Below are 115343 nucleotides of genomic sequence, written 5' to 3'. Positions count from 1 at the left end.
ACTCGCCCTGGATCCGCGCTGAGCACGCGCTCGCCTCGCCGCAGCTGAGTGCTTGACCTCCGCCCCCTTTGTTAATTAAACTTACCTGTAATATAAATCTAATTGGATGTGAGTGGTTACCATGGCCTACAGAATTGATGACAGTGGCACTGCCTGGCTCGGCGATCACCCGGTGCCGGTACCCACCTCGATCAGTGATGAAGCGCGTGCCTACCTCGCGGGCAACCCGTGGGGCGATGCCCCCATGCCGGACGAGCCGGTGCCCATGTGGACGTTCCGTGAGCCGATGGCGGCCGCCTTTGAGGCGCTGAATCAACAGGCGCAGTCCCTGTACCCGGTGGACATCGAAGAAATACAGCTCGGCGGCGTCCGCTGCCACTTGATACGGCCTCTGGACATACCCGCGGAGCATGAAGGGCGTGTGCTGATCAATCTCCACGGGGGTGGTTTCGTGGTCGGTTCGGGTGCCCTGGTCGAAGCCATTCCCATTGCCCACCTGGCCCGTGTGCCGGTGATTGCCGTGGACTACCGCCTGGCACCGGAGCACGCCTACCCGGCCGCGGTGGACGATGTGGTAGCGGTTTATCGTGAGGTGCTGGCACATCATCCGGCGGACAAGGTGGGGATCTTTGGCAGCTCTGCCGGGGGCATTCTTACCGGCCAGGCGGTAGTCCGCCTGGAAAAGGAGGGCCTGCCCCTGCCGGCTTGCGCAGGAGTGTTTTCCGCCGCAGGCAATCTCTACGATTTCGGCGATACCCGCAGCATCTTTACCCTGAGCGGCTTTTACGGCGCCCACAGTTTCCCTCTGGACCATGAGCTGAGCGAGGTCCACAACTACCTGGGAGGCGCTGACCCGATGGATCCGCTGGTGTCACCGGACCGTGCCGACCTGTCCCGATTCCCGCCCACGCTGCTGGTGTCGGGTACCCGGGATGCCCTGCTCAGTTCCACCACGATGTTTCACCGCGCGCTGCTGCGGGCCGGGCGGCCGGCGGAGCTGGTGGTCTTCGATGCGTTGCCGCATTCCCACTGGTATGCGCTGCACCTGCCCGAGACCCGCGAGGCGCTGGACATCATGGTGCGTTTCTTCAACAGCAAACTGGCCTGAGGGTCGCATGGATCCCGGCGCCACAGTCCCGGGTAGCGATGAGGTAGAACACATGGATATCGAACGCGCAAAAATTTTCCGCCCGGTGGCCGAGCCACGGGTGATCGAGGGTGCCTACAGCGAGGACCAGCACCGCCGCCTGCTCGAGGTTGTCCGTAACAATGGCCCCTGGTCACTGATCATCTCACAGCACTTCAAGTCCGCCGAGGAGCTGATTGCCACCACCTCCGGCTCCCTGCCGGAAGGTGTCGAGCCCACCCTGGACATGTTCCTCAGCCCGGTGTTCCGCGGTTACTACTCCTACGGTGGTGTCTGCAGCCAGCCGGAAATCGAGGGCTGCTTCTACAACCCTAAGTTTCTGCAGCTGGTGCGCGACTACTGGGGTGCGAAATACGCCGAGCCCGACAGCATGCTGTTCAATATTCAGGGCCCCTGTGGCGGTGCCGGCAACCCCCATGTCGATGCCACGCGCTTTCGCGGGCTGACCCTGGACAATACGCCGATCTGGCTGATGAATACCATGGTCAAGTCGGGCCTGTTCAAGCACTGGCAGGCGCGCAAGGCGCAGGTGATTGCCTGGTATTACAAGGGCAAGGTCGGCGGTGGCTTCACCTACTGGCCGGATGGCCCCCACGAGCAGCCGAAACAGATTCACGCACCCATGTGGGGGCGCGCCGTGGTGGTGGAGAACGAGATGATGTTCCACACTGCCCAGAGCAACGGGCCGAGCGCTTTGCGCAAGCCGGAGGGGCTGGCTTTTGAATCGGTGATGGAAGCCGATCCGCAGGTTGCCGGTGGCTGGCGCATTCGTACCGGTGAGCAGGTCATTCAGCAGATTCCGGAGGAGGAGTTCCGTTTCCTGGTGCATTGGGGGGCGAATGTCTACATGGACCTGGATGAGCTCAAGCGCACCGTAGACCATACCGACGACATCTCCCACCAGCAGGTCTTCGATATCTTCATGCAGGATCTGAAACGCCGAGGCATTCAATTCGAGGAGCCGGGTGACCCACTGACTGATCGCGCCTTCATCGGTCTTTTGACTGGCGTGTATAACGTGGGTGCTCCGCTGTATTTTCCGCCTGAACCCGACGACGAACTCGCCGCCTGACATTGGATCGATTGTGGCTCCCGATGGCAGTAGCGTCGCCTTTTTAGTCTAGCCGGTGCAAAGGAATCCCTTCTCAGCAACAAAAAGGATGTGCGACATGTTTGCGATGATTATTGAGGAAACCGGTGGCCCCGAGGTTTTCAAGTACGCCGAGCTACCGACCCCGACGCCCGGACCGGGTGAGGTGCTGCTACAGGTCGCCTACGCCGGCGTTAACCCGGCCGATTGGAAGAACCGCGAGGGTCATTTGGCGCAATACCGGCCCTATACTTTTCCCTACATTATCGGCTTTGATGCAGCCGGTATCGTCGCTGCGGTGGGAGAGGGCGTGACGGAATTTCAGCCGGGTGAGCGAGTGTTTACGCCTACCAATCACGGCCAGGGCGGGCAGGGCAGTTACGCCGAGTTCGCGATTGCCAGTGCCGATCGCGTGGCCCGCATTCCTGATGGTCTCAGCTTTGCCCAGGCAGCAGCGCTGCCGGTCGCCTCGCTCACCGCCTGGCAGGGCCTGTTCGATCGCGGCGGGCTAGAGGCGGGGCAACTGGCGATGATTCACGGCGGCTCCGGTGGCCTGGGCAGCTTTGCCGTGCAGTTTGCTCGCTGGGCTGGCGCGCGGGTCGCAGCCACATGTTCAACCCCTAATGTGGACTACCTGAAATCTCTGGGGGTAGAGCGCGTGATCGATTACCGCACGGAGAATATTGCCGATGCGGTGGCGGCCTGGGCGCCCGAGGGCCTGGATTACCTCATGGATGCCGTGGGCGTAAGCTCCTTGCCTAACGGGCTCGACTTGGTGAAGCCAGGCGGCACTCTCGTTTCCATACCGACCTTGGTGGATGACGGAGACATTCCCTCACAGGTGGCGGCAGGTGCGGTGAAGGGCGTAAAGCGAGTTTTTTCGACCATGGACGATGTCGGGTGTGGCCCAACTCTGCAGAAAATTGGTGAGTTGCTGGACAGTGGTGACATCTTGCTGCCGCCGCTACGGGAATTCCCGCTGCTGGAAGTGGCCGAGGCACACCGCATCATTCAAGGGGGGCACAACCGCGGCAAGACTGTGCTCCGGGTCGAGGAGTTTTAACAGGCCTGCGACACGATGCTCCTGCCTTGCAGTCGCTCAGCCCGAGCTCCGTCTGTCGCCCCTGGCCATCTAGGCGATGGCCAGGGCTTTCGCGAGCGTGCCGTGTCGCAGCAAGCCGACATCAGCACCGCTGTATGCTGGCGACTTTGGCGGATGTGTGCATATCGAGAATCATGACGTTTTTCATGGGGGATCTACTGGTCGCGCCCGACAGTCATGAGTCGACGAATATTTTTATCAATAAGTGCTTTCCATGTGCTTAAACTTATGCATACTATAATTCGAATATTAATTCTAATTAACAGAAATTCAAGAGGTGTATCATGTCCGTGAGTTCTTTCCGTGTCACTCCGATTGCCCGTGGTGTTCAGGCCCTTGCCGCCGCCGCTGTGTGTATGGTGCCCTTGGGCGTGTCGCCCGCCTTTTCTCAGGATAACGCCCGTCTCGAGGAGATCATTGTCACGGCGCAGCGCCGCGAGGAGAGTATTCAGGACGTACCGATCGCCATCAGTGCCATCAGTGCCGAGAGTCTGCGCCAGCAGGGCATCAGCAGCGCCTTCGACCTTCTGGGCAAGGTTCCCTCGCTGACAGTTACCAGTGCCGGTAACCCACGCAATGCCGAGGTGGTTACCATCCGCGGCCAGGGTGCGACCTACCTGGCCCCGGTGGGGGTAGTGAACTATTTTGCCGAGGTCCCGCTTATCCAATCCGGCATCATCGCCAACCAGGGCGCCCCGGGCACCTTCTTTGACGTGGGTTCCCTGGAGGTGCTGCGCGGGCCCCAGGGTACACTGTTCGGTCGCAACACCACTGGGGGAGCGCTTCTGCTGGACCCGCAGAAACCCTCCGAAGAGCTCCACGGCTACCTCCAAGTACAGGGTGGCAACTATGACAATCGCGAGTTTGAAGGTGTCTTCAACCTGCCAGTGATCGACGACACGTTGATGCTACGCCTGTCCTACAAGAGTGTGGAGCGCGACGGCTTTACCAAAGATGTCGGCCCCGAGGGCTTTGGCTTCAGCGATATCTGCGCGCCAACTCTGCAGCCTTTGTGCGGCGCCTTTGCACCCGATGCCCGCTCGCCAGGGTTTGCCGGTAAGGACTATGACAACAAGGATTGGTCACACCTGCGCCTCGGGGTGCTCTGGCGGCCTACCGAGACCATCGACAATTACTTTATGGCCTTGCGGTCGGAGTCAAAGGACAACGGCACTGGCTTCATCTTCAGTGGTGCCGGCCCGGGCGCCAACGTCGCTAACCTGGCGGGTAATTTTGCCTACGGTGTCAACAACCTCTTCACCGGCAATGTCTTCGATCCAACCATCACGCAGAGCGTGGTGGAGCGTGCGCGTGAGCTCGGCCCACGCAAGACGGCCATGAACCATGACCAGTTCACCAACATCGACCACGATGCTTACATCAATACATTGTCCATTCAGCTCAGCGATGACCTGCAGCTCAAGAACATCGTTTCCTATCAGGAAATGCAGCTGAATTACGACTGGGATCTGGACGGTTCGTTGCTGCCCATGCTGGGACAGCTGCCGCCTTTTATTGGCGATAATGAAGTGGACAATGTCTTTGGCGAGCCGGGTGATCGCGGTGTGATCTCCGATAACAGCCAGACCACTTTCGAGCTGCAACTGCAAGGCATGGCGCTGGACGACAACCTTGACTGGGTTGTGGGCACCTACTATTCCAGTGTGGAGCCGGAGGGGCTGCAGGGCACCGCTTCATTCAATGCTGCCTCATTCAACAGTGGCTTATTCTTCGAGCAGGAGATCACCGCCTTGGCTTTCTATTCCCAGGGCTCCCTGAATCTGGCCGCCTTGAATCCGGATTGGGACCAGTGGCGCCTGACCCTGGGTGTGCGGCACACCGATGATGAAACCGAGGGCCGCCGCCTCAGCAACAACTACTATTCGGACCGCGTCTACAGCAGCCCCAACGAATTCGAGCGGCAGGTGAGATCCGCTAACCAGAACTCTAAGGAGTGGACCTGGACCGTCGGCCTGGATTATCAGTACAACGCGGATACGCTCTTCTACGGCAAGGTGACCCGCGGCTACAAGGCCGGCGGCTTCAACTATGCGGCGCCGCGCACGCTGACCTACGAGCCGGAATTCGTGACCAGCTATGAATTGGGCGTGAAGGCCGACTTTGCTGTTGCCGGCATGCCTGCCCGCACCAACGTGAATGTCTACACGATGGATTATGATGACATTCAGCGCGCGGCGGCGGACAACTTCCCGATTGGTGGCTTCCTGCCCGATACCAACGATTTCAACGGTAATGGCGACACCAGCGAGTTCGTCTGTACCGGGCCAAACGGGGAGAACTTTGCCGCCAGCGCTACCTGTCTCGATCAGGGTGCAATTACCTTCAACGCCGAGGCTGCGCGCATTTCCGGCATCGAGATCGAGTCGACCATCGCGCCGGTGGAGAATCTGGAAATCAGCCTGTCCTATTCCTATATCGACGCGGAATACCAAGATTACGACCTTACCATCTACGCCGATCCGTTGCGCGGCGGCACCACGCTCTATCCCTGCAGTGGCCCTACCACCTGGCCGGGTCTTGGTCAGCCATCGGTGAGCCTTGATTATTCCTGCATTCCCTTCCAGAACACCCCGGAGCATATTGCGGCGCTGAACGTTCGTTACTATCTGCCACTGGGCAACCTGGGGGAGCTGGTGTTCTTCGGCAGCATCAATCACCAGGGCAAGACGTATTCGTCCGCGACCACCTCTGAGCGGGAGGACCCGACTGCCTGGGTGGATTCCTATGAAGTGGTCAACCTGTCGCTGGAGTGGAACGGCATTCTGGGCAGCAGCCTGGATGCCCGGGCTTTCGTCACCAACGCGACCGATGAAACCTATTCGGTCAATGAATACGTGGGCTTTTCACAGTCATCCGGCTTTACCAATACGGTCTACGGTGAGCCGCGGATGTACGGCATGTCGCTGCGTTACCGCTTCGGCGACTGAGCGGTCTGAAGGCAGCAGGTGTTCGCGGCCGCCATGTGCGCAGGTGCATGGCGGCCCTTTGCTTTGTGGGCCGGGTTGGCAGCAGTTGCCGGCCGTACGCCACTTGCACTACATAAAACTTACATATAAGATAAATATACTACGCAGCAAGCTCTGGCCGCTGCAGCGCGGCCCGGTTGATAAGAGGCACAGCCATGAACGCACAGATTCTCGATCACAGCCCGACACTGCCCATTCGCGATCACGACGCCCTGCGCGAGGCGCTCGAGCAAGGGGATGTCCCCACCCTGCTGATGGTGCTGACCCATTTCGAGGGAGACGTGGCTTTCATGGAGCGTTTTCACCCTTATATCGGCTCAATCTTCGAGGAGCAGGCGGTCATCCCCGAGGAACTGCTCGCAGAGCTGCGGGATCGACTGTTCCAGGTGCTGACCCAGGACCCGCCGCCTGCCGACGAGTCGCCGGACGAATCCCTCTGGCGCAAAATGCTGAGCACCGATGTCGGCGAGCCGGTGGAAGACGAGTTCATTCCCATGCTCAAGGAGCAGATGGGCTTCGAGCCCCCCGAGCAGCGCAGCGAGCGCCCTGGGCGTCGTGCACCGGACCCGGATTTCAAGGTGTTGGTGATAGGTGCCGGCCTCACGGGCCTGCTGGCGGCGATCAAGCTCAGCGAAGCGCGCTACAACTTCGAGGTGATCGAGAAAAACCCCGAAATGGGTGGCACCTGGTGGGAAAACACCTATCCCGGCGTGGCGGTCGACACGCCCAGCCACTTCTATTCCTATTCCTTTGAGCTGAATCCGGAGTGGTCCCACTACACGCCTACCGGGCCGGAGTTCCAGCGCTACCTGTTGCGGGTGGCGGACAAATACAAGCTGCGCCAGTATGTGACCTTTGAGACCAAGGTGCTGGGGATGGTCTGGGATGACACCACCCGCCAGTGGGAGGTGGAGCTGCAGGACGCCAAAGGCAAGCGCAAAGTGCGTGCCAATGCGGTGATCAATGCCCACGGCCCGCTGAATCGCTGGAAGCTGCCGAACATACCGGGCATTGGCGATTTCCAGGGACCGGTCATGCACACGGCAGGCTGGGACAGTTCGGTGGCGCTGAAAGGAAAGCGTGTGGCGATGATCGGCACTGCTGCCAGTGCCGTGCAGCTGGGCGCGGCAGTCGCCCCCGATGTGGGGCACCTGACAGTATTCCAGCGCTCTCGGCACTGGGTCATGCCTAATCATTTCGTCGAAGTGCCCCCGGCGGTGCGCTGGGCCCAGGCGAACATTCCCCACTACGCCGAGTGGTTCCGCTTCCGCGCCTACTGGTTCGCCGCCGATGGTCTGTACGAGAACATCAAGCTGGACCCGGAGTGGCAGAGCGAAGACGGTACCTCGGTCTCTGCCTATAACGAGGGGGTCCGCCAGTACGTCATGCAGAATTACCGGGAGAAGCTCAAGGATCGCCCGGATCTGCTGGAGAAACTGGTGCCCGACTACCCGGTCTTCGGCAAGCGTATCTGCATGGACATCAACTGGCTGGATACGCTGTGCCGCGACAACGTCTCGCTGGAGGACAACACGCTTGATCACATTGTTGAGGACGGAATCGTGCTCAAGGATGGCAGTAAGGTGGAAGTGGACGTGATCCTCTGCGCCACCGGCTTCAGTATCTCCGACATGACCGGTGGGCTGAAGATCATCGGCCGGGGCGGTCGCAACCTCAAGGAGGAGTGGGGCGAAGATGACCCGCGTGCCTATCTGGGGGTGACTGTCGCCGGCTATCCGAACTTTTTTCTGACGGTGGGGCCCAACAGTGCTCCCAACCATGCCGGTGGCCAGAACATTACGTCCGAGACGCAGGTCCACTACATCCTGGAATGCCTGGAGTGGATCAACCAAGAGGGCATGGCGGCTCTGGAACCCACGGAAGAGGCGCAGGAAGCGTTCAACGTGCGGGTGGACGAGACCATCAAGGGCCTGATCTGGTCTCACCCCAAGGCGAAAAGCTACTACAAGAACAGCAAGGGACGGGTATTCATGTCCTGCCCTTACCGGCTGGTGGACTACTGGTACATGACCCGGCAGCCAGCGCCGGAGGATTACCGCCTGATCGCACCGCCCCGTGCGGTTGCCTGAGCCGTGCCAGTGAGTGGTATCGCCCGGGTCGGCTTTGTCGGGCTGGGCAAGATGGGAGCGCCGATGCTGCGCCACCTGCTGACTCGCGGCCTGGCGGTCACGGCCTTCGACAGCGACCGTAAGCGGCTGGCGTCTCTGGCGGCCGACTGGCCGGGCAAGCTGCGTGCAGCAGCGTCACTCGGTGAGCTGGTCGGCTGCGATACGGTGATTACCATGCTGCCGAACAGTCGCGAGACCAACCAGGTGCTGGCCGAAGGTGAGAATCCGCTGATTCACGTCCTGCGCCCTGATGCCCTGGTCATCGACATGGGCTCCTCGGATCCGGTGGAAACCACGCGTCTGGCCGGCCTGTTGAATGCTGCTGGTATCCAGCTGGTGGATGCACCGGTATCTGGTTCCGTGGCGAAGGCGGAAAGCGGGCAGCTCTCGATCATGGTGGGCGCCGATAGCGATCTGCTCGAGCGGGCGCGGCCACTGCTCGAGGTGATGGGCAGAATCATTCTGCCCACCGGCCGAGTGGGTTCGGCCCATGCCATGAAGGCATTGAACAATTATGTCTACGCGGCGGGGCTGCTGGCCAGTTGCGAAGCACTGCTCGCAGTGCGAGCGATGGGCCTGGACGCGGACACCTTTGTCGATATCCTCAATGCATCCAGTGGCCGCAATGTCGCCACGGAAACCAAGCTGCGCCAGTTCATTCTCTCCGGCAGTTTTTCCGGGGGCTTTTCCCTGCCCTTGCAGGCCAAGGATCTGGCCACGGCGAGACGCCTGGGCGACAGCGCCGGCCTGGATATGCCCCAGCTTTCGCGTGTTGCGTCTCTCTGGTCCGACGCGGTGGCCGTGCTGCCCGCGGAGGCTGACAACACCGCCATTTACCGCTACCTGGAAACCCTGCAAGCAAGCATGGAGTCCGTGTGAATCCCCTGATTGAAATCCGCAAGCGTGCCCTGAGCATTGAAACCGTCTACCACGAAGGTGGGCCTGTTGCCGAAGTGCCGCTGAAAATGGCCGCGGCCATGGCCGTGGTGCGCAACCCCTATGCCGGTCGCTACGAAGAGGATCTGATGCCTTTCATGGCAGAACTGCGCAGCCTGGGACGCGAGCTGGCGGAGGAGCTGGTGGACGCGCTGGGTGGCACCGACCGGGTCGAGGTCTACAGCAAGGCGGCCATCATCGGCATCAATGGTGAATTGGAGCATGGCGCGGTGTGGCACGAGGCCGGAGGCTGGGCCATGCGTGAGGTGCTGGGGCAGCCCAAGGCCATGGTGCCCGCTAACAAGGCGGTGGCCTGCGCCGGCTACCGCATGATGGTGCCGGTCCATTACATCCACGCAGCCTATGTGCGCAGTCACTTCAATTCGATGGACGTGGGTCTGCAGGACGCGCCGCGGCCCAATGAAATCCTCTTTGCCCTGGTGATGGGCAGTGGGGGGCGCGTGCACTCGCGTCTGGGCGGGTTGCTCAAAGAGGCGGTGCAGGGCAACGACGGCCTGCGCTGATTGTGTGGTCAGTCTTTCCGGGGGAAAGGACCGTTGCGGGCCGCACAGGGTTCCGCAATTTCAGGGATTGAAGGCGACTTTGATCGCGCCTTGCTTGCGGTCCGCGGCAATCGCAAAAGCCTCCGACGCCGCCTCCAGAGGTAGGCGATGTGTGATCAGGGTCGGTGCGATCTTGGGATTGCGGGCCAGGGTGGCGGCCGCGATTTCCACGTCGCGCACCAGCCCTTGCCGGGCCTGGGCCATGGAGGTGACGGTGCGCAGTTCCTTCATCATCATTTGCATGGCGGGCATGGTCAGGCCACCCCAGTAGGAGGCCAGCATCAGGATGGTGGCGCCGGGTCGGCAGAGATTGGCCGCCTGTTCCATGGCACTGTCGGTCCCGGCGCAGTCGATCACCAGGTCGTAGTCTTCGGTTTCGCCGCCGAGGGTTGCCCCGAGGATCTCGCCGGCCCGCAGCTGGGCCTCGTGGCGGGCGAATAGGTGCACCTTGCTGGTTGCCTGGCGGGCGATGGCCACCGCGCACTGGCCGATGGTGCCGCCGCCGATGACGGCGACCTTGTGTTTGTCGCTGATGCCCGCCAGGGCGATGCCGCGCACGGCGACCGAAAGGGGCTCGACCAGGCAAGCGTCCTCGGCGCGGATACCGCCCGGCAGACGAACCAGACATTTCTCCGGAACGATCAATTCCTCGGTCATGCCGCCGTCGCGGCCCACGCCCATCACCGCTTCGCTACCCCGCACACACATGTTGTAGTCGCCGCGCACACAGCGCTCACAGTGGCCACAGTAGACGGTCGGCTCGATGGCAACCGGGGTGCCATCGGCGGCGATGCCGGCGATCTCATGGCCCAGAGTGAAGGGAATGGGAAAGCCCTGTTGCCAGAAGTGCAGATCACTGCCACAGATGCCGGCGGAGGCAACCCGCACGCGGATACCCTCACCGCTGGGTGGGGGAACCTCGTGGACGTGGATTTCGTGGTCGTGGCAGCGGACGGCTTTCATGATGGCTTCCTCGTTGGTGCATTGCAGGCGTTCGCTGGACCGGTTACCACGCGCTTTCCTGCAGTGCACTTGCTTATACATAAAAAAATGCAAAGTACCGTCTTTCGTGGGGCGTGTGCAAGCTTCTGTGTGAGTTCGTTTGCAAGTTTGGGGCCAGGTTCGCTTGCTGTAAACTAGCGGCCAACGCTATATTGAAATCCTATAGGTAACGGGCGCCAACATTGCGCCCGGCAGCGAATTCCAATTGGGGAAACCATGGCATCCAGATCCACTGAAGTCGACGGCAGCGCTACCCGGAAAGACACCGGTCGCGCCCCGCGCACGGTCAAGCGAAAGGCAGAAGTCACGGCCGGGACGAAAGCAACGGGAAAGGCTTCGTCCACAGGCAAGACGGCCACCAGCAAGGCGGCCAAGGCGAAGAAAGCGCCCGTTAAAAAGGCCGCAACCGGAAAAAAAGCTGCCGCCCGGAAAAAGCACGCCGCCGCACGGAGCAAGGTTGCGCCAGCTAATGGCCGCGCACGCTCGGCCGCGGGTCGGCCGCCGCGGCTCTCGCGCAAGATGGTGCTGGAAAAGGCCATGCAGCTGCTCGAAGAAGGTCCGGTGGAGGATTTCACCATGGCCCGGGTGGCGGCCTCCCTGGATACCGTGTCCATGGCGCTCTACAACTACTTTCCCAGCCGCAAGGCCCTGCTGGCGGCGGTGGCCGACCACATCTGCCTGCGCTTCAAGATGCCCCCGCGCAAGCGCCACCAGAGCTGGCAGGACACCCTCTGGCAGTGGTTGTGGACCTTCAAGAAGCTTTCCGACGAATACCCCTTCGTGCTCAAGGTGATGGGGGTGGATGGCAAGAGCTCGCCGGGCTGGTTGCGGGTCACCCTGACGGTGTCGCGCACGCTCCACGAGATCGGTTTCCGCGAGCACAAACTCGCGGTGCACGCCTGGATGTTCTGCAGCAACGCCATTGCCTTGGTATTCAACGAGCGGGAGGGGAGTATTTTTCGCTCGCCGATCTCCCTCTCGGATATCGACGAACTGGAGCCTGATGAGCAGGATTTCCTGATCATGTTACGCCGCTACCATTCCGACATCGCCAGTGAGGAGGTTCTGGAGCTGGGGTTTCAGGGCATCATCGCCAATGTGGAGCGGGAGCTGGTGACGATGGAAACGGCACGCTAGGCGCTTGGTTGCCCGCGTGTTATGTGGGATCCCGTAGCGAGCGCTGCTGCGGGTGACAGCGACTGGCTGAACAGAACGCGGGTCCCCCTGAATATTTAGTGATAAGATAATCCCTTCGGAATAACAATCGGGAGGGAGTGAAATGACCCAGGACATGGGTGTATTCAAGGGCGGCGTTGCCGTCATCACCGGCGCCGGCTCCGGCATTGGCGAGGGCCTGGCCCGGCTGGCGGCGAGGCAGGGCATGCGCGTGGTGCTGGCTGATGTGGCGATGGAGCGTGCGGAGAGCGTTGCGGAGGAGATTCGCTCGGCTGGCGCCGAAGCCCTGGCGGTGCACACGGACGTGTCCGAGCCCGAAGCCCTGGACCGCCTGGCCGCGGTCACCCACGAGACCTTTGGTGATGTCACGCTGCTGGTGAACAATGCCGGCATCGAGACCCTGGGCTTTTGCTGGGAGCTGCCAGCGGCCGTCTGGGAAAAGACCCTCAACATCAACATCCACGGCGCCATTCATGGGGTGCGGGCCTTCGCTCCGCGCATGCTCGAGGCGGGCAAACGCGCCTGGATCGCCAATACCACTTCCATCGGTGGGTTGGGCATGATGCCGATCCAGACCTCCTATGTCCTCAGCAAGCACGCCATTCTGTCCTTCAGCGAGTGTCTCTACCTGGAGATGCAGGTGAAGAAGGCGCCCATCCAGGTCTCGGCGATCCTGCCGGGTCCGGTGGCCACGCGGATCTTCGAGGATTCGAAGACCGGTGAGGACCCGGTCAATGCCCACCACCGGGAGATCATGCGCAACATGCTGAAGGCCGATGGTATCAGCGGTTACGAGGCTGCCGAGCGCATCCTGCCGCAGCTGGCCGAAGGCAAGTTCTGGGTCTCCACCCACCCGGAAATCACCGCGGAGTTTGCCGCCAATCGGGCGCAGCACCTGTCCAGCCAGGCGGATCCGACGTTGCCGCCGGAGGTGCTGGCGGGGCTAGGCGTGGGCTGATGGGTCAGATCACTTTGCCAAGGGGCCTGCTGTTAACAGTAAAGCAGGCCTCGCTGGCCCAGCGCGGGCAGCGAGAAAAGACGCTATTCAGCCTATCGCCGGGTCGATCAACACCTTGCAGTGGGGTGACGCAGCGCGCAGCGACTCGAAGGTCTCCGGTAGCTGGTCCAGGCTGACCGTGGCGGTGTGCAGGGGCTGTGGCCGGGCTTCACCCCTGGCAATCGCGCGGATGACAGCCTCGAAATCCGACTCGTCGTAGGCTTGGCTGTAGCGGATGGAAACTTCCTTCAGCAGCGCGGGGAGTGGCGAGAAACTGTCGTCCTGCAGCACCACGCCCGCGACCACGATGCGACCGCGAATCCCCACCAGCCGCACGGCTTCCCGCAGCATCCCCGGCACGCCCACACATTCGAAGACGACCTGCGGGTTGCCGCCGGTAAGCCGGGTGAAGGCCTCAGCCGGGTCCTGCTCGGCTGGATCAATCACTGCCGTGGCACCGACCTCCAGAGCGCGTTCGCGCCGGGTGGGGAAGCGCTCGCTGACGACTACCTGCCGGGCCCCGGCCATGCGCGCGAAGAGTGTCACCGCGGCACCGATGGGGCCAGCTCCGAGCACCAGCACTGAAGCGCCCTTGATCGACTCCGCCAGGCGCACCGCATGGTAGCCCACCGATAGGGGTTCGATCATGGCACCCTCCTCAAAGCTGACACCTTCGGGCAGTGTCTGCAGCATGCTGGCGGGCACCCTCACATACTCCGCATAGGCACCGGGGTGGTCGAGGGAGGTGCCGGCAAAGACCACCGACGGGCACAGGGCGTGGTGGCCACCGTCGCAGGCTTCACAGTGGTGGCAGACATGCAGGGGCAGCGCCGTCACCCGCTGGCCAGAGCGCCAGGGGCCGGCGATGTCGTCGCCCAGGGCGACCACTGTGCCGGCGAACTCGTGCCCCATGATCAGTCCGGGCGGCATGACATCCGGATATTCCGTCATGTGCAGGTCGGAACCGCAAATGCCCGCTCGGGCCACCTGCAACACCACCTCGCCCGCTGCCGGTCGGGGGTCGGCAACCGTCTCTATCGACAGGGGCTGGCCGGCCTTGTGAAACACCGCAGCACGCATGACACTCTCCTTGCTTGATGGCTGTCAGATATCCGGGTGAGCGTATTCCGGGATCTGTGGCGGTGGCAGTTGTTCCTTGCCGTCGAGACTGTAGACCGGGAGCTTCTCGCGGTAGGGGAAATGCAGGCTATGGGTGATCAGCCCGGTGCGCTCTGCCGCCGGCAGGTGACTCATGGCGAGGACGGTCTCGGTGAGGTATTCCACCGGCTCGGTGGGGTAATCCTCCGGTGTAAAGCGGTCTGCGCCCGGGGTACTGATCGCGGTGCTCGGCCCGACCACGTTGACGGCAATATTGTCCTGCTCCAGCTCGGCCGCCAGGCCCTGACTGAAGCGGTTGAGCGCCAGTTTGATCGCCGCGTAGACAGTTGCACCACCCAGGCGTTCCCAGTCGCCCCAGGGCTGAATCGGTCGCTGGGCGGTGACCGAGCCGATGTTGACGATCCAGCCGGCGCCCTGCTCCCGCATGACGGGGATGGCCTTCTGGCAGAGGATGAAGGGCGCCCGCAAGTAGTGTTGTACGGTGAGATCGAAGGTGTCCAGGGGCATGTCCTCGACCCGGGCGTAATGGGCGATGCCGGCATTGTTGACCAGGATATCCAGGCGGCCGGCAGCCTCGACCGTGCGTGGCACCAGGGTTTCCAGATCCTCAACCGATTCGATGTCGGCGCGCAGGGCAATCGCCTTGCCACCGGCCTTTTCAATCAGGGCTACGGTTTCCGCCAGCGTGCCGGGAAATTCCGCCGAATGGTCGACACTGCGGGCGGTAACCAAAACGGTGGCGCCGGCGCTGGCCAGTCGTTGGGCAATGGCCCGGCCGATGCCACGGCTGGCGCCGGTGATCAGGGCAACCCGGCCCTGCAGGGTGTTGGCTGCAGACATGAGAGACTCCTCGCTATGTGATGAGTGGCGGTGGCAAAGATCAGTCGCGGCCGACGATCGTCGATTCCAGTGGGCAGAAGGCATGACACAGCCCCGTATCCACGACCCACACGTCCGGAAACTCCGGGTCGAAGCGCCGGTCCACCCAGCCCCAGTGATAGGGGTGCAACAGGTATTCGCCCATCAGGTCATTGATGGTGGTGTACTCCTGCTGCCAGACATGGGTCCAGTGCGTGCCCGGGGAGGTCACCCGTCCCAGCCGCCAGTTGCGGATGCCGCGCATGTAACGTGGCATTCCGAGTGTCTCCTGTTCGAATTTAGCGACCTCTTCCGCCGCTGCACCATCGCGGATTTGCAGCATCAGTGTGCGCCAGATGCCGCCCTGGATGTCGGGCTGGCGCAGGCCCTGCTCAATGGTCTGGTACTGCACACCGTCGGTGCGTTCAAAGCCGGGTACGCCGCTGAAGTCGATGGGGCGATCGGCGCTGTCGGCCTCGCGCAGCAGGTCGACGGTCAGCTGCCCTGCGCCCCAGCAGCCCTCAAGGTTGAGGCCCACGTGCCAGGATTGCAGGCCCGGTAGACCTGTGATGTGCTCGCGGATGGCAGTATCAGCCTGTGTGGTATCGGCGCCTGGCTTCAGGTGGATCTGTAGGGTCTCGCAGATGCTCATGCGTCCTCCAGTGGCTGTGGCAGTGGCTGGGTGGCGTCACCCATGACATGTCGGCGGCGCTCCTGGCAGAGCTGATCGACCTCCGCCCAGAAGCGCATCACGCCCTCATCCGCGGTGCCGCGCATGGTGTAGTAGCAGTAGGCGTCGGTGACCTCCCACAGCAGCCAGAGCGTATTGTTCTGATTCTCCAGCTGTACCGGCGGCGATACCCAGCGCTGCTGCAGGCTGAGCGTCTGGCGTGCGGGCAGGCCGGGCAGATAGTGCTCCTCCAGCAACTGCAGCACCTGCGCGATGGCATCGGGTGCGAGGACGATTTCGTCCAGAATGTGTATCGTGCTCAAGCCGTTCTCCTTGTGGTAAATGGGGTATTACTCGCGGCGGTGGCGCACCGTGCTGCGGGTATCAGGCGGCCAGTTCCTGGCCCGGTCCCGGTGCTTCCGGTGGATAGATGCGAGGTGCGCCGACATCGTATGCGCGGGTCAGCAGGCTGATGAAAACCGTGTCTCGCAGCGGGTCGCTGGGTGGGTCGAACTGGTGGCCCTGGCGGCGCAGGTCGGTGACCAGCATGTCGAAGACCTGTTCGTGGCTGAGATCATCGGTATGCTCCATCACCATCCCCAGTTCCTCTTTGTCCTGGTAGATCTCGGCGCTCCAGTGGATCAGGAAGCGGAGTTCCTCAGCGGGTATGCGCTGCACCACCTGATCGCCCGTGGTGATTTGCCAGCCGTCGGGGCTCTGCGGGTCGGCACCGAGGAGGGACTCAAAGGCCAGTCCGGCTGGCTTGCGCTCGGGCTGCGGCCCGCAGGCTTCTCCGCGGTGGTACATCATTTCGTTCTGCACCACCACGCCGCGGTTCCGCATGGGGGCCGAGACCCGCTTGGGAGCTTCCAGGGGACCCTGTGGCCAGTAGGTGAAACCGCCGCCGATTCGCCCCGGGTAGAACCAGGTGATGACCTGGGCACGCTTCATCAGCCAGTGGTCAAACAGGCCGGACTTGGTCATGGTATTCATCAGCCAGATCGGGGTGTTCTTCTGGTTGATGCCACGGAACTGGGTGGCGTCCAGGTGTGCCGGATCATGGCTGTCGCAGGGGCCGTTGATGTTGAACAGCATGTTGTCGGGGCGCGCATACTCGGCCTTCCAGTAGTCCCGCGCCAGGTCCAGGAATTTGCTGTTGAAGAAGCAGTCTTCCAGCTCCGGGTAGAGGCAGGTGCCGTGCTTGGCAAAGTAGCCGCGGAAATTACTGGTCAGGAAGTGGTCAAAGCTGGGTTCGACACCCTCCGGAAGTGCGCCTGACAGGGTTGCCACTACCTCCTGCGCGGAAGCGAAGTGCTGGGCCAGGATTAGCTGCCAGGGGCCGCGATCGCGGACCACACCCAGCATGCGCTGGTACTGGTCTTCACGGTAGACATCATCGAGGATGCGCGGCTCGGCTACGGGGCGGATTCGGCTGGCAATGGCCTGCTGCTCTGTGTTCATGCGGGTCACCGGTTCTTATGTAGTAAATTTATGTGTAATATATTCCAATAATAACTTATCTGTCATTAAATGTGCACTGCGGTGCCGGAGGTATCCAGCAGGTTTGGTGCCCGAAATACTGCGGGCTGTTGCTGACAGCATTTCGATAATATTTCTCTGTGTGGAGTAACACCATGACTGACAATGCATTCGCGTCCTTGTTTACCAAGCTCATCGTCGACGACGAAGAGAAAATGACTGATTACTACTGTGCCGTCTACGGCCTCAACGTGGTCGCGCGCGTGGGCGGCGATGCGGGTGGCATGGGCGAGCCTTTCCGCGAGGTCATCCTGGGTACCGGAGAGGCGATGGACGGGGGGCAAACGCTGGTCATGTTCAAGTTCCTGGATCGGCCCAAACCCCGCGACCAGCAAGTGATCCTGGGCTTTGTGACGGATGACCTGGATGCCCTCAAGGCACGTATTATCGCCAACGGTGGCAAACCGCTCGGCGATATTTTTGAACAGACTGACCACGGCGTGCGCGTGTTGTTCGCCGAGGACCCCGAAGGAGCGTTGACCGAGAACGTGCAAATGCTGGCGCACAACTAGGCGCGCAGGGCTATATCCTGCGTATACGACCTGCCAAACGAATCGGGAGCACCCCCGCAAACCGCGGCGGCAGATCCACGGATAGCTCCACAGCCGGTATTGCCGCACTTAGCCAGTGATTTCGGGGTCTCCGAGACTTCCACGGTTGTTCTGTCTGTGGCTGGCCGCCGCTCAGGCGGCATCTATGTACAGCGGGGTTACCGGCGCATCTTCCGGGTACTGTGTCGGGCCACCGGTATCGTAAGCGGCATTCAGGGCCTGTATGAACTCAGCGTCGTGCAATGGGTCCGAGGGGGTCTTGATGTCGATGCCCTGGGCGCGGACATCATCGATCATCATTTCGATGGCGCGCTCCTGAGTCAGGTCGTCGCTGCCGTCCATGTTCTTCTTCAGCTCGTCGAAGTCCTCGAACACCTCCGCGGACCAGTGCACCAGAAAGCGCAGTTCGCGGGTATGGTGGCGGGCGATGACCCGATCGCCGGTCTTGAGTAGCCAGTGGTCGCGATCCGCGGGATCGCCGCAAAACATGCTGTCAAACGCCAGGCCGTCGGGGCGTTGCTGCGCCAGCGGGCCGTTGGCTTCGCCGCGGTGGAACATCATTTCGTTTTGCACCACCACGCCGCGGTTGTAGATCGGTGGCTGCAGGCGCTGGGGCGGCTGCATGGGGCCCTGGGGCCAGAAGGTGAAGCCGCTGTCCGGGCAGTGGGAGAACCAGGTGATGACCTGGGCCATCTTGATCAGGTAGTCCTTGAACAGGCCGGATTTACCCATCACGCTGCACAGCCAGGTGGGGGAGTTCTCGTAGCGGACCCCGCGGAAGCTGGGGCTGTCCAGGTGCCCGGGGTCGGTGTTGCCGCAGGGGCCGTTGACATTGAACAGCATCATCTGGGGCTTGGCGTACTTTGCACCCCAGTAGTCCTTGGCCATGTCCAGGAAGCGCTCGTTGTAGAAGCAGTCCTGGATCTCCGGGTAGAGCGCCGCCGAATAGTTTGCGTAGAAGCCGCGGAAAGTGGGGGTCATGAACCAGTCCAGGCTGATGTCCTGGCCTTCCGGGGAGCCACCGGACATGGTGGCCAGCAGCTCCTGGGGCGAGGCGAAGTGCTGGGCCAGGATCAGCTTCCAGGGGCCGTGATCGCGGACCACCCCCAGCAGTCGTTCCAGCTGGTCCTGACTGTAGACATTGTCGATTTCCCGCGGTGGGGAGGCCGGGCGCAGCACCCGGGCCAGTGCTTCTTTGCGTTCCTGCGTCGTCATTGCAAATAGCCTCTCGTGCGATTCTTGTATGTGCCCGAGCGCGGGAATGTCGCGTTCCGCGGCGCGCCTGCAGACTGAAAAAAGTAACAAGCGTTTATACAAGTGAATGTGATCGTGTAACTGAAAATCAGTTGTGCAGTATTAGCTTATTACTAATATAAATGCAAGTTCATTAATTCGGCGTGCATTAAGTGCTCTTGGCTCTCGCGAACGAACGCCAGTACCAGGTTCATCGGGTCCGGACGCATGGCGGGGGTATGGAAGCAAACGGGTCGCCCACCACCCCATCGAGAAATTTTTCGCGAGGTACATCTTTGGCAGTTTTGCCCGAGAGCACCCGATGGTATTGATTTACTGGCAAGTCAAGTCAAGCACCGGGAGACGTAGACAGGTCCGCCTCACTTCCCCCGAGATCCTTGTAGGCTTGGGCGATCATCCGCGGCCGCATGTCGATATTGATATGTGGCGGCCAGTACTGCACCAGGAACAACAGGAAGAACTTCCGCGCCGGATCAATCCAGCAGGCGGTACCCGCGGCACCCGGCCAGCCAAACACACCCTTCGGTGCTTCGCCGTCTCCGGTCTGCACCGACATGGCGGCGCCGAAGCCCACATTGGGCCAGGTGTAGCCCAGCGGCAGTTCGATGTGATCAACCCCTTCCGGCAGCAGGTTGGAGCGGGCTAGGCGGGCAGTCTCTGGCTGCAGCAGGCGCACCCCGTCGAATTCGCCGTCGTTCATCAGCGCGGCGGCAAAGCGGGCATAATCCCGCGCGGTGGAGACCAGGCCACCGCCGCCGGAGGGCAGGGCAGGTTTCGTGTACACGCTGTCCTGCGGGTCATCCACCAGCTGCCGGCCCTGCTCCCCCTGTTCCGCCAGGCTGGTGAAGCGGTGCAACTGGTTTTCGGGTACCTGGAAGCCGGTATCCGCCATGCCCAAGGGCTGGAAGATGCGCTGTTGCAGGAAAGTCTCGAAGGGCATGCCGGAAACACGCTGGATGATCAGGCCCAGCAGGTCGATTGCCAGGCTGTACTCGAAGCGGCTGCCGGGGTCGGTGGCCAGGGGCAGGGGTGCCAGGCGATCGGCAAACTCCTCCAGGGTCGCCGCCGGCGGCAGTTGCCCCTGGGCGGGGCCCCAGTTGCGAGTGCCGGGTACCAGGCCGTGCTGCAGGTAGAGCTCGGCCATGTGATCGCCGGCATTGTGGTAGCCAAAGCCGGCGGTGTGGGTGAGCAGGTGGCGAATGGTGATCGCGCGTTTTGCCGGGCGGGTCTGTGCCGGGTCGCGGTCAACCATGACCTGCATGTCGGCAAAGGCCGGCAGGAGCTCGGCGAGGGGCTGGTCCAGGCCCAGTTTTCTCTCCTCGATCAGCATCATCGCTGCGGTGCCTGTAATCGGCTTGGTCATGGAGAAGATACGGAAGATGCTGTCCGGCTGAACCGGCACCTGGCTGTCTCGTGCCAGGGTGCCGCTGCAGTGGTAGTGGATCTCGCCATCGCCCAGGGGCCAGGCGAGGGCGACTCCCGGGACCAGCTCCTCCTGGATAAACTGCTCGGCAAGCTGTTCGGTGCCGGGCAGCGTTGAAGGATGTCTATGCATGCTGCTTCCTCATTTTGTGGGTGCGGATTAGCGCCTGTTTCCGTTTTTACACCCCGAACAGATCCCGCAGTCCGCTGTTGCGATTCCGGTGTTTTACTCTTCCCTCAGCCAGTCCGTGTAGAAGGGCGGCATGGCCGAGGCTTTCGCTGCGAAGGCTGGCTTGCGCTTCTCCAGAAAGGCTTGCACCCCTTCCTTGCCATCGCCGATGCTGGCGTAGAACATGGACAGGGACTCGATGCGGTGCGCCTCCAACGGTGACTCCACTGCCGCATTGCGGTAGAGCATCTGGCGGATCAGGGCCACACTGACCGGCGAGCGGTCGTTGATCAGGCTGCGGGCGAAGGTGCAGGCGGTCTCGAGCAGGGCTTCCGGGCTGGTGACCTCGCGTACCAGGCCCTTGTCGCGGGCCTCGGCGGCATCGAAGATATCGGCTCGGTACAGCCACTCCAGGGCCTGTTCTATGCCAACGATGCGCGGCAGAAACCAGGTGGAGCAGGCCTCGGGGGTGATGCCCAGGCGGCCGAACACGAAGCCGATGCGCGCCTTTTCCGAAGCGAAGCGGAAATCCATCGGCAGGGTCATGGTGGCGCCGATGCCCACGGCTGCGCCGTTGATGGCGCCGACAATGGGCTTGCGGCACTCAAGCATTGCCAGGGCTACCCGGCCCCCGGTGTCCCGAACTCCGGTCTCTATGGCGGGGTCATCCAGTCGCTCGCGCAGATCGACCAGGGTCGGCTGCCGACTCTCGTCGAGGCCGAAGACATTTCCCTCGGTGGAAAGATCCATGCCCGCGCAAAAGGCCTTGCCAGCCCCGGTGACTACAATCACCTGCACGCTGTCGTCCTCGCTGGCGCGCCGGTAGGCATCCACCAGCTCGTTGGCCATCTCCACAGTGAAGGCATTCATGTGGTCGGGGCGCTGCAGGGTCAACAGCAGTAGGCCGTCGTCCACTTCGTAGCGAAGGGTGTTGTAGCTCATGGCGATATCCTTCTCGTGGCGATACAAAATCGGGGTGGTCCAACACAGGTGCGCCAGACTAATAAATTATGCCTCAGTAAACCAGTGCGGCGTTGCCCCTGGCACAGGATCTGATAGTGTTGCGCCGGCAGCGGCCCCCATGGACAGCTTCAAGCCCCTGCGCGCGGGTATCGGAAACCTGCGACCCTGCTTCTACATTTTCACGTCCGGCACCACCGGCCTGCCCAAGGCGGCCTTAGTTCGTGCGCATACTGCCTTGGACGGAGGTTGACGGTATCGTCCAGAACCTGCTCTTGGCTCTTCAGCAGCTCGCGAACGGCGGCCAGAATAGTCGACATGTCGTAGCCGGCCTGCTTGGCCCAATATAAACGCGATGTAATCAATGCCGGAGGAGTCCAGTAATATTCTGGCGGTCATCGACAGGCCGAGTTTGTCGATCCGGATGCGCGCAATCAGAATGAAGATAAAAAACCGCATGGGCCGACGGAAAAACTGCTGAATGCCCATCAACCGAGAGTCGGGTAGCCAGTGACTCAGCTTCAATGCGGCGCTCCCCGGGATGGTCGCTGAGGGCTTTCAGGTCGATAATGTTCTGGCGGTTGAAGACGTAGATCAGCGCCTTGAACAGTTGCTGGTCGGTATAAGACTCAAGTTCCTCAAAGCTTCGCAGGCGTGGAAGTGGGGTAGAATGATGCCGGGCGCATGGTTTGGCGCGATCATATTTTCAACCCGATAGAATACCGAGTCATGTATAAACGGAAGCTGTTCTACTTTGGATTTACCACCGCCTTTATTCTGTTGGTGGCTCTTATAAGTACGGCGATATCGGCACACCTCACCCGGGAAAACCTGCGTCAGAGCACCATTGCCCAATCGCTGCTGGTTGAGCATGAAAAACTGTCGAGCACGTCCTATCGCCTGTTCAAACAGCTCACCGATGAAGTGATTTTCGGTCGCAACGCCAATCAGGCCTTCGTGCGCAAAAAACAGATGTCGATCGAGGAATCTCTGAACAGGATCAGGCAGTTGGAGCTTGAGCAGCGCGAGGCGCTGGGCATCGATATCACACAGGGTAGTGTTGAAGACACCGACGAGCTTGTGCAGTTGATTGACCAGATTATCGGTGAATTCGAAGCTGTGGTCGTCAGCAACAATAGCTTGCCCCTCAACCAGCAGGAAAAACTGCGCAATCTGCTTGAGGTCACGATCGATGACCAGTTCCGGGAGTCGATCAACTCGGCTGTGTCGCGCCAGAGCCGCGTGGTGGCCGCCATCAATGCCAGAATTGATACGCTGAATATCGTTATCGTCTGGTTCACCATCGGCCTTGGCGGCCTGTCATTGCCCTTGATCATTTACGGTTGTTACTGGCTGTTCAATCAGCTCTATCAACCGCTGGTATTGATCCAGGGAGCCACCAACGCGATTGCCTCAGGACATTACGACAACCCGATAGCGGTGCCGCTGGATGACGAGTTTCAGGCGCTGGCATCGTCAATCAACCAGCTGGCGATTCGTTTGCAGGAGCACGAGGTGAACGAAGCGGAATCGAGAAAAAAACTCGAGTTCGACGTCAAGCAGAGAACAAGTGAGCTAACCGAAGCGAACCTGCAGTTGACCAAGATTGATTCACGTCGGCGTCAGTTCATCGCCGATGTGTCCCACGAGTTGCGCACCCCCTTGACGATTATCCGCGGCGAGGCACAGGTGACGCTGCGGCTCCAGGCGGCATCTGAAAGCGATTTCAAGGAAACTCTGCGCGCTATCCTCGAGCAATCGGTCAAGCTGAGCCGCCTGGTAGATGACCTGCTGTTGTTGACGCGGGCGGAGATGAGTCAGCTCCACCTGGAGTTCACAACGGTTGAGGTCGCTCCCCTTCTGGAAACTGAAATCGCCAAGTGGCAAAAGCTGAACCCTGATCGTGCCTATACGTTGGCTGTTGATCCGCAGGTCGACAACGTTTCCGTTCTGGTCGACAAGCCACGTATTCAGCAGGTCGTCTCCATTTTGCTGGATAACGCGACCAAATATTCAGAGGAGGGCAAGTCCGTGGATGTGAACGCCAGCTGTGCAGCGGGGCTGATCACGGTGTCGGTCAGTGATTCTGGTGGTGGCATTTCGGCGGCTGAGGTCGAAAACATATTCGAACGCTTTGTGCGTTTCAGCAAGCATAATCAAGGCTTGGGCCTCGGCTTGTCTATCGCCAAGGCCATCGTTGAGGCGCACGGGGGGCAGATAGTGGTTGAGTCAGTGCAGGGGCAAGGCTCGTGTTTTTCGTTCACCCTGCCCGCTGAGCGACTGGTATGAAGATTCTACTTGCAGATGATGAAGAGCCCCTGCTGCATTTCCTGTCCCGCGGGCTGCGTGCGGAAGGGCATGACTGTACAACGCTCACGGAGCTGCATGAAGTGATTCCCTTCATCCGCAAACATTCGCCGCATATTGTTGTGCTTGACCGGTTGTTCGGTTCGCAAGACAGCCTGGCAATCATCAACGCGATCAAGGCGCTGCCCAACGCGCCGATGGTGTTGATGCTGACCGCCCTGGACGACGTGAGCGAGCGGGTGAAGGGTTTGCAGGAGGGCGCTGACGATTACCTGTGCAAACCGTTTGATTTTGATGAGCTCCTGGCTCGCATTGCGGCCCTCCGTCGGCGTGCGGGTGTGCCTGAGCTGGTGGAGAGCCACAGCAGGCTTGCGTTCGGTGCGCTGGAGCTGGCCCTGGATGAACGCGTGGCGCGCTTGCAGGGCGTCGAGATACCGTTGACGAAGATCGAGTTTGAGTTGCTGTTGTACCTGACGGAGAATCAGGGGAAAGTGTTATCGCGGGAGCGCATTCTGAACCGCGTTTGGAAGACGCACAGCGATCCGCAAACCAACATTGTTGATGTGTACATCAGCCGGTTGAGACGAAAGCTGGCAGGAGACTCTGCCATGACCATACAAACCTTGCGGGGCAATGGATATCGGCTCGCCACGAGCGAGGGCCCCGACCGCTGAGTGTCATTGTCTCGATGTTTAAATGCCAGGGGCAGATCGGGTCGAAAAGACAGAGCCCGGCTCGGGCCGGGCGCTGGCGTAACTCAGGGTGATTCAGTTCAGGGGGGTGCCCCCAAACTTCAGGGTTGATATTCAAGCGACGAGTGGTGCAGCACGATACGTACGTCTCCAGCGTCATCTTTCACGAAGCCCCAGGTTTTATCCACGGATGTGACGGTGCCGTCCGGGCCGGTGAAGTGCACTTTGCCGATGGTCGAGGCGCTGTCGCCTGCGATGAACACGGCATTGTTGTCAACTTCACACTTTGTCCACCCTTTCAGCGCAAAGCCTGAGTCGCTGGCGAAATTCGGGTCCCCGCCCACAAAGTAAGATAGCGCGCCTTCACTGGTAGGGCGGAAGGTTTGCGGCTTCACGGTCAACGTGGGTTTGAACAACACGGCGCCCATCTGATAGCCGTACGCGGCATCAATCACCTGTTTGGCGAGGTTTTTCGCCGCAGCCTGGCCATTCTCCTCATGCGTTTCGCTGATTTGAACAAGCGCGTTGCACCAGCCCTGCTGTGCCGATAACACTTCCTGCTCAGACAGTCCCTGGTTCACGACGACGGCATTGGCCAGCGCCTGGCTGGATACCAGAGCGAGTGCGGAAAAGCCTGCGATAGCGTTGAATTTCATGTGTTAACTCCTGTGGTTGATTTGGATGAAGCTGCGCTTAGAAGCGATACCCGAGCGAAATGGTGTACACCATTGGGTCTATCTCAATGGAATTGACATTCCCGGGAGTGCCATTGAGGTTGAATGATGCTTCGGTATCGATATCGATCCAGCGTATCGAGCCATTGATAAACCACTGGTCGTTGACCATGTAGTCCACACCTAGCTGTGCCGACAAGCCGAACGAGTTATCCAGCGACAGATTTTTCAGGCCGGCTGCGTCGTTGGCAGAGGTGAAATCTTCGTCAAAGATCACGGTGTAGTTGATGCCGGCGCCAACGTAGGGCTGGAAAGCGCTCGACGGATTGTTGAAGTAGTAGTTGAGGGTTATGGTTGGGGGCAGGTGGGTGACCTCGCCCAGGCGGTCACCGGTGCCCAGCGGGTCGCTCACACCGAAGTTCACATCGTGTGTGAACGGCGTGGCCGCCAGTACTTCGATGTTCAGTCGGTCAGTAATAAAGTAGGCGATGTTGAGGCCGAGCTGGGTGTCATCCCCTACTGACAGATTAAAGCCCAGGTCACTGCCGACAAAGATGTTGGATGAGGAGTCGTCCGGGCTCACGTTGGTAAGCCCGGCGCGCACGATGAAATCACCCTGTTGGAATGCGTAAGCACCTGGTGCCGCTGCCGCCACAGAAAGCGCAATCAATCCGAGTTTGAAGTTTTTCATAAGCTCCCTTTACTGGTCACGTTTAACCAGAGCGAATCGTAAAGAGAGTGCCTAAAAAACACCTGTCGGAAAGATTAAAATCAGATTAACGCTCCCGTTCAGCGTTATCGAGAGTCCCTGCCGTCCAACCGGTCAGCAGGGTTTGTCATCAGGAGCAGGGCATTCCCGGCCGGCGCATGCCGGTAAACCAGCCGCCGTCGGCAATGAACTCACCACCGGTGCTGTAAGTCGCCTCGTCAGTCGCCAGGAACAGAGTGACGTATGCCACCTCTTTGGGCTGGCCCACACGCGGTATGGGGAATTCCTTGTAAACAGACTCGTTGAGCTGTTCCTCTGTCATGAACGCGGAGCCGCCCATCTCGGTGTATATGCCCCCCGGGTGGACGCTGTTTACCCGAATCCCATACTGTCCAAGCTCAATCGCTGCTGTTTTAGTCAGTCCCCGCACGGCCCATTTTGTTGAGGAGTAGGCGGACACACCGGCCTGTGCATGCAGGCCATCAATCGACGAGATATTGATGATCGATCCGCCGCCCGCCGCCTTCATGGGCGCAATGACGGACCGAATGCCCAGGAAGGTACCCAGCTGGTTGACCTGCACAATCTGCATGAAATCGTCTACTGTGGTGTCGGTGATGGCAGACATGCGCATGATGGCAGCATTATTGACCAGCACGTTCAGGGCGCCGAGTTTTTCAGCCGCTGCCACCGCGTTGGTCCAATCGGCTTCGCTGCTCACGTCAAGCCTCACGAACTTCGCATGTTGCCCCAGTTCCTCTGCGAGTGCGTTGCCTTCGGCTTCAAGCACGTCGCCGATCACGACCTGCGCCCCGTGCTCCACGAACAGGCGTGCGGTCGCCTCTCCCATACCTCTTGCGCCGCCCGTGATGATCGCGGTTTTTCCTGCCAGTCGTTTCATGAACTCTTTCCTCTGTACTGCGGGTTACGGTGAAGCGCAAAGTGTAAACCAGGCTTCCGGTCCAGGGGCCGGTTGCTCTCCATTTTCGTGGCATGTGGTAGCAGCTGGTATAGCGCATTGGGCTTGCTGGCAGCGCGGCAGTGCCATGTGGGGCGACGTCGCGCCAAATCTGGCGTGTTTTTAGCCGGCACTGGTTGACAGTGCCGTAGCCCGGGGCATACGGTCAAGGCTCGGGGCATCACGCGCCCACTGGGTTATTGTTGAGGGAGCGTCGCATGAGCAACGAGATTGTCGCCATGACCGCCACGGAATTGCTGTCGCGCTACAGTAACGGCAGCCTGTCTCCGGTCGAGGTAACGCGCGCCATGCTGGCGCAGATTCAGGCGCTGGACTCAGAGGTGAACGCCTACTGCTTGGTCGACGAGGACACCACGCTTGAGTGGGCGCGGGCAGCGGAACAGCGCTACCAGAATAACGCGCCGCTGGGGCTCCTTGACGGCGTGCCGGTTGCGGTCAAGGATGTCTTTCTCACACCGATGTGGCCCACGCTCAAGGGCTCTCGCACCATTGATCCAGCCAGCACACTCGGCAAAAGCGCCCCCTGTGTTGCCGCACTCGAACGCCACGGCTACGTGCCTCTAGGCAAGACGACAACGCCGGAGTTCGGCTGGAAGGGGGTGACCGACAGCCCGCTCTGCGGTCCCACCAATAACCCGTGGAACCCGGAGAGAACCGCGGGCGGCTCCAGTGGCGGCACGGGGGCTGCGGTAGCGCTCGGAATGGGGCCCATTGGCCTCGGTACGGATGCGGGGGGCTCCATCCGTATCCCCGCGGCGTTCTGTGGCATTGTCGGGCACAAGCCGTCTTTTGGCGAAGTGCCGCATTGGCCGGCGAGCCCCTTTGGCACACTGGCGCATGCAGGTCCCATGGCGTGGACGGTGGAGGACTGCGCCCTGTTGATGAACGTAATGTGTGAAGCCGACCACCGGGACGCCAATGCCGTGCCGCGGCGCCACATCGATTACCTCGCGCAGTTGCGCGACGGGGTGGCGGGTCTGAAAATAGCCTTCAGTCCCAATCTTGGGCATGTGGAAGTCACCCGTGAGGTGGAGGCGAGTCTGCGTGAGGCCGCCCGCGTATTCAGCAGCCTGGGTGCGTCCGTGGTAGAGGTGGATCCAAGCTTCAGCGATCCGCTGGGGTCGTTCGGTCATCTGTTCTACGGCGGTGCGGCCAACGCCATGCGCGACCTGGGCGCACGCAAGCGCGAATTGATGGACCCGCAGCTGGTGAGCGTGGCGGAAAAAGCGGCAAAGCTGTCCATGCTGGATTATCTCGGCGCCATGAACGAGCGGGCGGCGCTCTGTGAACGCATGGCGAGCTTCCACCAGAAATACGATCTGCTGCTCACGCCCACGTTGCCGATTACCGCATTCAAGACCAACCGCGAAGTGCCGGAGGATTGGCCCAGCACCCGCTGGCCCACCTGGACGCCGTTTACCTACCCCTTCAACATGACGGGCCAGCCGGCCCTGTCGGTGCCCTGTGGATTCTGTGCGGAGGGGTTGCCTATCGGCCTGCAGCTGGTGGGCGCGAAATTCGATGATGCCCGCGTGCTGCAGGCAGGCTATGCCTACCAGCGCGCCGCGCCCCTGACCGACCGCCGGCCCCCCATGTTCCAGCAGCGCTGAGGAGGCGATATGGGCGATCTGGATAGCGATTTTTACGAGAGCGAGGACCCGGTCTGGAACCCGGCGCTGCTGACCATTCCCATGCCGGGTATTCGCAAGATGGTAAACCTGGCATCGACCATGGACGATGTCATTCATCTCTCCATCGGCCAGCCGGACCTGCCGGCGCCCACCCACGTCGTGGATGCCACCATCGCCGCGCTGCAGGCCGGGCAGACCGGTTACACCATGGACGCCGGGTTGCCTGAGCTGCTGGAGGCCCTGTCTGACTATTACGGGGCGCGCTATGCCCGCGAACTCACGCCTGACAACATCCTCATTACCACCGGCGCCACCGAAGCGATTTATCTTGCGCTGACCTCAACCTCCTCGGCGGGGCGCGAGTTCATCATCCCCGAACCGTCCTTCATGCTGTATGCGCCGCTGGTGCGCATGAACGGCGGCACGGTCAAGACCATTCCCACCCGCGCTGAGAGCAATCACCAGCTCGATCCACAGGACGTGATTGATGCCATTGACGCCAATACCTGCGCCATTGTCCTGAATTCTCCCAGCAACCCGACGGGGACGCTGTACCCGCGAGAAACCATTGAAGCGATTGTGCAGGAAGCGGCCTACCGCGGTGTGTACGTGATCAGCGATGAAGTCTACGACCACCTGGTTTACGACGACAAGACCTATCCCAGCGTGCTCTCCTGCTGCTCCGACCTTGACCACGTGATGGTGATCAGCAGTTTTTCCAAGACCTTCAGTATGGCGGGCATGCGCGTGGGCTGGTTGATCGCCAGCCAGGGTGCGATCAAGAAGCTGCGCCGTTACCACATGTTTACCACCACGGTGGCCAATACGCCCTGTCAATGGGCGGGGGTGGCCGCCCTGCGGGGAGAACGGCATTTTGTCGATAATATGCTCGATGTGTATACCCGCCGGCGCGACAGGGTGGTGGAGCTGGTGCGGCAGACCCCCTACCTGGAAGGGTACAAACCGGAAGGTGCCTTTTACCTGTTCCCCGCACTCCCAGAGGGCATCAATGGCAACAATGTCGCCCTGCGGCTACTGAAGGAAACGGGCGTGTGTACCATTCCGGGTGAAACCTTTGGCCCCTCCTGCAGCAACGCCCTGCGCATCAGTTACTCCACCTCCATTGAGCAGATCGAGGAAGCTTTCCGGCGCCTCATCCCCTGGATGGAAAAGCAGGATTTCGCCTGATTGCAGCGGCCAACTCCGCGCCAGAAGCAGCGTTTACCCCGGTGAACGCTGTGGGCGTGATCAGCCCGAGAGATAATGCTGGTCATCGAAGGTTTTCAGTAAGTCGGGGTAGTACACGGTAAAGGCCGTGATGATCATGCCGTTGATAAATCCCTCGGGGAAAAGCACCAGCAGTGCAGCCGGCCAGTTCTGCAGCGCCAGTGTCACCAGCTGTGCCTGCCCCCCGAGCCAGAGCAACCCCACCGCCGTCACTGTGACGGCCAGTGACGACAGGGCGCCGCCGCCGAAACCGGCTCCCAGCATGTAGATGAACAGGTTCTGCGCGCGCGTGGCGCGCAACTGGTAGACCAACCAACGCGAAACCGTGGCTGGAACCGCAACGGTCAGCAGCCACGCAACCGGCACCGAAGCCAGAGGTTGGCCGATAGCCAGCGTGTGCGCTAACACCGCAGCGCTCCCGGCAAGTATGGCGAAGCGCCAACCGACGACGAGAGTCAGTGCCGTAACGCCCAGGAAGTGAACCCGCACGCCCTCGATCACGGTAAAGGAAATCAGCCACAGGGCGAGGCAGGCGAAGGCGCCACCGAACAGCAGATGGCCCCGGCTGGGTACCCGCCTTATGGCGCGCCAATTGGCCGACCACAGGCAGGCGGCACAGGTGAGTGCCATGAGCGCCGCGAGCGGCAGGCTGAGGTAGGCGGGAATCAGTTGTGCGGACAGGGTCATGGGGGAATGATAGCCCTGTCGGCGACTCCTCAACCAGAGCTATCCAATCACAACTTGCGGCTTGTGGGTGTCGGCGTGTCGGTGGCTAGAGCGCGCAGGAACCAATTGGCTTCTGGTGTGGTCTCAGAAATTCCCGTGTGCGTAAGACTACTCAGACTTAGAGGGTAAGCTATGGATGTGTCAAACCTGCTCAATCAGTTGCTCGGGGCTGCCGGTGGCCAGCAAACAAACGGCATGGGGGCTGGCCAGGAGGCTGGCGCTCCTGGCGGTGGCGGTGTGAGTGGCTTCCTGTCCGGTCGCGGTGGCGCTGCGCTTGCCGGCGGTGCCATGGGGCTGCTGTTGGGCAGCAAGAAAGGGCGCAAAATGGGCGGTAAAGCCCTGAAGTACGGTGGCGTGGCTGCGCTGGGAATGATGGCGTACAAAGCGTACGGCAATTGGCAGGCCAACGGCTCGCAAGGTGCGGCGCAGAGTCCAGCACACACTCCAGCGCGCACTCCAGCGCAGACCCCGGCACTGCCACAGACAGTGGACCGCGTCACTGGTCCAGCGCTTGAGCAGCACTCGACGGCGGTTTTGAAAGCCATCATTGCTGCTGCCAAATCAGATGGCCATGTCGACGATCGCGAGCGCCAGCTGATCGAGGAGGGCCTGCGCGGTATGACGTCTGATCCGCAGTTGATTCAATGGGTGGACCGCGAGCTGCAGAAGCCGCTGGACCCGGTGGAGGTGGCGGCGGCGGCAAGTAACGTCGAAATCGCCTCGGAAATGTACTTGGCGAGTGTGCTGGTGATCGACGACCAGAGCTTCATGGAGCGCAGCTATCTGGACGCCCTGGGGCGCGAATTGCAATTACCGCCTGAGCTGCTGGCGGAGTTGAACACGCAGGTTGCAGCGGCGCAGGCGAATGCTTGAGTCTCAGTCAGTATGGGCTGGCAGCTGGGTCAGCGTGTGAGCCAACACAGTAGCTCCACATGTGGGGTTTGCGGAAAGAGGTCCAGTGGTTGCAGTTCCTTCACGGTCAGTCCGGCCGCGATCAGCGCCTGTAAATCGCGGCTGAAGGTTGCCACGTCACAGGCGATGTAGAACACATCGCGATAGCGGTGTTTTTTCGGCAGTAGCGCAGGGAGGTGCTTGCAGCCATCACGGGGTGGGTCCAGCACCAGAATGCTGGCCGGTGCTGTGGCGGCCTGCAGCTTTTCGCACTCGGGCGCGATAAACAGGTTGTGGTACAGCCCTGTGGTCGCGGGGAAGCCGCGGGCGTTCAGTGTGGCAACGCTGTCCTCCACGCCCTCAACCGCGTATATCTGCTGGAAACCGCGTGCCGCAATCACCTCGGTGAAATTGCCGGAGCCCGCGAACAGTTCAGTCACGGTGCGCGATGGGTCCAGCGTTTGCAGCCGATGAGCCAGCCATTCGCGCATGAAATTGTTCTGGGCGTCGTTACCTTGGCGGAACGGCCTGCGCTGGTTGGGCACCACCTCAGTCGCTGTGACATCTTCGTCAACATCCAGTGTGGTCCAGGTGTGCTTGCGCGACGGTTTCCACGCGGGCACCGGCAGCGCCTCAATAAGGGCGTGCAGTGTGGCGCGGTTCGGTGCTGTCAGCACGGGGCAGTCGGTGATAGGCGCAAGCCGGTTGGAACCCGCCGCAACAAACCCCAGCTGGCGACCATCGGTTTTGAACTGCGCCCTGTTACGGTAGGCAAACGCCTGTGGTGCACCGTGTAGCGGGGCAATGCGGTCATCGAGCGCATACCGTGCCAGTGCCTGGCGCACCCGCTGTTCCTTGGCGATTAGCTGCGCCGGATAGCGCATGAACTGCCAGGGGCAGCCACCGCAATCGCGCTCTCCCAGCCCGTGATGTGGGCAGAGGGAGGGCACGCGGTCAGGCGAGGGGGTGACGAGCTCCACCAGGCGGGCAAATCCGAATCGCTGTTTGAACCCGGTGACGCGAAAGCGTGCCGTTTCGCCGGGCCAGACCCCCGCGACGAAGAACACCTGCCCCGTCGGATGCTCGACAATACCGCGACCATCGGTACCCAGATCGCGCACGGTCGCTGTGAACTCCTGATGCAGTGCCGCGGGTTTCATGGCTTCTTACCGCTCGCCGTTGTGGTTTGTGTCGCGTTCTTGCTGCGACGCAAGCGAATGAGCGCGGCCCCGATGATCAATTGCAGGCCGCCGTAGAGCAACAGCGTGAATAGCACCAGGTCGCCAATGGGAGCCAGGGTCGGGTCGGATGCAGGAAAGATGGAGACTTTCAGCAGCACGCCGAGATTGATGTTGCGCACAACCACCTCGATTTCGATAGCGGTTGCCTTGCGGCGGTTCATGCCGGTGAGCCGTGGTACCAACCACCCCGCGAATGCGAGCGCGATGGCGAACAAAGCAACCAGCACGGCGTTCCCGGCACCGAAAGCCGCGAGGTCGAGGCGCCCGGCAATGAGGGAGCCGATCACGATCAGCAGCACGCCCAGCAGCGAACCGCGGATGCACCACAGCGAAAATGTGGGCGCACTGCGCGGGTAGTAGCGCAGGAACAGCATGCCAAGTAACAGGGGCAACAGCAGCGTGAGCCCGATTTCGAACACGATGCCGAGCCTGGGCATGACAAAATCCGCAGGCAGTTGCTGGCCGATCAGCAGGTCGAGAATCAGCGGGGTGGTCACCAGGCAGGCGAGGGTGGTGAGGGTGGTGACACTGATCGACAGTGCGATATCCCCTCGCGCCAGATAGGTGAAGATGTTGGAGACGGTACCGCCGGGAATCGCTGCGATGAGGGCGATGCCAATAGCCACGCCCGGTGTGAGACCGGGCCAGGATATGAACAGGAATGCCAGCAGCGGCACCACCAGCAGCTGTACGCCGGTACCGGCGGCAATTGGCACCGGGCCGCGGGCAATGTCCTGGAAATCCCGGCCGGTCAGCGTGGCTCCCATGCCGAGCATGGCGAGAATCAGCTGCAGGGCGGCTATGCTGTATTCGTGTGCAATGTAGAGTTCTGCCATGTGTTTCCGGCCCTGTGTGATCGCCTGTGCTCGAGGCTCGCAAGTATGCTGGTATCATGGCTCTCCCACAACGTTCACAGGTGGTTTGGTCATGCGCCCCACGGTCGCCCCGACACTCTCGTTTGCCGAATGCCGGCGAGGTTTCTGGCGTTTGCTGCCGCTGTCGCTGTTTGTTGCAGCGTTTGGCGCGGCTTTCGGGCTGGCGGCGGTGCAGACCGGCTTGCAGCCCATTGCAATCGTGTTTATGAGTGCCACGGTGTTTGCCGGCACGGCGCAGTTCGCGGCGCTGGACCTGTGGGGCGCGCAGGTGCCTTTACTGCCGCTGCTGGTGACGACGCTGGCGATCAACGCGCGGATGCTGCTCATGGGGGCAACGCTTTACCCCTGGCTTGCCCTGGTGCCGTCTGGTCGGCGCTATGCCTCCCTTGTCACGCTCTCGGATGTCAACTGGGCCATGGCGCTGAACGACCTGCAGTCGGGGCGCAATACCCTTGGCGCGCTGGTGGGTGGTGGCATTGCCCTGTGGCTGACCTGGTTGGCCGGCACCCTCGCGGGCATGTTGTTCGGTGGGCTCATTGCGGATCCACGCGCCTTCGGGGTGGATATGGTGCTGGGCTGTTTCATGCTCAGCATAGCCCTGGCAGGTAGGCGCAACGCGCGCAGCGTGGCGTCCTGGCTCGCCGGGGGTGCTGCCGCTTGGGCGGCGTGGATGTGGCTGCCCGCCAACACACACGTGGTAGCGGGCGGGCTCGCGGGCGGCCTGGTGGGTGCGCTCTGGCTGGAGCGAGACCAGTGATTTCGACCTCAGGCTATGGGCCAGTGCTGATTATCGCCTGCATGGCGCTGGTCACGTTGCTGGCGCGTTTTGGTGGCGTGTTCATCATGGGGCTGATTCCGCTCAACCGTCGCATTGAGGGATTTATCAACGGCATGGCGGGGTCGGTGCTGATTGCGGTGCTGGTGCCGATCGCCCTGCATGCTGACGCGGGCGGACGGCTGGCATTGCTGGCAACGGGTGCCCTGATGTTGTGGCTCAAGCAACCCATGCCCGCCATCGCGCTGGGTATCGCCGTCGCCGCGCTCTATCGCGCGCTGTAGCCGGCAACGCTATGTGCTGAGTCAAAAAACAGGCATTCTGTGTGCAACAATACAGTTAAGCCTGTTCCGGCCAGCGGTAACACGCGCTACTGTAGGCGCGTAGCTTGACAGGGATACCGGCGCAGGGGAGAAACGCTTATGCAGCAGTTATCAGGCCAGGACGCGATGTTCGTGCACGCCGAGCTGGAGGGCATGCCGCAGCATATCGGTGGCATCAGCATTTACGACCAGGGTACCGCGCGCGGTGGCAAGGTGCGGTTCAAGCAGATCCTGGCCCTGATGAAGTCCAGGCTGCATCTCTCCCCCATTTTCCGCCGCAAACTGGTCGCTGTGCCCTTCGGCCTCGGTCAGCCCTACTGGGCGGACGATCCGGATTTCGACCTCGAGTACCATGTGCGCCACATCGCGCTGCCCAAGCCGGGTGATTGGCGTCAGCTGTGCATCTTGGCCGCACGTATTCATTCGCGCCCGCTGGCGCGCGACAAGCCCCTCTGGGAAATGTACATTATCGAAGGGTTGGATAACGTGCATGGCCTGCCCAAGGGCTGCTTTGGCATGCTGCTGAAGGTCCATCACGCGGCTATGGATGGTGCTGCGGGCTCGCGGTTCATGAGTTTGATGCTGGATACCTCGCCGCTGGTGGCAGACGTGCCCGAGGCGCCTCCGTGGGAGCCTGATGTGCCCTCCCGCACCAGTATGTTGGCCAAGGCCTATGGCGATGTCTGGCGGGCGCCCGGCAAGATACTCGGCCTCGCGCGGCAGGCAATACCCATCGCACTGCGCCTGCGCAAGGGCTATGCCGAACACGACTTTGAGCCCCGACCACCGGCGCCCAGAACCCGCTTTCAGGGGCGCATATCGCCTCACCGCGCGGTCGATGCGGCGCGTTTCGATTTTGAGTCAGTGCGCCGTATTCGTCAGCTGTGCCCGGGCAGTACCATCAACGATGTCATGCTGGCCGTGGTCTCGGGTGGTTTGCGCCGATATCTGGAAGGCCGCGACGAACTGCCCAGCAACGGCATGGTGGCGGGTTGCCCGATTGATGTGCGTACACCGCAGGAGCAGATGGCCGGTGGCAACATGGTGGGCTTCATGGGCGTGGGGTTGTGCAGCGACATGGCGGATCCGGTGCAACGCCTGCGCGCCATACACCAGGAAAGTCAGCAGGCCAAGGCCTACGCCGCGGCTGTGGGCCCCAAGCTGGCGCTGGAACTGACCGACCTGTTGCCGGGCAACCTGGTGGCGCTGGGCTTGCGGCTGGCTTCGGCCACCGGCCTTACCGAATCCTCCGTCATGTTCAACACGGTGGTGACCAATGTCCCTGGTCCGCCATTCCAGCAGTATTTCTGCGGCGCCAGGCTTGTCGATGCGCTGAGCCTAGGCCCGCTGCTGCCCAATATCGGCCTTTTCCATGTTGTATACAGTGCCGTGCAGAACAAACAGGGCACAATAACCCTGTCGTTTACGGCTTGCCGCGAGATGCTGCCGGATCCGGCACACTATGTCACCTGCTTGGAGGCCGCATTCGCAGAATTGTTGGCACTGTTGCCAGAAGCGGAACGTCAGGCGGCAAAGCCGTCCGTTGCAGCGGCGAAACCGCAAGCCAGGCGACGCGCAAAGGCACCAGCGAAAGCTGCCCGGAAGGCGAGCGCAGGCCCGAAGAGCAAACGTAAGGCCACGCGCAAGGCTACACCTAAGGCTAAACCTAAGGCTACGCCCAGGATTACCCCCAAGGCGGGCAGTTGATATGCGCGTCATGATTACCGGGGCAACCGGCTTCGTTGGCTATCACACTGCGCAGGCGCTGCTGGCGGCGGGGCACGAAGTGAGTGTGCTGGTGCGCAGCGTAGACAAACTGCTCAACCTGTTTGGTGAGAACCGGGTGCACCAGGTTGTGCGAGGTGACGTGACCGACCCGCAACAGGTGGCGCGAGCGCTCGATGGCTGTGATGCGGTGGTGCACTCCGCAGCCATGGTTTCCACCCACGCAGCGGATGCGGATCGCGTGTGGCGAACCAATGTCGAGGGTACGCAGTGGGTCGTCGGGGGTGCGGTCGAGCGGGGGCTTACGCGTGTTGTGCACGTCTCCAGTGTGACTGCGCTGTACGATCCGCACGCCGGCGTACTCACCGAAGCCTCGCCGCCGGGCCGGGCGCGCAATGCCTACGGGCGCTCCAAGGTGGCCTGCGAGGAATACGTGCGCGACTTACAGGCGCAGGGTGCTTCTGTGGCGATCACTTACCCGGCGCAGGTGATCGGGCCTGATGATCCGGGCTTCACCGAGCCGCACCAGGGGCTGCAGTTGCTTTTGAAGGGCATTGTTCCCTGCACCTCGTCGGGCACCCAGTACGTCGATGTGCGTGATCTGGCTGAGGTGCACAGGCGGTTGCTGGAAGAATCCACGCCCGGCAATCGGTATGTCATGGGAGGCCACTACCTCGACTGGCAGGCGCTCGCCGAAGCGCTGGAAGCCGTTACCGGGCGGCGCTTGCTGAAACTGCCCCTGCCCGGCCTTGCGGCCCGTCTCGGAGGCCAGTTGTATGACCGTGTCAGCCGCCACTTGCCAGTGGACCTGCCCTTCGGATTGGAGGCGATGGAATACGCCACGCGCTGGGTGCCGCTGGACAATAGCCGGGTGGAAGAGGAGCTGGAATTCCAGTTCCGCCCTTTGCAGGACAGTCTTCACGATACTCTGGCGTGGCTGTATCGGGCGGGCTACATCACGCGACGTCAGGCGGGCCGCGCGGTTGATCTGTGAACGCGGTGATCCGGCCCTGCGGTCCGCCGTATATTCTGCTCAAGTGTGAGGAATAGAACGATGTCAGCAGCCAGCACCCCGGTGCCGCCACAGCCACCGCTGCTTCGCCACAGCGTCACCGAGGTGGGGCGGGTTTTTTTGGAGATGGGTGGCAGTGCTGTACTGCGTCCCCTGCTACGGCGCCTGCCGCGAGGGGATGGCCACAGCATTATCGTACTTCCCGGGTTCATGGCCGCCGATGCGTCTACGGCAGGCCTGCGCCGGTTTCTCAATGAACAGGGCTATCATGCACTGCCTTGGGGGCTGGGACGCCACGGCGGCGGGGATCGGGCGGCGAGCCTGGAGGCTGCCCTCGCTGCGCGCAGCGAAACGGAGGCCCGCGTTGCGGAGCGGGTGGAACAGGAGTTTGAGCGCACCGGACGCAAGGTCACGTTGATCGGCTGGAGCCTGGGTGGATTGGTGGCCGTCGCCCTGGCGCACCGTTACCCGCAGTGGTTGCAGCGCGTGATTACGCTGGGCACGCCCTATGGTGACCCCCGTGGCACCGCGCTCTACCGTCTGATGAGCGGGCGCAACCCGGGCCCGGCGGACGAAGAGGGCATTCGCCGCTGGACAGAGCACGCCTATCAGGGTGAATTGCAGCTGCCGGTGCTGGCTTTGTACAGCAAGACAGATGGTATTGTGGGGCGCGACATTGCCCAGTGTGGGGCGGACGCGCGCTGGGTGCGCAATGTTGCCGTGCCCGCCAGCCATATCGGTTTTCCCTTCAATCCACTGGTGCGCGTGGTGATTGCACGCGAGCTCGCGCAGCGCTAGTGTAGGGCACATACCTGCGCGCGGACGCTTACATCGTCTACACTTCTCGGTGGGTCTTACTGGCAATGCGCGATGGAGCGATGCGTCAATGGAGAATCATAAGAGGACAGTGCTCGTCGTTGACGATATGCCGGAGAATATCGACATATTGTCTGAAGTCCTGCGCGATACCTACCGGGTCAAGGTAGCCACACGCGGGCGTCGGGCGCTGGAGATTGTGCGCAAAACGCCGCCGGATCTGATTCTGCTTGACATCATGATGCCCGAGATGGACGGGTTCGAGGTGTGTCGGGCGTTGAAGGAAGACTACACCACCCGCCACATCCCCATAATCTTCGCCACCGCCAGTATCGACCCGAAAGATGAACTGCGCGGCCTGGAGATGGGTGCAGTGGACTACATCACCAAACCGGTGAGTCCGCCGGTGGTGCTGGCTCGGGTGCGCACCCATCTTGCGCTGCACGACCAGAACCAGGAGCTCGAGCGCAAGGTGCGTCAGCGCACGGTGCAGCTCAACGACACCCGGCTGCAGATTATCCGTCGGCTCGGCAGGGCTGCGGAGTATAAGGATAACGAAACCGGCCTACACGTCATTCGCATGAGCCACTATTCCCGCCTGATCGCCCTGGCGGCTGGCATGGACGAATTGGAAGCGGAGTTGCTGCTCGACGCCGCGCCCATGCATGACATCGGCAAGATTGGCATACCCGACCGTATCCTGCAGAAGCCCGGCAAACTCACGCCGGCGGAATGGGAAATCATGAAGACCCATGCGGCCATCGGCGCCGAAATCCTGGGCGAGACCGCAGGGTCCGGCTTGCTTACCATGGCCTCTGTGGTTGCTTTGTCGCACCATGAGAAATGGGACGGCAGTGGCTACCCGCACGGGCTGGCCGGCGAGGAGATACCCCGGGTGGGGCGTATCGTTGCCGTCGCGGACGTGTTCGATGCGCTCACCAGCAAGCGCCCCTACAAGGAGGCCTGGCCGGTGCAGAAGGCGGTTGACTGGATCGTCTCGCAGTCGGGGCTGCATTTCGAACCGCATCTTGTCGATTGTTTCCTGAAGTGCATTCCCGAGATGGAGATTGTGCGGAGCCGCTACCGGGAAGAAGATCCACCCCACGAGCTGGGCCTGGACAGTTAGGGTGCAAGCACGCGTCCTGCGGTTAGCGGCCCTGCTGCCAGTACTTTCCCGCCAGGCGATTCGCATTCTGTCGCTACTGGCGTTGTGTCTCGCGGGCGCTTGCTCGGGCGCAGTCAGTGCCGCGGCCAGCGACCAGCTGACCCTGACCGCAGAAGAGGAAGCCTGGCTCCAGGCGCACCCTGTATTGCGTGTGGGCAGCGAGGTCGACTGGGCTCCCTACAATTTTTACGAAGATGGCAGGCCGCAGGGCTTCTCTGTTGATGTCATACGTCGGGTCGCGCAGCGCCTTGGTGTCGAGCTCGAATTCGTCGGTCCTGAGCACTGGTCGGAGCTCGAAGACCGGCTGTTGAATGGCAGTATTGATGTTCTGCTCAACACCGTGCGCACGCCAGGGCGTGAGCAGTCGATGCTGTTTTCTCCTCCTTATGGCTCAGCGCCCGTAGGCATCGCGAGCCACCTCGATGCACCGGTAACCTCACTCCCGCCGGGGAGTACCCTGCGAGTTGCTGTGCCGCGCGGTTTTTTCACCGAGAGCCTGTTGCCTGAATTGCACCCGGACATCGAGCTGGTGATTGCCGATGGCACGGTAGAATCCCTGATGGCAGTAGCCCTCGGCGAGGCAGATGCGACTGTAGGGGTGTATCCTGTACTACACCAACAGATTACCGCCAATTTGCTCGGTCGACTTGCGATCACCGGCGATTATCGTCTGCCCGATCCGGATCTGACCCGGCTGCGGCTCGCAGTGCGCAAGGACCAGGTGGCCCTTGACCGACTGCTGCGCAAGGCGCTGGATACCATCTCCCGCCACGAGCGCGCCGAGATACTCGGGCGATGGCAAGTCACCGACCAGACGTTGCGCCCTGCTGCCCGCGGGGGCTCGGTCCTGATGGGCGAATCTCTGGAAGTGCTTGTAGGGCTTGCGGTTATTGTTGCTCTGGTTGTTGCCACGTTGTTGTTTCTGTTGCGTGGTATCAGTCCCCAGCGCCAGCTGACGCTGTTCTCGGGCGTGCGTTTTCGCGTTGTCGTCTATGCCGTTGCTCTGTTGTTCCTGAGTATTACTGTGCTCGCCGCGCAGGCCACCTTGAATCGTCTGGAGTCGGAGGCGAGGTCCAATCAGGCGCTCATCCTGAACTCCATCAACAGCGGGGTGCAGTCAGGGCTGGAATTGTGGTTTGAGCGACAGGTGCTCTTTCTGCTGGAGCTGTTGCGCGCTGACGACGTACGGGGCCATGTTGCGGCATTGGCTCGCAGTGGGACCCCTGGTGAACCAGAAGTCTCGGCGCGAGCGCTGCAGCAACTAATTTCGGCGCGTTCCAACAACCACAGTCCCTACTTCGTCCTGTTGAGTCCCCGGGGAAAGGTGATCACCGGTAGCGAGGGTGTCCAGCCTGGCAAGCTGTATGCGCTGGAATCTATCGCGGAATATATTGACTCAGTTGCCGCTGGCAGCGGTCACTTGCTGCTGGCCATCGACCACGATGTCAGTGAACATGACCACCACCTGGCGCTGCTACAAGCGGTGTCCGATGCCGACGGTAATACCGTGGCATTCCTGCTGATTGAATCGGGAAATCGCGCGGAAGTGGATTCGCTGCTACACGCGGCGAGAGCGGGCAAGACCGGTGAAAGCTTCATTTTCAATCGCCGAGGAGAGGTGCTTGGCGGCTCGCGCTTCTTCGCCGACTTCCGCCGGCTTGGCGAGCGTTATCCGGGGATCAGCTCGCCCCGCGGCTACCCGCTGCTCACGGACCCCGGAGTAAACCTGCTCGAGGGTGAATCGCCTGCGACGCCGAGGGATACCTGGCCACTCACCCGGATGGCTGGCCAGGCCAGCTCCGGGCTGGAGGGAGTCGACACCCAGGGCTATCGCGACTACAGAGGTGTGCCGGTGATGGGTGCCTGGGCCTGGTCGTCGTTGCTGGACTTGGGTGTGGCAACTGAAATCGACGTTGCGGAAGTGCTGCAGCAGCACCGGCTGGTGGAGCGTCTGGTGTATGCGGTGGCGCTGGCCATTACCATCCTGGTTATCAGCATGCTGGCTTTCGTGCTGCGGCTCTCCGACCGCGGACGCCGCTACCTGCAGCGTCAGTTGCGCGAACAGAGCGAGGAAATGCGTGCCGTTGGTTCGGCGGTAGAGCAAAGTCCGGTATCGGTGCTCATCACCGATACCAACGGCTGTATCGAGTATGTCAATCCGGCGTTTACGCGGCTCACTGGTTATCCAGCCGCAGAGGCGGTCGGGCAGACCCCGCGCCTGCTGAAGAGTGGCGAGATGGAGCCCTCCTTCTATGAAGACCTCTGGCGGACCATTGCTGCGGGCGAAGTCTGGCATCGCGAGATCGCCAATGTTACCCGTGAAGGGCGCCTGATCTGGTGTGATCAGGTCATCGCGCCGGTCTCCGACCCGGCAGGTGGCATCAGTCACTATGTAGGCTTGCTGCAAGATGTCACTGAGACGCGTCGATTGCTGACCGAGTTGAATGACGCGGAGCGGAATAGAACCGACTCCCTGCGTGCTGCACGGGCGTCTATTTGGGAGTGGGATATCCTCGCTGACCAATGGTATTGGGAAGACAGATTCCTTCGTGAGCTGGGTATTGACCCCGGTGATGCCCAGCCAGACGGCGAGTGGTATATGTCTCTGGTACATCCGGACGACCGCGAGGTGCTGTTACAAGCGCTGCAGCGCGGCGTGACAACAGCCGCTCCTGTGGAGGCGGACTACCGTCTGCTACATCCCGATGGCAGTGTTATCTATGTGCACGCCCGCGGCCAGGTACGCTGCGATGATACGGGCAAATCCGTGTTCATGACCGGTGTCAATTTTGATGTGACCGAACTGGAGTTGGCGCGGCGACAGGAAGCGGAAAAGCAACAGCAGTTTGAGGCACTGCTGGAATCGGCGCCGGATGCGTTGGTGATAACGGACGCCGACGGTTTTATTACGCTGGTTAACCGGCGTGCATTGGAACTGTTTGGGTACCGCCCTGGTGAAATGATCGGCGAAAGCGTGGAAATTCTCATGCCCGAGGATCAGCGCCAGGGGGACGTGGCCATGCGCGACGCTTTTGTCAACGCTGCGCGCGCGGGCGCACTTCGCAACAGCAACGCTCGCGAACTGCTTGCAGCGCACCGAGACGGACATCTTATTCCCGTCGAGATCAGTCTCAACCCGATGGGGCAGGGTACGGGTTTACGTATTATTTCATCACTGCGCGATATCACCGACCGCAAGGCCATGCAGCGAGCCCTTACCCTGCGCGACCAGGAGTACAGCAGGCTGGTTTCAACGATCCCGGGAACCGTTTACCGCGCGCGTGCGGATGAGCACTGGACCATGTTGTACATGAACGACGCTGTGGAAGACCTGACGGGTTATCCCGCGAGTGAATTTATCAACAACGCGGTGCGCAGCTATGCCAGCATCATCCATCCCGACGATGTGGAACACGTCAGTTCCACCATCCTTGCTGCCGTTGCCGAGGACCGCACGTTTGCACTCGAGTACCGCATCATCGACGGCCGCGGTGAGGTGCGTTACCTGTTTGAGACCGGACGTTCCGAACACGGGGATGGGGGCACAAGCGACACCCTGGTCGGTACGTTGATCGACATTACACCGCGCATGCGCGCCGAACAACAACAGCAGGAAAGTGAGCAGCGACTGCTGCTGATCGCCGAGGCCGCCGACCTGGGGTTGTGGGAGTACCTGAGGGAGGGCGACCGCTTTATCACCAACGTGAACTTCACCCGATTGATGCGGTACGAACCGCTGGAATTACGTGAAAGCGCTGATACCTGGTCCCCCCTGCGACACGGCCTTGATACCGTAGTGCGCCTGACACACCCGGATGATCTGCCCCGCTCGCTCAAGGTGGCAAGCGATTGTCTCGAAGGGCGCATGGACCTTTATCGCTGTGAACACCGGCAGCTTTGCGCCGATGGCGAGTGGCGCTGGTTTCTTGACGTGGGTCAGGTAGTGGAGCGCGACGACAATGGACGGATGACACGTATCGCCGGTGTACGCATCAACCACCACGTCGAACGCCTGCTGACCCAGGAGCTGGAAACGGCGCGCGACGAAGCGCAGGCAGCAACAGCGGCCAAGTCCAGTTTCCTTGCAAACATGTCCCACGAGATTCGCACGCCCATGAACGCCATCATGGGCATGACACATCTCGTCCAGCGTACCCGACTCGATGATCGACAGCGCGATTACCTCGAGAAAATTGAACTTTCGGCCACAACACTCCTGGCGATCATCAACGACATTCTCGACTTCTCCAAGATTGAGGCTGGCAAGCTGAGCATCGAGACGATTGCCTTCTCACTGGAAGAGGTGTTCGATCGCCTGGCCAATACCACGGGGATGCGTGCTGCGGAAAAGCACATCGAGTTTCTGTTCAGGCTGTCGCCGGAGCTGCCCCGACTTGTACTGGGCGACCCGGTGCGTCTCGGGCAAATTCTGGTCAACCTCTGCAGTAATGCGGTCAAGTTCACGGACGAGGGTGGTGAAGTCATCGCCGCTGTGGACGTTCTGGAGCATAGCGACGATCATTTCGTTTTGCATTTCAGTGTCTCCGATACCGGCATCGGGTTGACGGCGGAGCAGCAGTCGATGCTGTTTCAGGCCTTCAGCCAGGCGGACCCTTCCACCACCCGTAAATACGGAGGCACCGGCCTCGGCCTGGCCATCTGCAAGAATCTGGTGGACATGATGGGCGGGGATATCTGGGTCGAAAGCGAATATGGGGTAGGTTCGGTGTTTCACTTCACGCTGCCCTGCGGTGTGCAGGAGGCGCCGGCTGTCCTGGAGCCTCCCCAGCATCGCGTCAGAGTATTGGTAGTCGACGAAAATGCCAGTGCGCGGGAAATTCTCGGCAACTACCTGACTGCTTTGGGCTTCCAGCTTGGATATGCCGCGAATGGCACGGCAGCAATGGAGGAGCTTCAACGCAGCGCGCCGGAAAACCCGTACACGGTCCTGCTGGTAAACTGGAAGCTGGGGGCGATAACGGGTGCAGACCTGGTACAACAGCTCGAAGACGATGGGAGTATTGCAGAGCTGCCCCCCGTGGTGATGATGTCGGCATTCAGCCCCGCGGAAGTGGAGCAGGCAGCCGGTAATCTCTCCATCGCGTCTTTCCTGATCAAGCCGGTGACACCATCGACTCTGTTCGATGCCATCATGCAGGCAGTCGAGGGGCAGCGCCAGAATGGACGGACGGCCAGCTCGGTAGCCGGGGATATGCAGGTGGCGCTCACGAGCCTGCGTGGAGCTCATGTCCTGTTGGTTGAAGACAATCTCGTCAATCAGGACGTGGCGAGGGAGTTGCTCGAAGGATACGGCATACAGGTAACGATTGCCGGCCATGGTCGCGAGGCGCTGGAACTACTGGAGGCCCAACGTTTCGATGGGGTGTTGATGGACTGCCAGATGCCGGTCATGGACGGGTATGAGGCGACGCGTCGGTTGCGCGCCAACCCCCGCATTGCCGATCTGCCGGTCATCGCCATGACGGCCAACGTGCTGCCCGGGGACCGCGAGCAGGTGCTCGCCGCGGGCATGAACGACCACATTGGCAAGCCGCTTGATGTGGCACTGATGCTGACCACCATGGCGCGCTGGATTGTGCCGGCGCGGCCAGTGGATGAGGTAGACGCCGGCCCCGAGCGCCCCCGCGAGTTGCGCGCCTATTTGTCCTCCGCCGTGCACGAGCTGCCGGGGGTTGACGTCGCGGCGGGGCTTGCCCGACTGCAGGGCAACGAAGGGTTATACGGGCGTATCCTCCACGGGTTTGCGATAGATCAGGCACAGTTCGTCCACGACTACGGCACAGCGGTGCAGGAAGAAGACTGGCAACAGGCGAAAATGCGCGCGCATTCGCTGAAGGGGCTGGCGGGCACGCTGGGTGCAGCGCAATTGGCTCAGGCGGCGGCGGAGTTGGAGTCGGTCACCCATCCGGATTTGCAGGGCTCGGGAGATCTACAGGCTGCGTTGCTGACGGTGGAGAGCCAGCTACGTCCTTTATTGGAAGCCCTGCAGGCGCTACCGCTTGCGCCAGCGGAGGCAGAAGACAGTGCCTCCACGAAGAAGTCCGCGGCGAGTGTCAGCGCGGTGCTGCTGACTCTGCGTTCCCTGTTGGCCGACGACGATGCATCTGCCCGGCCCGTGCTGGAGGACCAGGCGTCTCTTCTGCGCAGCGCAGCGCACGACCGCTATCGGGCACTGCAGCGTGCACTGGCCACCTACGATTACGAGCGCGCGCTGACACTCGTGGATGACTGGTTGGCACGCGACGGATAAGGCGCCCGGTTGTTCGCGTTTAGCGGGCACGTTTCCGCCGTTCAGGCATTCATACCAGCACTCGTTTTGCGGCTATGCGACTTTCGGCCGGCAGGTTGCACCCGTATCCTCGTTGCCAATGCATAACAATCAGAAGCGAGTCAGGTAGTGCAATACGATCAGGAGGTTGACTGGCTGGTCGCCGGCAGCGGTGCTGCGGGCATGACCGGAGCAATAGCGGCACACCAGTTGGGCGGCCGTGTTCTGGTCGTGGAAAAGGAACCGCGCTACGGTGGCACGACCTGCAAGTCCGGTGGCGTGGCGTGGCTGCCGGGCAACCATCGGCAAGCCGAACTGGGAATCGATGACAGCGCGGAACAGGGTTGGCAGTATCTGTATGCGCTGATCGGCGAAAGCGTCTCCCCGGCGCGCTTGCGCGCCTTCGCCATGCGGGCGGGCGAGATGCTGGCGTTCATGATGCGCCACAGCCGTGTAGAGTTTACCCCGCTCCCGGAATACATGGATTACTACCCCACACAACCCGGCTACAAGTCCGGTGGGCGCTCCATGGACCCTGGCGCCTTTTCCCTGCGCGAGCTGGGAGCCGAAGCTGAGCGCATACGGGATGATTATTCCTCGATCCTGCGTTGTAATATTACCGTAACGGAAGGGCGTCAGCTGGGTGCCATGGGCCCGGCAGCGATCTGGTTGGGAGCCCGATTGTACGCACGCTACTGGTTGGATCTTCCTGCGCGCCTGCGTGGCAAGCGTGATCAGCGTGTCACGCTGGGCGCTGGTCTGGTGGCGCGTTTGCGGCGTTCGTTGATGGATCGCGACATCCCGCTCTGGCTGAACGCACCGCTGCAGGAACTACTGCTCGAGGATGGTCGGGTGAGCGGTGCCGTGGTGGTGAAAGACGGCGTGCCTCAGCGGGTGCGCGCGCGGCGCGGGGTGCTGCTGGCTATGGGCGGATTTGCCCACAACGCCACCATGCGACAAACTTTCCAGCAGGCTCCGATTGGGTCCGATTGGACAGCTGCGGCGCCCGGGGCTACCGGCGATGGTATCCGCATGGGGCAAGCGCTGGGTGCGGCGCTGGGGTTCATGCAGAGCGCATGGTGGTCGCCGAGCTACCGTATGCCCGATGGCAGCGTGCTGGCACTGATCGCTGGCAAGGCCTATCCGGGTTCCATCATGGTGAATCGCAAAGGCCAGCGCTTTACCAACGAAGCACAACCGTATGAAGACGTGGTCAAAGACCAGTACGCGTCGGAAGCGCGCGGGGAGGGCGCTATACCCTGCTACCTGATTTTTGACGCGCGTTTTCGCCAGCAGTACCCGGTAGGCCATATCAAGCCGGGTAAAATGGTGGGCGATTCCCAGCTCCCCGGTGAACTGTTCAGCTCGGGGCTGTTGACCCGGGCAGACTCCCTGCAGGGGCTTGCTGAGGCACTGGATATTGATGCATCCGGCCTAGCCGCCACCGTCGAGCGCTTCAATGAGCAGGCCCGTGCCGGACGCGACCCCGATTTTGGGCGCGGAGACTCTGAGCACGACCGCTACTATGCTGACCCGAAAGTACAGCCCAACCCCTGTCTCGGCCCGTTGGAAACCGGGCCCTACTATGCGCTGCGTTGTGACGCCGGCGATCTGGATACCAAAGGTGGGCTGCTTTGCGATGAGCACGCGCGCGTGTTGAAGGAGTCTGGCGACGTCATTCCGGGGCTCTATGCCGCGGGGAACACCAGTGCCGCGGTCATGGGTGATACCTATCCGGGCGCAGGGGCCACCATTGGCTCTGCCATGACCTTTGCCTATCTGGCGGCGCAACACGCACTGACCGATCAGGAGCCTGCAGATGAGTGATTCTCGCTACGCATTTCTGGAGCCGGGGCGCTTTGCCCGCGGTTGGCATATTGTCGCCTTCTCCAGCGAACTCGAGCCGGGCGCGGTGCAGCGCCTGCACTATTTCGGCGTTGATCTGGTGCTGTTTCGCGGGGAGTCCGGCGTGGCGGCTGTGCTGGATGCGCATTGTCCACATCTGGGTGCGCATCTGGCCAGCGACGGCGGCAGGATCGTTGGCGATGCGCTGGCCTGTCCCTTCCACGGCTGGACCTTTGCCGCCGATGGCGAGTGTGTCGACATACCCTACGCTGCGCGTATACCGGAGCGGGCGCGCCATGCGCTGCGCGGTTGGCCGGTACTGGAGCGCAACGGCTTCATTGCCTTGTGGCACGATCCCGAAGGTGGGGCGCCGGAGGACTACCTGCCCGTCATCAAAGAGTGGGGCCACGGTGAAGCAGGGTGGGGCGACTGGCGTTTTCACCGCTCGCGTATTCGTGCGCAGCCCTGCGACGTGATCGAAAACATTGTCGACATTGCACACTTCCCGCATGTACACGGTGGCGAGGTGCGCGAATTCGAGAATCGTTTCGGCGAGCGCACGGTCACCCAGGTGTCGCGTGTGCAGCAGACTGCATCCGCACGCAGTGTGATTCCGCCTGGCTTGCCGTTCGACATGGAGGCGATGCGGGCACTTAACGTTGACAACCCTGCGGATGCCTGGGGCGATGCCACCTACCACGGCCCGTCCATCATGTACTACTACACGGAGTCCCGCGGTGGCGCTGTCGACTACCGCAGCTGGTGGGTGAACTACCATACACCGGTCAACAGCGAGGAAGTGGACCTGTGTAGCGCGGTTATCGTCAGTGGGCTGGACGGGGAAGCTGTGCCCGAAGAATTTGCCGAGCAATACGCCATAGGGGCACACGCCGCGTTCGGCCAGGATGTGGAAATCTGGAAAGACAAGGTGTACCGGGCCGACCCGATACTCTGTGATGGCGATGGTCCGATTAACAAGTTGCGCCGCTGGTACGAGCAGTTCTACCTGCCGCGCAATGGTGCCGCTCAGCCATGATCGACGGTTGCACGCTGTAGTCGCAACAGTGTCGCGATCAACCTTATGGAGTACCGTGCATGAATACAACAGACTTTCTCGACCGCTACGGCCCCGCGGCCCTGGTCACCGGCGCGTCCTCCGGAATTGGCGCTGCCTTCGCCAGGCTTTTGGCCGAGGCAGGCTTTGACCTGTTGCTGGTTGCACGGCGGGCCGACCGGCTACACGACCTGGCTGGCGAATTGACTGCTGCGCACAACGTCAAGGTGACGGTGTGCGCGGCGGACCTGGCCGATCCCGCTGCGGTGGATGCAATCGCGAAAGCGGCGCAGGGCGTGGACATCGGCCTGTTGGTCAGCAATGCGGGCTTCGGGCTCAAGGGGCCGCACCAGAACAACGAACCGGAGCGCATGGCGGCACTGCTGCAGGTCAATTGCGCGGCGCCCATGCAGCTCACCCATTGCTTCCTGCCGGCACTGCTGGAACGGGGCAGAGGCGGAGTGATTCTTACCAGTTCCGTGGAAGGCCTTATGGGCATTCCGTTCTCTGCCGCCTATGCCGCGAGCAAGGCCTTCACCAACAGCCTGGGGGAATCGCTCTGGGGCGAGCTGCAGCCTGCGGGTATCGACGTGCTTGCCCTGTGCCCCGGGAGCACCGATACCGAGGCGCATGCACTGCAGGGCATTGATCCCGCGACGCTGGAGGGCATGATGTCGCCCCGGGAAGTTGCCGAACTCGCGCTGCTGAACCTGGCTAATGGCCCGCTGTATATTGCCGGGGAGCAGAACAAAGCCATGTTTGATGCGCTGCTCGGCATGCCGCGTCGCGATGCCCTGCGTCAGATGGCTGATAACATACGCGCCGTGCTGTTGCCGCGTGGGGAAAAGCCATGAGCGAGCCGACGCTCACGACACTGCTTGCTGAGCGCGCAATTTACCGCAACCTGGTTGCGGTGGCGCGAGGCATGGATAGCCGCGACTGGGACGGCCTCAAGGGCCTTTTCATGCCCAATGTGACAGCAGACCTGGGTACCGGTGAGCTGCAGGGGGCAGAGGCGATCGTCGCGTTGTTGCGTTCATTTCTGGATGCCTGCGGCCCAACCCAACACCTGCTGGGCAACGTGCTGATCGATGTTAAGGGTGACCGCGCCAGCAGCCGCGCCTATGTGAGTGACATGCACCTGGGCAGCGGTGCGAGCGAGGGACAGACCTTCTGCACCCTGGGCGATTACCACGACGAATGGCAATTGGTTGATGGGTGCTGGCTGTTGCGCCACCGCTGCAAGCACAACCGTGGCCATATCGGTTCCTTTGCCGTGCTGGGCCCCGGCCCGGAACACTGGCAGGCTTGAAGCCTGCGATTTACGCCCTTTCAGCCAGTGACAGCAGCAATCCGCGCTGGGCAGGTGCGCGGTTATCGAGAAGTTCCAGCCAGGCTGTATGCAGGGCACTGGTACCGTGCTGGTGTTCAATCACAGTGTATTGTGCAGTCGCGTTGGCGATCTCGGCACTGGCCCGGGTTGCTCGCGCCATGATAACGCCGTGCCCCCACTCCTGCTCGCGCTTGGCGATCTGGGCGGGGGCGAAAAAGAACTCTGGCTTGGGGCCTGGGAGCGTTTCTTTGTTGGCCGGCGCATCCCAGTGCGTGAGACCGACACTGACGCTGGCCCTCAGCTGCGAGCCGAGGCCGCGGTGCACCGCGCTGATGACACCAGCGTCTCCCGACATGTCGACATAGACGCTGGCCTGCTTTTCAATATCCGCTTCTGCGCCATAGTTAAGCACCTGATCGTAACAACCCAGCGTGCGGACAAATTCGCTGTTCCCGGAGGATGTCAGGCCCACGACGGGCGGGGCGTCGTCACGTTGGTGCAGTAGCCAGGCGAGTCCGTAAGCGGTTTTGGAAGAGGCGGAGCCAATAATGATCTGGCGGGACTGAAACCAGGCGTTGTCCTGCAGGTAGTCGCAGAGCACAAAAGCCGTTGAAAACAGGGGGAACAGCAGGCTGCGCTGATTCTCCATGGCCTGCAGAAAGTCGGCTTCGGCAGTCATACGGCGGAAGTTGTTGTACAGCCCTGGCAACGCCTGTCGATGCGCGGCGACATCCGTGAGTTGATCGTGCCGAATCCGGCCTGCCGTCAGCAGGGTGTGGCTGGCCATCGGGAAGAAGCCCCAGATCCGCTCGCCCACCGGTATGTCCGGATGCGCCGACTCCAGCACGGTGCCACTGCCCCAGGCCGGGACGTTTCCCCAGGGTGCCGGTGCCGGATAGTATTGCCAGTAGCCAATCATGTCCCCACTGGCCGCATAGCTGACGTTGTTGGATGTCAGCGCGAACTGGTCGATACGCACCAACAACTGGTCGTTCGTCAGTGCGGGGCTCTCGTACTGTGCAAGGTGGGTCTCGCGAAAATTGTCGCGGTTGACCTGGAATTCGCTGATGACGGTCATGGGCGGCTCTCGTTGCGAACGAAGCACGATAGTCGCACTCGCTCCCACACAAGACAACCGCCGCTTTGCAGTCGCGCCTCAGTCAGCCGTTGGCTCAGGCAGGGCAAAGGCGAGGTACTCATCACCGGTGGGCGTGCCCAGTTTGCCGCCGCTGGCGGTAATGACAATGTATTGTCGGCCGTCGATGGCGTAGGTGGCGGGCGTGGCATAACCTCCGGCCGGTAATTTATAGTCCCACAGCAGACGGCCATCGCGTTTGTCGAAGATACGCAGCTTTTCGTCCGAGGTCGCGGCGATAATCAGCAGCCCCCCCGCCGTGACCACCGGCCCGCCGAAGTTGCGCGTACCTGTTGGAGCGATACCCCGCTCCGTCAGTGCCGCGTATTCTCCGAGCGGTATTTGCCAGCGGATCTTGCCGGACACAAAGTCGATGGCAGTCAAGGTGCCCCACGGTGGCTTGATCGCAGGGTAGTATTCGGCATCGACGAAGTCGCGGTAACCGGCAAATACGTGCACCGTTTCCTTCTCGGTAGCGTCGTCGTCAACGGCGGGTTTCAGTTCACCGGCGCTGAGCGCAAACAGGTAGTCCACCACGGCATCTCGCTCGTGGCGCGACAGATGCCCGAACGGCATCATGCGGCCCTTGCCAGCCGCTACCACGTCCAGCGCTTCCCGGCGCGATATGCGCTGTTCAACCCCGGTAAGTGCTGGTGCGTAAGGATAGAAACCCTGGAGGTCCACGCCGTGACAGCCGGCGCATTGCTGGCGAAACAGGAACGCGCCAACACCCATGGTGGACCCGCGGGCCACCTCCACCGCTTCCATTTGCAGGATATTCGGGGCATTGGTGGCGTTGATGTAGTAGAGGTTGGTTTCCGGGTCAAACGCACCGCCACCCCAGTTGGCGCCCCCGTAGAATCCCGGCAGCAAGAGGGTTTTGCGCAGGCCTGCGGGGCGCAGGTAGGCAAGTTCGTGTGCCTCGTCCCACACCTTGCGTGCCGCCGCATTGGCTTCCGGTGACAGGTCCGTGAGGTCATCGACGGTCATGTGTTGGCGTGCGAAGGGTTCCGGCAGAGTGACGCGCGGCTGCGTTGCTGCGCTGTAAACCCCGGGAATGTCCGATTTGGGAACGGCAACTTCCTCTATGGGAAACACCGGTTCACCGCTGTCGCGGTCGAACAGGTAGACCACGCCTTCCTTGGCGGCCTGGGCAACCAGATCGCGCGATTTACCGTCTTCAGTCACGGTCACCAGAGTGGGTGCGGAGCTCAGGTCGCGGTCCCAGAGGTCGTGATGCACAGTCTGGAAGTGCCAAAGGCGCTTGCCGGTGCGAGCGTCCAGCGCCAGCAGCGTGTTGCCGAACAGGTTGTCGCCGGCGCGGGCAGAGCCGTCAAAATCGGGGGCGGGGGAGCCGGTTGGCACATAGACGACGCCGCGCGCAGCGTCCACGCTCATGCCGGCCCAGGCATTGGCGCCGCCGCTGGTTTCACGCGCGCCCTCCGGCCAGGTGTCGGCGCCAAACTCGCCGGCCGCGGGAATAGTGCGAAAGGACCAGACAAGCTTGCCTGAGCGCACGTCGTAGGCGCGTATATCACCCGGCGCGGAGCCCGCGGTCTCGGTCACCGCCGAACCCATGATGATCAGGTTGTCGAAAATCACGCCGGGGGAGGGGGCGTTGATACTCACCTGCTCCGGCTTGCGCCCCAGGCCCTCGCGCAAATCCACTCGGCCCTGTGCGCCAAAGCCGGGAATCAACTTGCCGTTACTGGCATCCAGCGCCATCAGGAAATGCCCTGTGGTGAACAGGATGCGCCGGTCGTCGCCATCCTGCCAGAACGTAACCCCGCGCATGTTCGACATGCCCGCATGTTCCTCGCCAGGTGTGAAGGTCCAGCGTTCGCGCCCGGTGGCCGCATCAATGGCAAACACGTTGTAGAGCGGGTTGCGACCGTAGAGCACACCGTCTACCACAATCGGATTGACCTGCAGCTCGGAACTGTGTGGCAACGGCGCGCCAGCAGCACTGGCATAGCGCCAGGCCAGCGTGAGTTCCCCTACGTTATCGCGATTAATGTGCTCAAGACTGGAATAGTGGGTGTTTCCCGCATCGCCGCCGTAGCTGCGCCATTCCACCGCGTCCTGTGCCAGTGCGGGTAAACAGGCTGCGCCGAAGGCAGCGGCAAAACCGAGTGAGCGTCGGGTCGACATGGTCAGTCCCTCTTGTGGCGCACAACTTTCGCCGTGGCGGAGGCAACGGCGGCCAGTTGGCCGGCCGGGTTTATCAGCGAGCCCTCCAGAAAGGAAATGCTCTTGCCGCATTTCACAACCTTGCCCCGGGCAATAATCCTGCCCGCCAGCGTGGGCTCCAGAAAACTGACCTTGAGCTCCAGCGTGGGCAGCGCGGCAACGTCTGCCTGCTGCATGAACAGCGCATGTGACATGGCGGCATCCAGCATCACGGTAACATTGCCACCCTGCACGACGTTGATTGAATGGCAGAACTGTTCGCTGACATCAAACTGCATTTCCGCAGTCCCTTCAGCTTCGTCAAAGTCCAGCAACTGCCCGTTCAGCACCTGCAAGCAGGGCGGGATATGCGCGTTGGCATTTTTCAGCTTGTCGGCTTTAGTCATGTGTGTCCTTATCAATAGTGCCTGCGTGAGGCTAGCGTTTGCCCCACTGCAACAGTTCGAAAATGGAATAGGAAGGGTCCTTGCGACCGGGTTGCCCGATGTGGGCGCCGTCGATGATCGGGTTCTTCAGGTTCACCAGCGAAGGCTGGTGCAGGTGCGCCCAATCCGCATCCACCGCGCGGTAGGTGAATTTCCAGACACCGTTGCGCTTTTCGTACTTGTCAAAGTAGCGTCCGCCGATCAGCAGATCCAGCGGCCCCTCGTCAGTGCTGATCTTGTGGAAGGCGAGTATGTACACCTCACCCTCCGCACGGTCCCCGTCGAGTTTGATGTTCACAGTAGTGACGTTGTGGTGCAGGATTTCCATGTTGGCCTGGATGTCCGGCAGGGTATCGATGAACTCCATGGCCAGGCCCTTGAAAAACGAGCCGTGGTCGTCGATTGCATCCTCGTGATACAGCGAGCGGAATTTCTCGTTGTCGTGGCGATCCGCCGCGTTGCAGTAGGCGTTGATCAGCTCCATGATGGCCTGCTTGTCCAGCAGCGCCTGTAGCTGTTGTTCCATATCCGGGGTCATGTGTGGCTCCTTGAGCAGTCTCGTTATTTTCTCTGTGCTACAAAGAACAATGGCGCCCGCAGGCGCCATTGGCAAGTGCGAGTTCTAGAACTCGTAGGTGGCTTCGACGCCGTAGGTGCGCGGGTCACCAAAGTAGCTGGCGGTCCAGAGCCCGAACGGGATGGTGTTGATGCGGTATTCCTTGTCCGCCAGGTTCTTGCCCCAGAGGGCGAACTTCAGCGCCTGGCCGTCACCCACCGGCACGTTGGCCAGAGTGACGCGACCATTCAGCAAGCCGTAGGGGCGAACCTCAGACGTGGCGTTCTGGCTGGGCTCGATGTAGGGCACGTGGCGGTCAACGAACTCGTAGTCAAGGCGTGCTGTGAGGTCACCCCAACTGCCAGTGGCGACGGTGTACTCCGCCGACAGGCTGGCGCTGTTGCGTGGTGCGTAGGGGAAGTCCTTCTGGTCCTTCACGTCCACACCGTTCTCGATGAACTCGTTGTAGGTGGTATCGAGGTAGCCATAGCTGGCCGCGAGTTCCAGCTCTGGAATTGGCAGGGCAACCAGTTCCACCTCGAAGCCCTGGATGGTCGCTTCACCCGCGTTCTGCACAATGGAGGCGGCGCTGCTGCCGGCAACGAAAATCGACATCTGCATGTCGGTCGACTCGTTGTAGAAGTAGGCTCCGTTGACCTGCAGACGGTTGTCGTTCCAGCGCGACTTGATACCGACCTCGTAGGAGAGAATTTCTTCTGCATCATACGGCGTGGTGAAAGCCGCTTCGAACGGCGCTTCACCGTTGAAGCCGCCGGCTTTCCAGCCGTTGGCGATCTTGCCGTAGATGTTCACGTTGTCGCTGGCGTCCCAGGCGGCGACGAAGGTGGGCGACACGTTATCGAAGCTCTTCTTGGCCCGGCCAGAGAACGGAGCAGGGTTGCCCTGTGCATCGACGTCATTCGGGTGATCGATGTAGGTGTCTTTGGTTTCTTCCGTCCAGCGCGCACCCAGGGTCAGGGTCAGGCGGTCCTGGAAGATATCCGCTGCCGGGCGCCACTCAACCTGGCCGAATACCGCAATCGAGTCGTTGTCGAAGCCGTAGCGGTTCTGTGAGGTGGGAGAGCCGAAGGCACCGAAGAAGCTGATCGGGTTGTACACCGCGGCTTCTTCCTCGAAGTAATACAGGCCGAATACGTAGTTGGTGCGGTCGGTGGTGCCAATCATCTGCACCTCATGAGACGCCTGATCGTAGTCGATGAAGCGCGCTGAGGTGAACAGGTTGACCGGTGAACCGTCGATATCGATGTCGTCGTCCCAGTCCAGTGAACGATCGTTGCCGATGTAGCGCAGCGTGACGTCTCCCAGCGCGCCCCAGCTGCCCGCATCATAATCGGCAAACAGAGACCGCGAAATCGACTTTGAACGCTCAAACTTGGCCTGGTCGAGGCTTACGCTGTCGCGGTTTTCATTTTCGCCGGTGACATACGGCGCCAGCAACGCGTTCACGCTCGCCGGATCGTTGGGGTCCAGGTAGGTGAGCTGGTTCTTGGAGGGAGCCAGGTCCAGATCGCTGTAGTCCCACGTGTAGCGCAGTTCTAGGCGGTCGCTCGCTTCCCAGAGAATATCGTAGCGCCCCACGGTGTTGTCGATGTTGTTGAGTTCATCGATCAGCATCGGGTTTGCGAGTGGGTTGCCGAAGGGGTCGGCGACGTTGTCGTACAGGCCGTCACGCTCGCGGTATGAACCGGTCACCTTGGCCATGACTTGCCCGGCGCCACCGAGGTCGAACGCTGGAAGATCCAGGCTGCCGTAAACAGTGCCCAGTGAATAGTTGCCGACACCGGCGCGCAGCTTGCCGCTGAACTCCCCGCTGGGCTTGGTGGTTATCAGGTTGACGGCGCCGCCCACAGTGTTCTTGCCGTACAGTGTGCCCTGTGGGCCACGCAACATTTCCACGCGCTCCAATTCGGCGATGTCAAAAATGCCACCCACGTTCTTGCCGATGAACACGCCGTCGAGGTAGATGCCGACGGTGGGCTCCCAGGTAATGGCCGGGTTGATAGTGGCAGAACCGCGAATGGCGATGGTGGCGGCCGATGTGTTGGATGGCGAGCGGGTGATCTTGACGTTGGGTACCGAGGTGCCGAGGTCGTCGATGGTGTTCACGCCCTTCTGCTCGAGCTGGTCAGCATTGAAGGCGGCAATCGAAATGGGGGCGTCCTGCAGCGTCTGTTCGCGCTTCTGCGCGGTGACGACCACTTCCTCGAGGCCCTGTGCCATGAGGCTGGCGCTGCCGGCAGACAGGTATGCTGCGACCAGCAGCGTGATGGGCTTGCGTGCGTACATGAAGATTACCTCTTTTCTTGTGCGGTTTTTGCGGGCGCAGAGAGTACGGCCGAGCGGGCCGGCGTTGCATACCTTGTTTGGGGTATGCAACGCCGGCCGTGGTAGGTCATCCGAAGACGTAGAAAGCGATCTTGTTGCCATCCGGGTCACGCACGTAGGCGCCGTAGAACATGTCAGGTATACGTTGCCCCGGCTCGCCGTCGCAGCTGGCGCCCAATGCAATCGCCTTGTGATAGAGCGCGTCAACGGTTTCCTTGGTGCCGCCATTGATCGCAAACATGTTGCCGTTTCCGGGGTCCGGGGCATCACCATTGAAGGGGACGCAGACGGCCAGCATGGGCTGATCCGTTCCGGTGCCGAAAAAGGCAATGCGATCCATATCCATGGTCATCGTGGCGCCCAGGTCGGCCAGCAGGTCTCCATAGAAGTCCTTGGCTTTGACCATGTCGTTTACGCCGATGGTGATATATCCAATCATGTGGTGTCTCCTTGAGGGTGAGCGGCTATAAGCGGCCGGGCAACAGGATAGCCGAAATCGTGCAGACGGCCCATGCCCCCGGCTTTTCAATCTGCGCTATGATGACGGGCACAACCCTCGCAGGTAGAAGGAGACGTCATGCAAGGCCCGACAGGGATATACGGCAGCATCAGGGGCTTTCTGCTCAATGAACTGTGGCGGGTCGATCTCGAACAGCTCTCCAGTGTGCAGCGGTGGGCCTACAAATCCATACGCTTCCTGTTCGTGCTGGTGCGGGAGATTTCCCAGGGCCAGTTGACCCTGCGCGCCATGAGCCTGGTGTACACCACGCTACTGTCCATGGTGCCGTTGCTGGCCGTGAGTTTTTCCGTACTCAAGGCCTTTGGCGTACACAACCAGATTGAGCCGTTGCTTTACAACCTGGTGGCGCCGTTGGGCGACCAGGGGCACGAAATAGTGCTCAACCTGCTGGATTTTGTCGAGAATATGAAAGTGGGGGTGTTGGGCTCTGTGGGTTTGGCTCTGCTGCTGTACACCGTGGTGTCGCTGATCCAGAAAGTCGAAGTATCCTTTAACTACGTCTGGCGGGCGAAGTCCTCGCGCCCCATTTCCCGGCGTTTCAGTGACTATCTCAGTGTGATCATGGTCGGGCCGGTGCTGGTTTTTTCTGCCATGGGCCTTACCGCGTCCATGATGAACAGCGGCATCGTGCAGGCCGTATTGAACATTGAGCCGTTCGGCAGCCTGCTGGTGCTGCTCTCGCGCCTGATCCCTCTGCTGCTGGTGATTCTCGCGTTTACCTTCGCTTACGTGTTTGTGCCCAACACCCGGGTCAGTTTCGGCTCGGCATTTGTCGGCGGCGTGGTCGGAGGGACGCTGTGGCAGGCATCCGGGCTGGTATTTGCCGAATTTGCGGCGGGTTCCACCAAGTACGCGGCCATCTATTCCGGTTTCGCCATCCTGATCATGTTCATGATCTGGCTTTACGTCAGCTGGTTGATTCTGTTGATAGGGGCGCAGGTGGCGTTTTACCACCAGTACCCCGAGCGTATTCGTCTCTCCGACCAGCGTGTGGCCCTCAGTGGTCGCTTCCGCGAGCAACTGACCCTGCTGGTGATTTTCCAGATTGCCCGGGCGTTTGTGAGCAAGGCGCCGCCTCTGACGGTGGATGCGCTTTCCGACGTACTCCAGGCCCCGCCCGATCGCGTGGGCGAGGCGGTGGAGCTGCTCGCGAGCCGGGATCTGCTGGTAGAAACCAGCAGCGAGCCACCCGAATATCTGGTGGCGCGCGACCCGGCAACGGTCACCATTACCCAGTTACTGCGCGCAATCCGCAGCCCCAATGAAGAACAGGCGCTGATGGAGCAGCGTGTGGTCTCAACCGCCGCGGTGGATGAGCTGCTGACGGGTATCGACGAGGCCGTGAGCGCCCAACTCGGTGAGCGTACCCTGCGCGATTGTGTGGCGCCTGACGCGTAGCGGCCAGTGTGTGCCGGGGAGCTGGCTCATTCGCCGACCACATTCGCGTTCACGATGTAGTCCAGCAGCGGGTAATGCGTGAACACGTAGTCGGCGCCGCCCTGTTCCAGTGGCCCCTGACGGCCGTGGCGCATGCCGCCACCCGCGTTGTTGCCGTACAGCGGGTACAACCGCTCCACCACGTCCATGCCGGTAACCACCTCGCCAAAGGGCGCGAAGCCCTCTTCATCCAGCTGCGCGTTGTCGCCGAGGTTAATGTACACCTGGGTTGAGCGGGTATCTGGCCCGGTCATGGCGAACGCGACGCGGCCGATCGTGTTACTGGCTTTTGCGGGGTCGTCGGTCAACGTGATCGCTTTCCACGCTGCTGTCACGGCGGGGTAGGGGCTGAGCCCGAACTGGGCGATATACCCGGGCATAACCCGGTTGATGTGTACGCCGTTGTAAAAGCCGTTTCTCACCAACTGGTAGAAGCGGTCTGCGCCCCTGGGTGCCCACTCGCGGTGCACCTGTATCGTAAAGGCACCTTCGGTGGTGACAAAGCGGGCCTGGAATTGCGCGGGTGCTTTAACGTCCCAGGCATTGTCCGTTGTGTCCAGCAGAGCCGGTGGGGGGGCTTTTTCGCGTGGTGCCTCCGGCGCCGTGGCCGCCAGGAGCTGCGCCAGATAGGGGCCCCAGATGGTGGGCCGTGAGTGCGTGCTGTGGCCGCGCGTCATGTCGGTTATCGGCAATACCACGGCGCGGGCACCGGGGATGCGCGCGGTTTCGCGCTCCAGAATGCCGAGTTCCGGTGGGTTCACCTGGTCGTCTGCGGAGTTGATGGCCAGCACCGGGGCCTGTATTTTCTCCAGATGCGGTGCAGGGTTGTAGAAGCGCGAGGCATCAAACGCGTAGATGAGGTCGTTGGCATCAATGCGCGAGCGGTAGCGTTCCACCAGCGTGTCCATCAATGCCTCCGCGGATTCCCGGGTAGGGGCCTGCAGTTGGTACTGCAGCGGGCTGGACACCATGAACAGCAGGCCGTACATGGCCTCCTTCAGGGCCGGGGGCTGTTCCTCGTAATCACCACCGTTCCACGCCGGATCGTCAGTGACCGCGTCAATAATCATCTTGCGCGTCATGCGGTTGCGCCCTGCAATTTCCACCGGCAGGCTGGCCAGGGGTAGCAGGGCGTCCATGAACTGCGGGTAGGTATAGCCCCACACCCAGCTCATCATGCCGCCCATTGAGGTGCCAGTGACCAGACGCAGGTGGTCTACGTCCAGGTGTTCAGTGAGAAGCCGGTACTGCGCCCGCACCATGTCATCGTAGGTGTACTTGGGGAAACGCGCCCGGAGCCCATCACTGGGTTTGCTGGACAGGCCGTGGCCGATGGCATCGGGCAGGATGATGTAATAGCGGCTGGCGTCCAGCAGCTGCCCCTCACCAAACAGAACACCGGCGAAATGGTCGCTGAGAAACCCATCGCCGCTGCCCGTGGTGCCGTGCATGATCAATACCGCATTGTTCACGCGGCCATCGTCGCCGCGGCGTGGGCTGCCCAGTGTGTAGTAGTGCTGGCGCAGGTCGAGCACAGAGCCATCATCGAACGTGAAGTCTTTCAGCACCTTGCTGTCGGCATGGTGGTCGAGCCCGTCATTGACCGCAAGGCTGGCGGGTGCGAGCAGCAGCACGGCGAGTGTGACCAGGGCCTTGGTGTACGCGCTAACCATGGGCGTTTACTCCTGTCGGGGCTGATTGTGAGAGCTTTCAGGCAGGCTGTAATAATACCGCTTCTGTAACGTGTTCGCCGCTTGTTTAGTCGCCGGGTCGAGCGCACTATTTGCGCGTCTCACCCCTATCACCGAATGTACTTGGGTAACCGGCAGTTACCCGCAGAGGAGTAAAGCGACGATGACGTTAACCCAACCCCGATGGTGGCGGCTCGCTGCCCCCGTATTCGCTGGCAGCGTTTTGATGATGGTCCAAGGCTGCAGCAGCACACCACGCCCCGAGGGGGAACTGGCCAGCGCACGCACCGCCGTGGTCAGCGCCGAGAACAATGAGGCGGCCGCGCATGCGCCGGTGCCCATGGATCGGGCAAAAGAGAAGTTGCGCCGGGCACAACTCGCCATGCAGCAGAAGGATTATGCGGAGGCAAAGCGCTTGTCTGACGAGGCTGCCGCGGACGCCGAGTACGCCCAGGCCTTTGCCAGCAAGACGCGTGCAGAAACTGCCCTCAGCGAGCTGGAATCGAGCATTGAGGCATTACGCAGCGAAATTGAGCGCAGTCAGCGCAACTGAGCGCTACCTATCCGATAGCAGGAGATATCATGAACGTATTATCGGTTTTAAAAATGGGTGCGCTGGTTGCGGCCTCGGCGATGTTGGTGGCCTGTGGCGGCTTGCAGAAGAACCAGGCGCTGCTGGATGCGGAGGCAAGCTACAACACGGCGAAGCAGAACGAGACAGTTTTGCGCTACGCTGGGCCGGAATTGCAGCGTGCAAACAAGGCACTCGAATCCGCGGCGGTCGCTACGTCAGCAGAGGATATGACGTCGCTGGCTTATGTTGCCAAAGTGCGTACCGACACAGCGGTTGCCATCGCTGACCGCAAGGCCGCGAGCGAGAAGCTGAAGTCGTTGGGAAAGACCAAGGACCAGATCCTGTTGTCGGCTCGCGAGGCCCAATTGGACGCTCGTGAAGCAGAACTGCAGCGCTCTCAGGCAGATGCAGACTCGCTGCGCAGGGAACTGCTCGCACTGCAGGCCGTGAAAACGGAACGCGGTATGGTCATGACACTGGGTGATGTGCTCTTTGCCACCGCCAAGGCAGACCTGCAGCCGGGCGCCGACAGTACCATCCAGCGCCTGGCCGGTTTTCTTGAGGAATACCCGGAGAAAACCGTCTTGATTGAGGGCTTTACCGACAGTACCGGCGGGGCCGATTTCAACCAGGGTTTGTCAGAGCGGAGAGCGCTGGCTGTGCGTCAGGCACTGGTCGATGCCGGTGTGAGCGCAACGCGCATCAGCACCGAAGGTTTCGGCATGTCCCGTCCTGTGGCGGATAACGCGACAGCGGAAGGGCGGCAGATGAACCGTCGCGTGGAAATCGTGATTCAGGACTGATACCGTACGGGCTGGATTGCCAGCCCTTGGCCAGAAAACTGTTACCTATCCGCCGAGAATAGACACGTAGAAGGTGGTGCCGGAGATATGAATTTTTGCCAGTCTCAGCATGTCTTAATCTGTCGTAAGAATGCTATAAATAAAGAGGTTTCCTAAATTTCGTTGTTTCTCCCCGTTTCATGTTGTAGCATCTAATTGATCCTCCTATTTAGGGATAGAAATGGGGACCTAGGAGTTCGGTTCCCAAAAGTGCGGTATCACCTTTGAGGTGTTGACAATGCCGAGACTCGCGCGGGAGCTGACCGATGCCGAAGTCCGCCGCCTGAAATGGGCCAGGGTCCAATCGGGTAGCAACAAGGGGGCGGCCTGTACCAAACTGCACGCCGTCGGTGGCGTTGGAGGGCTCTATCTGCACTGTGCTCCACCCGTGTCCGCTAACACCACGTTTGCGCGCTCGTGGATACTGAAAACCCCTATCGGTAAAGACATACCTGAGCTGGGATTAGGTCCCTATCCTGAAGTAACGCTTTCCGTGGCACGTCAGAAGGCCCGGGAACTCAAAGAACAGATCAGGCAGGGCATTGATCCACGCGTGACGCGAAAGGCGCTCGCCTCGGCTTTGGTCGCCGAACAGGCCAAGGCAGTCACCTTCCACACTGTGGCTGACAGGTTCATCGTCAAGAAAGGCAAGGAGTTCAAGACTGCCAAACAGGTCCAGAAATTGACCTCGCACCTCGAAACCTACGCTTATCCGATATTGGGTAACCTGTTGGTCTCGGATATCGAGCGGGCGCACATCATGAAAATGTTATCTCCCATCTGGGAGACCAAAACTGAGACCGCAACCAGGGTTAGAGCCACAGTCGAGCGCATCCTCGATATGGCAGGGGCAGAGGGTCTCCGCACTGGCGACAACCCAGCTCGCTGGCGTGGCAATCTCGACTTATCCCTGCCGCTGCCGGGCAAGGTGAGAAAGGTAAGGCATTTGGCGGCCATGCCGGTCGATGAGGTTCCGCCATTCATGCGCGAACTGGCTGCCAAGGAAAGCACCGGTGCAATGGCTCTGCGGTTCGCTATTCTGACCGCTGCCCGGTCTAGCGAGATACGTGCCGCCATGTGGAGCGAAATCGACTTCAAAGCCAAGGTCTGGGTGATTCCGGGCGAGCGCATGAAAGGTGGTCGCGACCATAAGGTACCTTTGTGCCGCGAGGCGGTAGATCTGTTGAAATCACTCTCCCGCGACCATGATTCCGAGGTGATTTTCGTGAGTCCGACCGGCAACATGTTATCGAACACGACCCTGACAAAGGTGTTAAAGGATATGGGCCATCAGGTCACGCAGCACGGCTTTAGGGCAACGTTCCGTACCTGGGCCCAGGAACACACTTCATACCCCGAAGAAGTCTGCGAGCTCGCCTTGGCACACGTCAACAGCGATGCCACCCGCGCCGCCTATGCCCGGTCTGAGCTGATCGAAAAGCGCCGCAACCTGATGGCCGATTGGGAGCGATTTTGCCGCGAAGGACTGTCATCCAAGGGGAAGGTGAATTAGATCTGGGTGCGCAAATGATATGCAGTGCGGAGTCGCAGGTCCCGGGCACCAATAGTTTATATAAAACAATAACGTATAGAATAAGATAAAAATACACTTCAAAAAATTATATTACCTGAAAATGTTGCTTTACCGCCCCTTGCGGTTCGATGTTCTCACCACTGGCTGCCCAATCATACGACTCGGTCCAATGTTTGCACCAGACGAGGTAGTAATCCGGTTTGAACACGCCGCTTCGCTACTACCGCCGTAAATCCCCACGGCCACTCGAGGTCTCGGAGCCGGTCTTTTGACGAGTTACCAAACTCTACCTAGATGGTGACCCGAATGCAGGTCTGTTCGTTTGATCGAAAACAGACCGCATCGGGAATTTTGGCAAGCTGCCGCGCCAGACTTGCCAGCCCGCTATTCCGGGAGTGTGACAGTCTCCCCCACGCCGCCACCATGCATCCCGCATTATTGATTTATATAGATTAATAAGAAGTAGCGGTATATTTGCCAACAAAAAGTTCAACATACTGCGCGACCTGTTGCGGCGCTCTATCCAACGGCTCTACCACATTACACGGGGATAGACCGGTGTTCACTGGATTGAATGATTGATGAGGCGCGTCAGAGTCAGTTGTCTTTGGTCAGGTAGCCCGGAACGCACCGCAGATAGGCAAGCATTCCGAACAACTCCACCTGTGATTGCAAAAAAATTACCACAGTAGCGGCACGTCAGACATCCTGCAGGGACAGTGCCAGCGGCAGCTTGACTAAAGAATTGCGGGTGCCGAGACTGAAGGTGAGGGTGCGGCCCGGAAGTAATGGCTTTAGGTGCTGAGTTATACCGTGAAAAGTTCGGTGATTTAGGAGATAAAACCTGAGGGCTTACAGTACTTTTTGGAAATGGGATAGAACTCAGGAAATCCTAGAAGACGGCCGTTCAGTTCAAGCTATATCTAAAATAGGGCACTAAGTGCATTGTCATGTAAATGCCTACAAGGTGCTTTCAAGGCTTCGAAGCTGTTTAATCACTACTGTTGCCCAGGGCCTCCAGGATACGGCATTCGGCAATGTCACCACCTGGGCAGCTTGCAGATATACGCCGAAGCTCCCTAGCCAGAGATTCAAGGTACTTGATGCGGTTGCGAATTCCGTGCAGATGCTTATCAGTAATACTGTCCACAGCCTGACAGGAAAGATCGGGTTGTTCTTTGAGCGACAGCAGTTCTCGGATATCGTCCACTGAAAAACCCAGCTCACGAGCATGAAGAATAAAGCGTAGCTGCTGGATATGATGGTCTGCGTAACAACGGTACCCACTTTCCGAACGCACAGTAGGCGAAAGAATGCCCACCCGTTCGTAGTAGCGAATGGTTTCGATATGGCAGCCTGACAGTCGTGATGCTTCGCCAATCTTCATGGTGTGTCTCTTGACTCTGTAGCGATTACAGACTTTAAGGTAGCAGAGAAAACACAATGCTTGGGGAGAATAATGAGTTCAGGTTGCTGCGATGTCGATACGGTTGACCAATTGGCTACGGCGGGGCGCCGTAAAACGCTGTACGTTGTCCTGTGGATCAATCTGCTGATGTTCGCCGCGGAACTCGGCGCTGGCATCTGGGCCGACTCCAAGGCGCTGATGGCGGATTCCGCCGATAATCTCGGCGACAGTCTGGTCTATGCCATAAGCCTCTTCGTGGTTGCTCGCAGTGTGCGCTGGCGTGCCGGGGCAGCCTTTATGAAAGGGTTGATTCAGCTCACCTTTGGGCTGGGCCTTATCCTCACGATTATCGCCAGTCTGCTGGGAGAACCACAGCCAATTGGGTTGGCGATGATGGCAGTTGCAGGTGTGGCGCTGGTTGGCAACCTGGTTTGCTTCGGACTGCTGATGAAGCATCGGGGTGAGGATGTGAACATGCGTTCTGTGTGGCTGTGTTCCCGCAATGATGTGATCGGGAATGTCGGAGTAATTATATCGGGAGTTCTGGTTATTTGGCTCGATTCGTATTGGCCGGACTTAATAGCCGCCAGTCTTGTGGCTGTCGTTTTTCTGCACACAGCCTATGAAGTGCTTCGAGATGCGGGCCGGTCTTGGCGGAGTGAACCACACACCCATTTCGGCAGACGCGGTGATTGACGGAAAGGCCGGTGAATGTTGGGCCGCTCTTGCTTGTCAATTGTTTCTCGGGGTTCTACCCCACTTTCACGGACGGTTTTAAAACGGCTCCGTTCTTGCCGGTGCTTATGGAGAATGTTTCTGTCAACCATGCCCATAGGTGTGGGCATCCTTGTGCCCGTGGTCCGGGTGCTCGAATTCCAGTGTTGAATGACTGATGTTGAATTCCTGCGCCAGTGCCTGTTTTATCCAGTACTTGATATTCTCAAGCTGACCCCATGCGCTTTCATCGATAATCACATGGGCCTCCAGCGAGGCATCGTGCTCGCCCATCTGCCAACAATGCACGTGATGAAGATCGATAACGCCTTCGATGTTGGACAGGGCAACAATGACGGCATTGGTATCGATACCCACCGGGCTGCCCAGCATGAGGGTTCTGATAGTACCGCCGATTTCTGTCAGACCCAGGTAGAGAATGTAGCCCGCGATGCCGATGGTGATGGCAGGATCAACCCAGCGCATGTCGTAGAGTAAAATAAGGCTCCCGCCAATGACCACGGCGACCGACGCAAGTGCATCCGACAGATTGTGAAGAAACAGTGCGCGGATGTTGACACTGTCTTTCTGCATCGAAAACGTTAGTGACGCTGTTAATGTATCCACGGCCAGAGCGATAACACCAAGCCAGACGACCCACCAGCCCTTTACCTCTGGAGGATCAATGATCCGCATGCCCCCTTCGTAGATCAGGTAGATCCCGATAATGATCAAGGTAGTGTAATTAATGAGGGCTGCAACGATTTCAATGCGTCCATAGCCAAAGGTCATCTTTGCGTCAGCCGGACGGCGCGCAATTTTTTGCGCCGCGAACGCGATGACGAGTGATGCCATGTCAGAGAAGTTATGGAGGGCGTCGGCGATAAGGGCGAGACTGCCGGCAAAAATACCTCCCCCAATTTGAGCCAGGGTCAAGATCCCGTTCGCCCAGATGGCGATAGCAACGCGTTTATCCTTGATCTCGGGGGGCATATGCACATGATCGTGGCTCATCGGATTAACCTCGCTGGGGGCTATTGATAAAAATGTATTTGGTGTACTTAACCTACTCTTTACATAGTTACCTGGTTACCTGTGACTTGGCGACTCTGTGGGTTTTGGACCATTGCTTATTCACCCTTTTTGGCAGTTTTCAGAAATTCCGCCAAGCCCTCTTCTGCAGCTTCTTTGGTCGAAAACGGTCCGATATTTTGACCTTCACGGGTTAAAAAATACCAGTCACTGTTAATGGCGTGGATGCGATGTGTTCGAAAGGATGGAACTTCTTTCGAGTCGTCTTTTCGTTGCTTCCTTGGATCGTTCATAGTCTTTCCTGGGTATAAAACGCATTAAAGAACGCTGAAAAAAAACATGGGGAGACTCCTCCCCATGGTAGGGCTTTGGTTAACTATCAGAGTCGTGTTTAATGTCGCCTGTGGGCTCGGAGTCGCTGGTGCTTCTGCCATGCAACAACGCATAGAGCACAGGGAGTACAAACAACGTCAACAGGGTAGACGAGATAATCCCGCCGATCACCACGGTCGCCAGAGGACGCTGGACTTCGGCGCCGGTACCTGTATTGAGGGCCATGGGCACAAAGCCGAGACTAGCGACCAAAGCGGTCATCAAGACCGGCCGCAGGCGGATCAGGGCACCCTCGACAATGGCCTTCATCAGGTTACCCTGCTCGTGCCACAGATCGCGGATAAAGGCGATCATCACCAAGCCGTTTAACACCGCCACCCCGGAGAGGGCGATGAAGCCAACACCCGCCGAGATCGACAGGGGCATGTCTCGCAGCCACAGGGACAGAACTCCACCGGTGAGGGCCAGTGGCACGCCAGTGAAGATGATCAGGGCATCCCTGAGGGAGCCGAAGGCCATCACCAAGAGTGCGAGGATGATGGCAAGTGTCACCGGCACCACGATGGCAAGCCGCTGGCTGGCGGATCGCAGTTGCTCAAAGGTACCGCCGTAGTCCAGCCAGTACCCAGGGGGCAAATCGACTTCGTCCGCAATGCGCGCCTGTGCTTCCTCGACAAATCCACCCAGGTCGCGGTCTCGCACGTTGGCGGTGACTACTACCCGACGCTTGCCGTTTTCCCGGCTGATCTGGTTGGGCGCGGGTGCCAGTTCAAGATCGGCCACTTCCGATAGGGGTACATAGCCACCGTCCGGCAGGGGGACTGGCAGGTCCGCGAGGCTGTCCACATCCCGGCGGATGTCTTCGGGCAGACGCACCATCAACTGGAAGCGGCGGTCGCCTTCGTAAATCAGGCCGGCGTTTTCGCCCCCGACTCCGGCTGCCACCAGATCCTGAAGATTATCCACGGTCAGCCCGTAGCGTGATAGCACCATGCGCCTGGGGTGTATCGACAGCATGGGCAGGCCGGTCACCTGTTCGACCCGGGTATCGGCGGCGCCTTCCATGGACTCCACAACCTCGAGGACGTCGTTGGCCGATGCCAGCAGCTGATCCAGGTTATCGCCGAACACCTTGATCCCGAGGTCGGCGCGCACGCCGGAGATCAGTTCATTGAAGCGCATCTCGATGGGCTGGGTGAACTCGTAGTTGTTCCCAGGCAGTTGCGTTACCGCGTCTTCCATTTCCGCCACCAGTTCATCCTTGGTTTTGTCTGGATCTGGCCATTGGCTGCGGGGCTTCAAGATGACGAAGTTGTCCGCCACGCTGGGGGGCATGGGGTCTGTGGCCACTTCCGGCGTGCCGATCTTGGCGAATACCTTGTCCACCTCCGGAAACGCCTTCAGTCGCTCTTCCAGCTGCGACTGCATCTCGATAGATTGCTCCAGTCCAGTGCCCGGGATGCGCAGGGCATGGAGTGCAATATCCCCTTCATCCAGTTGTGGAATAAATTCCGACCCCAGGGTGGTCGCCAGCCAGAGAGAGACCGCCACCAGCGCGGTTGCCCCGCCCAACACCAGCCAGCGGAACCTTATCGCCACATGCAGCGCGGGCCTGTAAAGCGATTTGGCGCCACTTATTACCGGGCTTTCCTTTTCGCTGATTTTGCCGCCCATAAAAACTGCCACAGCGGCGGGCACCACGGTGAGTGATAGCACCATGGCCGACAGCAGGGCCATCACCACGGTGGCCGCCATGGGGTGGAACATTTTGCCCTCGACGCCGGTAAGGGCAAAGATCGGCAGGTATACCACGGTAATGATGGCGACACCGAACAGGCTGGGGCGAATGACCTCGTTGGTGGCCTCGAACACCAGCTGCAGTCGCTCCTTTAGGGCCAGTTGATTCTCGTGCTGGGCTTGGGACAGGCGTCGGGTACAGTTCTCGACGATGATAACCGCGCCGTCGACGATTAGGCCGAAGTCCAGCGCCCCCAGGCTCATCAAATTGGCGGACACGCCAGACTGCACCATGCCGGTGATGGTGGCGAGCATCGCAAGCGGAATGACAGCTGCCGTGATCAAGGCGGCGCGCAGGTTGCCCAGTAACAGAAACAGCACCACGATCACCAGCAGTGCCCCTTCAAGCAGGTTTTTCTCCACCGTGGCGATGGCCTTGTCCACCAGCGCCGTGCGGTCGTATACCGCCTCCACCTTGACGCCCTCGGGTAGGGAGGGCTGAATGGCCTTCAGCTTTTTGGCCACGGCCTGTGCCACTGCCCGAGAGTTTTCTCCCACCAGCATCATGGCCGTGCCCATCACCGTTTCCTTGCCGTCGCGGGTGGCGGCGCCGGTGCGCAGCTCCTTGCCAATGGCCACGTCAGCTACATCGGCTACCCGGACTGGCGCACCATCCCGGTTGGCAATCACCACCTGTTCAATATCGCCAATGGTGGCCAGCTGCCCGGGCGAGCGCACCAACAGCTGTTGGCCGTTGCGTTCGATATAGCCGGCGCCGCGATTGGTGTTATTGTCCCGCAGGGCGCTGACCAGTTCATCCACCGTGATGCCGAACTCCAGCAACCGTTGGGGCGACGGCGTGACGTGGTACTGCTTGTCGTAGCCGCCTATGGTGTTGACCTCGATGACACCGGGCACCTGGGCCAGCTGCGGCTTGATGATCCAATCCTGGATCTCCCGCAGCGCCGTAGCGTCCAGCGGACTGCCATCCGCTTGAGTGGCGCCGGGCAGGGCTTCTACGGTGTACATGAAGATCTCGCCAAGGCCGGTGGCGATGGGACCCATCTCCGGCTCCAGCCCGGGGGGCAGCGCGCCCTTGATGGCGCCCAGTCGCTCATTGATCAGATTGCGGGCGAAGTAGATATCCGTGCCTTCTTCGAACACCACCGTCACCTGGGACAGGCCGTAGCGGGACAGGGACCGGGTATAGGACAGGTTGGGCAGGCCGTACAAAGCCGTTTCCACCGGGAAGGTGATGCGTTGCTCTGCCTCCAGAGGCGAATAGCCCGGTGCCTCGGTGTTGATCTGCACCTGGACATTGGTGATATCCGGCACCGCGTCGATGGGCAGGCGCTGAAAACTCCACACGCCCACGCCGACCAGCACGAGAATAAGGGATAACATTAAAAACCGTCGCTCTACCGAGAGACGTACGATGGCATTGATCATCATAGCCTCCTGGTTAGTGGTCGTGGGATGCGCCGGATTTTTCGATATCGGCCTTGATCAAATAACTGTTTTCCACCACATAGCGATCGCCTGCTTGCAGGCCGCCCAGCACCTCAGTCAGGTTGCCGTCGCTGCGGCCCAGCTCCAGTGGGCGGATCTCGTAGGTGTCATCCACCTGAATAAACACCACGGTCCAGTCCCGGAAGGATTGCAGGGCGCGGTTGTCAACCACCAACGGGGCCTCCGTCGTTTCCACCACGATCTCTCCGGTCACCAGCAAACCGGGGGTCAGCAGTCCCTCGGCATTGTCGACTTCGACCCGGGCCAGAGTGTAGGGCGCGTTGCCGGGTGCCGGCAGCAGGTGGCGGATGGTGCCTTCCCGCTCGATGCCGTCAGCCTTCAGTCGGACTTTCTGACCAATGGCAACCTCGGCCCGTTGGCCGGGGAAGACCTTGAATTCGCCCCACAGAGTGGTCAAATCGGCAATGGCGAATAGAGGCTGCTCACCGGCCATTTCCCCATTGCTGATCCGACGCTTAATGACGATTCCGCCGATGGGCGCGCGCAGTGCGTAGGTCTGCAGACTTTCGTTGGATTCTACCTGAGCGAGTACGTCACCACGTTCGACCCGATCGCCCAGATTGACCTTCACCTGGCTGACCACGCCCGGGAAACGGGCGCGGATCCGGGCAATCTGCTGCGGTGCCGTGGTCAGGCTGCCGTAGGTGGTGAGGCTACGCTCGATGGCACCCGGCCCGGCTGCGGCCGTTGTGATACCCGCTTTTTGGGCGATAGCCGGGGCAATCCGGGTGCGACCCTCATGGGATTCCCAGAGCCAGCTGTAGTTCTTGCCGTCCATCGCGAGGGTCACTTCCACGTCGAAGGAGTGGGGCTCGATCACCACGCCATCTCCCAGCCAGTAGTCCCCCCGGTAGGCGAAGTCGAATGTGTCCACTTGCCCGCCCAGGCGGGTGAGCTGGACATTGAGGTCAATAGCATCGGTAACGGCGCGGCCAGCCTTGGTGACCCAGGCCCGGTATTCCGGGGGAACGCCCTGCTCAAAGATTTGTAGTTCGACGGTGGCGTCGTTCTGTTGCAGCAGTATGCCGCCGTGAGGCCCTTTAGCCTCGGCCTGCGATTCGCCCTGTTGTTCCTCGGCAGCGTGTAAGGGACTGACGGCAAGGCAGCTGGCCACCAGAATCAGACAGAGTTGTTTTATCAGTTGCATGGTGTGAGTCCTGAATTCGTGGGTTAGCGCGCCGGGGCGCCCGGAGCAGTCGCGAGTGGCTGCGCCGTAAGTTGTTCGATCAACGCCTGGTTGAGCAGCGCCGTGGTCGCGGCGTCGACCAGTACCTCCCGTGCTGAGAGCAGCTCACGCTGTGCGGCGGTCCACTCCACATAGCTGTAGCGGCCGTTTTCATAGGCTTGGCCGGTCTGAGTGAGTGCATCGGTCAGGTCGGGAAGCATTTGGCTGCGAATCTGCTCAACAGCCTCAATACTTTGTTGCCGCAAATGGTAGGCATCGAAGAGGCGCGAATGGAGGCGCAGCAGGGTATCCTCCCGGCGGAATCGGACCTCATCCCGCGCCGCCAGGGCGGCCTGCACCTCGCCCCGATTGCGCCGTCCGGAAAAGAGCGGTACCGAAAGCCCAGCGGTCAAGGCCGTATCATCCGTCTCTTCGAAGCGCCGGATGCCGACCTGCCAACGGATGTCGCTCTCGGACTGGCTGCGCGCCAGCTGAATCTCCGCTTCGCGGATACGCTGTTCGCTCGCGTAGATTTGAATGGCTGGGCTGGCGCTGACCCGCTGGTACAGGGCATCGAAGTTGTCGGAGTAACCGAACTGGAACAGATCGCCTTCCAGCAATTGAAAGTCCGGGCTGGTATCGCCCCACAGGGAAGCCAGAGCCATTTTCCGGCTCGCGAATTCGGTTTGCCGACGGGCCTGCTCAATACGACTCTGGGTGAGCGCGGCCCTGGCGCGCAGGACTTCGGCCTGCGGCGCTGCGCCCCGGTCGGCACGTCGGGTGACGATCTCGTGGGTGGTCTCGGCCAGCGCCACGGCTTCAGCGGCTAGTTGGAGTTTTTCCTGCAGGGCCAGGGTGGCGACAAAACGCTGGGTCGCCTGTCCCAAGAGATCCAGGGTCTCGGCCCGGCGCTCGACCTCGACCCGCCCGTATCGTGAGTTAACCACGCTCACGCGGGCCTGACGCTTGCCGCCAAGTTCGAGAGCCGATGACAAGGACAGGGTGTACTCCGCCCCGTCGACCCCTTCCAGATTGTCGCTGCCGAGGAAGTTTTCCACTTCCAGGCCGGCCTCCAGGGCAGGATTTTGATCTGCCGTAACGCGGCGACCCTCAAGGCCCTGAAGGCGAAAATCGAAGACCTGGAGGCCGGGGTTTTGCGCCATGGTCCGCGAGAGGGCCTCGGACAGAGTGAGCGGTTTGTCACCGGCATGGGCCAGGGCAGAACCGAATGCCAGCGCTAAGAGGCAAAAAGCATGGATAATAAAGTGGCACGGCATTGCGCGCCGCCCGTTTTTTACGGGCATGCTGAAAAGCATAAGACTGCTCCTACGAAAGTCTAGATGACAGTTCCCCGGGTGGGGAAGGTATTCGCAGGATCAGACGATAGGAGGGCGGAAAAGGGAGGATTGAACCCCGGTGGTGAAGTTGACTTGGTAGTCGGACAGTACTATTCCCGCAGTTAAGCCGGAAGTGTTGGTGAGGGTTCCCAGCAACACCATGTGGAAGCAGCTATGGCTGTGATGGCAATGGTCCGCTGAATGATTGGGGCTGTCGGGAGACGACTTGGTTGCCTGATTTTCGCTGAAAAAATCCGCTGATTCGTGTGAATGCTCATCATGATGTGGCATTGCAGGGTTGTGCGGCTGTGCCTCATAGGCAATAGATGCCATCGACTGCAAAGCAATCAACAGCGTCATTGCGACTATGAAACAGCGTTTAATCATGCAGGCGGTCCAATAATGTGAGCGAGAGCCTAGCAGAAAGGCAACCACATAGAAAGGACTGGACTCCCATGGCGTTAGGTGAGTCCGTCGTGCGGTGGCCTGACGAAATCAAGTGGAGGTGATAATTCAATTGGCTCATCAATATCCCCATAGATAGATTGATATGGCTATAGCAGATAGCCACAGACCGATAATGACGCTCGCCGCGACCCGGCTGATCGGCGTTGGGTGGTGGAGTCTGGCACGTTCGCGATTCTCATGAATGACAATCTTTGGAGTCATTTTTACTACCAGCCAGATGCCCGCCGGAACGATCAATAAGTCATCCAGGTAGCCAATGACCGGGATGAAGTCTGGAATGAGGTCGATAGGGGAAAAAGCATAGGCACCGACGACAAAGGCGAGTATTTTGGTGTGCAGAGGAGTACGCGAGTCCCGCGCAACCAGCCACACCGTATACATGTCCTGCCTGATAAGCCTGGCCCATCGTTTCAGGCGCGTTCGCAATGTCTTCACCGGTATTTCGGAATTAATCGTTGAATGACTTATTTTAAATACGATCGCAGTATGCCGATGACATCATCGAGTTCCTGCTGACGCTGTGCCTGAGAAATGTTTTCGGCGCCCAGATGTTCACGCAGATGACCTTCGAGCACTTCGGACATCAGGCCATTGATAGCACCGCGTATGGCCGCTATCTGTTGCAGTATGGCTGTGCAATCCTTGCCCTGATCCAGGGCTTTTTCAATGGCTTCTGCCTGCCCCTTAATGCGTCGAACCCGGGTTAAGAGCTTTTTTTGATCCCTGTTGGTGTGTGCCATAAGCACTGTTCTCTAGTGTATAAATATATACTGGGGTATAGTATATACCGCGATGCATTAAGGTACCAGTCCTGTGGAAAAATTTGACAACACCATGCCTTGGCAGCACTCCCATATTTTTGATGACGGCAATCCGTTAGCGAAACGAAACACCCGGTGGGCCGTTTGGCTCACTGCAATTACCATGGTGGTGGAAATCGCCGGGGGATGGATTTACAACTCCATGGTGCTATTGGCCGATGGTTGGCGCATGAGTTCCCATGCGATGGCGTTGGGTTTGTCGGTCCTGGCTTACGGCGCAGCACGGCGTTTGGCCCATAGCAAACGCTCCGCCTTCGGCACCTGGAAAATTGAAATCCTCGGGGGCGATACCAGTGCGATAATACTGGTCGGAGTCGCCGGGTTGATGTTGTTTCAATCCGTTGAACGCTTGCTGGCACCGAGCCCCATTCACTATGACCAGGCGACCTTGATAGCCATGGTAGCTTTGTTGGTCAATCTCGCCCGTCCCTGGTTATTGAAAGATGACCATGCTCATCATAATGGCATGGATAGCCACGATGCCATCAAGTCGGCGCCGGTAGAGGTGGCAATATTGGATTTGCATGTCTGGCGAGTAGGGAAGGGAAGCTACGCCTGCATCTAGTCGCTCGTGGTGGATGAAACCGTAGCGCCTGAGGATATCAAACGGTATTTAGGCGTATGCAAAGAGCTTGCTCATGTGACCGTGGAGTTGAATCAAGTCAGAGGGTAGCAAGCTATAATCATCCTGATCTTTTAAGCGCCGCCAAGTATTCTATGATTGCATCGTGAGTAGATAAGGATGCATTGGTAAAACGAAACCTGATTGAACACGCAGGCTTCGATGAGGGGGTGAGCGATCTTGATCTGGCCGCGGGAACCGGCACGTTATCCATTATGATCAAGCGGCGCATAGCCAGTGTGGATGTGACCTGTGTAGATGGTGATCCGAAGATACTCGAGATAGCGGAGAGGAACGCGAGAGAGGCCAATGTACGCGTAGATTTTGACAATGCGATGGCGACCAACCTTCCTTATCCGGACTCGACTTTTGACAGAGTTGTCTCCACGTTGTTTTTTCATCATCTCAACAAATATACGAAGTCCCAGGCTCTGTTAGAAGTTTTTCGAGTGATATAGCCGGGTGGTAGACTGGTTGTAGCTGATTGGGGTAAACCGACCGGGTTTCTGATGCGTCTATTGTCCTATCCTATACAGTGGCTGGATGTGCTCGAAACAACGCGGGACAACATAGAGGGCGAACTTCCCGCTATGGTCCAGGATGCAGGTTTTGAAAATGTTCAGACTCTAGAATCAATCAACACAGTTTTCGGAACGCTCGCCATAAACAGCCCAGAGAAGCGTGAAACGTCCATAACCGAATAGAGCGCGAGACCATATGCATAGCCGTAACAAAGAAGCCTGGAGCCACGATCACACATTTGGTCAGGAAAACCGCAGGCCGGGCGAATCCAAAACACTGCTCGTGATCGCTATAACGTCGATCATGATGATCGTTGAGCTTGTCGCCGGGATTGTTTATGGGTCCATGGCACTGTTGGCGGACGGTCTTCACATGGCCTCCCATGCTGCTGCACTGAGCATCAGCGCATTCGCCTATATCTATGCCCGCCGAAATGCACGTAACCAGGTCTACAGCTTTGGCACCGGGAAAGTAAATGCGCTGGGTGGCTTCTCAGGAGCCGTGCTATTGGCAATCTTCGCCATATACATGGGATTCGAGAGCATTGTAAGAATGCTCAATCCGGTGGAAATCGTATTCAACCAGGCCATTTTCGTCGCGGTTCTGGGATTGATTGTAAACGGCGCTTGCGTGTTCATTCTGGGCAGCGATGAAGATGGGCATATACATCATCATTCCTATGGAGACGACCATCATCACGACCATAATCTGAGATCCGCCTACCTTCACGTTATGGCAGACATGTTAACGTCAATTCTTGCGATCATTGCGCTACTTGCAGGTAAGTATTATGAACTAATCTGGATGGACCCTGCGATGGGCATTGTCGGTGCCATACTCGTTGCTCGCTGGTCATACGGTTTGCTCGGCTCCACGAGTGCAATATTGCTCGACAAGCAAGCCCCGATCGAGCTTCGAGACAATATTCAAGAGATACTTGAGGCCGACCGCGATACCCAAGTTACGGATCTGCATGTCTGGTCTATTGGCCCGGAGATATATTCCGCGCAGATTGCCGTGGTTGCCCACAACCCTCAATCGCCAGATCAATACAAAGATCTCATTCCAGATTCTTTGGGACTGGTGCATTTAACTGTTGAGGTTCATTTGTGTCCTGATGGTGATGGGGAAAGCTTCGGGGTTGCATGATTTCGGCGTGACACTTTGAAATATCGATATACTCAATGTTCATGTTTGTCGTGATCGTGGCACCGTGCACGAAGTTCCACGCGGTCGGTGGTGTGGGCGGTCTGTACTTTCATTTCAGCTGGGCAGTTACAAATGGGCTCGATCCAGCGTTAATTGATCCCGGCAAGCCTTGGCAGAACGGTACCAATGAAAGCTTCAACGGTAAGTTTTGGGACGAATGCCTGGGTATGGAATGGTTCAGAACGCGGGCCGAGGCAAAGGTCCGAATTGAGACCTGGCGATAGCACTACAATGAGGTCAGGCCACATTCGAGTTTGGGCGAACAGACGCTACAGGCGTTTGGAACAACATGCGGCATTGCCGCTCAATCCGGAGTCATCTCTTAATGATTGAATGATCCGAAGAAAGCAGGCAGGTCAGTACCCCCAGTTTTTCAAACTGTTGAAGTGTTTCACGAACTGTATTCTCCGGGATGATGGTCGCGACAGGCGTTGTCATGATGTAAGTGCCCCGGCCAATAGTCCCAAGCAAAACTGGAGTTCTCAGCCATAATCAATGTGGCAAGGAGAACGACAATGCGTAAATCCCGATTCACTGACTCCCAGATTGTGAAGGTGCTGAAGGAAGTCGAAGGCGGCAGACAGGTCATGGAGGTCTGTCGCGAATATGGCATCTCAGACGCGACCTACTACAACTGGAAGGCCAAATACGGCGGCATGGAGGTCTCCGATATCAAACGGCTTAAAGAACTCGAGGAAGAGAATCTACGGCTCAAACGGATGTTCGCCGATCTCAGTCTCAAGCACGAAGCCCTGAAGGATATCGTCGAAAAAAAGCTTTAAGGCCGGCTGCGAAGCGAGAGCTCGTAGACTTCGCCAGGCAGATGCACGGACTGAGCCTCAGGGCTGCATGTCAGATCTTGAACCTCAGTCGCTCTGTCTATCGCTACCGGCCGGATACCTCCAAGGATATGCCTGTGATTGAGGCCATCCAGGCGGTCGTTGAGGAATTCCCTGGGTGGGGCTTTCCCAAGGTGTACAAGACACTCAGGCGTCGCGGGCACGGCTGCAATCATAAGCGCGTGCACCGTGTGTACTGTCTTCTACGGTTGAATAAGTGCCGTAAAGGTAAGCGACGGCTGCCCACCCGCAACCCGGAGCCACTGGCGGTACCCAATATGGCCAATCAGTGCTGGTCGATGGACTTCATGAGCGACACGCTCCGTGATGGCCGTCGATTCCGCACCTTCAACGTTCTGGAGGACTTTAACCGGGAAATACTGGCGATTGAGGTGGACCTGAATCTACCCGCAGCCAGAGTGATCCGGGTGCTGGACAGGATTGCTGAGCAGAAGGGCTACCCCGAGAAGATGCGTTGCGATAACGGTCCAGAATTTATATCAATCGCCCTGGCAGGCTGGGCAGAGGATCATGGAGTTCACCTAGACTTTATCCAACCAGGAAAGCCCACACAGAACTCATACGTAGAGCGATTCAACAGAACCTACAGGGATGAGATCTTGGATCTCTATCTGTTCAGTTCGCTATCTGAGGTGCGAGACCTGACCAATGAATGGATGAGGAAATACAACGAACAGCGGCCCCATGATTCCCTCGGAGACCTGACTCCAGTGGAATATCTAGTGGCTGCAAAACGGGCTGAAAACTCTAGTAATGCGTGGACCTAATCAGGGGATACTTACAATGATGTCTGCAGCCGCCACGGCGTGCGCATCCTCTGAGAGCTTAGTACTGTTCTATATGCATCAAGCTCAGTGTTTGCGTTTCTGTGCGCTTCTAGACCAAGGTTGATGGGGTCAATTGAATGGGATTTCTTTACCTCATCTTTGAACATCGTGGCTAAAGGCATCTGTACGTAGTTATTGGGTCCATATACTCCAAACATAAAATCGCACTCCATCTGACCTGCCTGCTTTTTTCGGACCACTCCATCATTGAGAGATGACTCCGGATTGAGCGGCAATGCCGCATGTTATTCCAAACGCCTTTGGCGTCTGTTTGCCCAAACTCGAATGTGGCCTGACCTCATTGTAGTGCTGTCGCCAGGTCTCAATTCGGACCTTTGCCTCGGCCCGCGTTCTGAACCATTCCATACCCAGGCATTCGTCCCGAAACTTACCGTTGAAGCTTTCATTGGTACCGTTCTGCCAAGGCTTGCCGGGATCAATTAACGCTGGATCGAGACCATTTGTAACTGCCCAGCTGAGCAGTGCTTTTGAAATGAATTCCGGACCATTATCTGAGCGAATATGCTTCGGGCTGCCGCGTTCACTAATGACACGGCTTAACACTTCAATCAATCTACCAGAACGGATTGAGCCGGCAACATCAATCGCTAGGCATTCTCTTGTGTACTCATCCACCAAGGTCAGGCACTTCAACTGCTGGCCGTTTGCACAAGCGTCGAAAACGAAATCGTATGCCCAGACTTCATTGGCGCGGCTAGGGGTAGTCGGTCGCGGCCTGCTGTGGGCAATCCGCTTTCTGGGCCGCTTCCTTGGCACTTGAAGCCCAGCTTGGCTCCAGATCCGATACGCTCGCTCCTCGCCCATCACATGGCCCTCTCTACCAAGGAACACTTGAATACGGCGGTAACCATAGCGTGGGTACAGCCCGGACAGACGCTTCATCGCAACCACGACCGCCGCATCTTTGGCTGTCATCTTCGACTGATAGCTCAGCGCCGAACGGGCAACCTGAAGTAGCATGCAAGCTCTCCTCACCGACAGGCCTCGTGATGTTGCGTAAGTGACCTGCCGGCGGCGAGCGGGCACGCTCACCACTTTTTTACGTTGATCTCCTTCATGACCTCAATTTCGAGATCTCGCTCGGCTAGGATCTTCTTCAGCCGCGCATTCTCCTGCTCCAGCGTCTTTAGCCGACGTACATCTGTCGGTTGCATCCCCATAAAATGCTTGCGCCAGTTGTAGATAGTGACTTCGCTGACGCCATACCTCTTGGCGACTTCGGCAACCGTTGATCGCTCTGCTTCCTGCAGAATCGCAACCATCTTCTCTTCGCTGAATCTTCCCTTCTTCATGACTCGTCCTCGTGAGAGGGAGCAATCTTCTCAAATTTATCGTGGTCCGAGAAATGCGGGGCAGGTCACATCAGCAGTTAATGAACTTATAGACTGGGTGAACCGCAAAAACAGCCGGTCGCCCTTAAAGGTTGAGACCTTGTCGCAGTCCGATTAACGGTGACCAACAGGCACTACCGCTTCCTAGGAGTACGTCTACATTCGGTTCTTTCTCTTTGGTCCCTCATTTGAGTGATAGGGGTATCCAACCCAACTTCACTTTCGACCTAGCGGCTTATTAGTTTTGCGAGCATCAGGATTGTTGTCAAGCCTCATTCTGGAGCCCTCCGGAAGGGTAGAGTAAAGAGAACTAAACACTTCAATAGCCGGTTCAATTATTTATCAATGAATTGAAGTTTCACGCTGTCAATGAATGCCTGCGCCACAGGTAATACACGACGGGTAATACCAGCAAAGTCAGTACTACGGCGCTAATCATTCCGCCCACCATTGGCGCCGCAATCCGACTAACCACCTCCGCGCCCGTTCCAGAACTAAGCATTATTGGTAACAAGCCGGCGATCGTGGAGACAGTCGTCATCATTACAGGTCTTACTCGAAGTCCTGCTCCGAGTGTGACAGCCTCTAACAGCTCTTTTCGGAGCGGCGCAGTACCCCGTTTTTCGCAGGTCTTTAGGAGATGCCTGTAGGACTGATTCAAATAGGTCAACATGATGATTCCGATCTCCACCGTCACGCCCGCTAGGGCAATAAAGCCGACGGCTACAGCCACTGAAAAATTGAAGTTCAGCAGATACATCAGCCAGATGGAGCCGACCACTGCGAGGGGCAGTGTGCCTAGGATAATGGCTATTTCGATAAAGTTACGGAAGTTCATATAAAGCAGGACGATGATGATGACCAAGGTCAGCGGCACCACATAAGTTAATTTCTCCTTGGCGCGCAACATGTACTCGTACTGCCCGGACCAAGAGACCGAGTAGCCGGCGGGGAGGTCCAGCTGCCGTTGAACGATGTCCATAGCTTCTTCGACATAGCTGCCTACGTCTACACCTTCGATATCCACGAATGTCCAGCCATTGAGTCTCGCGTTCTCGCTCTTGATGGCTGGCGGTCCGTCCTCCACGTAGACGGCTGCAATATCAGCCAGAGCAATGCGCTGCCCCCCCGGGGTGACGATGGGCAACAACGCAAGTTGCTCCGGTGAGTCTCGATAGTCTTGGGGATAGCGCAGGTTGACAGGATAGCGCTCCAAGCCTTCAATAGTCTGAGTCACGTTCATCCCGCCAATTGCGCTGGCCACCACTTGCTGCACATCGGCAATGTTTAGGCCGTAGCGCGCGGCCTTTTCCCGCTGAATATCCACTTTGATATAACGGCCGCCGGCCACGCGCTCAGAATACACTGAGGCGGTACCAGGTACATCCTTCAGAATTTGCTCTAAGCGCTGACCAATTTTCTGTATTTCCTTGAGATCTTCGCCCGCCACTTTAATGCCTACCGGTGTTTTTATTCCGGTGGCCAGCATGTCGATTCGGGTCTTGATAGGCATGACCCAGGCGTTGGTGAGGCCAGGAAACTTCACTAGGGCATCCAGCTCTTTCTTTAATTTCTCCGTGGTCATGCCCTCGCGCCACTCCTCCTTTGGCTTGAGCTGGATAAACGTCTCAATCATGGTGAGCGGAGCTGGGTCTGTGGCGGTGTCTGCGCGACCGACTTTCCCAAAGACGGTCTCCACTTCCGGCAACGTTGCAATCAACTTGTCGGTCTGCTGCAGTAATTCCCTGGCTTTCCCTACTGATATGCCCGGGTAAGTCGTGGGCATGTACATCAGGTCGCCTTCATCCAGATCGGGAATGAACTCGCTGCCGATTTTATTGACTGGCCATATGCCGATCAGGAAGATCAAAAATGCCATAAGAAGCGTGAATCGTGGAAATCGCAGGGCCCGCTTAAGTAGCGGCATGTATCCGGCGATCAAAATCCGATTAACCGGGTTTTTCTTTTCTGCAACTACCTTTCCGCGGATGAAATAACCCATCAGAACAGGTATGACGGTGACCGCGAGCGCTGCGCTCGCTGCCATTGCATAGGTTTTAGTGTAGGCCAGTGGGCTGAACATACGTCCCTCTTGGGCCTCGAGGGTAAAAACGGGCATGAAACTGACGGTGATAATCAACAGACTGAAAAACAAGGCCGGCCCTACTTCCGCAGCCGAATCGGCCACGACCTGCCAGCGGTTTTCGGGAGTCAATGGGGTTTGTTCCATGTGCTTATGCATGTTCTCGATCAGTACGATTGCCCCGTCAATCATCGCGCCGATTGCAATTGCGATGCCACCGAGTGACATGATGTTGGCGTTAATGCCTTGCCAGTACATGACGATAAACGCTGTCAGTATCCCTAGCGGCAGACTGATCACCGCGACCAAGGACGACCTGAAATGAAGCAGGAATACGATGCAGATCAGCGCCACAATGGCCAGTTCCTCGGCAAGGCTCTTCCACAAACTCGAAATGGCACGAGAGATTAACGCGGAACGATCGTAGACGGTGACGATTTCGACCCCGTCCGGCAAGCCGGCTTTGAGTGTCTCCAGCTTGGCTTTAACACCGTCGATGGTTGTTTGCGCATTTTCACCGAATCGCATCACGATGATGCCACCCACCGTTTCACCCTCACCATTGAGCTCCGCGATCCCTCGGCGCATCTGGGGGCCCATTTCGATATCCGCCACGTCCTTGAGTAATAGTGGCGTTCCCTGACTGTCTACGCCCAGTGGGATGACCGCGAGATCTTCAAGATTCTGAATATAACCAGTAGCCCTCAACATGTATTCCGCTTCGGCCATCTCCACGACGGAAGCACCTATTTCCTGGTTGCCGCGCTGGATCGCCATTTGTATATGAGATAACGGTATGCCGAAGGCCCGCAGTTTCTCGGGGTTTACCTTCACCTGATACTGTTTAACCATGCCACCCAGTGCAGCAACCTCTGAAACGCCGGGAACCGTCTGTAACTCGTATTTCAAAAACCAGTCTTGCAAGCTACGCAGCTGACTGATGTCGTGCTGACTGGTGCGATCGACCAATGCATAGAGGTACACCCAGCCAACACCGGTTGCGTCCGGCCCCAGCTGCGGGCGTGCGCTGGGCGGCAAAGTAGGAGCCACTTGTGACAGATACTCCAATACCCGCGAGCGCGCCCAGTAGGCGTCGGTGTCCTCGTCAAAAATTACGTAGACGAAAGAATCTCCGAAAAAGGAATACCCTCTCACGGTGACGGCGCCTGGTACAGACAACATGGCGGTTGTGAGGGGGTAAGTCACCTGATCCTCCACGACCTGAGGCGCCTGCCCCGGATAGCTGGTTTTGATAATAACCTGCACGTCGGATAGGTCTGGGATAGCATCCACCGGCGTAGTCTTCAGAGCAAACAGGCCTCCTCCAATCAGCGTGAAAGTAGCAAGCAATACGAAAAACCGATTGCCCACGGACCAGCGAATAATAGCCTCAATCATGGTTGCTCTCCCCATGACTGTGGCTGTTGTGCCCGTTGCTGCCTTGGTCGCTGTGTGACATCCGTTTGAAATCCGACGTCTTACTGGACTCCGAGTCAATCAGGAACTGTGCTGAGGTAACGATACGCTCGCCTTCGTTTAGGCCGGAGAGTATCTCGACCTCCTGCTCACCAATACGACCGACATCGACGGCAACCGACTTAAATCTCCCATCGCCCAAGGCAAGGACCACGCGCGCCTGACTACCTGTTCGGATCAATGCTTCCCGCGGTATCAGCAGCGCAGCAGGCCGCGGTTGGGTATTGATGACCAACTGCGCGAACATGCCGGGCTTCAGTAAGCCATTCGGGTTGTCGAAGCGCACGCGAATTTGTACGGTACGGGTTTGCGCGTTCAGGGATGGATACACGTAACCCACCTGACCCTGTAACTCTTGGCCAGGCAGGTATTCCAGTCGTATAACGACTTTGTCACCCACTTCAACGAGCCCCGCTTGACGCTCGAAGACTTCCCCGATAACCCACATATGCTCTAATTGGCCCAGGGTCATCAGCATAGACCCGGGTGTCACAAACATGCCCTCACGTACTCCTAGATTGTCAATGACGCCCGATTGCGGCGCCGTGATCGTGATCGTTTGACTGACCTGCTGTGTTCGACGTAACTGCTCGATCTTTGCTCTTGGCACCTGCAACGCCGATAAGCGTTCAATGGCTGCGTCGATCAGGTCCGGGTTATCCCGCTTCAGCGCCAGGAGGAACTCTTCTTGGGCGTTGACCAAGGTTGGCGAATAGAGTGTGTACAGGGGCTCTCCCTTTGTAACAGGGTCCCCCGCCGCCTTGACATGCAGTGTGTCCAGCCATCCTTCCACCCGCGGGCTAATCGTTACCAATCGGTCCTCATCGTATTGGACGTAACCCACTGTTGTTATGGCCAGATGCAAACGGCCCGATGTGGCGGCGGCCGTTCGTACCCCAAGATTGTTGATAACATCCGGTGATATGCGAACCGTGCCAGCTTCGCTATCGCCATCCTGCTCTTTGTAGACAGGGATCAAGTCCATCCCCATTGGAGATTTTCCCGGCTGGTCGCGCCGGTAGTTCGGATCCATGGGTGCAACCCAATACAGGGGTTCACGTTCGTCCTCAGTTGCCTGCATCGCGGCTTCGTGTGAAGAGGGCAGCAATAGAATGCCGCCCGCCCCAATGCCTGCGCCGACAACAGCCGTTAGCAGTGTTTTGTAAAGGACTTTCATTAGTTTACACCTCAGATAGCGTTCACGGGCCCCGTGGGTTCGGATGACGCTTGTACAAGCAGGTAATTGATTTGAGCCATGGTCTTACGCCGATCAACCGTAATCACCAGCGCTTCTATTTTCGCGTTTAACTCAGCGATACGGGCTCTCACTGCCTCTGCGAAGTCGCCGTCGTCGTTGTTGTAGGCGGCTAAGGAGGCTTCAGATTGTTCAGCCATTTGCGGTAGTAGGCGGTCAGCATAGAGTGCGTATCGCTGATCAAGGCGGTCTAAGTAGACACTGGCGGTTTCCAACTCCGCCATCAAACGGCGTAAGAGTAACTGCTTTTCAGTCCTGATCGCTTCGGCATGGGCGATAGCGGCACTCACTTCTTTATCCTGTCGATTGGCCGTAAACAGCGGTAGGTCAAAGGTGATTCCAATGGAAAACAGATCGGACCTGTCCCTTCCGAGCAGATCCTGATCACGATAACCGTATTGGGCGTTCAGGCCCCATTCTGGTTTGTATTTCTGCCTCGCCAAATCGACATCGGTTTCTTTGGCCTCTATCTTCTTATCCAATGCCAGCAGGAGGGGGTGATGACTGACTCGCTCGTAGCGGGCCTGCTCGGAACTCGGAGTCCCGACCGATGAAGAGGGTGACTCTGCCATGGTTGTTAGCGTGAGCCTGCCGTCGGCACGTGAGCCAATCCACTCTGACAGCTGCATCTGCGCGGTATCCTGTCGTTGTTTTAGTGCAGTCAAACGGTCTTCAAGCCGCGTCAACTCCAGTTCTGCCCGGATGACATCCTGCTGGCGCGCCTTGCCCATAGCTGTTGCGTAGCTTGCACGCGCTGCGTCGACCAAGTGCTCGAATAATGCCCGGTCTTGCTCGATTAAGCGGATACTCTCCTGCGCTTCATAGCCGGAGAGCCACAGTTGCTCGACGGTTGCCGACACCTTGGCTCGGCGATCTTCGCGCAACAATGGATGTTGTAGCGCAAGCTCCAGCTTTTGTCTTTGCGCCAATGCCAGCGTATCGCCCCGGGGAAACATCTGGCTGATACCGACAGAAAGCTGTGTCATCGCCTCCTGATTGATATCGAACGTGTCGAGCGGAAAGTTGCCTGCCACTAAGCTCATTCTCGGATCAGGTAGCGTAGCAGCAGCAGTACCTTCATCGATCAATGCAGCTTGTGTCTGTCGACTGCCCGTCAACCAATGGTCGTTTGCGAGGGCAGTGTCGATGGCCTCGCTAAGGGTTAGTTCCGTTCGCGGTGCCTGTGCAGTGGCTGAACCGGCACCAAGTATTAGAATGAGCAGGGGTATACCGATTTTCATCCTTCTTGCTCCGTTTTTTTATTGCTGCGCCGCAGTTTCGATAGTGGCATATACTTCATGGCCACCATCGTTTCTCAGCAGAAGCACTTGATAGGGCGTGAAGCGGTTCTCGACTTCCATGCCCGGGCTGCCGACAGGCATGCCGGGCACCGCGAGCCCGATGGCTCCATCGGGTGGATTTGCTAAAAAAGCTTTAATATAGCGCGCCGGGATATGTCCTTCGAAGACATAGCCCTGAGATGAAGTCGCCGTATGGCAGGACTGATAGCGGGGTTCAATCTGGTACCGATCCTTGACGGCAGTCATAGACGTCATGTGTCTACCGGTGACGTCAATGCCTGCTTCTTCAATATGTGACATCCACTTCTTACAGCAACCGCAGGTCGGTTGCTTGTAGACCGTTAATGCTTGACTCGTAGAGGCAGCGGGCGAGTTCTCGGTGGATGGGGCATCCGATTCTGCGTTGCAGGCCGCGAGCAGCATGCTCACCATCAAACTCAGAAACACGCCTTTTCCTGTTGATAACAACTCCATGTTTGTCTCCTGCGGCAGTACGTTAACGAGTTTCGGGCCAAAATTATAAGGATGGACAGCCTGCTTTCTCACAAACTGGACGACTGACTGCGATCGTCGATTGTAAATTCAGCAAAAGGATGGGCGCTTCATGTCATATTTCAGCCGGGGTCAGTCCGCTGTGTTCATCGCCAGTCTGAAAACAGTACGTCCCGTTGTTGGCATGCATGGTTTTCTATTCTCAAGTATCTATAAGTAGCTCAAGCGCCTTTCTGACGAGAGAAGGCGTTCGCTAGGTTATCAATCTGTCCTGTGTGGACCCCGTTTTTAAGTCACGCCGAACCTCGGGTGGCAAAAGTTCTTGATGAAGGATGATAGAGGGCCACAGCTAACCACAAGATTACCTTTCAATTACATCTTTGTAATCTGAGTGTCACACGGCTGAAAGGCCTGCGGTTGTACGCTGCAGGTGTATTGCCGCGTTTGATTTTCAGCAATATTGGAGTCGCTAAGTCAGGTTGTGTTCTGTCCGAGTGCTCTTCGTGGTCGATGCATGGCAATGATGGTGTTTGTTTAGCACGTAAAATTGATGGAAAGGGAGGATTCACATGGCGCGCCCATCCGGTTACTGGACTAGCCTCCACGGGCTAACGACGCTCACCTTGATTGCCGCCGCACTGTATTTTCTTTTTGTAGAGCACGCTGGGCACTTCCTATCTTACCTGCCTTTCATGATCATTTTGTTGTGTCCGTTGATGCATGTATTCATGCACAAAGGCCACGGCGGGCAAGATCTCAGGAAGCACCAGCACCAGGATGTTACTGAGGCCTACCGTTTGGGATTAGAAGAGGGTCGCAAGGAGAAGAAGGAAGCAACGCTGGAGTAAGCCTAAATGTCAGCGGATAGATACGGTATTGATCAGTAGCGGGGCTTGTGACTTCAAAATGTTTGGGTAGGAACATAAGACTGTTAAGTTTTACGTGATCACGCAGAGCAACGCTTTCGATGCTGGACGAAGAAAACAGAGGTCTGAAAATAGACGATGAGCAAAAAAACCTATCGATTGGGGGTTTCCGAAGTTAATCTGGTTAATCGCCGGCTTGCGTTGGAGAGCCCGATAGCAGACGACCAGCTAAATGCCGCGGTCTCCGAAATTGATCAGCTGTATGGTATTGAATCGGTGGCGCTAGTCAGTAAGCGAGCAATGTTAATGGTTTCTTACGATGCATCCCGACTGTGTATTCAATGTGTGGAGGACGTTCTCGCCATGTACAGTGTCCGATTAAAGGGTGATTGGTGGACGCGTTTTAAAGAAGAGTATTACCGGTTTGTCGACCAGAATGTTAAAGACAATGTGAGTCATGAGCCTTGGAGTTGTCACCGCATGCCCAGACATACGCGCATGTAGGGTCTAGATGCTTGTATTCTGACGCGCTTGCTGAATAGGGTTATCCCGATGAATCATGGACAGAAAGGAATTGATGATTTTGAGAAAAACGTTCAGAACGCGTACGTAAAGTGGCGATACTGGTTTGTGTTCCTTGGCTTCACGTTTTTAGCCTTATTACTCCTTCTACATGAACACAAGGCCCATTTGTGGGGCTCTATGCTGTACCTGATGTTGATTCTGTGTCCTTTACTGCTTGTCGTAATCTTCCGAGTGGATGAATCGCGAGATTTCGCGGTTGATAAAGTGATGGAAAAAGATGAGGACAGCGAACCGTGAACCATGAAAGTATCCAGGCCTACGGCTTGTGGGGTCTAGCTATCGTAAACTCGGCAATTTTCATTCTTTTTGCATTGAGCTTCTTCAAGCCGAAGACTGACACGGACTGGCGAAGCTTCAGCGCTTTCAGCGCTTTTTTGATTGCATTATTTGCTGAGATGTACGGCTTTCCGTTAACGATCTACTTGTTCTCAGGATGGCTGCAGTCCCATTTCCCTCAGGTCGACTGGCTCTCCCACGACGCGGGCCACTTGTTGGAGATGATGTTTGGCTGGGAGAGCAATCCGCATTTTGGACCTTTTCACTTACTCAGTTTTGCGCTGATTGGCGCAGGATTCTGGCTGATCTCGAAAGGCTGGCAAGAGCTGTACACGGCCCAGCAAACGTCTGCGCTCGCGACCCGGGGATTGTATGCCCGGATACAACACCCTCAATATGCAGGCTTTATCTTGATCATGACAGGTTTCCTGTTTCAGTGGCTAACGCTTTTGACCCTTGGTATGTACCCAATACTGGTCTACATGTACCTGACGTTAGCAAAAAACGAGGAGCACACCGCTGAGGCCGAGTTCGGCGAGCGGTGGCTTCAATATGCTCAGGTTACTCCTCGCTTCATTCCTGATTGGCGGCGCATGTTCTCTCGAGATCGGTAGAGTGAACGCGATGGCAACATGGACGCAAGAAGGCGCACAACGCAGCAAAGATTTTTCTTGTGTTGGGTTCACAAAGCCTCGGGCGGGTCGTTTTCTGCGCTATTGCCAGCAGCGCCTGAGCAGATCTGTTGCGATGGTTAAGGGTGTCCGCTCCAGTTGTAATTCTTTTACTGCAACGAGCCATCGTCGACGATCTGCACGGGTTTGCGCTGAGGCCTCGCATTGTGAAACTAATTCCAAAGGAGCTTTCCCGGGTGCACCACACGTCTCTAAAACCCGCAATACGAAAAGAGGATAGCCCGTGCTGAAGCGGCTACATACCTCGCGCTTAACCTCAAACGCACGATCCGGCCAATACACGCAAAAGGGGTCGCTATGCTTTGGCAAGTGGTGATTGCGTTTGGTGCGTTACTCTTGGCTGGTGCCTGTCACTTTGCCATTCTTAGTAAGTCCCATCGATATCTTGTGAAATCACAAATGCCGGAAATAGCGAGGTTTCTTGTCATGCTTTCAGCGGCGACCGTTGGACAAATGCTTTCTGCTGCATGGTTTGCAGTCAGCTTCCGGATTTCTAGTGAAGCTGGGCTCGGGGGGTTTGAGATCGAAGGGCAGATCAGCTGGATGGACACTTACTATTTCTCGCTAGTAAATCTTACGACGCTCGGTTTAGGAGATATTGTGCCTACGGGACATTTGAAATTTCTCGCTGGGATTGAGGCAATGACCGGCTTCCTACTCATAAGCTGCTCTGCTTCCCATATCTTCATGATCATGAAAATGGAGGGATATGACTATGAATAACCGCAAAACAGCACAGCTTTACCGCATGGTAATGTCTGATCACACCTGTCCTTACGGCCTGAAGTCTAAAGACTTGCTCGAACGCGAGGGCTATGAAGTCGAGGATCATCACCTCAAAACGCGTGAAGAAACCGACGTATTCAAAGACACACATGCCGTAGAAACGACACCGCAAACCTTCATTGACGGCAGCCGGATTGGTGGGCATGACGATCTCCGACGCTTCTTTGGAAAGAACGTCCACGATCCAGAGGAAACATCCTATCAGCCGGTTATAGCGATCTTTGCGATGACACTACTGATGGCGCTTGCGGCCGGTTACGTTGCCACGGGTAGTTGGGTGTCAATCCTAGCTGCGGAGTGGTTCATCGGATTTTCGATGTGCGCGTTGGCAATTCAAAAGCTCCAAGATGTGCGCAGCTTTTCTACCATGTTCCTGAACTACGATCTCCTTGCTGCGAAGTGGGTGCGATACGGATTCATTTACCCCTTCGGCGAGGCGCTGGCAGGTGTACTGATGATAGCAGGCGTGTTGATGTGGATTGCGATACCCGTTGCTCTGATAATAGGCACCATTGGTGCGGTTTCGGTGTTCAAAGCGGTGTATATCGACAAGCGTGAGCTCAAATGCGCCTGCGTGGGAGGGGACAGCAAAGTGCCACTTGGTTTTATCTCCCTGACGGAGAACGTCATGATGGTGAGCATGGCAATCTGGATGTTTTGGAAGTAATTGGCGGAAGAGTTCAGTGCGCTTCGCATCAAAACACAAAGTGCTTATAACTGGATCATATGAAAACATTCGTTGCCAATTTTTGACATGAAGTTCATTATCTTTTTCAACACATTGCACATACACCGCGACACGTGGGGTCGGCTTCGACCGGAGACCCTGAATTTCATTGCGCGAATGAACCCTCTTCTAGAGTCTTACTGAGTCATGGACCTACGAGCCCGTGCTGCTCTGAGTCTGCCATGAAGGTATCGTCAGACCTCGCTGACATCGCGTTGATGGTCCTCGTGGCGTTGCTTTGGGCCATCTGTTTTCCGTTCATTGTGATTGGGTTGCCTGACGCACCTCCACTACTTTTCGCGGCCTTGCGAGCTTTTTTGGCCGCTGGATTTTTGGGCTGCGTGTGTCTCTTGGCGAGGAATCGCGAGCCTTATCAACTGAATGTCCGGAACGTGGTGCAGTTGGGACTGATTGGCCTGTTATACACAGCAATGGGTTTTGGCGGTATGTTTCTTGGGGCCGGCAAACTGTCACCGGGACTGGCGACCGTGCTTGCAGGGACTCAGCCTTTGATTGCTGCGGTAATGGCCGCTGTTTGGCTTGGAGAAATACTGAAAACCCAAGGCATCTTGGGTCTTGTAACCGGTTTTCTAGGGGTCGCGCTGTTGGCATGGCCAGGATACGGTGAGAACAATGCTGGGTATTTCTGGGGCATGGCGTGGGTTGTGCTAGCAGCTGTGGGAACGGCGGCAGGAAATATCCTGTTAAAAAAACAGGCAGGAGGCTCTATTATGATCCCCATGGTCGTCCAGCTTTTTATCGGCGGTGGAGTGCTGCTCGTTACATCAGCGATTGCGGGCGAGCAATGGGACGTGCGGTGGACCCTCAGGTTTTCTGGATCTTTGCTTATTCTTTCAGGGCTGGCAACGGCACTAATGATTGTTGTCTGGTTTGGGTTGCTTGCGCGCTCAACCTTGAACCGATTGAATGTATACAGCTTCCTAACACCGGTGTTCGGCTTGTTTATAGGATTTCTTTTTTTCGAGGAAACGCTGACAAGCGTACAGGTTTTAGGAGTTTTGTTCATCTTCTGTGGTATAGCGCTTTTGCAGCGCAGAGATGCATCAGTAACTCAGTTAATTAAGTGAGCCAACTTTGGGTGACTGGCGTTAAGAATGGCGGAAACTTGTGCTAGTCCAGCCCATCGACCAGACGGTCCCGCCAACACAGAATGAATTCACGTCAAATCGTCGATTCTTATTGTCGGCAAGGAGTAGGATGAGAAATGAAACAATCGAACGGACAGGATAGTCAGTTACGCATAGCCCCGGTAGGTCACAGCGTCGCGTTATTGCTGGTAGTAAGCTACCTACTTTGCGTAGCCTTTGGTCTTCTTATGCCGGGTCAGTTCCACATGCATGAAGCATGGGCGCCGCTGCTGCCGGGTTTTGAGTGGCTTACCTGGCCGGGCTTTTTTATTGGCTTGGTCGAAGTATATTTGTATGGCTGGTATTTCGCTGTCGTGTTTGTTCCTTTGTATCGTTGGTTTGCTAAAACTGATCACTAGGATACACGTTGTGCTGACTGATAGGTTGGCGGTGGTGGTGTTCCCGCTGTAGCGCGAAATGGAGTAGACGGAATGAATCTCAAGCGGCTCTTTAAGACAAGAGTTCAGCCAACCGGTCCAACGTTGGTCGTTAGCAGACGCAGTTGTGTCGCTAAACATGGATAACTCATCACAGCTCACTCAGGCGCAGAGGCTCAATCAGCACTGTGCCTGCATCACGCTCGATCGACCTGCAATCATCAGCCATCTCGCCAGTCAGCTGGGTGAAGATAGTGGCGGGGCTCTCTCTGCTCCCGCCTGGAAACAATTCTTCTCCGAGGTCGCCGTGTTTGTTCCCGGCCAGGAGTTGGATGACATGCTCTCGATTGTTCGCGCCATTGAAGCGGCTGCTGAACTTCCCGACTATCGGCGCCAAGTGTTGTCCTGGGCGCGACCCAGCGCACAGCAAAATCCTGGGCAGTCAGGTGTTTTTATGGGCTACGACTTTCATCTTGGGGAGGAGGGTCCGCGCCTTATTGAGGTAAACACCAACGCGGGTGGTGGGTTCCTTAACGCCGCTCTGGCAAGAGCTCAATTGAATTGTTGCGATGGTTACCCACGCCCGCCGTGGGCCGAAAACTTCGATGCCGCCGTGATCGCCCAGTTTATCGGTGAGTGGTCTGCCCAGCGAGGTGGCGGGAGGCCCGAGCGGATAGCGATCGTCGATGACGAGCCTGAAGAACAGTATCTTTACCCTGAGTTCCGGCTGGCACAGCAGCTGCTGGAAGCGCACGGTATTGACGCCGTTATACTGTCACCCGCTGAATTGACGTACGCGTCAGGGGTGTTGTGTGCGGGGAATAAACGCATTGACCTGGTGTATAACCGGTTGGTGGATTTCGGGCTCGAAGCCCCTGAACACGCGGCCCTGCGCGCTGCCTGGAACGACGGCGGCGCGGTAATAACGCCAAACCCCTACACACACGCGCTCTTCGCGGACAAACGCAACTTGGCGACTCTTGCGGATCACGCTGCGCTTCTCGATTGGGGCTTATCCTCCGAACACGCCGATGTGCTGCATCGTGGCATTCCGCGCACTGTGCTGGTCACTGCCGGCAACGCAGAGGAGCTTTGGCTGCAGCGACGACAGTGGTTCTTCAAACCGGTGGCGGGCCATGGCAGCAAAGGGGCCTATCGGGGCAGTAAACTCACCAAAAGTACATTCGCCCGAATTCTCGATAGCGAGTACGTTGCTCAAGCCTATGTGCCGCCCTCCGAACGCCTGGTGCTGGTTGATGGGGAGCGTGAAATGCTCAAGGTGGACGTGCGCCTGTATACCTATCGCGGAGCGCCGCTGTTGGCTGCAGCAAGGCTCTATCGCGGGCAAACCACCAATTTTCGTACGCCTGGCGGTGGGTTCGCTCCGGTGCTCCTCATGGGCTGAGTGTTCTTGGTGGCCTTCAATTCGGAAAATCGTTGGGTGGCACCTTTGCGGAAGGGCGCGGTGTATGGTGGGATGAAGTACTTCCTTGCTTACAGATCTTTCATTCGCTCTACTTGACGTACCAGGCGCTTGGTTTCATGTTCTTCCATATCCAGTAGCCATTGCACGAGCTCTAAGGCCTCAGGAATTTCTGCTTTGCCAATGAGCGACCGGTAAAGGCTGATGATTTCCTCATGAAAAGCGAAGACTTCCGCGCTAATGGCCTCCGCATTCAGTTTGGCGTAGTGATCATCACAGACTAAATGGGCGGCTATAGGGTCGTGCCCCACGTAGTCATAAACATAGGTGCGCGCAGCCTTGGGGTCGGCCTGTCGCTCAAAACCCGCAACCATGTTCATCATGTCGATTTCGTGGGACGCGAGGTAGTCCAGCAACAGAGCAGCCTGCTCATCATCGTGCAAGGCTGCACAATGAGACAGGCAGTTGGCCAGCGTCTCATGCAGTGTGCGGCTCCATTCAATCAGGTCAAAAAATGTTTCGATTTTCATGCTCGGTGATGCCTCCACAGCTTAAAAAATGAGCGTCTGCACTAATGGGTCAATCGGTGTATCTCCCGCCGGCTTCGGTGTAGTGGTGCAGCTTGAGTGGCGAGCTAATAATACTCGGGTGCCCAAGGTACCCGGCGCTTGTATTACTCCCCCGAAATATTGACGAACCGCAGCCGCAGCGCATTCGCGATGACGCTGACGGAAGACAGCGACATCGCCGCTGCCGCAAAGATGGGCGATAGCAGGATACCAGAGACAGGGTAGAACAGGCCTGCGGCAATCGGAATGCCTGCTGAGTTGTAAACAAAGGCGAAGAAAAGATTCTGGCGTATGTTGCGCATTGTCGCGAGAGACAATCGTCGAGCCTCAACGATGCCCATCAGGTCACCTCGCAGCAGCGTAATACCGGCACTCTCAATGGCCACATCGGTACCGGTGCCCATGGCAATGCCCACATCCGCCGTGGCCAATGCCGGGGCATCGTTTACGCCGTCACCGGCCATCGCCACAATCCGGCCTTCTTCCTGCAGAGCCTCCACAATCCTGCCCTTGTCCTCTGGCAGTACCTCCGCGTGCACCTCATCAATACCCAGTTTTCGGGCGAGGGCCTCGGCTGAGATACGGTTGTCGCCGGTCAGCATAACCACGCGAATGCCTTCTTTCTGCAAGGCAGAAATCGCGGCTTGAGTGGTCAACTTGACGGGGTCCGCGATCGCCAGCAAACCGCAAATTTTGCCGTCAACGGCGGCAAAAATGACTGTGGCACCGTCTTCGCGCAGCTCGTCAGCTTGCGCATCGAAGTCAGCGGTATCGATACCGGCTGACGCCATCAACAGCCGATTGCCGACCAGTACCGTGCGCCCGTCTATTTTTCCGGTTACGCCTTTACCGTTGGGGGAGTCGAAGCCTTCGGCATCCGGCAGCGCCAACGCCATAGCCTTGGCTTTTTCGAGAATGGCGTGGGCCAGCGGGTGCTCGCTGCCCTTTTCCAGACCGCCCACAAACCGCATCAGTTCTTGCTCGCTGAACCCCTCCGCTGGAACCAGCCGGGTAACCTGGGGTTTGCCTTCTGTCAGGGTGCCTGTCTTGTCCACGACGACGGTGTCGACTTTCTCCATCCGCTCCAACGCTTGCGCATTGCGAATCAGCACACCGTTTTGAGCGCCGCGGCCGACACCCACCATGATCGACATAGGGGTGGCGAGGCCCAGCGCGCAAGGGCAGGCGATGATCAACACGCTGACCGCCGCGATCAAGCCGAAAGCCATCGGCGGGGTGGGGCCAACAAGGGACCAGACAATAAAGGCCAGCATAGCGATGACGATGACCGCGGGCACAAACCAACTGGCCACCTTGTCCGCCAGGCCCTGAATCGGTGCACGGCTGCGTTGTGCGCTGGCGACCATCTGCACAATTTGCGACAGCATGGTGTCTCGACCCACCTTGTCGGCGCGCATCACAAAGCTGCCCTGTTGATTGATGCTGCCACCAATCACAGGGTCGCCCTGCTTTTTGACCACCGGGAGTGGCTCTCCGGTCACCATGGATTCATCCACATTGGAACCGCCTTCCAGCACCTCACCGTCCAGAGGCACCTTGTCGCCGGGCCGCACGCGCAAACGCTCCCCGACCTTGACCTGATCCAGCGGCACATCGGATTCGTCGCCGTCATCACTCAAGCGTCTGGCCGTCTTGGGCGCCAGGTCCAGCAGCGCCTTAATTGCGCCCGAGGTTTTCTCCCGGGCCCGTAATTCCAGCACTTGCCCGAGTAGCACGAGCACGACGATGACGGCCGCCGCTTCGAAATATACCGGCACAGCGCCGTCGTCGAGCCGGAAAGCGCTCGGAAATACCTGGGGAGCCAGAGTTGCGACCAAGCTGTAGATCAGGGCCACGCCGGTGCCGATGGCGATTAGCGTGAACATGTTCAGGTTCCGGCTGACCAGGGATTTCCAGCCTCTGACAAAAAAGTGCCAGCCGCACCACAGCACCACGGGTGTAGCGAGTACCAGTTGAATCCAGCTGGACACCTGCACAGGCACAATGTGGCTGAGGCCGGTCAGGTGTCCGCCCATTTCCAGCACGAGCACCGGGAGTGTGAGTACGAACCCGATCCAGAAGCGTAGGGTCATGTCCTTGAGTTCTGCTGAGGGCGCATCGTCAAGGCTGACCTGCTCGGGCTCCAGGCCCATGCCGCAGATAGGGCAATCGCCGGGACCCTGCTGGCGAACCTCCGGGTGCATAGGGCAGGTGTATATGGCGCCCGGGGCGGCGGCCTCCTTCTGCCTTGGGGCATCACTCAAGTATTTTTCCGGTTCCTCTTCGAACCGGGATTGGCAGCGCGTGGAGCAGAAGTACCAGGTTTTGCCGCGATGCCGGCTGCGATGCTCGGCCGTGTGCGGGTCCACTGACATGCCGCACACCGGGTCGTTCGCCGATTGACCTTCCTGAGCCGAGCCTCCCTGAGCCGAGCCTACATGAGGAGTGTGGGTAGGGGCGTTTGTCTGCTCAGTCATGCTGATCTCCCGTCGTTTTTTGCCACCGGAATAACGTGATGAAACATCAGTGGTCGTGTGCGTGCGATTCCCCTTCGTCAGATTGCGCTGACTCCGCAGACTTTTTCAGGAATAGTGTTTCGGCCACCGCAATGATGATCATGGTGACAACGGCTACACCGATCACAAAGGGGTCGGTATTGATCTTGACCCACAGGAAGCCACCCAGCACCAACAGGTCGAGCGCAATGGCCGTGGCGGGCACCCAGAGATTGGCCTTGATGTCCTCGCGCAAGTAACGGATGACGCCCCAATGGATGGCGATGTCCATGATCAGATAAAAGATGATGCCCAGCGCAGCGATCCGGGAAAGATCAAAGAACGCGGTCAGCATGAGCCCCAGCACCACGGTGTAGACCAGTGTGTGCTTTTGAATACTGCCCGACATACCGAAGTGGCTGTGCGGCACCAGGTTCATTTCCGTCAGCATCGCCAGCATTCTGGACACCGCGAAGATACTGGCCAGAATGCCGCCTGCTGTAGCCATCATGGCAATGGCTACCGTGAACCACACACCGTAGTCGCCCAACGCCGGCCGTGCGGCCGCCGCGAGAGAGTAGTCCTGCGTCTCAATAATGTCGGCGAGGGAAAGATTACTCGCAACGGCAAAGCCAACCAAGGTGTAGATCACCACGCACGCCGCAATGGAAATCACAATGGCGCGGCCCACGTTCCGTTTCGGGTTTTCCACTTCCGAGCCGCTGTTGGTAATGGTCGTGAAGCCCTTGAACGCCAAAATTCCCAGTGCGGTCGCGCCCAAAAAATTGCCGACGGTGCCGGCTTCCCCAGGGCTTGAGAAATCAACCGACAGACTATCTGCAATCCAGACCCCCGTCAGCCCGATGGCGAGAATACCGACAATTTTTATCACACCTATGACGGACGCCACGCCCTGGACCAGGCGGTTGCCGGACAGGTTGATGACGAAAGCTACAAGAATGAGTGCGACGCCGAGAATGGGCACCATCAGGCCGCTCTCATCGCCACCGAACAGCTGCATGGTGTACGCGCCAAACGTCCGCGCAAGAAAGCTCTGTGCAATCACCATCGAAAAATACATGAGCAGTGCATTGAAGGCCGTTGGCAACCGGTCACCGTAGGCTTTGTGCAGGTATATGCCAATGCCGCCTGCCGACGGGTAGGCATTGGATATTTTGATGTACGAGTAGGCGCTGAAGGACACGACTACAGCAGCACCCAGAAACGCCAGCGGGAAGAGGACGCCGGTCATCTGAGCCATCTGCCCAGTTAGTGCGAAAATGCCCGCACCGATCATCACGCCAGTCCCCAGCATCACCGTTCCTGCTAGGGTGAGGCTACCTTCTCGGTACTGCGTTGTTCTATCGTCTTCCTTGGCCATATATCCTCCGGTTGTTGTTGTGCACAGTGAGCGACCTAGAACCACATACGAACGCCGACCACGACACCTAGAGTTGACTCATCGCCGCCTTGCGCGCGAATTCGGTCTGCCTTGTTGCCTAGGGCGCGGCTCCAGTAAACACCCAGGTAAGGCGCAAACTCCCTTGAGAGTTCGTGGCGGTAACGTAGCCCCACGCGCAGGTCATTGAAACCGCTGGGGCGATCGTAGGCGTCAGCATCCGTGAGTGCTGCGGAGACTTCCAAGCGAGGCTGCAGGTACGACACCTGAGACAGGCGCAGGTCGTACTCGGCCTCAAGGTTGGCGGTGATATCGCCTTCCTCGTTAATTGTGATGGAGTTATCCATCTCGAACCGGTAGGGGGCCAGTCCAAACAGGCTGAACACCAGGTAATTCTCCCTGTCCGCACCCGAGGCCATCGACCCGCGGGTGCCAAGGCCACCCTGTAGTTCCCAGAACGGCGCAATCAAGCGGCTGGCGAGTACCTCCGCGCTTTCCAGCTCTGAAGGCTCACCATCGTCCCGCTGGTTTTCCCCCTCGCTCTTGAAATACACTCGATTTCTATCCCCGCCATACCAGGCCAGCATGTCCCAGACGATCAAATCGTCATCATTGTCGGTGCGGGCAACTTCCAGCCGGTCAAAGAGCACTTGGCCGGTACGATAGGGCTTGACGGGTTCGGGCCAGTGTTCTTCGGCGTGGCCAGCAAGCAGCGGCGCGCTCATCCCGGCAAGCATCAGAGATATCACGGTGTTCAGTTTTCTCATGGTGCCTCCTCAGCTGACGTTGACCACGCGGAACATGCCCGCCTTCATGTGATAGAGAAGATGGCAGTGAAATGCCCAACTGCCGAGCGCATCGGCACTGATCTGCAATGAAACTACTTCACTCGGTTTAAGGCTGATCGTGTGCTTCCTGGGGCGGGGGTACTGCCCATTCTCCAGCTCCATCCACATACCGTGCAGGTGAATGGGATGATCCATCATGGTGTCGTTCACCATAATGAGGCGCAGGCGCTCGCCGTGGCGAAATGCTACCGGCCCATCGACTTCAGAGTATTTCTCGCCGTCGAACGACCACATGTATTTTTCCATATTTCCCGTCAGGTGAAGCTCAATATTCCGCGCCGGCTCGTGTTCGTCAGGCCAGGGATGAGCGCCCACAAGATCACCATAGACCAGAACACGATGGCCCACATCTTCGAGCCCGACGCCGGGCTCGTTCAGTCGGCTCACGGGATTGCGGGCTATCATGGCCGCTGCGGGTCCATGCCCGCCCGGTGCATGCTGAATGCCCAAATCCGGTGCCGAGGGGCGCTGCCGACCTGACGTCATCGGGCCGGGCCGATGTGACATCGCAGCATGGTCTTCCATACTTGATTCACTACCGGATGATTGCATGTCACCCATTGCATGCGACATTCCCATCGCTGCCATTCCGCGCTCTGGTACGGGGCGCAGTTCTGGCACGGGCGCTGCCTGCCCCAACTGCGTCGCCAGCGTACCTCGTACGTACCCGCTGCGGTCCATGCTTTCCGCGAACAGCGTATAAGGCCGATTGCCCTGCGGGGTCACAATAACGTCGTAGGTTTCCGCTACGCCGATCCGGAACTCGTCAACGGTCACTGGTTTGACCGGCTGGCCATCCGCAGAGACCACGGTCATCTCCAGGCCTGGAATGCGGAAATCGAAAAATGACATGGCAGAGCCATTGATGACTCTCAGCCGAACCTGTTCCCCGGGTTTATACAGCGCCGTCCAGTTGGTTGCGTTGTCGCGGCCGTTAATCAGGTATGTATAGGTGGACCCGGTGACATCTAGAATATCCCGGGCACTCATACGCATGCGGTTCCACATGGCGCGCTCTTCCCAGGTTTTTGCAATCCCTTGGCGGCGAATATCGGCGAGCGTGTCGCCCAGCGTGCGTTGCTGATAATTGTAATATCCCTCGGCCACCGTGAGATTGCGAAACACCTCGTAGGGATCTTCGAAGGTCCAGTCACTGAGAATAATGACGTGCTCCCGATCTGCCCCAATGTCGCCATCCGCTGAGTCGATGACAAGCGGCCCCAAGTGGCCTAGCTGCTCCTGTAACCCGGAGTGGCTGTGGTACCAGTAGGTTCCGTTTTGCTGCACCTCGTATTCGTAGTGGAATGTTTCTCCCGGCTTGATGCCGGGGAAGCTGACGCCGGGCACACCATCCATATTCTCGGGAAGAATAATCCCGTGCCAGTGGATCGACGTGTCCTCATTCAACCCGTTAGTCACGTTCAGCCGTGCGCGTTGCCCTTCTTTGAGCCTGATCAGCGGCCCCGGCATGCTGCCATTGATAGTGATCGGCCTGCCGCTGAGCCCGGCGATCGTCTGGTTTTCCCGTCGGATTACTAGATCAACTGCCTGATCAGCGTGGATCACATCGCCATAGCTTCTACCTGTTGGATAAGCCCAAGCGGGCGCGATTTTGGCCAGAGTCAAGGCGGACGCTGTCCCGAGTGCTGACTTGATAAACTGTCTTCGGCCCTGTGGCAGCGACGTTGTCATCGCGGATCCCCTTTTTATCGACATCATTACACAACTATCAGCTTAGCCAATGGCCCCTGTCTCATAGATGACACTCGCATTACAATCTTGTAATTAGGCTGTAATCTCGTCGTTGGGCGCGCATGGCTACACTTGAGGTGAACGGATCAGGAGAAATACCCAATGCGACTTTTGGTTGTGGAAGACGAAGTGAAGACAGGAGACTATCTTCGTCAAGGTCTGACCGAAGCGGGCTTTGTGGTTGCATTGGCGCGTAACGGGCTGGACGGGCACCATTTGGCAATGACCGAGTCCTTTGATCTGATTATTCTCGATGTGATGCTGCCGGATGTGGACGGCTGGCGTATTGTGCAGTCCTTGCGCGACGCCGGTCAGCAGACAGCGGTACTGTTCTTAACCGCACGCGACTCTGTGGATGATCGCGTTAGGGGCTTGGAGTTGGGTGCCGACGACTATCTTGTGAAGCCCTTTGCCTTTGCCGAGCTTTTGGCTCGGGTGCGCACGCTGTTACGCAGAAGCTCAACACCCGCTTTGTCAGAGTATCTTCAGGTGGCCAACCTGACCCTTGATCTACTGAAACACCGTGTGACCCGTGCCGGCCAGAAAATCAATCTCAGCCACAAAGAGTTTTGCCTTTTGGAACTGTTGGTGCGTCGCCGGGGTGAGGTATTAACGCGTTCTCTGATCGCTTCCCAGGTGTGGGACATGAATTTTGATTCGGATACCAATGTGATTGATGTGGCAATTCGCCGGCTGCGGGCAAAAATTGACGACGACTTTGAGCCGAAACTGATTCATACCGTACGAGGTATGGGGTACACGCTTGATGTTGAAACTGACGATGACACGCACTGAGCGTCAACCCCTGTCACTGGCGGCACGCGTCATGGTGTTCGTCGCGCTCGCCATTGGGTGCAGTCTCTTTTTAATTGGAAATCTTGTGCTCAATGCTGTCGACCGCCATTTTGCGGAGCAGGACGCTGATGAGCTTGCGGTGATGAGCGAAGCGGTGGTCGACGCACTGCATATTGGCGCCGGCGATCCAAAACGACTGAACGTGGCATTGGCGGGCGCCATATCGGGGCATCATGGCGTCTATTTTCAGGTAATGAGCCAGTCCGGCGATGTGCTTTATGGCACCCCGGGCGCTGATCTGTCGCAAATGGCTGCGACGGCTAACCCGACCACCGCAATCCACGCGAATGATCTAGAAATTTGGCACGACAACGGTAGTACTTTGCGCGGCGCCCTGACGCAGGTCGAGGTGATGGGGGAGATCTACGCGGTGACGACGGCTATCGATATAGGCTTCCACTTGCAGTTCTTACAGAGTTTTCGTCGCACGTTGTGGCTCATTATGAGCTTGGCGGGCGGCATAACGCTTTTAGCTGCATGGTATGGCGTTTACCAGGCACATGCCCCCCTGCGTGGATTTTCCGAAAGAATGGGTGATATACAGGCCGACAGGCTCCATGTGCGCCTTGATCCCTCGATTGCCCCAACGGAGTTGCAGGGCCTGGTCACTTCCTTTAACCACATGATCGGCCGCCTTGAAGACAGCTTTGCTCGTTTGTCGCACTTTTCGGCGGATATCGCCCACGAATTGCGTACGCCTCTGACCAATCTTATTACACAAACTCAAGTTGGGTTGGGTAGGGCCAGATCGTTAGAGGAGTACCGCGAACTCCTGTATTCCAATCTGGAAGAGCAAGAGCGGCTGGCCAAAATGGTCAACGATATGTTGTGGCTAGCCAAGAGTGACCATGGCCTGCTCAAGCCGGTTGAGGTGACGCTGAACCTGGCCAGTGAGGCCAGTGAGCTGTTCGACTTTTTTGGAGCGCTGGCGGAAGAGCGCCAGATTGTTCTGGCAGTGGAAGGGCAGGTGCCAACTATACAGGGCGACCGCGCTATGCTGCGGCGGGCTATTTCGAATCTGCTGTCCAATGCCATTCGCCACACGCCCTCCGGTGGGCGCGTGCAGATTCGGTTGGCCGCAGCATCCAATCATGAGGTCTCACTGAGCGTGCAGAACCCTAGCCCGGGGATACCCGCTGAGCACCTGGCCAAAATCTTCGACCGATTTTACCGTGTTGATCCTTCCAGAACGCGACAAAGCGAAGGCGCTGGGCTTGGTCTGGCCATTGTGCGTTCTATTGTCGAGGCGCACGGTGGCCGTGTGGAGGCTGTTTCCAACGAAAGTAATATCACTTTTACGCTGTATTTTCCGCTAACCAGGAGCAGCTTGTAGCGTCGGAATACGATGCACAAGTCTGGATTTCTACTTCGCATGCACGAGCGACGAGCCAGCCCCCAATATGAGGCTGCTTTATAGGCCGTCCGACAAGATCCACACCCCCACCGAAATCAAAATGAGCCCCCCGACGATTTCGGCCCGATGGCCGAATAATGCACCGACGACCCGCCCTAACATAACGCCTAGGGTTACCATTGTTGTGGTGGCTAAGCCGATTAGTCCGGCTGCCAGGAGGATATTGACGTCGACAAAGGCTAGGCTAACCCCGACGGCCATGGCATCAATACTCGTCCCGAATGCAGTCAGGGCCAGTTTGAAAAAAGAATGCTGGTGAGGTGGTGTTCCACCATCTGCATCACTCGGTTTTAAGCCCTCAAAGATCATGTGCAGGCCAAGCCCGAGCAACAACGTAAATGCGATCCAGTGGTCCCACTGTTGGTTGCCGTTTAAAACTGACCCAGGGTTTCCGTCCAATTCTGACCCGGGTTATGGGTGCCCAGTATACCTAGGCGTCTGTGGATAAGTCTGTCTTTTCGGGTTCGCTCTCTCCTTCATCGGGTTGGTTTGTCGTCGGTTTTCTTCGCTTGCCACTGGCCAGACTGTGACGGAACCGCCAGGACTCATTGCCGGTCTCCACGATGTGGCAGTGGTGGGTTAGCCGGTCGAGCAGGGCCGTGGTCATCTTCGCATCACCGAATACGCTGCCCCATTCGGCAAAGCCCAGATTGGTGGTGATCATCACGCTGGTGCGCTCGTAGAGTTTCGATAGCAAGTGGAACAGCAGTGCGCCACCGGCCTGGCTAAACGGCAGGTAGCCCAACTCATCGAGGATCACCAGATCAACATGCGTCAGGCGGTATGCCAGCTGACCCTGCTTACCAGCGGCCTTTTCCTGTTCCAGGGTGTTGACCAGCTCTACCGTCGAGAGGAACCGCACCCGGCGCTGATGGCGCTGGATCGCCTCCACACCAATAGCGGTGGCCAGATGAGTCTTGCCGGTTCCTGGGCCACCAATCAGCACCGCGTTCTGCGCGCTGCTCATGAACTCGCCACCGTGCAAACGTCGGACCAGCACCTCATCGACCCGTGCCTGGGTAAAATCGAAGCCCGCCAGATCGCGATGTGCCGGGAACCGCGCCGCCTTCATCTGATAGGCTAGGGATTTGACCTCTCGCTCCGCCGATTCCGCAGCCAATAGTACCTGCAACACCTGCTCCGCATCCATTGCGTGGCTGCGGGCCTTCGCCATCAGTTCCGGCAACGTCTGCGCCATGCCATGGAGTTTTAGCGACTTCAGCTGTGAGATCAGGTCATTCGACATGGTTCACCTCCGCCGGCACCGTGCTGCGCAGATGGTCGTAGCGTTGCACATTGGCCAGGGGTTCCTCACTGAGCGTCAGCGAGGTTTCCACCGGCGTTTTCGGGGGCAACGGTGATTGCAGCCGGGCGAGCACGTTGAGCACGTGGTCGCCGCTGATGTTGCCGGACTCCAGTGCCAGCTCCACCGCGACCAGCACAGGCTCCAGCCCTTCGGAGACAACCGCGGCAAGGACCTGAGCCATGACCCGGTCGCCACCCTCCTGGCGCAACAGATAACGCTGCAGGGTTCTGAGGCGCTCAGGCATCTCGGTGAACGGGGCACCATTGCGTAGCGCGCCGGGCTTGCGTTGTAGCACACCGACATAGTGTTGCCAGTCATAGACCGTCTGGTACCGTTCAAAGCAGCGGCGGTGTCGCGCCACCTCCTCACCCTCGGCGACCAGGACAAGCTCCCAGGGATACACCCGCAGGCTGATGACCTGGTGTGCCAGCTCCGCTGGCACACTGTAGCGACTGCGCTGGTAGTGGATCAGGGCCGTGGCGGACACCCGTACCGGCTGTTCGATATAGCCGTCAAACGGCTGTGGATTGGGCATCAGGTGCGGCTGTTCATCCTCCAGTACCGAGAGGAGGGTCAGGTCGGGGCAATCTGGATGGCGCATATCCATCCAGGCCGCACGGCATTCGCTGGCCAGCCAGTCATTCAACACCTCCAAGGACGGCCAGTGTCGAGCGTTGGCATTGGCCCACAGTTGTCGGCGGCGGTCCTGCACGTTCTTCTCCACGACCCCCTTCTCCCAACCAGCGGCCCGGTTACAGAACTCCGGCTCAAACAGGTAGTGGCCGGTCATCGCTTGGAAGCGCGCATTGACGGTGCGCTCCTTGCCACGCCCGACTTTGTCCACCGCCGTCTTCATGTTGTCGTAAATCCCGCGCCGGGGTATGCCACCAAAGGCGGCGAAGGCCCGAGCATGGGCGTCAAACAACATCTCGTGGGTTTGCAGGGGGTAGGCCACCACCAGGAAGGCGCGGCTGTGGGCCAGCTTGATATGGGCCGCCTCCAGTCGGCGTCGAAGACCCCCGATCACGGCATACTCGCAGCTCCAGTCGAACTGGAAGGCCTCACCAGGGGCAAACCTCAGGGGGATGAAGGCTTTGCGGGCCGGCGCGGCACCGCCGGCTTCGCGCCATTGCCTAACAAAGATGGCCACCCGGGCGTAGCCACCGGGATAACCCTGCGCCTGCAGTAACTGGAACAATACCTTGGCGGTGCGCCGGTCACGCTTGGGGCGGTGACTGTCGGTGCGCAACCAGGTCGCCAGCTGTTCTTTGTAAGGGTCCAGGATGCTGGGGGCGGTGCGGCGAGGATACGCGGGTTCGCGCATCTCGCTTTGACGCAGCCAATGCCTGAGGGTGTTGCGGGATAAACCGGTCTGCCGCGCAATCTCGCGCAGGGGAACCTTGTCGCGGAAATACATCCGCCTGATCTTGGCTAACATGCCCACTGTGATCACTCCTTCGTACCCCGCTCAAAAAATGAGCAGAGTAGTCGATTCAGTGGGTCAGTTTTGGATGGAAATTACCCCCTTAGGTGGGTCAATTTTGGGCGGCATTCAACACGTTTCATCAGCCAAATTACAATTGGCGGATATATATGCGCCGGACCTCGATTTACCGCGGATGCATCGGCATGCTGCCGCTTGGAGCAACTCAGTTGGCGTTGCCTGTTTGATCTTTGAGATTTGCTGGGGCAAAAGTCCGCATACTGATGGGCGAGGGCAGCTGGGTAAAGTCTGGATTCAGCCCAGCGATTTTCCGTCCTGCAGCAAGACCCTGGACGCCAATTATGCGCAGATTTTTGCCGGAATGGCCTGGTTGTATCAGTATTATGCCAATGCGCAGTCCGATGAGGATCGTGGGCGCTACGAGTCGGCTGAGGACGACGCGCGAGCTACCAGGCGTAGGTTTTGAGCTGATCCCAACCCGATTAATCCCTATGATTGACGGAAGGGCGCTCGATATGGCGCCCTTTAACGCATGATTGTCCGCGATTATATGATTCGGTCAGAGCTGCAACGTCATGAGTGAGCAAATGCCTCCATCAAAGAGCTTCAAGCAAGTGCGTGCCGAGCAGCTTGAGTAAAATGCCAGGCGGGAGTCCGGGTATCGTGAGCTCGCCCTGAAGATATCCCCGTGGGTCTGTGGTCGCTGTGCGCGAGAGTTTGATCGGAGGAACCTGTCAGAGCTAACCGTCCACCATGTCGATCACAACCACGACAATAATCCCGGCGATGGCAGCAACTGGGAGTTGCTGTGTATCTACTGCCACGAAGAAGAATACAGTAAGTTTGAGAGCTTTGTGCGCTATGGCAGCACCGAGGCCACTCGAGCAAAACCAGCAACTCATAATCCCTTCGCCAATCTGAAGGCGAAAATGGAGGGCAAGAATTGACGGCGGGATAAATCGATCCCGCCATTGTGGAGGGAAACGACTCCACGTGCTTGGGTAATAGTCTGGTGCTGACTAGACGCCCGTGCCGTCCATTGCGATAGCGCCCCCTCACGGCTACCAGACCCTTGATCAGCCAATAGCACTCGGGAATGACCCCCAAAAAACTTCGATTGGCTGAGCGCAGGGGAAGGGCAGGGACGCAGATACTGTTAGTGCTGTAGTACCGTTTTCGCTTAGTGGGGACTAATATAGGGATATGGACTAGAGCAAACCTAACTCGTTGATTCTATTGAGCTAGTGGTGCCGGAGATAGGAGTCGAACCTACGACCTTCGCATTACGAATGCGCTGCTCTACCAACTGAGCTACACCGGCACGGCGGCGCGATTATAGCAAAAGGGGCGCGGGCGGCAGCAAGTGTTTTCTCACGTGTGCTTATTTCCCAGCCATCTGACGCCGCAGCGCATGGTAGCTGGCGAGCATATGCTTGGGCAGCGCTTCGATATCCGCCTGGCGTTCCGGGCAGCTCGCTATGCCAACACACAGCTTGCCCGCATGGCTGACCACGGTGATATTCAGGCCCATCCCGTGGGTGATGATCGACAGTGGGTACAGCGCGTCCAGGTGCGCGCCGTTCAGGTACAGCGGAGTTTTGGCGCCCGGGACATTGGAGAAAATGGCGTTAATGGCCGGCCTTACGCGCTCGGCGTTCCCGGTCACGGTGAGCAGCACCGCAGGCAGCATGAGCAGTGCATAGAAATCCTCGGCGGCGGTAACCGAAATCGCTGCCATTTCCCGTTTGGCGGTACGCGTTGTGCGGATAACCCGCTGCAACCGTGTGTAGTCGTCGGCTTCAGTGGTGAAGAACGGGCTGAGGATATAGCTCAGCCGGTTGCCTTCTCCTTCCCCTGTGGATTTGAGCGATACCGGCATACCCACAATCAGTGAATGTTTTGGCAGAGCCTTCTGTGCCTCGAGGTAGCGCCGCAATGCGCCGCCGCAGATGGCCAGTAACACATCGTTGATGGTGCCCCCGCTCTGGTGCGCTATGCGTCGTACGGTGCGCAGTGGGAGGTCGCAGATGGTGAGGCTGCGGCGCGCTTCCAGCTCGGTGTTGAATACGCTGCGTGGCGCGGTAAAGGGCAGGCGCATGGCCTCGGTATTGCCCGTAAGTACATCCTTGCCCATATGCATCAATAGCCGGGAGAGTTGTGGCAGGGCGCGGTACTGTCGCCAGGTGCTGCTGGCTACCCGGCCCAGTTGCTCAAACAGGCTGTGATGGCTGTGCTGACGGCGCCTGTCGCGGCGCACGCGACGAAAATCGATGTGGGCCGCAGGGTCGGTACTGAACAGGCTCTGGATCATACGCATGGCGCCGATACCGTCGACCAGGGCATGGTGCGTTTTACAGTACAGCGCAAACCGCCCGCCGGGCAGTCCCTCGATGATGTGCAGTTCCCACAAGGGCCGATTGCGGTCCAAGGGGCGTTCGTGGACGCGAGTGACCAACTGCAGCAGGTCCTGCATGCGGCCGGGTTGGGGCAGCGCGTAGTGCAGTACATGGTTTTCCGGCCGGTAATGAGTGGCCTCTACCCACGCGGCCGCGGAGGGGTCCTCTGGCTGCGATAGCTGGCGGTTGAACGCGGGCAGGATTTCATTCAGCCGGCCACAGTCCCTGGCGAGCTGGCGCAGAAATGTGCGGGAGGCGCCCTCCGGCGGGCTCAGCAGCATCAGGGCCGCAACGTGGAAAGGACAGCGGGGTGTTTCGATGCGCAGAAAGCCCGCGTCCTGGGCGCTCAATCGATCCATGGTCGCATTCAACTCTTGCCGAGGTAGCGCGCCTCCAGGTGTGCGCGGAAATAAGATGATTGCAGCGGCGCGCCGGTCGCCTGCTGCATCAACGCGTTGTAGTCGAGAAACTTGCCCTGGCTGTGAACGTGCTCACGCAGCCAGCCCAGCAAGGCGCAGAAGTTGCCCTCCGCCAGTTGCGCCGGCATTTCTGGCAATGCCTGCCTTGCCGCCGCGAATAGCTGCGCGGCGCTCATGGCACCCAGGGTATAAGTGGGAAAGTAGCCGAACAGACCAGCGGGCCAGTGTACGTCCTGCAGGCAGCCATCGCGGTAGTTGCCTGCTGTAGATAGCCCGAGGTATGACTGCATGCGCGCATCCCAGGCCTCCGGTATGCCGGCGACCTCCAGCTCACCTTCGATCAGCTGGCGTTCGATTTCGTAACGCAGGATGACGTGCAGGGGGTAGCTGACTTCATCGGCGTCCACGCGAATGTAACCGCGCTTCACGTGGGTGAACAGGCGGTAGAGGTTGTCTTCCTGCCACGCGGCGGCGCGCGGCTGAGCTGCCGCAAAACTGCCCTGCAGATGAGGTGTCAGGTAGTGCAGAAATTCCGGGCTGCGACAGGCCTGCATTTCCATCAGCAGGGATTGGCTTTCGTGTACAGCCGTGCTGAGCGCCTGCCCGACCGGTTGTGACTGCCACTCGGCGGGCAGGCCCTGTTCGTACAGTGCGTGCCCGGTTTCGTGAATGACGCCCATCAACGCCTGGGTAAAGCCCTCGGTATTGTAGCGGGTGGTGATGCGCACATCGCTGGGGACACCGCCACAGAACGGATGGTGGCTGACATCAAGGCGTCCGTGTTCAAAGTCGAAGCCCAGCGTGCGCATCATGGCCAGTCCCAGCGCCCGCTGCGCCTCAATGGTGAAGGGGCCTTCGGGAAGCTGCGCCGGCTGCTGTTGCTGCCGTTCGATGGTGGCGTCCAGCAGGCCGGGTAGAAACGCTTTCAATTCGGCGAATAGCGGGTCCAGTTGAGCGCAGGTCATCCCCGGCTCGTAGCTGTCCAGAAGGCTGTCATAGAGTGACATGCCGTTCACCGCTGCGCGCGCGGCGGCCTCTTCCCGCGCCAGCGCGACCACATCCTCCAGCAGTGGAGCCATTGCCTGCCAGTTATTTTCGGCACGGTGCACGCGCCAGGCCTGTTCGCAGCGGCTGTTTGCCAGTGTGCGACGTTCGACCAGACTCTCAGGCAAACAGGTGGCATCGCGGTAGTTGCGCTGCATTTCGCGCAGGTTGGCTGCTTGCCAGGGCTCCAGCGTCGCACTGTCCGCGGCGGCCAGCCATTCGCCAATGCGGGGATCGGTCAGCATCTGGTGGGTTACCCCGTCCAGTGTTGCCAGCGCCTGGCCGCGCGCATCGCCGCCCCCGGCTGGCATCATGGCGGCTTCGTCCCATTGCGCCACTGCGCCAACATGGTACAGATCATTGAGGCGGGCAAAGTGCTGATGTAATTTCTCGTAAGGTGTCATTGCTGTGTGCTCGCGAGCCCGGCGGGGGCGGTTTTGGTTTCAATTTTCACGGTTCAAGGTATCATACTGCCTGCAACACAGCGTGGAGCCAAGCAGTGATAAAAAAAGACGTCTTTACCACTCTCGCCGAACTTCCCAAACTGATCAAGGTGAAGAAATTGCTGCGGCCGCGCCCCGGCGACACGCGCGATTGCCTGGGTGCCCGTGTGGCGACGAATGCGGCGCGTATACCCCGGCGCTCAGCCTTTGTCTGTGAAGGGCAGACGATGGACTGGCAGCACTTCAACGCCGCAGCGAACCGTTATGCCGCGGTGTTTCGCGCCCAGGGCCTGAAACGCGGCGATGCGGTGAGCGTGCTGATGGAAAACCGCATCGACTTCATGGTGGTGGTGATAGCGCTCAACAAACTGGGCGTGATTGCATCCCTCATCAACACCAGCCTCACAGGGCGTCCGCTGACGCACTGTGCCGAGATTACCGGCGCCCGCAAGTTCCTGTTTGGCGAGGAGTGTATGGACGCGGTCGCCGATGTGCGCAGTGCCCTGCCGTTGGCCGATGGAGACTACCTTTTTGTGCCCGATTGCGGCGAGCGCACGACGCCGGACTGGGCGCTGAACATGGCGGACGCTGCGGCGCTGACGACTGCGGACAATCCCCCCGAAACCGCCGACATCACCATAGAAGATGTCGCGTTCTACATTTTTACCTCGGGCACCACCGGCCTGCCGAAAGCTGCGGTGCTGTCCAATCGGCGTTACCTGCTTACCGCGAGCGTGGTGCAGGTGGGCGGCCTGCAGTTGACCGAGGATGACCGGCTGTATTTGTGTTTGCCACTGTTTCACGGCACGGGGCTGATGGTCGGCGCGGGGGCAGCGTTTCTCGCCGGCGCCAGCATGTTCATCCGGCGCCGGTTTTCCGCCAGCCAGTTCCTGCCGGAAGTGCGTGAGCACCGCACCACGGCCTTCGTCTACATTGGTGAGCTGTGCCGCTACCTGTTGCATGTGCCGGCGCAGGCTGACGATGCGAACAATCCACTGCGCGCTGTGGTCGGCAATGGCTTGCGCCCGGACATTTGGCACGATTTCAAGCAGCGATTCGGCATTGAACGGGTTGCGGAGTTCTACGGCTCCAGTGAAGGCAATGTCGGCTTTTTCAACCTGTTGAACAAGGACTGCACGGTAGGCTCCTCCGCGCTGCCTACGGCGCTGATCAAATACGACGTGGACCGGGATGAAGTCGTACGTGATGCTGCCGGGCGCTGCCAGCCGGTGGCGCCCGGTGAGCCGGGCCTGCTGTTGGGGAGAATCACGCCGAATACCAAATTCGAGGGCTACACCAGCGCCGAAGCCACTGAAAAGAAGATTTTGCGCGACGTGCTGCAGTCGGGCGATGCCTGGTTCAACACGGGCGACCTGATGCGCACGGTTGATGTGGGGTTTGCGCTTGGCCTGCCGCACTATCAGTTCGTGGACCGCATCGGCGATACCTTTCGCTGGAAAGGGGAAAATGTGTCTACCAACGAGGTGGGCGAGATACTTAACCTGCACCCGCAGATTGCGCTCAGCAATGTGTACGGTGTGGAGGTGCCTGGCACGGATGGCCGCGCCGGTATGGCGTCGCTGCGCCTGGAGGAAGGCGTGTCGAGTCTCGACCTGGACACTTTCTCGACGCACGTACAAGCGGAGCTTCCGCATTTCGCCCGCCCCTTGTTCCTGCGTATACAAAGCGAGATGGACACCACCGGTACTTTTAAACTGCTCAAGGGCGACTTGCGCAAGCAGGGCTACGACCCGGCGCAGGTCAACGATGTGCTGTGCGTACTGAAGCCGGGCGCGACCCGCTACGAACCACTTGACGCCGATTTCCACGCCCGGATTGTGCAGGGCACAGCCGGTTACTGATGGTGTTACCCCGGCAAACAGGCTATGTTCGCGCTCATGCATAGAATCGTCCGTGTTGTGAGTCTTGCGCTGGTGGCTGCCTTCCTCGGCGGCTGCAGCGCGGGTGAGTCCAATGTTGCCCAGGGCAACCGCGAGGGTATTCTGCATTTTGGCAATGGTTCCGAGCCCCAGGGGCTGGACCCGCATGTGGTGACCGGCGTACCGGAAAGCAAGATCATTGACGCCCTGTTTGAGGGGCTCACGCGCAAAAATCCCTGGACCCTGGAGCCGGAGCCCGGTGCGGCCGCGAGCTGGGAGTTCAGCGAGGACCGCCGCGTCATTACGTTCCATATGCAGCCGGAAGGCCGTTGGTCCAACGGCGACCCGGTCACCGCACACGACTTCGTCTGGTCCTGGCGGCGCGCTCTGGACCCGGCGATGGGCAACCTGTACGCCTACATGCTCTATCCGGTGGAAAACGCGGAAGCCTACGCCACGGGCAAGATTGATGACCCGGCACTGGTCGGTGTGCGCGCGCTGGATGACATGACGCTTGAAGTGACGCTGAATGCGCCGACGCCGTACTTTCTGCAACTCATGGACCACTATTCCAGCTACGCCGTGCACCGCGAAACCATTGAGCGGTTTGGCAAGGCCACAGACCGTTTTACGCGTTGGACCCGCGTTGGCAATATCGTGACCAATGGTCCGTTTCAGTTGCAGAACTGGCAGCTGAACCGGCGTATTGTGGTGGAGAGGAACCCCCATTACTGGGACAACGACGCCGTACGCCTGAACGGCATCGTGTTCTACCCGACCGAAAACATTGTCAGCGAGGAACGCATGTTCCGCGTTCATCAACTGCACTACACGAACGATGTGCCGCTGAACAAGATTCCCGCGTACCGCAAAATGGCCGATACACCGTTTGTCGAGGCGCCTTACCTGGGTACCTATTTTTACCTGCTGAATACTGAGCGCCCGCCGCTGGACGATGTGCGCGTACGCAAAGCCTTGTCATTGGCGGTGGATCGCGAGGCGCTGACGCGTAATGTGCTTTACGGCAGTAATAACCCGGCCTACGCAATCACGCCGCCGGGTACATTGGGTTACCAGCCACCACAGCTGTTTGCTTTTGACCCAGAGGAAGCGCGGCGCCTGCTTGCCGAGGCCGGGTACCCCGGGGGTGACGGCTGGCCCGGGCTGGAGCTGATCTACAACACCAGCGAAAGCCACCGCAAGATCGCCGTGGCGCTGCAGCAAATGTGGAAGGATGCGTTGAATATCACCGTCACGCTGTCCAACCAGGAATGGAAAGTGTACCTGGATTCGGTCTCCCAGATGAATTTCCAGGTGGCGCGACGTGGTTGGATCGGCGACTACGTGGATCCGAACAACTTCCTCGACCTCTACATCACCGACGGCGGCAACAACAACACCGGCTTTTCAGACCCGGTATACGATGAGCTGATATTGCAGCGTGCGCCGCGCGCGGCAACCCAGGAGGCGCGCTTCGCGCTGTTTCATGAAGCGGAAACGCGCCTCATGGAGCAGATGCCGATCCTGCCCATTTACACCTATGCCAGCAAACATCTCGTGCACCCATCCGTGAAGGGCTTACCGCCCAACCTTATGGACTTCGTCAATGTGAAATACATTCACCTTGAAGATGTGCCACTGACTGAATTCGAGCTGGAGTAGCCTATGTGGCGTTTTATTGCCGGGCGTTTGTTGCAGGCCATTCCGGTTATTCTCGCGGTCATCACTGTCACCTTTTTCCTGGTGAGGGTGGCACCCGGCGGCCCTTTTGATAGCGAAAAAGCGGTGATTCCCGAGGTCAAGGCTGCGCTGGAAGCCCAGTACCGGCTAGACCTTCCCCTGGGGCAACAGTATTTCGCCTACCTGCAAGACCTGGCCCGGGGTGAGCTCGGTCCCTCGTTCAAATACCCCGGCCGCAGTGTGAATGAACTCATTGCCGCGGGTCTGCCGGCGACGGCGGAGCTGGGCGCGTATGCCCTGCTGGTAGCGGTCGTGCTGGGCGGGCTGGCGGGTGTTGTGGCGTCGCTCAAGCCCAATAGCGCGCAGGACTACATTCCCATGTCGGTGGCGATGATCGGCATTTGCATGCCCACCTTTCTGCTCGGCCCGTTGCTGGTGCTGTTGTTCGGCATTCACCTGGAGTGGCTGCCGGTGGCGGGGTGGGGCGATATTCCCGGCGACAAAATACTGCCCAGCCTTACGCTCGGCGCCGCTTATGCGGCGTACATCGCGCGCTTGAGCCGGGCCGGCATGCTGGAAGTGATGTCGCAGGACTATATCCGCACGGCACGCGCCAAGGGCTTGCCGGAATGGCAGGTGGTAACGCGCCACGCACTGCGCGGCGGCCTGATCCCCGTGGTGGCTTTCCTCGGCCCCGCGTTCGCGGGCTTGCTGGCGGGCTCGTTTGTGGTGGAAACCATTTTCCAGATTCCGGGCCTGGGGCGCTTCTATGTGCAGGCCGCCTTTAACCGCGACTACACCATGATTCTCGGCACCACAGTCTTTCTGTCGACCCTGATCGTGCTGTTCAACCTGCTCTCCGACATTCTCGCCGCGTGGTTGAATCCGCGCCTGCGCGCACAGTATGGGGAGGCGTGAATGACCTCTGCGAACCTCACTGACGTGGTACAGGCAGAGCAGGGCACTTCCCTGTGGAAGGATGCCTGGCGCCGTTTGCGCAAGAACCGTCTGGCTCTGTTCGGGCTCGCTGTGCTCAGCGTGTTTATTGTGGTTGCCCTGCTGACGCCGTGGATTGCACCCTATGCCTACGATGCCCAGAACCTCGACCTCGGGGCTTCACCGCCTTCAGCAGCGCATTGGTTAGGCACGGATATCTTCGGACGTGACCTGTTGACCCAGATACTCTACGGCGGGCGTATCTCCCTGGCGGTGGGTTTTGTCGCGACTGCGGTGGCGTTGGTGATCGGCGTGACCTGGGGCGCCGTTGCCGGCTACGTGGGCGGCCGCGTGGACGCGGTGATGATGCGACTGGTAGATATCCTCTACGCATTACCCTTCATGATCTTCATCGTGTTGTTGATGGTGGTGTTCGGGCGCAATCTGCTGCTGCTGTTCCTGGCCATCGGTGCGGTCGAATGGCTGACTATGGCGCGCATCATGCGCGGCCAGGTGCAGTCCCTGCGCCAACAGGAGTTTGTTGAGGCCGCGGTTTCGCTGGGTTTGTCACCGGCAACCATCGTCCGCCGTCATCTGGTGCCCAACGCATTGGGGCCGATCATTGTCTATACCACCCTGACCATTCCCAGCGTCATGCTGCTGGAGGCGTTCCTGAGTTTTCTCGGCCTCGGCGTACAGCCGCCGGCCACGTCCTGGGGCCTGCTGATCTCCTACGGCGCTGAAACCATGGAAGAGTATCCGTGGCTGCTGATTTTCCCGGGTGCGGCGCTCACCCTGACCCTGTTTGCATTGAACTTTCTTGGCGACGGCCTGCGCGATGCGCTGGACGTGCGCGGCTCTGGAGACTGATAGCCCATGCCTCTGCTCAGTGTCCGCGACCTGCAGGTCGACTTCACCACCCGCAACGGGCGCATCACGGCGGTAAACGGCATCGGCTTTGATGTTGAGCCTGGCCAGATCACCGCGATTATCGGTGAGTCAGGGTCTGGCAAGTCCGTTGCCTGCTACAGCCTGCTGGGGTTACTCCCCACGCCGCCTGCCAGTATCGAGCGTGGCAGTGCCGTGTTTGACGGGCGCGACCTGTTACAGATGAGCGAGCGCGAGTTGCGCGAGATCCGCGGCCGCGACATCGCCATGATCTTCCAGGACCCGATGACCTGCCTCAACCCCTACATGACGGTGGGCAACCAGCTGGTGGAGCCGCTTATCTATCACCGCAAGGTGACCCGGGCGCAGGCCAGGGAACGCGCGCTGGAACTGCTGGCAGAAGTGGGTTTACGCGATCCGCAGGCGACGATCGACCAGTACCCGCACCAGTTTTCCGGCGGCATGCGCCAGCGGGTGATGATCGCGATGGCGTTGATCAACGAGCCCCGGCTGCTGATCGCCGACGAGCCCACCACGGCACTGGATGTCACTATTCAGGCGCAGATACTCGAACTCATTGCCGAGCTGCAGCGCAAGCGCAACATCGGCGTGATATTCATCAGCCACGATCTGTCCGTGGTTGCCGACATTGCCGATGAAATCGTGGTGATGGAAAAGGGACATGTGGTGGAGCGGGGTGATCGCCAGGCGATTTTCCAGGCCGCTGAGCACCCTTACACACAGAAACTGCTGGCAGCGATACCTGCAGGCAGCAAGCCCCCGGCAGACGCCGCGCGGGAGGACCTGATCCAGGTGCGCAACCTGTGTACCTGGTTTTCCCAGGGGCGTGGCGCCGAGCCGTTGCGTGCAGTGGACGATGTCAGCTTCACCGTGCAACGAGGCGAAGTGTTGGGCCTGGTGGGTGAATCGGGCAGTGGCAA

99 protein-coding genes, 1 tRNA gene and 2 pseudogenes (1 of these 102 only partly in view) are annotated in these 115343 nt (G+C 59.0%); 54 read left to right on the top strand and 48 right to left on the bottom strand.

Annotated elements, in window-relative coordinates:
- The first annotated feature begins 121 nt into the window (after positions 1–121).
- The 7 genes from G533_RS20930 to G533_RS0106895 all read left to right on the top strand — a co-directional run bounded on the left by G533_RS20930 (position 122) and on the right by G533_RS0106895 (position 9915).
- The gene (locus tag G533_RS20930) at positions 122–1108 is read left to right on the top strand and encodes an alpha/beta hydrolase fold domain-containing protein (RefSeq protein WP_051230056.1); all 987 of its coding nucleotides are present in this window, start codon (positions 122–124) and stop codon (positions 1106–1108) included.
- A gap of 52 nt (positions 1109–1160) precedes the next feature.
- Positions 1161–2219 (top strand): hypothetical protein, encoded by a 1059-nt coding sequence (locus tag G533_RS0106920; protein WP_027949331.1) that lies wholly within the window; start codon positions 1161–1163, stop codon positions 2217–2219.
- A 97-nt stretch (positions 2220–2316) separates the two neighbouring features.
- Positions 2317–3300: an NADP-dependent oxidoreductase gene (locus G533_RS0106915; RefSeq protein ID WP_027949330.1), complete on the top strand. Its 984-nt coding sequence runs from the start codon at positions 2317–2319 to the stop codon at positions 3298–3300.
- Positions 3301–3623: 323 nt separating this feature from the next.
- Positions 3624–6287 (top strand): TonB-dependent receptor, encoded by a 2664-nt coding sequence (locus G533_RS0106910; RefSeq protein ID WP_027949329.1) that lies wholly within the window; start codon positions 3624–3626, stop codon positions 6285–6287.
- A 194-nt stretch (positions 6288–6481) separates the two neighbouring features.
- Entirely contained in the window at positions 6482–8416 is a 1935-nt protein-coding gene (locus G533_RS20925; RefSeq protein WP_035526819.1) for a flavin-containing monooxygenase, read from the top strand.
- 9 nt (positions 8417–8425) lie between these two features.
- Positions 8426–9334 carry an NAD(P)-dependent oxidoreductase gene (locus tag G533_RS0106900; RefSeq protein WP_205622568.1) on the top strand — a complete coding sequence of 303 codons (909 nt, stop codon included), beginning with the start codon at positions 8426–8428 and terminating at the stop codon, positions 9332–9334.
- Entirely contained in the window at positions 9331–9915 is a 585-nt protein-coding gene (locus G533_RS0106895; RefSeq protein ID WP_051230055.1) for an amino acid synthesis family protein, read from the top strand. The genes G533_RS0106900 and G533_RS0106895 overlap by 4 nt, the downstream gene beginning before the upstream one ends.
- A 60-nt stretch (positions 9916–9975) precedes the next feature.
- Here the strand turns inward: G533_RS0106895 and G533_RS0106890 are convergent, their stop codons facing one another.
- Positions 9976–10917, bottom strand: coding sequence for a zinc-dependent alcohol dehydrogenase (locus G533_RS0106890; protein WP_027949326.1), 942 nt, complete (start codon positions 10915–10917; stop codon positions 9976–9978).
- A 255-nt stretch (positions 10918–11172) separates the two neighbouring features.
- On the opposite strand from G533_RS0106890, the gene G533_RS0106885 reads away from it, so the two are divergent.
- Both G533_RS0106885 and G533_RS0106880 read left to right on the top strand, forming a co-directional pair.
- Positions 11173–12093 (top strand): TetR/AcrR family transcriptional regulator, encoded by a 921-nt coding sequence (locus G533_RS0106885; protein ID WP_027949325.1) that lies wholly within the window; start codon positions 11173–11175, stop codon positions 12091–12093.
- 142 nt (positions 12094–12235) lie between these two features.
- Complete coding sequence (locus tag G533_RS0106880; RefSeq protein WP_027949324.1) at positions 12236–13090, top strand: SDR family NAD(P)-dependent oxidoreductase; 855 nt, start codon at positions 12236–12238, stop codon at positions 13088–13090.
- A gap of 87 nt (positions 13091–13177) precedes the next feature.
- Here G533_RS0106880 and G533_RS0106875 read toward each other — a convergent pair whose 3' ends face one another.
- The 5 genes from G533_RS0106875 to G533_RS0106855 all read right to left on the bottom strand — a co-directional run bounded on the left by G533_RS0106875 (position 13178) and on the right by G533_RS0106855 (position 17237).
- Positions 13178–14209 carry a zinc-dependent alcohol dehydrogenase gene (locus G533_RS0106875; protein ID WP_027949323.1) on the bottom strand — a complete coding sequence of 344 codons (1032 nt, stop codon included), beginning with the start codon at positions 14207–14209 and terminating at the stop codon, positions 13178–13180.
- A 24-nt stretch (positions 14210–14233) separates the two neighbouring features.
- Entirely contained in the window at positions 14234–15088 is an 855-nt protein-coding gene (locus G533_RS0106870) for an SDR family NAD(P)-dependent oxidoreductase (RefSeq protein WP_027949322.1), read from the bottom strand.
- A 40-nt stretch (positions 15089–15128) separates the two neighbouring features.
- Positions 15129–15758, bottom strand: coding sequence for a Dabb family protein (locus G533_RS0106865; RefSeq protein ID WP_027949321.1), 630 nt, complete (start codon positions 15756–15758; stop codon positions 15129–15131).
- Entirely contained in the window at positions 15755–16099 is a 345-nt protein-coding gene (locus G533_RS0106860) for a hypothetical protein (protein ID WP_027949320.1), read from the bottom strand. The genes G533_RS0106865 and G533_RS0106860 overlap by 4 nt, the downstream gene beginning before the upstream one ends.
- Positions 16100–16160: 61 nt before the next feature.
- Complete coding sequence (locus tag G533_RS0106855) at positions 16161–17237, bottom strand: hypothetical protein (protein WP_027949319.1); 1077 nt, start codon at positions 17235–17237, stop codon at positions 16161–16163.
- A gap of 173 nt (positions 17238–17410) precedes the next feature.
- On the opposite strand from G533_RS0106855, the gene G533_RS0106850 reads away from it, so the two are divergent.
- Positions 17411–17827, top strand: coding sequence for a VOC family protein (locus G533_RS0106850; protein WP_027949318.1), 417 nt, complete (start codon positions 17411–17413; stop codon positions 17825–17827).
- Between the two features lie 171 nt (positions 17828–17998).
- Here the strand turns inward: G533_RS0106850 and G533_RS0106845 are convergent, their stop codons facing one another.
- The 4 genes from G533_RS0106845 to G533_RS24485 form a co-directional block, all read right to left on the bottom strand.
- A complete protein-coding gene (locus G533_RS0106845) occupies positions 17999–19081 on the bottom strand; it encodes a hypothetical protein (protein ID WP_027949317.1) in 1083 nt (360 codons plus the stop codon).
- Between the two features lie 367 nt (positions 19082–19448).
- Complete coding sequence (locus tag G533_RS20920) at positions 19449–20675, bottom strand: serine hydrolase domain-containing protein (protein ID WP_051230053.1); 1227 nt, start codon at positions 20673–20675, stop codon at positions 19449–19451.
- Between the two features lie 93 nt (positions 20676–20768).
- Positions 20769–21653: a crotonase/enoyl-CoA hydratase family protein gene (locus tag G533_RS0106835; protein WP_027949316.1), complete on the bottom strand. Its 885-nt coding sequence runs from the start codon at positions 21651–21653 to the stop codon at positions 20769–20771.
- A 192-nt stretch (positions 21654–21845) separates the two neighbouring features.
- Positions 21846–22196, bottom strand: a complete 351-nt coding sequence (locus tag G533_RS24485) for a hypothetical protein (RefSeq protein ID WP_144079815.1) — start codon at positions 22194–22196, stop codon at positions 21846–21848.
- 204 nt (positions 22197–22400) lie between these two features.
- On the opposite strand from G533_RS24485, the gene G533_RS0106820 reads away from it, so the two are divergent.
- The gene (locus G533_RS0106820) at positions 22401–23960 is read left to right on the top strand and encodes a sensor histidine kinase (protein ID WP_027949315.1); all 1560 of its coding nucleotides are present in this window, start codon (positions 22401–22403) and stop codon (positions 23958–23960) included.
- Positions 23957–24652, top strand: a complete 696-nt coding sequence (locus G533_RS0106815; RefSeq protein WP_027949314.1) for a response regulator transcription factor — start codon at positions 23957–23959, stop codon at positions 24650–24652. The genes G533_RS0106820 and G533_RS0106815 overlap by 4 nt, the downstream gene beginning before the upstream one ends.
- A 119-nt stretch (positions 24653–24771) precedes the next feature.
- Here the strand turns inward: G533_RS0106815 and G533_RS0106810 are convergent, their stop codons facing one another.
- The 3 genes from G533_RS0106810 to G533_RS0106800 form a co-directional block, all read right to left on the bottom strand.
- Positions 24772–25326, bottom strand: a complete 555-nt coding sequence (locus tag G533_RS0106810; protein WP_027949313.1) for a metal-independent carbonic anhydrase family protein — start codon at positions 25324–25326, stop codon at positions 24772–24774.
- Positions 25327–25363: 37 nt separating this feature from the next.
- Positions 25364–26035, bottom strand: a complete 672-nt coding sequence (locus tag G533_RS0106805; RefSeq protein ID WP_027949312.1) for an OmpW/AlkL family protein — start codon at positions 26033–26035, stop codon at positions 25364–25366.
- 148 nt (positions 26036–26183) lie between these two features.
- Positions 26184–26954, bottom strand: coding sequence for a glucose 1-dehydrogenase (locus G533_RS0106800; RefSeq protein ID WP_027949311.1), 771 nt, complete (start codon positions 26952–26954; stop codon positions 26184–26186).
- Positions 26955–27229: 275 nt separating this feature from the next.
- On the opposite strand from G533_RS0106800, the gene G533_RS24480 reads away from it, so the two are divergent.
- Both G533_RS24480 and G533_RS24475 read left to right on the top strand, forming a co-directional pair.
- Positions 27230–28642, top strand: a complete 1413-nt coding sequence (locus G533_RS24480; protein WP_027949310.1) for an amidase — start codon at positions 27230–27232, stop codon at positions 28640–28642.
- 9 nt (positions 28643–28651) lie between these two features.
- Positions 28652–29851 carry a pyridoxal phosphate-dependent aminotransferase gene (locus G533_RS24475; RefSeq protein WP_027949309.1) on the top strand — a complete coding sequence of 400 codons (1200 nt, stop codon included), beginning with the start codon at positions 28652–28654 and terminating at the stop codon, positions 29849–29851.
- A 60-nt stretch (positions 29852–29911) separates the two neighbouring features.
- On the opposite strand, the gene G533_RS0106785 is transcribed toward G533_RS24475, so the two are convergent.
- Positions 29912–30577, bottom strand: a complete 666-nt coding sequence (locus G533_RS0106785) for an energy-coupling factor ABC transporter permease (RefSeq protein WP_027949308.1) — start codon at positions 30575–30577, stop codon at positions 29912–29914.
- Positions 30578–30748: 171 nt separating this feature from the next.
- Here G533_RS0106785 and G533_RS0106780 point away from each other — a divergent pair, with 171 nt between their 5' ends.
- Positions 30749–31489 carry a tellurite resistance TerB family protein gene (locus G533_RS0106780; RefSeq protein WP_027949307.1) on the top strand — a complete coding sequence of 247 codons (741 nt, stop codon included), beginning with the start codon at positions 30749–30751 and terminating at the stop codon, positions 31487–31489.
- Between the two features lie 29 nt (positions 31490–31518).
- Here G533_RS0106780 and G533_RS20915 read toward each other — a convergent pair whose 3' ends face one another.
- Positions 31519–32667, bottom strand: coding sequence for a class I SAM-dependent RNA methyltransferase (locus G533_RS20915; protein WP_035526814.1), 1149 nt, complete (start codon positions 32665–32667; stop codon positions 31519–31521).
- Entirely contained in the window at positions 32664–33584 is a 921-nt protein-coding gene (locus G533_RS0106770; RefSeq protein ID WP_027949306.1) for a bile acid:sodium symporter family protein, read from the bottom strand. Before G533_RS0106770 ends, G533_RS20915 begins: the two co-directional genes overlap by 4 nt.
- Before the next feature lie 91 nt (positions 33585–33675).
- Here G533_RS0106770 and G533_RS0106765 point away from each other — a divergent pair, with 91 nt between their 5' ends.
- From G533_RS0106765 to G533_RS0106715, 11 genes are all read left to right on the top strand, one after another.
- Positions 33676–34380 carry an AzlC family ABC transporter permease gene (locus G533_RS0106765; protein WP_027949305.1) on the top strand — a complete coding sequence of 235 codons (705 nt, stop codon included), beginning with the start codon at positions 33676–33678 and terminating at the stop codon, positions 34378–34380.
- Positions 34377–34682, top strand: coding sequence for an AzlD family protein (locus G533_RS0106760; RefSeq protein ID WP_027949304.1), 306 nt, complete (start codon positions 34377–34379; stop codon positions 34680–34682). Before G533_RS0106765 ends, G533_RS0106760 begins: the two co-directional genes overlap by 4 nt.
- Positions 34683–34820: 138 nt before the next feature.
- Positions 34821–36428, top strand: a complete 1608-nt coding sequence (locus G533_RS0106755) for a WS/DGAT/MGAT family O-acyltransferase (RefSeq protein ID WP_027949303.1) — start codon at positions 34821–34823, stop codon at positions 36426–36428.
- Between the two features lies 1 nt (position 36429).
- Positions 36430–37440, top strand: a complete 1011-nt coding sequence (locus tag G533_RS0106750; RefSeq protein ID WP_027949302.1) for an SDR family NAD(P)-dependent oxidoreductase — start codon at positions 36430–36432, stop codon at positions 37438–37440.
- Positions 37441–37500: 60 nt separating this feature from the next.
- Positions 37501–38256: an alpha/beta fold hydrolase gene (locus tag G533_RS20910; RefSeq protein ID WP_051230052.1), complete on the top strand. Its 756-nt coding sequence runs from the start codon at positions 37501–37503 to the stop codon at positions 38254–38256.
- 88 nt (positions 38257–38344) lie between these two features.
- A complete protein-coding gene (locus G533_RS0106740; RefSeq protein WP_027949301.1) occupies positions 38345–39400 on the top strand; it encodes a response regulator in 1056 nt (351 codons plus the stop codon).
- 1 nt (position 39401) lies between these two features.
- On the top strand, positions 39402–45710 hold the full coding sequence (locus tag G533_RS23395) for a PAS domain-containing protein (RefSeq protein ID WP_027949300.1): 6309 nt from the start codon (positions 39402–39404) through the stop codon (positions 45708–45710).
- Between the two features lie 147 nt (positions 45711–45857).
- A complete protein-coding gene (locus G533_RS0106730) occupies positions 45858–47555 on the top strand; it encodes an FAD-binding protein (protein WP_027949299.1) in 1698 nt (565 codons plus the stop codon).
- Entirely contained in the window at positions 47548–48609 is a 1062-nt protein-coding gene (locus G533_RS0106725; protein WP_027949298.1) for a 3-ketosteroid-9-alpha-monooxygenase, oxygenase component, read from the top strand. Before G533_RS0106730 ends, G533_RS0106725 begins: the two co-directional genes overlap by 8 nt.
- A 59-nt stretch (positions 48610–48668) precedes the next feature.
- The gene (locus G533_RS0106720) at positions 48669–49481 is read left to right on the top strand and encodes an SDR family NAD(P)-dependent oxidoreductase (RefSeq protein ID WP_027949297.1); all 813 of its coding nucleotides are present in this window, start codon (positions 48669–48671) and stop codon (positions 49479–49481) included.
- On the top strand, positions 49478–49939 hold the full coding sequence (locus tag G533_RS0106715; protein WP_027949296.1) for a nuclear transport factor 2 family protein: 462 nt from the start codon (positions 49478–49480) through the stop codon (positions 49937–49939). The genes G533_RS0106720 and G533_RS0106715 overlap by 4 nt, the downstream gene beginning before the upstream one ends.
- 10 nt (positions 49940–49949) lie before the next feature.
- On the opposite strand, the gene G533_RS0106710 is transcribed toward G533_RS0106715, so the two are convergent.
- From G533_RS0106710 to G533_RS0106685, 6 genes are all read right to left on the bottom strand, one after another.
- On the bottom strand, positions 49950–51038 hold the full coding sequence (locus G533_RS0106710; protein WP_027949295.1) for a DUF2855 family protein: 1089 nt from the start codon (positions 51036–51038) through the stop codon (positions 49950–49952).
- A gap of 78 nt (positions 51039–51116) precedes the next feature.
- Positions 51117–53246: a pyrroloquinoline quinone-dependent dehydrogenase gene (locus tag G533_RS20900; protein WP_051230051.1), complete on the bottom strand. Its 2130-nt coding sequence runs from the start codon at positions 53244–53246 to the stop codon at positions 51117–51119.
- Positions 53247–53248: 2 nt separating this feature from the next.
- Entirely contained in the window at positions 53249–53671 is a 423-nt protein-coding gene (locus G533_RS0106700; RefSeq protein ID WP_027949294.1) for a PaaI family thioesterase, read from the bottom strand.
- A 31-nt stretch (positions 53672–53702) separates the two neighbouring features.
- Positions 53703–54248: a nuclear transport factor 2 family protein gene (locus G533_RS0106695; RefSeq protein ID WP_027949293.1), complete on the bottom strand. Its 546-nt coding sequence runs from the start codon at positions 54246–54248 to the stop codon at positions 53703–53705.
- Positions 54249–54332: 84 nt separating this feature from the next.
- Positions 54333–56573, bottom strand: a complete 2241-nt coding sequence (locus G533_RS0106690; RefSeq protein WP_035526810.1) for a TonB-dependent receptor — start codon at positions 56571–56573, stop codon at positions 54333–54335.
- 106 nt (positions 56574–56679) lie between these two features.
- Positions 56680–57051 carry a VOC family protein gene (locus G533_RS0106685; RefSeq protein ID WP_027949291.1) on the bottom strand — a complete coding sequence of 124 codons (372 nt, stop codon included), beginning with the start codon at positions 57049–57051 and terminating at the stop codon, positions 56680–56682.
- Between the two features lie 138 nt (positions 57052–57189).
- Here G533_RS0106685 and G533_RS0106680 point away from each other — a divergent pair, with 138 nt between their 5' ends.
- Entirely contained in the window at positions 57190–58530 is a 1341-nt protein-coding gene (locus G533_RS0106680; protein ID WP_051230050.1) for a YihY/virulence factor BrkB family protein, read from the top strand.
- A 26-nt stretch (positions 58531–58556) separates the two neighbouring features.
- On the opposite strand, the gene G533_RS23390 is transcribed toward G533_RS0106680, so the two are convergent.
- The gene (locus G533_RS23390) at positions 58557–60242 is read right to left on the bottom strand and encodes an alpha/beta fold hydrolase (protein WP_084638842.1); all 1686 of its coding nucleotides are present in this window, start codon (positions 60240–60242) and stop codon (positions 58557–58559) included.
- Between the two features lie 181 nt (positions 60243–60423).
- Here G533_RS23390 and G533_RS20890 point away from each other — a divergent pair, with 181 nt between their 5' ends.
- The 3 genes from G533_RS20890 to G533_RS0106660 all read left to right on the top strand — a co-directional run bounded on the left by G533_RS20890 (position 60424) and on the right by G533_RS0106660 (position 63189).
- On the top strand, positions 60424–60813 hold the full coding sequence (locus tag G533_RS20890; RefSeq protein WP_084638841.1) for a DUF4398 domain-containing protein: 390 nt from the start codon (positions 60424–60426) through the stop codon (positions 60811–60813).
- Positions 60814–60842: 29 nt separating this feature from the next.
- Positions 60843–61637: an OmpA family protein gene (locus G533_RS0106665; protein WP_027949289.1), complete on the top strand. Its 795-nt coding sequence runs from the start codon at positions 60843–60845 to the stop codon at positions 61635–61637.
- A 277-nt stretch (positions 61638–61914) separates the two neighbouring features.
- Positions 61915–63189, top strand: a complete 1275-nt coding sequence (locus G533_RS0106660) for a tyrosine-type recombinase/integrase (RefSeq protein ID WP_027949288.1) — start codon at positions 61915–61917, stop codon at positions 63187–63189.
- 1012 nt (positions 63190–64201) lie between these two features.
- Here G533_RS0106660 and G533_RS0106655 read toward each other — a convergent pair.
- Positions 64202–64597 carry a MerR family transcriptional regulator gene (locus G533_RS0106655; protein ID WP_027949287.1) on the bottom strand — a complete coding sequence of 132 codons (396 nt, stop codon included), beginning with the start codon at positions 64595–64597 and terminating at the stop codon, positions 64202–64204.
- Positions 64598–64669: 72 nt separating this feature from the next.
- On the opposite strand from G533_RS0106655, the gene G533_RS20885 reads away from it, so the two are divergent.
- Complete coding sequence (locus G533_RS20885; RefSeq protein WP_035526807.1) at positions 64670–65314, top strand: cation efflux transmembrane domain-containing protein; 645 nt, start codon at positions 64670–64672, stop codon at positions 65312–65314.
- Between the two features lie 123 nt (positions 65315–65437).
- Here the strand turns inward: G533_RS20885 and G533_RS0106645 are convergent, their stop codons facing one another.
- From G533_RS0106645 to G533_RS0106620, 8 genes are all read right to left on the bottom strand, one after another.
- Positions 65438–66346: a cation diffusion facilitator family transporter gene (locus G533_RS0106645; RefSeq protein WP_027949286.1), complete on the bottom strand. Its 909-nt coding sequence runs from the start codon at positions 66344–66346 to the stop codon at positions 65438–65440.
- Positions 66347–66462: 116 nt separating this feature from the next.
- The gene (locus G533_RS24465) at positions 66463–66657 is read right to left on the bottom strand and encodes a DUF6316 family protein (protein ID WP_123034587.1); all 195 of its coding nucleotides are present in this window, start codon (positions 66655–66657) and stop codon (positions 66463–66465) included.
- 79 nt (positions 66658–66736) lie between these two features.
- Positions 66737–69883: an efflux RND transporter permease subunit gene (locus tag G533_RS20880; RefSeq protein ID WP_051230048.1), complete on the bottom strand. Its 3147-nt coding sequence runs from the start codon at positions 69881–69883 to the stop codon at positions 66737–66739.
- A 13-nt stretch (positions 69884–69896) separates the two neighbouring features.
- Positions 69897–71111 carry an efflux RND transporter periplasmic adaptor subunit gene (locus G533_RS0106635; protein WP_027949285.1) on the bottom strand — a complete coding sequence of 405 codons (1215 nt, stop codon included), beginning with the start codon at positions 71109–71111 and terminating at the stop codon, positions 69897–69899.
- A gap of 23 nt (positions 71112–71134) precedes the next feature.
- Positions 71135–72406 (bottom strand): TolC family protein, encoded by a 1272-nt coding sequence (locus G533_RS0106630; RefSeq protein WP_205622567.1) that lies wholly within the window; start codon positions 72404–72406, stop codon positions 71135–71137.
- 99 nt (positions 72407–72505) lie between these two features.
- Complete coding sequence (locus tag G533_RS24460; protein WP_144079814.1) at positions 72506–72853, bottom strand: hypothetical protein; 348 nt, start codon at positions 72851–72853, stop codon at positions 72506–72508.
- 138 nt (positions 72854–72991) lie between these two features.
- Positions 72992–73315, bottom strand: coding sequence for a YkvA family protein (locus G533_RS0106625; protein WP_084638852.1), 324 nt, complete (start codon positions 73313–73315; stop codon positions 72992–72994).
- Between the two features lie 83 nt (positions 73316–73398).
- Positions 73399–73674 (bottom strand): metal/formaldehyde-sensitive transcriptional repressor, encoded by a 276-nt coding sequence (locus G533_RS0106620; protein ID WP_027949282.1) that lies wholly within the window; start codon positions 73672–73674, stop codon positions 73399–73401.
- Positions 73675–73747: 73 nt separating this feature from the next.
- Here G533_RS0106620 and G533_RS20875 point away from each other — a divergent pair, with 73 nt between their 5' ends.
- The 5 genes and pseudogenes from G533_RS20875 (at position 73748) to G533_RS0106590 (ending at position 77735) form a co-directional block, all read left to right on the top strand.
- Complete coding sequence (locus G533_RS20875) at positions 73748–74320, top strand: cation diffusion facilitator family transporter (RefSeq protein ID WP_276202565.1); 573 nt, start codon at positions 73748–73750, stop codon at positions 74318–74320.
- A 182-nt stretch (positions 74321–74502) separates the two neighbouring features.
- Complete coding sequence (locus G533_RS23385) at positions 74503–74835, top strand: class I SAM-dependent methyltransferase (RefSeq protein WP_051230045.1); 333 nt, start codon at positions 74503–74505, stop codon at positions 74833–74835.
- Between the two features lie 259 nt (positions 74836–75094).
- Entirely contained in the window at positions 75095–76048 is a 954-nt protein-coding gene (dmeF, locus tag G533_RS0106605) for a CDF family Co(II)/Ni(II) efflux transporter DmeF (protein ID WP_027949281.1), read from the top strand.
- 119 nt (positions 76049–76167) lie between these two features.
- Positions 76168–76329, top strand: a pseudogene (locus tag G533_RS23900) (integrase core domain-containing protein); the annotation flags it as partial.
- 294 nt (positions 76330–76623) lie between these two features.
- Positions 76624–77735, top strand: a protein-coding gene (locus G533_RS0106590; RefSeq protein ID WP_144079813.1) for an IS3 family transposase whose coding sequence is annotated in 2 segments (ribosomal slippage) — positions 76624–76885 and positions 76885–77735 — 1113 coding nt in all. Because the reading frame shifts where the segments join, the coding sequence is not laid out codon by codon here.
- Positions 77736–77999: 264 nt separating this feature from the next.
- Here G533_RS0106590 and G533_RS20860 read toward each other — a convergent pair.
- The 5 genes from G533_RS20860 to G533_RS0106560 all read right to left on the bottom strand — a co-directional run bounded on the left by G533_RS20860 (position 78000) and on the right by G533_RS0106560 (position 85736).
- Positions 78000–79108 (bottom strand): IS3 family transposase gene (locus G533_RS20860; RefSeq protein WP_420835522.1). Its coding sequence is split into 2 segments (ribosomal slippage): positions 78000–78859 and positions 78859–79108, totalling 1110 coding nucleotides; the frame shifts between segments, so codons are not numbered across the junction.
- A 397-nt stretch (positions 79109–79505) separates the two neighbouring features.
- Entirely contained in the window at positions 79506–82628 is a 3123-nt protein-coding gene (locus G533_RS0106575; protein WP_027949276.1) for an efflux RND transporter permease subunit, read from the bottom strand.
- A complete protein-coding gene (locus G533_RS20855; RefSeq protein ID WP_084638840.1) occupies positions 82621–83883 on the bottom strand; it encodes an efflux RND transporter periplasmic adaptor subunit in 1263 nt (420 codons plus the stop codon). The genes G533_RS0106575 and G533_RS20855 overlap by 8 nt, the downstream gene beginning before the upstream one ends.
- Positions 83884–83894: 11 nt before the next feature.
- Positions 83895–85202 carry a TolC family protein gene (locus G533_RS0106565; RefSeq protein ID WP_027949275.1) on the bottom strand — a complete coding sequence of 436 codons (1308 nt, stop codon included), beginning with the start codon at positions 85200–85202 and terminating at the stop codon, positions 83895–83897.
- Between the two features lie 18 nt (positions 85203–85220).
- Entirely contained in the window at positions 85221–85736 is a 516-nt protein-coding gene (locus G533_RS0106560) for a DUF411 domain-containing protein (protein ID WP_027949274.1), read from the bottom strand.
- 587 nt (positions 85737–86323) lie between these two features.
- Between G533_RS0106560 and G533_RS0106555 the strand changes: the two genes are divergently transcribed.
- The 9 genes from G533_RS0106555 to G533_RS0106515 all read left to right on the top strand — a co-directional run bounded on the left by G533_RS0106555 (position 86324) and on the right by G533_RS0106515 (position 92616).
- Positions 86324–86602: a DUF2933 domain-containing protein gene (locus G533_RS0106555; protein WP_027949273.1), complete on the top strand. Its 279-nt coding sequence runs from the start codon at positions 86324–86326 to the stop codon at positions 86600–86602.
- 156 nt (positions 86603–86758) lie between these two features.
- Positions 86759–87124 carry a hypothetical protein gene (locus G533_RS0106550; RefSeq protein ID WP_027949272.1) on the top strand — a complete coding sequence of 122 codons (366 nt, stop codon included), beginning with the start codon at positions 86759–86761 and terminating at the stop codon, positions 87122–87124.
- A 48-nt stretch (positions 87125–87172) separates the two neighbouring features.
- Positions 87173–87442, top strand: coding sequence for a DUF2933 domain-containing protein (locus tag G533_RS25315; protein ID WP_035526798.1), 270 nt, complete (start codon positions 87173–87175; stop codon positions 87440–87442).
- On the top strand, positions 87439–88095 hold the full coding sequence (locus G533_RS0106540; RefSeq protein ID WP_027949271.1) for a methyltransferase family protein: 657 nt from the start codon (positions 87439–87441) through the stop codon (positions 88093–88095). Before G533_RS25315 ends, G533_RS0106540 begins: the two co-directional genes overlap by 4 nt.
- Positions 88096–88470: 375 nt before the next feature.
- Positions 88471–88896, top strand: a complete 426-nt coding sequence (locus G533_RS25110) for a potassium channel family protein (RefSeq protein WP_027949270.1) — start codon at positions 88471–88473, stop codon at positions 88894–88896.
- On the top strand, positions 88889–89626 hold the full coding sequence (locus G533_RS0106530) for a glutaredoxin family protein (protein ID WP_205622566.1): 738 nt from the start codon (positions 88889–88891) through the stop codon (positions 89624–89626). The genes G533_RS25110 and G533_RS0106530 overlap by 8 nt, the downstream gene beginning before the upstream one ends.
- Before the next feature lie 242 nt (positions 89627–89868).
- Positions 89869–90774, top strand: coding sequence for a DMT family transporter (locus G533_RS0106525; protein ID WP_051230043.1), 906 nt, complete (start codon positions 89869–89871; stop codon positions 90772–90774).
- Positions 90775–90911: 137 nt separating this feature from the next.
- Positions 90912–91193 carry a DUF5676 family membrane protein gene (locus G533_RS0106520; RefSeq protein ID WP_027949267.1) on the top strand — a complete coding sequence of 94 codons (282 nt, stop codon included), beginning with the start codon at positions 90912–90914 and terminating at the stop codon, positions 91191–91193.
- 157 nt (positions 91194–91350) lie between these two features.
- Positions 91351–92616, top strand: coding sequence for an ATP-grasp domain-containing protein (locus G533_RS0106515; protein WP_027949266.1), 1266 nt, complete (start codon positions 91351–91353; stop codon positions 92614–92616).
- An 89-nt stretch (positions 92617–92705) separates the two neighbouring features.
- Here the strand turns inward: G533_RS0106515 and G533_RS0106510 are convergent, their stop codons facing one another.
- The 5 genes from G533_RS0106510 to G533_RS0106490 all read right to left on the bottom strand — a co-directional run bounded on the left by G533_RS0106510 (position 92706) and on the right by G533_RS0106490 (position 99637).
- On the bottom strand, positions 92706–93164 hold the full coding sequence (locus tag G533_RS0106510; RefSeq protein ID WP_027949265.1) for a hypothetical protein: 459 nt from the start codon (positions 93162–93164) through the stop codon (positions 92706–92708).
- 143 nt (positions 93165–93307) lie between these two features.
- Positions 93308–95680 carry a heavy metal translocating P-type ATPase gene (locus G533_RS0106505; RefSeq protein WP_084638839.1) on the bottom strand — a complete coding sequence of 791 codons (2373 nt, stop codon included), beginning with the start codon at positions 95678–95680 and terminating at the stop codon, positions 93308–93310.
- 46 nt (positions 95681–95726) lie between these two features.
- Positions 95727–97079, bottom strand: a complete 1353-nt coding sequence (locus tag G533_RS0106500; protein ID WP_027949263.1) for an APC family permease — start codon at positions 97077–97079, stop codon at positions 95727–95729.
- Between the two features lie 35 nt (positions 97080–97114).
- Positions 97115–97864, bottom strand: a complete 750-nt coding sequence (locus G533_RS0106495; RefSeq protein WP_027949262.1) for a copper resistance protein B — start codon at positions 97862–97864, stop codon at positions 97115–97117.
- 9 nt (positions 97865–97873) lie between these two features.
- Positions 97874–99637, bottom strand: a complete 1764-nt coding sequence (locus G533_RS0106490; RefSeq protein WP_027949261.1) for a copper resistance system multicopper oxidase — start codon at positions 99635–99637, stop codon at positions 97874–97876.
- A 162-nt stretch (positions 99638–99799) separates the two neighbouring features.
- Between G533_RS0106490 and G533_RS0106485 the strand changes: the two genes are divergently transcribed.
- Together G533_RS0106485 and G533_RS0106480 are read left to right on the top strand one after the other, a co-directional pair.
- On the top strand, positions 99800–100492 hold the full coding sequence (locus G533_RS0106485) for a heavy metal response regulator transcription factor (protein WP_027949260.1): 693 nt from the start codon (positions 99800–99802) through the stop codon (positions 100490–100492).
- Entirely contained in the window at positions 100464–101885 is a 1422-nt protein-coding gene (locus tag G533_RS0106480; protein ID WP_240472388.1) for a heavy metal sensor histidine kinase, read from the top strand. The genes G533_RS0106485 and G533_RS0106480 overlap by 29 nt, the downstream gene beginning before the upstream one ends.
- Positions 101886–101963: 78 nt before the next feature.
- Here G533_RS0106480 and G533_RS20845 read toward each other — a convergent pair whose 3' ends face one another.
- Genes G533_RS20845 through istA form a run of 3 tightly spaced genes read right to left on the bottom strand, consistent with a single transcriptional unit; the run spans position 101964 to position 104710 of the window.
- Positions 101964–102365 carry a manganese efflux pump MntP gene (locus G533_RS20845; protein WP_051230042.1) on the bottom strand — a complete coding sequence of 134 codons (402 nt, stop codon included), beginning with the start codon at positions 102363–102365 and terminating at the stop codon, positions 101964–101966.
- A 31-nt stretch (positions 102366–102396) separates the two neighbouring features.
- Positions 102397–103212 (bottom strand): IS21-like element helper ATPase IstB, encoded by an 816-nt coding sequence (gene istB, locus G533_RS0106470; RefSeq protein WP_027949258.1) that lies wholly within the window; start codon positions 103210–103212, stop codon positions 102397–102399.
- Positions 103202–104710, bottom strand: a complete 1509-nt coding sequence (gene istA / locus G533_RS0106465; RefSeq protein WP_420835521.1) for an IS21 family transposase — start codon at positions 104708–104710, stop codon at positions 103202–103204. Before istA ends, istB begins: the two co-directional genes overlap by 11 nt.
- Positions 104711–104783: 73 nt before the next feature.
- Between istA and G533_RS23890 the strand changes: the two genes are divergently transcribed.
- Together G533_RS23890 and G533_RS23885 are read left to right on the top strand one after the other, a co-directional pair.
- Positions 104784–105182: a hypothetical protein gene (locus tag G533_RS23890; RefSeq protein ID WP_144079811.1), complete on the top strand. Its 399-nt coding sequence runs from the start codon at positions 104784–104786 to the stop codon at positions 105180–105182.
- Between the two features lie 187 nt (positions 105183–105369).
- A pseudogene (locus G533_RS23885) lies at positions 105370–105663 on the top strand (YajD family HNH nuclease); the annotation flags it as partial.
- Between the two features lie 298 nt (positions 105664–105961).
- Here the strand turns inward: G533_RS23885 and G533_RS0106450 are convergent.
- The 3 genes from G533_RS0106450 to G533_RS0106440 all read right to left on the bottom strand — a co-directional run bounded on the left by G533_RS0106450 (position 105962) and on the right by G533_RS0106440 (position 108979).
- Positions 105962–106037, bottom strand: a tRNA-Thr gene (locus tag G533_RS0106450).
- Positions 106038–106097: 60 nt separating this feature from the next.
- Positions 106098–107471 carry a wax ester/triacylglycerol synthase family O-acyltransferase gene (locus G533_RS0106445; RefSeq protein WP_027949256.1) on the bottom strand — a complete coding sequence of 458 codons (1374 nt, stop codon included), beginning with the start codon at positions 107469–107471 and terminating at the stop codon, positions 106098–106100.
- Positions 107472–107479: 8 nt separating this feature from the next.
- Positions 107480–108979 (bottom strand): carboxypeptidase M32, encoded by a 1500-nt coding sequence (locus tag G533_RS0106440; protein ID WP_027949255.1) that lies wholly within the window; start codon positions 108977–108979, stop codon positions 107480–107482.
- Between the two features lie 95 nt (positions 108980–109074).
- Here G533_RS0106440 and G533_RS0106435 point away from each other — a divergent pair, with 95 nt between their 5' ends.
- The 5 genes in view from G533_RS0106435 to G533_RS0106415 are tightly spaced (at most 36 nt apart) and all read left to right on the top strand, a layout consistent with a single transcriptional unit that may run on beyond the window.
- The gene (locus G533_RS0106435; RefSeq protein ID WP_027949254.1) at positions 109075–110880 is read left to right on the top strand and encodes a long-chain-acyl-CoA synthetase; all 1806 of its coding nucleotides are present in this window, start codon (positions 109075–109077) and stop codon (positions 110878–110880) included.
- A 36-nt stretch (positions 110881–110916) separates the two neighbouring features.
- Positions 110917–112560 (top strand): peptide ABC transporter substrate-binding protein, encoded by a 1644-nt coding sequence (locus G533_RS0106430; RefSeq protein ID WP_035526914.1) that lies wholly within the window; start codon positions 110917–110919, stop codon positions 112558–112560.
- Positions 112561–112563: 3 nt separating this feature from the next.
- Positions 112564–113496 carry an ABC transporter permease gene (locus G533_RS0106425; protein ID WP_027949252.1) on the top strand — a complete coding sequence of 311 codons (933 nt, stop codon included), beginning with the start codon at positions 112564–112566 and terminating at the stop codon, positions 113494–113496.
- A complete protein-coding gene (locus G533_RS0106420) occupies positions 113497–114384 on the top strand; it encodes an ABC transporter permease (RefSeq protein ID WP_027949251.1) in 888 nt (295 codons plus the stop codon).
- A 6-nt stretch (positions 114385–114390) separates the two neighbouring features.
- Positions 114391–115343, top strand: partial view of an ABC transporter ATP-binding protein gene (locus G533_RS0106415; protein WP_027949250.1) — the 5' portion only. It continues 634 nt past the right edge of the window; only the first 953 of its 1587 coding nucleotides appear in the window; it begins with the start codon at positions 114391–114393; its stop codon lies off the right edge, out of view.

Origin of the sequence: Haliea salexigens DSM 19537 (assembly GCF_000423125.1) — a bacterium.
In the GTDB taxonomy this organism is placed as follows: Bacteria; Pseudomonadota; Gammaproteobacteria; order Pseudomonadales; family Halieaceae; genus Haliea; species Haliea salexigens.
The sequence above is the reverse complement of the archived record's forward strand: the minus strand, read 5'-3'. Positions and strand labels throughout refer to the sequence as shown.

Coding starts and splice junctions, on each gene's coding strand:
- G533_RS20930 (WP_051230056.1), top strand. CDS start 122: ATGGCCTACAGAATTGATGACAGTGGCACTGCCTGGCTCGGCGATCAC.
- G533_RS0106920 (WP_027949331.1), top strand. CDS start 1,161: ATGGATATCGAACGCGCAAAAATTTTCCGCCCGGTGGCCGAGCCACGG.
- G533_RS0106915 (WP_027949330.1), top strand. CDS start 2,317: ATGTTTGCGATGATTATTGAGGAAACCGGTGGCCCCGAGGTTTTCAAG.
- G533_RS0106910 (WP_027949329.1), top strand. CDS start 3,624: ATGTCCGTGAGTTCTTTCCGTGTCACTCCGATTGCCCGTGGTGTTCAG.
- G533_RS20925 (WP_035526819.1), top strand. CDS start 6,482: ATGAACGCACAGATTCTCGATCACAGCCCGACACTGCCCATTCGCGAT.
- G533_RS0106890 (WP_027949326.1), bottom strand. CDS start 10,917: ATGAAAGCCGTCCGCTGCCACGACCACGAAATCCACGTCCACGAGGTT.
- G533_RS0106885 (WP_027949325.1), top strand. CDS start 11,173: ATGGCATCCAGATCCACTGAAGTCGACGGCAGCGCTACCCGGAAAGAC.
- G533_RS0106880 (WP_027949324.1), top strand. CDS start 12,236: ATGACCCAGGACATGGGTGTATTCAAGGGCGGCGTTGCCGTCATCACC.
- G533_RS0106875 (WP_027949323.1), bottom strand. CDS start 14,209: ATGCGTGCTGCGGTGTTTCACAAGGCCGGCCAGCCCCTGTCGATAGAG.
- G533_RS0106870 (WP_027949322.1), bottom strand. CDS start 15,088: ATGTCTGCAGCCAACACCCTGCAGGGCCGGGTTGCCCTGATCACCGGC.
- G533_RS0106865 (WP_027949321.1), bottom strand. CDS start 15,758: ATGAGCATCTGCGAGACCCTACAGATCCACCTGAAGCCAGGCGCCGAT.
- G533_RS0106855 (WP_027949319.1), bottom strand. CDS start 17,237: ATGAACACAGAGCAGCAGGCCATTGCCAGCCGAATCCGCCCCGTAGCC.
- G533_RS0106850 (WP_027949318.1), top strand. CDS start 17,411: ATGACTGACAATGCATTCGCGTCCTTGTTTACCAAGCTCATCGTCGAC.
- G533_RS0106845 (WP_027949317.1), bottom strand. CDS start 19,081: ATGACGACGCAGGAACGCAAAGAAGCACTGGCCCGGGTGCTGCGCCCG.
- G533_RS20920 (WP_051230053.1), bottom strand. CDS start 20,675: ATGCATAGACATCCTTCAACGCTGCCCGGCACCGAACAGCTTGCCGAG.
- G533_RS0106835 (WP_027949316.1), bottom strand. CDS start 21,653: ATGAGCTACAACACCCTTCGCTACGAAGTGGACGACGGCCTACTGCTG.
- G533_RS0106820 (WP_027949315.1), top strand. CDS start 22,401: ATGTATAAACGGAAGCTGTTCTACTTTGGATTTACCACCGCCTTTATT.
- G533_RS0106815 (WP_027949314.1), top strand. CDS start 23,957: ATGAAGATTCTACTTGCAGATGATGAAGAGCCCCTGCTGCATTTCCTG.
- G533_RS0106810 (WP_027949313.1), bottom strand. CDS start 25,326: ATGAAATTCAACGCTATCGCAGGCTTTTCCGCACTCGCTCTGGTATCC.
- G533_RS0106805 (WP_027949312.1), bottom strand. CDS start 26,035: ATGAAAAACTTCAAACTCGGATTGATTGCGCTTTCTGTGGCGGCAGCG.
- G533_RS0106800 (WP_027949311.1), bottom strand. CDS start 26,954: ATGAAACGACTGGCAGGAAAAACCGCGATCATCACGGGCGGCGCAAGA.
- G533_RS24480 (WP_027949310.1), top strand. CDS start 27,230: ATGAGCAACGAGATTGTCGCCATGACCGCCACGGAATTGCTGTCGCGC.
- G533_RS24475 (WP_027949309.1), top strand. CDS start 28,652: ATGGGCGATCTGGATAGCGATTTTTACGAGAGCGAGGACCCGGTCTGG.
- G533_RS0106785 (WP_027949308.1), bottom strand. CDS start 30,577: ATGACCCTGTCCGCACAACTGATTCCCGCCTACCTCAGCCTGCCGCTC.
- G533_RS0106780 (WP_027949307.1), top strand. CDS start 30,749: ATGGATGTGTCAAACCTGCTCAATCAGTTGCTCGGGGCTGCCGGTGGC.
- G533_RS20915 (WP_035526814.1), bottom strand. CDS start 32,667: ATGAAACCCGCGGCACTGCATCAGGAGTTCACAGCGACCGTGCGCGAT.
- G533_RS0106770 (WP_027949306.1), bottom strand. CDS start 33,584: ATGGCAGAACTCTACATTGCACACGAATACAGCATAGCCGCCCTGCAG.
- G533_RS0106765 (WP_027949305.1), top strand. CDS start 33,676: ATGCGCCCCACGGTCGCCCCGACACTCTCGTTTGCCGAATGCCGGCGA.
- G533_RS0106755 (WP_027949303.1), top strand. CDS start 34,821: ATGCAGCAGTTATCAGGCCAGGACGCGATGTTCGTGCACGCCGAGCTG.
- G533_RS0106750 (WP_027949302.1), top strand. CDS start 36,430: ATGCGCGTCATGATTACCGGGGCAACCGGCTTCGTTGGCTATCACACT.
- G533_RS20910 (WP_051230052.1), top strand. CDS start 37,501: ATGTCAGCAGCCAGCACCCCGGTGCCGCCACAGCCACCGCTGCTTCGC.
- G533_RS0106740 (WP_027949301.1), top strand. CDS start 38,345: ATGGAGAATCATAAGAGGACAGTGCTCGTCGTTGACGATATGCCGGAG.
- G533_RS0106725 (WP_027949298.1), top strand. CDS start 47,548: ATGAGTGATTCTCGCTACGCATTTCTGGAGCCGGGGCGCTTTGCCCGC.
- G533_RS0106720 (WP_027949297.1), top strand. CDS start 48,669: ATGAATACAACAGACTTTCTCGACCGCTACGGCCCCGCGGCCCTGGTC.
- G533_RS0106715 (WP_027949296.1), top strand. CDS start 49,478: ATGAGCGAGCCGACGCTCACGACACTGCTTGCTGAGCGCGCAATTTAC.
- G533_RS0106710 (WP_027949295.1), bottom strand. CDS start 51,038: ATGACCGTCATCAGCGAATTCCAGGTCAACCGCGACAATTTTCGCGAG.
- G533_RS20900 (WP_051230051.1), bottom strand. CDS start 53,246: ATGTCGACCCGACGCTCACTCGGTTTTGCCGCTGCCTTCGGCGCAGCC.
- G533_RS0106700 (WP_027949294.1), bottom strand. CDS start 53,671: ATGACTAAAGCCGACAAGCTGAAAAATGCCAACGCGCATATCCCGCCC.
- G533_RS0106695 (WP_027949293.1), bottom strand. CDS start 54,248: ATGACCCCGGATATGGAACAACAGCTACAGGCGCTGCTGGACAAGCAG.
- G533_RS0106690 (WP_035526810.1), bottom strand. CDS start 56,573: ATGTACGCACGCAAGCCCATCACGCTGCTGGTCGCAGCATACCTGTCT.
- G533_RS0106685 (WP_027949291.1), bottom strand. CDS start 57,051: ATGATTGGATATATCACCATCGGCGTAAACGACATGGTCAAAGCCAAG.
- G533_RS0106680 (WP_051230050.1), top strand. CDS start 57,190: ATGCAAGGCCCGACAGGGATATACGGCAGCATCAGGGGCTTTCTGCTC.
- G533_RS23390 (WP_084638842.1), bottom strand. CDS start 60,242: ATGGTTAGCGCGTACACCAAGGCCCTGGTCACACTCGCCGTGCTGCTG.
- G533_RS20890 (WP_084638841.1), top strand. CDS start 60,424: ATGACGTTAACCCAACCCCGATGGTGGCGGCTCGCTGCCCCCGTATTC.
- G533_RS0106665 (WP_027949289.1), top strand. CDS start 60,843: ATGAACGTATTATCGGTTTTAAAAATGGGTGCGCTGGTTGCGGCCTCG.
- G533_RS0106660 (WP_027949288.1), top strand. CDS start 61,915: ATGCCGAGACTCGCGCGGGAGCTGACCGATGCCGAAGTCCGCCGCCTG.
- G533_RS0106655 (WP_027949287.1), bottom strand. CDS start 64,597: ATGAAGATTGGCGAAGCATCACGACTGTCAGGCTGCCATATCGAAACC.
- G533_RS20885 (WP_035526807.1), top strand. CDS start 64,670: ATGAGTTCAGGTTGCTGCGATGTCGATACGGTTGACCAATTGGCTACG.
- G533_RS0106645 (WP_027949286.1), bottom strand. CDS start 66,346: ATGAGCCACGATCATGTGCATATGCCCCCCGAGATCAAGGATAAACGC.
- G533_RS24465 (WP_123034587.1), bottom strand. CDS start 66,657: ATGAACGATCCAAGGAAGCAACGAAAAGACGACTCGAAAGAAGTTCCA.
- G533_RS20880 (WP_051230048.1), bottom strand. CDS start 69,883: ATGATCAATGCCATCGTACGTCTCTCGGTAGAGCGACGGTTTTTAATG.
- G533_RS0106635 (WP_027949285.1), bottom strand. CDS start 71,111: ATGCAACTGATAAAACAACTCTGTCTGATTCTGGTGGCCAGCTGCCTT.
- G533_RS0106630 (WP_205622567.1), bottom strand. CDS start 72,406: ATGCCGTGCCACTTTATTATCCATGCTTTTTGCCTCTTAGCGCTGGCA.
- G533_RS24460 (WP_144079814.1), bottom strand. CDS start 72,853: ATGATTAAACGCTGTTTCATAGTCGCAATGACGCTGTTGATTGCTTTG.
- G533_RS0106625 (WP_084638852.1), bottom strand. CDS start 73,315: ATGTATACGGTGTGGCTGGTTGCGCGGGACTCGCGTACTCCTCTGCAC.
- G533_RS0106620 (WP_027949282.1), bottom strand. CDS start 73,674: ATGGCACACACCAACAGGGATCAAAAAAAGCTCTTAACCCGGGTTCGA.
- dmeF (WP_027949281.1), top strand. CDS start 75,095: ATGCATAGCCGTAACAAAGAAGCCTGGAGCCACGATCACACATTTGGT.
- G533_RS0106575 (WP_027949276.1), bottom strand. CDS start 82,628: ATGATTGAGGCTATTATTCGCTGGTCCGTGGGCAATCGGTTTTTCGTA.
- G533_RS20855 (WP_084638840.1), bottom strand. CDS start 83,883: ATGAAAGTCCTTTACAAAACACTGCTAACGGCTGTTGTCGGCGCAGGC.
- G533_RS0106565 (WP_027949275.1), bottom strand. CDS start 85,202: ATGAAAATCGGTATACCCCTGCTCATTCTAATACTTGGTGCCGGTTCA.
- G533_RS0106560 (WP_027949274.1), bottom strand. CDS start 85,736: ATGGAGTTGTTATCAACAGGAAAAGGCGTGTTTCTGAGTTTGATGGTG.
- G533_RS0106555 (WP_027949273.1), top strand. CDS start 86,324: ATGGCGCGCCCATCCGGTTACTGGACTAGCCTCCACGGGCTAACGACG.
- G533_RS0106550 (WP_027949272.1), top strand. CDS start 86,759: ATGAGCAAAAAAACCTATCGATTGGGGGTTTCCGAAGTTAATCTGGTT.
- G533_RS25315 (WP_035526798.1), top strand. CDS start 87,173: ATGAATCATGGACAGAAAGGAATTGATGATTTTGAGAAAAACGTTCAG.
- G533_RS25110 (WP_027949270.1), top strand. CDS start 88,471: ATGCTTTGGCAAGTGGTGATTGCGTTTGGTGCGTTACTCTTGGCTGGT.
- G533_RS0106530 (WP_205622566.1), top strand. CDS start 88,889: ATGAATAACCGCAAAACAGCACAGCTTTACCGCATGGTAATGTCTGAT.
- G533_RS0106525 (WP_051230043.1), top strand. CDS start 89,869: ATGAAGGTATCGTCAGACCTCGCTGACATCGCGTTGATGGTCCTCGTG.
- G533_RS0106520 (WP_027949267.1), top strand. CDS start 90,912: ATGAAACAATCGAACGGACAGGATAGTCAGTTACGCATAGCCCCGGTA.
- G533_RS0106515 (WP_027949266.1), top strand. CDS start 91,351: ATGGATAACTCATCACAGCTCACTCAGGCGCAGAGGCTCAATCAGCAC.
- G533_RS0106510 (WP_027949265.1), bottom strand. CDS start 93,164: ATGAAAATCGAAACATTTTTTGACCTGATTGAATGGAGCCGCACACTG.
- G533_RS0106505 (WP_084638839.1), bottom strand. CDS start 95,680: ATGACTGAGCAGACAAACGCCCCTACCCACACTCCTCATGTAGGCTCG.
- G533_RS0106500 (WP_027949263.1), bottom strand. CDS start 97,079: ATGGCCAAGGAAGACGATAGAACAACGCAGTACCGAGAAGGTAGCCTC.
- G533_RS0106495 (WP_027949262.1), bottom strand. CDS start 97,864: ATGAGAAAACTGAACACCGTGATATCTCTGATGCTTGCCGGGATGAGC.
- G533_RS0106490 (WP_027949261.1), bottom strand. CDS start 99,637: ATGACAACGTCGCTGCCACAGGGCCGAAGACAGTTTATCAAGTCAGCA.
- G533_RS0106485 (WP_027949260.1), top strand. CDS start 99,800: ATGCGACTTTTGGTTGTGGAAGACGAAGTGAAGACAGGAGACTATCTT.
- G533_RS0106480 (WP_240472388.1), top strand. CDS start 100,464: ATGTTGAAACTGACGATGACACGCACTGAGCGTCAACCCCTGTCACTG.
- istB (WP_027949258.1), bottom strand. CDS start 103,212: ATGTCGAATGACCTGATCTCACAGCTGAAGTCGCTAAAACTCCATGGC.
- istA (WP_420835521.1), bottom strand. CDS start 104,710: ATGTTAGCCAAGATCAGGCGGATGTATTTCCGCGACAAGGTTCCCCTG.
- G533_RS23890 (WP_144079811.1), top strand. CDS start 104,784: ATGGAAATTACCCCCTTAGGTGGGTCAATTTTGGGCGGCATTCAACAC.
- G533_RS0106445 (WP_027949256.1), bottom strand. CDS start 107,471: ATGGATCGATTGAGCGCCCAGGACGCGGGCTTTCTGCGCATCGAAACA.
- G533_RS0106440 (WP_027949255.1), bottom strand. CDS start 108,979: ATGACACCTTACGAGAAATTACATCAGCACTTTGCCCGCCTCAATGAT.
- G533_RS0106430 (WP_035526914.1), top strand. CDS start 110,917: ATGCATAGAATCGTCCGTGTTGTGAGTCTTGCGCTGGTGGCTGCCTTC.
- G533_RS0106425 (WP_027949252.1), top strand. CDS start 112,564: ATGTGGCGTTTTATTGCCGGGCGTTTGTTGCAGGCCATTCCGGTTATT.
- G533_RS0106420 (WP_027949251.1), top strand. CDS start 113,497: ATGACCTCTGCGAACCTCACTGACGTGGTACAGGCAGAGCAGGGCACT.